Source organism: Sphingobium lactosutens DS20 (assembly GCF_000445105.1).
GTDB classification, from domain to species: Bacteria; Pseudomonadota; Alphaproteobacteria; order Sphingomonadales; family Sphingomonadaceae; genus Sphingobium; species Sphingobium lactosutens.
In genome coordinates this window covers 1-112,895 of the sequence record NZ_ATDP01000073.1, presented here as the reverse complement: position 1 = coordinate 112,895, position 112,895 = coordinate 1, and the positions used below count along the sequence as shown (strand labels likewise).

The 112,895-nt window shown below is 61.5% G+C and carries 110 protein-coding genes, 3 tRNA genes, 1 pseudogene and 1 riboswitch (1 of these 115 running past the window's edge); of the genes and pseudogenes, 67 read left to right on the top strand and 47 right to left on the bottom strand.

The features are described 5' to 3' along the window. Nucleotides 1-42, top strand: partial view of a cob(I)yrinic acid a,c-diamide adenosyltransferase gene (gene cobO / locus RLDS_RS34790; RefSeq protein WP_021225060.1) — the 3' end only. 567 nt of this gene lie to the left of the window's left edge; the window shows 42 of its 609 coding nt (coding positions 568-609); its start codon lies off the left edge, out of view; it ends in the stop codon at nt 40-42. Here cobO and RLDS_RS34785 read toward each other — a convergent pair. Then, nucleotides 39-905 (bottom strand): ABC transporter substrate-binding protein, encoded by an 867-nt coding sequence (locus tag RLDS_RS34785; protein WP_021225059.1) that lies wholly within the window; start codon nt 903-905, stop codon nt 39-41. The two genes, cobO and RLDS_RS34785, sit on opposite strands and share 4 nt — an antisense overlap. 35 nt (nt 906-940) lie before the next feature. On the opposite strand from RLDS_RS34785, the gene RLDS_RS34780 reads away from it, so the two are divergent. The 10 genes from RLDS_RS34780 to cobU all read left to right on the top strand — a co-directional run bounded on the left by RLDS_RS34780 (nt 941) and on the right by cobU (nt 10,180). Then, a complete protein-coding gene (locus tag RLDS_RS34780) occupies nt 941-1,951 on the top strand; it encodes a FecCD family ABC transporter permease (RefSeq protein WP_021225058.1) in 1,011 nt (336 codons plus the stop codon). Then, the gene (locus RLDS_RS34775; RefSeq protein ID WP_021225057.1) at nt 1,945-2,721 is read left to right on the top strand and encodes an ABC transporter ATP-binding protein; all 777 of its coding nucleotides are present in this window, start codon (nt 1,945-1,947) and stop codon (nt 2,719-2,721) included. The genes RLDS_RS34780 and RLDS_RS34775 overlap by 7 nt, the downstream gene beginning before the upstream one ends. 44 nt (nt 2,722-2,765) lie before the next feature. Next, nucleotides 2,766-2,951: riboswitch (cobalamin riboswitch) on the top strand. Nucleotides 2,952-3,077: 126 nt separating this feature from the next. Continuing rightward, nucleotides 3,078-5,039 carry a TonB-dependent receptor plug domain-containing protein gene (locus RLDS_RS34770; protein ID WP_084514690.1) on the top strand — a complete coding sequence of 654 codons (1,962 nt, stop codon included), beginning with the start codon at nt 3,078-3,080 and terminating at the stop codon, nt 5,037-5,039. A gap of 1 nt (nt 5,040) precedes the next feature. Next, nucleotides 5,041-5,442 (top strand): DUF1636 domain-containing protein, encoded by a 402-nt coding sequence (locus RLDS_RS34765; protein WP_021225055.1) that lies wholly within the window; start codon nt 5,041-5,043, stop codon nt 5,440-5,442. After that, the gene (gene cobT / locus RLDS_RS34760) at nt 5,439-6,455 is read left to right on the top strand and encodes a nicotinate-nucleotide--dimethylbenzimidazole phosphoribosyltransferase (protein WP_021225054.1); all 1,017 of its coding nucleotides are present in this window, start codon (nt 5,439-5,441) and stop codon (nt 6,453-6,455) included. The genes RLDS_RS34765 and cobT overlap by 4 nt, the downstream gene beginning before the upstream one ends. After that, on the top strand, nt 6,452-7,021 hold the full coding sequence (locus RLDS_RS34755) for a histidine phosphatase family protein (RefSeq protein ID WP_021225053.1): 570 nt from the start codon (nt 6,452-6,454) through the stop codon (nt 7,019-7,021). The genes cobT and RLDS_RS34755 overlap by 4 nt, the downstream gene beginning before the upstream one ends. Further along, entirely contained in the window at nt 7,018-7,740 is a 723-nt protein-coding gene (gene cobS, locus RLDS_RS34750) for an adenosylcobinamide-GDP ribazoletransferase (protein ID WP_021225052.1), read from the top strand. Before RLDS_RS34755 ends, cobS begins: the two co-directional genes overlap by 4 nt. Beyond that, complete coding sequence (locus RLDS_RS34745; RefSeq protein ID WP_021225051.1) at nt 7,737-8,714, top strand: threonine-phosphate decarboxylase; 978 nt, start codon at nt 7,737-7,739, stop codon at nt 8,712-8,714. Before cobS ends, RLDS_RS34745 begins: the two co-directional genes overlap by 4 nt. Beyond that, a complete protein-coding gene (gene cbiB / locus RLDS_RS34740) occupies nt 8,707-9,645 on the top strand; it encodes an adenosylcobinamide-phosphate synthase CbiB (protein WP_021225050.1) in 939 nt (312 codons plus the stop codon). Before RLDS_RS34745 ends, cbiB begins: the two co-directional genes overlap by 8 nt. Before the next feature lie 22 nt (nt 9,646-9,667). Further along, a complete protein-coding gene (gene cobU / locus RLDS_RS34735) occupies nt 9,668-10,180 on the top strand; it encodes a bifunctional adenosylcobinamide kinase/adenosylcobinamide-phosphate guanylyltransferase (RefSeq protein WP_021225049.1) in 513 nt (170 codons plus the stop codon). Between the two features lie 103 nt (nt 10,181-10,283). On the opposite strand, the gene RLDS_RS34730 is transcribed toward cobU, so the two are convergent. The 4 genes from RLDS_RS34730 to RLDS_RS34715 all read right to left on the bottom strand — a co-directional run bounded on the left by RLDS_RS34730 (nt 10,284) and on the right by RLDS_RS34715 (nt 18,147). Beyond that, complete coding sequence (locus RLDS_RS34730; RefSeq protein WP_021225048.1) at nt 10,284-12,611, bottom strand: glycoside hydrolase family 3 protein; 2,328 nt, start codon at nt 12,609-12,611, stop codon at nt 10,284-10,286. Nucleotides 12,612-12,831: 220 nt separating this feature from the next. Next, the gene (locus RLDS_RS34725) at nt 12,832-14,394 is read right to left on the bottom strand and encodes a sulfatase (RefSeq protein WP_236616805.1); all 1,563 of its coding nucleotides are present in this window, start codon (nt 14,392-14,394) and stop codon (nt 12,832-12,834) included. Between the two features lie 301 nt (nt 14,395-14,695). Continuing rightward, on the bottom strand, nt 14,696-17,032 hold the full coding sequence (locus tag RLDS_RS34720) for a TonB-dependent receptor (protein ID WP_040603644.1): 2,337 nt from the start codon (nt 17,030-17,032) through the stop codon (nt 14,696-14,698). Between the two features lie 161 nt (nt 17,033-17,193). After that, complete coding sequence (locus tag RLDS_RS34715) at nt 17,194-18,147, bottom strand: formylglycine-generating enzyme family protein (RefSeq protein ID WP_021225045.1); 954 nt, start codon at nt 18,145-18,147, stop codon at nt 17,194-17,196. A gap of 614 nt (nt 18,148-18,761) precedes the next feature. On the opposite strand from RLDS_RS34715, the gene RLDS_RS34710 reads away from it, so the two are divergent. Both RLDS_RS34710 and RLDS_RS0127800 read left to right on the top strand, forming a co-directional pair. Next, entirely contained in the window at nt 18,762-19,700 is a 939-nt protein-coding gene (locus tag RLDS_RS34710) for a fumarylacetoacetate hydrolase family protein (RefSeq protein ID WP_021225044.1), read from the top strand. Nucleotides 19,701-19,788: 88 nt separating this feature from the next. Then, the gene (locus RLDS_RS0127800; protein ID WP_021225043.1) at nt 19,789-20,193 is read left to right on the top strand and encodes a nuclear transport factor 2 family protein; all 405 of its coding nucleotides are present in this window, start codon (nt 19,789-19,791) and stop codon (nt 20,191-20,193) included. A gap of 84 nt (nt 20,194-20,277) precedes the next feature. Here the strand turns inward: RLDS_RS0127800 and RLDS_RS34705 are convergent, their stop codons facing one another. After that, the gene (locus RLDS_RS34705; RefSeq protein WP_236616803.1) at nt 20,278-22,179 is read right to left on the bottom strand and encodes a sulfatase-like hydrolase/transferase; all 1,902 of its coding nucleotides are present in this window, start codon (nt 22,177-22,179) and stop codon (nt 20,278-20,280) included. Nucleotides 22,180-22,520: 341 nt separating this feature from the next. Here RLDS_RS34705 and RLDS_RS34700 point away from each other — a divergent pair, with 341 nt between their 5' ends. Continuing rightward, nucleotides 22,521-23,261 (top strand): FadR/GntR family transcriptional regulator, encoded by a 741-nt coding sequence (locus tag RLDS_RS34700; RefSeq protein ID WP_021225041.1) that lies wholly within the window; start codon nt 22,521-22,523, stop codon nt 23,259-23,261. 105 nt (nt 23,262-23,366) lie between these two features. Here RLDS_RS34700 and RLDS_RS34695 read toward each other — a convergent pair whose 3' ends face one another. Continuing rightward, entirely contained in the window at nt 23,367-24,632 is a 1,266-nt protein-coding gene (locus RLDS_RS34695) for an MFS transporter (RefSeq protein ID WP_031297610.1), read from the bottom strand. A 344-nt stretch (nt 24,633-24,976) separates the two neighbouring features. Continuing rightward, nucleotides 24,977-26,185 carry a D-mannonate dehydratase ManD gene (gene manD, locus RLDS_RS34690; RefSeq protein ID WP_021225039.1) on the bottom strand — a complete coding sequence of 403 codons (1,209 nt, stop codon included), beginning with the start codon at nt 26,183-26,185 and terminating at the stop codon, nt 24,977-24,979. Between the two features lie 131 nt (nt 26,186-26,316). Between manD and uxaC the strand changes: the two genes are divergently transcribed. Then, a complete protein-coding gene (uxaC, locus tag RLDS_RS34685) occupies nt 26,317-27,735 on the top strand; it encodes a glucuronate isomerase (protein WP_031297608.1) in 1,419 nt (472 codons plus the stop codon). Beyond that, entirely contained in the window at nt 27,732-29,129 is a 1,398-nt protein-coding gene (locus RLDS_RS34680; protein WP_021225037.1) for a mannitol dehydrogenase family protein, read from the top strand. The genes uxaC and RLDS_RS34680 overlap by 4 nt, the downstream gene beginning before the upstream one ends. A gap of 120 nt (nt 29,130-29,249) precedes the next feature. Here RLDS_RS34680 and RLDS_RS34675 read toward each other — a convergent pair. The 3 genes from RLDS_RS34675 to RLDS_RS34665 form a co-directional block, all read right to left on the bottom strand. Beyond that, nucleotides 29,250-29,325 (bottom strand) — tRNA-Ile (locus tag RLDS_RS34675). A gap of 26 nt (nt 29,326-29,351) precedes the next feature. Further along, nucleotides 29,352-30,389: a polysaccharide deacetylase family protein gene (locus RLDS_RS34670; protein ID WP_021225036.1), complete on the bottom strand. Its 1,038-nt coding sequence runs from the start codon at nt 30,387-30,389 to the stop codon at nt 29,352-29,354. Nucleotides 30,390-30,442: 53 nt separating this feature from the next. Next, on the bottom strand, nt 30,443-32,179 hold the full coding sequence (locus RLDS_RS34665) for a sensor histidine kinase (protein ID WP_021225035.1): 1,737 nt from the start codon (nt 32,177-32,179) through the stop codon (nt 30,443-30,445). Nucleotides 32,180-32,354: 175 nt separating this feature from the next. Between RLDS_RS34665 and RLDS_RS34660 the strand changes: the two genes are divergently transcribed. Beyond that, complete coding sequence (locus tag RLDS_RS34660; protein ID WP_021225034.1) at nt 32,355-32,828, top strand: Lrp/AsnC family transcriptional regulator; 474 nt, start codon at nt 32,355-32,357, stop codon at nt 32,826-32,828. Between the two features lie 25 nt (nt 32,829-32,853). Here the strand turns inward: RLDS_RS34660 and RLDS_RS34655 are convergent, their stop codons facing one another. Next, a complete protein-coding gene (locus RLDS_RS34655; protein ID WP_052034091.1) occupies nt 32,854-34,050 on the bottom strand; it encodes a tetratricopeptide repeat protein in 1,197 nt (398 codons plus the stop codon). A 173-nt stretch (nt 34,051-34,223) separates the two neighbouring features. Further along, nucleotides 34,224-35,498 carry a hypothetical protein gene (locus RLDS_RS34650; protein ID WP_031297605.1) on the bottom strand — a complete coding sequence of 425 codons (1,275 nt, stop codon included), beginning with the start codon at nt 35,496-35,498 and terminating at the stop codon, nt 34,224-34,226. Nucleotides 35,499-35,731: 233 nt separating this feature from the next. Here RLDS_RS34650 and gyrA point away from each other — a divergent pair, with 233 nt between their 5' ends. Together gyrA and RLDS_RS34640 are read left to right on the top strand one after the other, a co-directional pair. Continuing rightward, nucleotides 35,732-38,422, top strand: a complete 2,691-nt coding sequence (gene gyrA, locus RLDS_RS34645) for a DNA gyrase subunit A (protein WP_021225031.1) — start codon at nt 35,732-35,734, stop codon at nt 38,420-38,422. After that, on the top strand, nt 38,419-38,766 hold the full coding sequence (locus tag RLDS_RS34640; RefSeq protein WP_021225030.1) for a DUF952 domain-containing protein: 348 nt from the start codon (nt 38,419-38,421) through the stop codon (nt 38,764-38,766). The genes gyrA and RLDS_RS34640 overlap by 4 nt, the downstream gene beginning before the upstream one ends. 23 nt (nt 38,767-38,789) lie before the next feature. Here the strand turns inward: RLDS_RS34640 and RLDS_RS34635 are convergent, their stop codons facing one another. Then, complete coding sequence (locus RLDS_RS34635) at nt 38,790-39,914, bottom strand: glycosyltransferase (protein ID WP_031297602.1); 1,125 nt, start codon at nt 39,912-39,914, stop codon at nt 38,790-38,792. Between the two features lie 53 nt (nt 39,915-39,967). On the opposite strand from RLDS_RS34635, the gene RLDS_RS34630 reads away from it, so the two are divergent. The 8 genes from RLDS_RS34630 to RLDS_RS34595 all read left to right on the top strand — a co-directional run bounded on the left by RLDS_RS34630 (nt 39,968) and on the right by RLDS_RS34595 (nt 46,815). Beyond that, nucleotides 39,968-40,855, top strand: coding sequence for a lysophospholipid acyltransferase family protein (locus RLDS_RS34630; RefSeq protein ID WP_021225028.1), 888 nt, complete (start codon nt 39,968-39,970; stop codon nt 40,853-40,855). A gap of 9 nt (nt 40,856-40,864) precedes the next feature. After that, complete coding sequence (locus RLDS_RS34625) at nt 40,865-41,509, top strand: phosphoribosylanthranilate isomerase (RefSeq protein WP_021225027.1); 645 nt, start codon at nt 40,865-40,867, stop codon at nt 41,507-41,509. Between the two features lie 104 nt (nt 41,510-41,613). Further along, nucleotides 41,614-42,855: a tryptophan synthase subunit beta gene (gene trpB / locus RLDS_RS34620; protein ID WP_021225026.1), complete on the top strand. Its 1,242-nt coding sequence runs from the start codon at nt 41,614-41,616 to the stop codon at nt 42,853-42,855. Between the two features lie 69 nt (nt 42,856-42,924). Then, the gene (locus RLDS_RS55165) at nt 42,925-43,293 is read left to right on the top strand and encodes an endonuclease domain-containing protein (protein ID WP_408021105.1); all 369 of its coding nucleotides are present in this window, start codon (nt 42,925-42,927) and stop codon (nt 43,291-43,293) included. Further along, a complete protein-coding gene (trpA, locus tag RLDS_RS34610) occupies nt 43,290-44,108 on the top strand; it encodes a tryptophan synthase subunit alpha (RefSeq protein WP_021225024.1) in 819 nt (272 codons plus the stop codon). The genes RLDS_RS55165 and trpA overlap by 4 nt, the downstream gene beginning before the upstream one ends. Further along, nucleotides 44,105-44,953 (top strand): acetyl-CoA carboxylase, carboxyltransferase subunit beta, encoded by an 849-nt coding sequence (gene accD / locus RLDS_RS34605; RefSeq protein ID WP_021225023.1) that lies wholly within the window; start codon nt 44,105-44,107, stop codon nt 44,951-44,953. The genes trpA and accD overlap by 4 nt, the downstream gene beginning before the upstream one ends. Before the next feature lie 27 nt (nt 44,954-44,980). Further along, nucleotides 44,981-46,309 carry a bifunctional folylpolyglutamate synthase/dihydrofolate synthase gene (locus tag RLDS_RS34600; RefSeq protein ID WP_021225022.1) on the top strand — a complete coding sequence of 443 codons (1,329 nt, stop codon included), beginning with the start codon at nt 44,981-44,983 and terminating at the stop codon, nt 46,307-46,309. Between the two features lie 65 nt (nt 46,310-46,374). Then, nucleotides 46,375-46,815: a DUF6628 family protein gene (locus tag RLDS_RS34595; RefSeq protein ID WP_021225021.1), complete on the top strand. Its 441-nt coding sequence runs from the start codon at nt 46,375-46,377 to the stop codon at nt 46,813-46,815. Here the strand turns inward: RLDS_RS34595 and RLDS_RS34590 are convergent. Then, nucleotides 46,800-48,125, bottom strand: a complete 1,326-nt coding sequence (locus tag RLDS_RS34590; protein WP_021225020.1) for an AmpG family muropeptide MFS transporter — start codon at nt 48,123-48,125, stop codon at nt 46,800-46,802. The two genes, RLDS_RS34595 and RLDS_RS34590, sit on opposite strands and share 16 nt — an antisense overlap. A 78-nt stretch (nt 48,126-48,203) precedes the next feature. After that, nucleotides 48,204-48,662, bottom strand: coding sequence for a response regulator (locus RLDS_RS34585; protein ID WP_021225019.1), 459 nt, complete (start codon nt 48,660-48,662; stop codon nt 48,204-48,206). Nucleotides 48,663-48,836: 174 nt separating this feature from the next. On the opposite strand from RLDS_RS34585, the gene RLDS_RS34580 reads away from it, so the two are divergent. Further along, nucleotides 48,837-49,745 (top strand): pseudouridine synthase, encoded by a 909-nt coding sequence (locus tag RLDS_RS34580; RefSeq protein ID WP_031297601.1) that lies wholly within the window; start codon nt 48,837-48,839, stop codon nt 49,743-49,745. After that, entirely contained in the window at nt 49,742-50,278 is a 537-nt protein-coding gene (gene rsmD / locus RLDS_RS34575) for a 16S rRNA (guanine(966)-N(2))-methyltransferase RsmD (RefSeq protein ID WP_021225017.1), read from the top strand. The genes RLDS_RS34580 and rsmD overlap by 4 nt, the downstream gene beginning before the upstream one ends. A gap of 79 nt (nt 50,279-50,357) precedes the next feature. On the opposite strand, the gene RLDS_RS55865 is transcribed toward rsmD, so the two are convergent. Both RLDS_RS55865 and RLDS_RS34565 read right to left on the bottom strand, forming a co-directional pair. Beyond that, nucleotides 50,358-50,807, bottom strand: a complete 450-nt coding sequence (locus RLDS_RS55865) for a hypothetical protein (protein WP_021225016.1) — start codon at nt 50,805-50,807, stop codon at nt 50,358-50,360. Between the two features lie 123 nt (nt 50,808-50,930). Continuing rightward, on the bottom strand, nt 50,931-51,329 hold the full coding sequence (locus RLDS_RS34565) for a GFA family protein (protein ID WP_021225015.1): 399 nt from the start codon (nt 51,327-51,329) through the stop codon (nt 50,931-50,933). Between the two features lie 102 nt (nt 51,330-51,431). Here RLDS_RS34565 and RLDS_RS34560 point away from each other — a divergent pair, with 102 nt between their 5' ends. Further along, complete coding sequence (locus tag RLDS_RS34560; RefSeq protein WP_031297600.1) at nt 51,432-53,708, top strand: ATP-dependent helicase; 2,277 nt, start codon at nt 51,432-51,434, stop codon at nt 53,706-53,708. A gap of 14 nt (nt 53,709-53,722) precedes the next feature. Here RLDS_RS34560 and RLDS_RS34555 read toward each other — a convergent pair whose 3' ends face one another. The 4 genes from RLDS_RS34555 to RLDS_RS34540 form a co-directional block, all read right to left on the bottom strand. Continuing rightward, nucleotides 53,723-55,117 carry a BNR repeat-containing protein gene (locus RLDS_RS34555; protein WP_021225013.1) on the bottom strand — a complete coding sequence of 465 codons (1,395 nt, stop codon included), beginning with the start codon at nt 55,115-55,117 and terminating at the stop codon, nt 53,723-53,725. A gap of 144 nt (nt 55,118-55,261) precedes the next feature. Continuing rightward, nucleotides 55,262-55,337: transfer RNA gene (locus RLDS_RS34550), tRNA-Ala, on the bottom strand. Nucleotides 55,338-55,492: 155 nt separating this feature from the next. After that, a tRNA-Ala gene (locus RLDS_RS34545) sits at nt 55,493-55,568 on the bottom strand. An 89-nt stretch (nt 55,569-55,657) separates the two neighbouring features. After that, nucleotides 55,658-55,993 (bottom strand): TIGR02300 family protein, encoded by a 336-nt coding sequence (locus tag RLDS_RS34540; RefSeq protein WP_009821851.1) that lies wholly within the window; start codon nt 55,991-55,993, stop codon nt 55,658-55,660. Nucleotides 55,994-56,170: 177 nt separating this feature from the next. Here RLDS_RS34540 and aroA point away from each other — a divergent pair, with 177 nt between their 5' ends. The 9 genes from aroA to RLDS_RS34500 all read left to right on the top strand — a co-directional run bounded on the left by aroA (nt 56,171) and on the right by RLDS_RS34500 (nt 65,096). Beyond that, a complete protein-coding gene (aroA, locus tag RLDS_RS34535; protein ID WP_031297598.1) occupies nt 56,171-57,481 on the top strand; it encodes a 3-phosphoshikimate 1-carboxyvinyltransferase in 1,311 nt (436 codons plus the stop codon). Beyond that, the gene (locus RLDS_RS34530) at nt 57,478-57,726 is read left to right on the top strand and encodes a CBU_0592 family membrane protein (RefSeq protein ID WP_021225011.1); all 249 of its coding nucleotides are present in this window, start codon (nt 57,478-57,480) and stop codon (nt 57,724-57,726) included. Before aroA ends, RLDS_RS34530 begins: the two co-directional genes overlap by 4 nt. Then, on the top strand, nt 57,723-58,367 hold the full coding sequence (gene cmk / locus RLDS_RS34525; RefSeq protein WP_021225010.1) for a (d)CMP kinase: 645 nt from the start codon (nt 57,723-57,725) through the stop codon (nt 58,365-58,367). Before RLDS_RS34530 ends, cmk begins: the two co-directional genes overlap by 4 nt. A gap of 163 nt (nt 58,368-58,530) precedes the next feature. After that, a complete protein-coding gene (rpsA, locus tag RLDS_RS34520; protein ID WP_021225009.1) occupies nt 58,531-60,243 on the top strand; it encodes a 30S ribosomal protein S1 in 1,713 nt (570 codons plus the stop codon). A 158-nt stretch (nt 60,244-60,401) separates the two neighbouring features. After that, on the top strand, nt 60,402-60,692 hold the full coding sequence (locus tag RLDS_RS34515) for an integration host factor subunit beta (protein WP_021225008.1): 291 nt from the start codon (nt 60,402-60,404) through the stop codon (nt 60,690-60,692). Between the two features lie 188 nt (nt 60,693-60,880). Beyond that, complete coding sequence (locus RLDS_RS34510) at nt 60,881-62,128, top strand: tyrosine-type recombinase/integrase (protein ID WP_021225007.1); 1,248 nt, start codon at nt 60,881-60,883, stop codon at nt 62,126-62,128. 516 nt (nt 62,129-62,644) lie between these two features. After that, nucleotides 62,645-63,592 carry a hypothetical protein gene (locus tag RLDS_RS55860; RefSeq protein ID WP_152528010.1) on the top strand — a complete coding sequence of 316 codons (948 nt, stop codon included), beginning with the start codon at nt 62,645-62,647 and terminating at the stop codon, nt 63,590-63,592. Nucleotides 63,593-64,215: 623 nt separating this feature from the next. After that, on the top strand, nt 64,216-64,425 hold the full coding sequence (locus RLDS_RS34505; RefSeq protein WP_021225004.1) for a hypothetical protein: 210 nt from the start codon (nt 64,216-64,218) through the stop codon (nt 64,423-64,425). Beyond that, a complete protein-coding gene (locus RLDS_RS34500) occupies nt 64,422-65,096 on the top strand; it encodes a DNA methyltransferase (protein ID WP_021225003.1) in 675 nt (224 codons plus the stop codon). The genes RLDS_RS34505 and RLDS_RS34500 overlap by 4 nt, the downstream gene beginning before the upstream one ends. Nucleotides 65,097-65,131: 35 nt before the next feature. Here the strand turns inward: RLDS_RS34500 and RLDS_RS55855 are convergent, their stop codons facing one another. Beyond that, entirely contained in the window at nt 65,132-65,524 is a 393-nt protein-coding gene (locus RLDS_RS55855; protein ID WP_152528009.1) for a hypothetical protein, read from the bottom strand. Between the two features lie 69 nt (nt 65,525-65,593). Between RLDS_RS55855 and RLDS_RS34495 the strand changes: the two genes are divergently transcribed. Then, nucleotides 65,594-66,283, top strand: coding sequence for a hypothetical protein (locus tag RLDS_RS34495; protein ID WP_152528008.1), 690 nt, complete (start codon nt 65,594-65,596; stop codon nt 66,281-66,283). On the opposite strand, the gene RLDS_RS34490 is transcribed toward RLDS_RS34495, so the two are convergent. Then, complete coding sequence (locus tag RLDS_RS34490) at nt 66,280-66,519, bottom strand: hypothetical protein (protein ID WP_152528007.1); 240 nt, start codon at nt 66,517-66,519, stop codon at nt 66,280-66,282. The genes RLDS_RS34495 and RLDS_RS34490 overlap by 4 nt on opposite strands. A 248-nt stretch (nt 66,520-66,767) precedes the next feature. Further along, entirely contained in the window at nt 66,768-67,427 is a 660-nt protein-coding gene (locus RLDS_RS34485) for a hypothetical protein (RefSeq protein ID WP_152528006.1), read from the bottom strand. 237 nt (nt 67,428-67,664) lie between these two features. Here RLDS_RS34485 and RLDS_RS34480 point away from each other — a divergent pair, with 237 nt between their 5' ends. Then, entirely contained in the window at nt 67,665-68,264 is a 600-nt protein-coding gene (locus RLDS_RS34480) for a tyrosine-type recombinase/integrase (RefSeq protein ID WP_021224999.1), read from the top strand. Between the two features lie 69 nt (nt 68,265-68,333). Here the strand turns inward: RLDS_RS34480 and RLDS_RS55850 are convergent, their stop codons facing one another. Both RLDS_RS55850 and RLDS_RS34475 read right to left on the bottom strand, forming a co-directional pair. Beyond that, a complete protein-coding gene (locus RLDS_RS55850) occupies nt 68,334-68,744 on the bottom strand; it encodes a hypothetical protein (protein WP_152528005.1) in 411 nt (136 codons plus the stop codon). Between the two features lie 105 nt (nt 68,745-68,849). Then, entirely contained in the window at nt 68,850-69,818 is a 969-nt protein-coding gene (locus RLDS_RS34475; RefSeq protein ID WP_021224998.1) for a hypothetical protein, read from the bottom strand. A gap of 190 nt (nt 69,819-70,008) precedes the next feature. Here RLDS_RS34475 and RLDS_RS34470 point away from each other — a divergent pair, with 190 nt between their 5' ends. Next, nucleotides 70,009-70,326 carry a hypothetical protein gene (locus RLDS_RS34470; RefSeq protein WP_021224997.1) on the top strand — a complete coding sequence of 106 codons (318 nt, stop codon included), beginning with the start codon at nt 70,009-70,011 and terminating at the stop codon, nt 70,324-70,326. A gap of 72 nt (nt 70,327-70,398) precedes the next feature. Here the strand turns inward: RLDS_RS34470 and RLDS_RS34465 are convergent, their stop codons facing one another. Together RLDS_RS34465 and mobQ are read right to left on the bottom strand one after the other, a co-directional pair. Beyond that, nucleotides 70,399-70,905 (bottom strand): hypothetical protein, encoded by a 507-nt coding sequence (locus RLDS_RS34465; protein ID WP_021224996.1) that lies wholly within the window; start codon nt 70,903-70,905, stop codon nt 70,399-70,401. After that, nucleotides 70,906-71,880 (bottom strand): MobQ family relaxase, encoded by a 975-nt coding sequence (gene mobQ, locus RLDS_RS34460; RefSeq protein WP_021224995.1) that lies wholly within the window; start codon nt 71,878-71,880, stop codon nt 70,906-70,908. A gap of 382 nt (nt 71,881-72,262) precedes the next feature. Here mobQ and RLDS_RS34455 point away from each other — a divergent pair, with 382 nt between their 5' ends. Further along, nucleotides 72,263-72,508: a type II toxin-antitoxin system ParD family antitoxin gene (locus tag RLDS_RS34455; protein ID WP_021224994.1), complete on the top strand. Its 246-nt coding sequence runs from the start codon at nt 72,263-72,265 to the stop codon at nt 72,506-72,508. Continuing rightward, nucleotides 72,509-72,811: a type II toxin-antitoxin system RelE/ParE family toxin gene (locus tag RLDS_RS34450; protein WP_021224993.1), complete on the top strand. Its 303-nt coding sequence runs from the start codon at nt 72,509-72,511 to the stop codon at nt 72,809-72,811. It begins immediately after the preceding gene. Here RLDS_RS34450 and RLDS_RS34445 read toward each other — a convergent pair. The 9 genes from RLDS_RS34445 to RLDS_RS0127780 form a co-directional block, all read right to left on the bottom strand. After that, entirely contained in the window at nt 72,802-73,347 is a 546-nt protein-coding gene (locus RLDS_RS34445) for a hypothetical protein (RefSeq protein WP_021224992.1), read from the bottom strand. The two genes, RLDS_RS34450 and RLDS_RS34445, sit on opposite strands and share 10 nt — an antisense overlap. After that, entirely contained in the window at nt 73,344-74,921 is a 1,578-nt protein-coding gene (locus RLDS_RS54470) for a TraM recognition domain-containing protein (protein WP_021224991.1), read from the bottom strand. The genes RLDS_RS34445 and RLDS_RS54470 overlap by 4 nt, the downstream gene beginning before the upstream one ends. A gap of 12 nt (nt 74,922-74,933) precedes the next feature. Beyond that, a complete protein-coding gene (locus RLDS_RS34435; protein ID WP_021224990.1) occupies nt 74,934-75,185 on the bottom strand; it encodes a hypothetical protein in 252 nt (83 codons plus the stop codon). Continuing rightward, a complete protein-coding gene (locus RLDS_RS34430; RefSeq protein ID WP_031297588.1) occupies nt 75,182-75,400 on the bottom strand; it encodes a hypothetical protein in 219 nt (72 codons plus the stop codon). The genes RLDS_RS34435 and RLDS_RS34430 overlap by 4 nt, the downstream gene beginning before the upstream one ends. A 25-nt stretch (nt 75,401-75,425) precedes the next feature. After that, a complete protein-coding gene (locus RLDS_RS34425; protein WP_021224988.1) occupies nt 75,426-75,671 on the bottom strand; it encodes a hypothetical protein in 246 nt (81 codons plus the stop codon). Nucleotides 75,672-75,959: 288 nt separating this feature from the next. Next, nucleotides 75,960-76,115, bottom strand: coding sequence for a hypothetical protein (locus RLDS_RS56460; protein WP_021224987.1), 156 nt, complete (start codon nt 76,113-76,115; stop codon nt 75,960-75,962). Between the two features lie 186 nt (nt 76,116-76,301). Then, complete coding sequence (locus RLDS_RS55845) at nt 76,302-77,531, bottom strand: hypothetical protein (protein WP_152528004.1); 1,230 nt, start codon at nt 77,529-77,531, stop codon at nt 76,302-76,304. Nucleotides 77,532-77,674: 143 nt separating this feature from the next. Then, complete coding sequence (locus RLDS_RS34420; protein ID WP_021224985.1) at nt 77,675-78,181, bottom strand: GNAT family N-acetyltransferase; 507 nt, start codon at nt 78,179-78,181, stop codon at nt 77,675-77,677. Then, a complete protein-coding gene (locus tag RLDS_RS0127780; protein ID WP_031297585.1) occupies nt 78,169-78,441 on the bottom strand; it encodes a type II toxin-antitoxin system TacA family antitoxin in 273 nt (90 codons plus the stop codon). Before RLDS_RS0127780 ends, RLDS_RS34420 begins: the two co-directional genes overlap by 13 nt. A 307-nt stretch (nt 78,442-78,748) precedes the next feature. Here RLDS_RS0127780 and RLDS_RS34415 point away from each other — a divergent pair, with 307 nt between their 5' ends. From RLDS_RS34415 to RLDS_RS0127775, 3 genes are read left to right on the top strand one after another with little or no spacing between them, the layout of a single operon-like run. Beyond that, nucleotides 78,749-79,243 carry a hypothetical protein gene (locus RLDS_RS34415; protein ID WP_152528003.1) on the top strand — a complete coding sequence of 165 codons (495 nt, stop codon included), beginning with the start codon at nt 78,749-78,751 and terminating at the stop codon, nt 79,241-79,243. After that, nucleotides 79,243-79,593, top strand: coding sequence for a hypothetical protein (locus RLDS_RS34410; protein ID WP_021224982.1), 351 nt, complete (start codon nt 79,243-79,245; stop codon nt 79,591-79,593). The genes RLDS_RS34415 and RLDS_RS34410 overlap by 1 nt, the downstream gene beginning before the upstream one ends. Then, nucleotides 79,590-80,777, top strand: coding sequence for a DUF4417 domain-containing protein (locus tag RLDS_RS0127775; protein ID WP_021224981.1), 1,188 nt, complete (start codon nt 79,590-79,592; stop codon nt 80,775-80,777). The genes RLDS_RS34410 and RLDS_RS0127775 overlap by 4 nt, the downstream gene beginning before the upstream one ends. Here RLDS_RS0127775 and RLDS_RS55155 read toward each other — a convergent pair. Continuing rightward, a complete protein-coding gene (locus tag RLDS_RS55155; RefSeq protein WP_031297579.1) occupies nt 80,730-81,539 on the bottom strand; it encodes a hypothetical protein in 810 nt (269 codons plus the stop codon). The two genes, RLDS_RS0127775 and RLDS_RS55155, sit on opposite strands and share 48 nt — an antisense overlap. Nucleotides 81,540-81,869: 330 nt before the next feature. Here RLDS_RS55155 and RLDS_RS34405 point away from each other — a divergent pair, with 330 nt between their 5' ends. From RLDS_RS34405 to RLDS_RS34380, 6 genes are all read left to right on the top strand, one after another. Beyond that, the gene (locus tag RLDS_RS34405; protein WP_021224978.1) at nt 81,870-82,406 is read left to right on the top strand and encodes an antirestriction protein ArdA; all 537 of its coding nucleotides are present in this window, start codon (nt 81,870-81,872) and stop codon (nt 82,404-82,406) included. A 138-nt stretch (nt 82,407-82,544) separates the two neighbouring features. Beyond that, nucleotides 82,545-83,513 carry a toll/interleukin-1 receptor domain-containing protein gene (locus RLDS_RS34400; protein WP_021224977.1) on the top strand — a complete coding sequence of 323 codons (969 nt, stop codon included), beginning with the start codon at nt 82,545-82,547 and terminating at the stop codon, nt 83,511-83,513. 61 nt (nt 83,514-83,574) lie between these two features. Continuing rightward, the gene (locus RLDS_RS34395; protein ID WP_021224976.1) at nt 83,575-83,988 is read left to right on the top strand and encodes a hypothetical protein; all 414 of its coding nucleotides are present in this window, start codon (nt 83,575-83,577) and stop codon (nt 83,986-83,988) included. 29 nt (nt 83,989-84,017) lie between these two features. Beyond that, nucleotides 84,018-84,512, top strand: coding sequence for a hypothetical protein (locus RLDS_RS34390; RefSeq protein WP_021224975.1), 495 nt, complete (start codon nt 84,018-84,020; stop codon nt 84,510-84,512). Nucleotides 84,513-84,815: 303 nt separating this feature from the next. Beyond that, the gene (locus tag RLDS_RS34385; RefSeq protein WP_161626715.1) at nt 84,816-85,733 is read left to right on the top strand and encodes an FkbM family methyltransferase; all 918 of its coding nucleotides are present in this window, start codon (nt 84,816-84,818) and stop codon (nt 85,731-85,733) included. Between the two features lie 59 nt (nt 85,734-85,792). After that, nucleotides 85,793-87,577: a cation:proton antiporter domain-containing protein gene (locus RLDS_RS34380; RefSeq protein ID WP_021224973.1), complete on the top strand. Its 1,785-nt coding sequence runs from the start codon at nt 85,793-85,795 to the stop codon at nt 87,575-87,577. Nucleotides 87,578-87,579: 2 nt separating this feature from the next. Here the strand turns inward: RLDS_RS34380 and RLDS_RS34375 are convergent, their stop codons facing one another. The 4 genes from RLDS_RS34375 to RLDS_RS34360 form a co-directional block, all read right to left on the bottom strand. After that, the gene (locus tag RLDS_RS34375; protein ID WP_021224972.1) at nt 87,580-88,521 is read right to left on the bottom strand and encodes a glutaminase; all 942 of its coding nucleotides are present in this window, start codon (nt 88,519-88,521) and stop codon (nt 87,580-87,582) included. Nucleotides 88,522-88,780: 259 nt separating this feature from the next. Beyond that, nucleotides 88,781-90,193 (bottom strand): efflux transporter outer membrane subunit, encoded by a 1,413-nt coding sequence (locus tag RLDS_RS34370; protein ID WP_021224971.1) that lies wholly within the window; start codon nt 90,191-90,193, stop codon nt 88,781-88,783. A 4-nt stretch (nt 90,194-90,197) separates the two neighbouring features. Then, nucleotides 90,198-93,374 (bottom strand): efflux RND transporter permease subunit, encoded by a 3,177-nt coding sequence (locus RLDS_RS34365; RefSeq protein ID WP_021224970.1) that lies wholly within the window; start codon nt 93,372-93,374, stop codon nt 90,198-90,200. 3 nt (nt 93,375-93,377) lie between these two features. Then, the gene (locus RLDS_RS34360; protein ID WP_031297576.1) at nt 93,378-94,562 is read right to left on the bottom strand and encodes an efflux RND transporter periplasmic adaptor subunit; all 1,185 of its coding nucleotides are present in this window, start codon (nt 94,560-94,562) and stop codon (nt 93,378-93,380) included. A 117-nt stretch (nt 94,563-94,679) separates the two neighbouring features. Here RLDS_RS34360 and RLDS_RS34355 point away from each other — a divergent pair, with 117 nt between their 5' ends. Continuing rightward, complete coding sequence (locus tag RLDS_RS34355) at nt 94,680-95,267, top strand: TetR/AcrR family transcriptional regulator (RefSeq protein ID WP_031297574.1); 588 nt, start codon at nt 94,680-94,682, stop codon at nt 95,265-95,267. Between the two features lie 7 nt (nt 95,268-95,274). Here RLDS_RS34355 and RLDS_RS34350 read toward each other — a convergent pair whose 3' ends face one another. The 4 genes from RLDS_RS34350 to RLDS_RS34335 form a co-directional block, all read right to left on the bottom strand. Then, complete coding sequence (locus RLDS_RS34350; protein ID WP_031297572.1) at nt 95,275-96,399, bottom strand: glycosyltransferase family 4 protein; 1,125 nt, start codon at nt 96,397-96,399, stop codon at nt 95,275-95,277. Nucleotides 96,400-96,496: 97 nt separating this feature from the next. Continuing rightward, a complete protein-coding gene (locus RLDS_RS34345; RefSeq protein ID WP_021224966.1) occupies nt 96,497-99,388 on the bottom strand; it encodes a M16 family metallopeptidase in 2,892 nt (963 codons plus the stop codon). Between the two features lie 95 nt (nt 99,389-99,483). Continuing rightward, nucleotides 99,484-100,863, bottom strand: a complete 1,380-nt coding sequence (locus RLDS_RS34340) for a DEAD/DEAH box helicase (protein ID WP_021224965.1) — start codon at nt 100,861-100,863, stop codon at nt 99,484-99,486. Nucleotides 100,864-101,145: 282 nt separating this feature from the next. Next, nucleotides 101,146-101,616 (bottom strand): pyridoxamine 5'-phosphate oxidase family protein, encoded by a 471-nt coding sequence (locus RLDS_RS34335; RefSeq protein ID WP_031297570.1) that lies wholly within the window; start codon nt 101,614-101,616, stop codon nt 101,146-101,148. Nucleotides 101,617-101,712: 96 nt separating this feature from the next. Between RLDS_RS34335 and RLDS_RS34330 the strand changes: the two genes are divergently transcribed. The 13 genes and pseudogenes from RLDS_RS34330 to istB all read left to right on the top strand — a co-directional run bounded on the left by RLDS_RS34330 (nt 101,713) and on the right by istB (nt 112,772). Continuing rightward, nucleotides 101,713-102,288, top strand: coding sequence for a NifU family protein (locus tag RLDS_RS34330; RefSeq protein WP_031297569.1), 576 nt, complete (start codon nt 101,713-101,715; stop codon nt 102,286-102,288). An 86-nt stretch (nt 102,289-102,374) separates the two neighbouring features. Beyond that, nucleotides 102,375-103,001 carry a tRNA (adenosine(37)-N6)-threonylcarbamoyltransferase complex dimerization subunit type 1 TsaB gene (gene tsaB / locus RLDS_RS34325; RefSeq protein WP_021224962.1) on the top strand — a complete coding sequence of 209 codons (627 nt, stop codon included), beginning with the start codon at nt 102,375-102,377 and terminating at the stop codon, nt 102,999-103,001. Continuing rightward, nucleotides 102,998-103,477, top strand: a complete 480-nt coding sequence (locus tag RLDS_RS34320) for a GNAT family N-acetyltransferase (protein WP_021224961.1) — start codon at nt 102,998-103,000, stop codon at nt 103,475-103,477. The genes tsaB and RLDS_RS34320 overlap by 4 nt, the downstream gene beginning before the upstream one ends. A 114-nt stretch (nt 103,478-103,591) precedes the next feature. Continuing rightward, nucleotides 103,592-104,014 carry a MucR family transcriptional regulator gene (locus RLDS_RS34315; RefSeq protein ID WP_021224960.1) on the top strand — a complete coding sequence of 141 codons (423 nt, stop codon included), beginning with the start codon at nt 103,592-103,594 and terminating at the stop codon, nt 104,012-104,014. Nucleotides 104,015-104,137: 123 nt separating this feature from the next. Next, nucleotides 104,138-104,560, top strand: a complete 423-nt coding sequence (locus RLDS_RS34310; protein WP_009821873.1) for a Fur family transcriptional regulator — start codon at nt 104,138-104,140, stop codon at nt 104,558-104,560. A 4-nt stretch (nt 104,561-104,564) separates the two neighbouring features. Beyond that, entirely contained in the window at nt 104,565-105,323 is a 759-nt protein-coding gene (locus RLDS_RS34305) for a lysophospholipid acyltransferase family protein (protein ID WP_031297566.1), read from the top strand. Nucleotides 105,324-105,332: 9 nt separating this feature from the next. Next, nucleotides 105,333-106,697: a tRNA (N6-isopentenyl adenosine(37)-C2)-methylthiotransferase MiaB gene (gene miaB, locus RLDS_RS34300; protein WP_021224958.1), complete on the top strand. Its 1,365-nt coding sequence runs from the start codon at nt 105,333-105,335 to the stop codon at nt 106,695-106,697. A gap of 122 nt (nt 106,698-106,819) precedes the next feature. Then, entirely contained in the window at nt 106,820-107,824 is a 1,005-nt protein-coding gene (locus tag RLDS_RS34295; RefSeq protein WP_021224957.1) for a PhoH family protein, read from the top strand. After that, nucleotides 107,821-108,333: an rRNA maturation RNase YbeY gene (gene ybeY, locus RLDS_RS34290; protein ID WP_021224956.1), complete on the top strand. Its 513-nt coding sequence runs from the start codon at nt 107,821-107,823 to the stop codon at nt 108,331-108,333. The genes RLDS_RS34295 and ybeY overlap by 4 nt, the downstream gene beginning before the upstream one ends. 67 nt (nt 108,334-108,400) lie before the next feature. Then, on the top strand, nt 108,401-109,336 hold the full coding sequence (locus RLDS_RS34285; protein ID WP_021224955.1) for a hemolysin family protein: 936 nt from the start codon (nt 108,401-108,403) through the stop codon (nt 109,334-109,336). Between the two features lie 91 nt (nt 109,337-109,427). Continuing rightward, nucleotides 109,428-110,387: pseudogene (locus RLDS_RS34280) on the top strand (DUF2142 domain-containing protein); the annotation flags it as partial. Nucleotides 110,388-110,514: 127 nt separating this feature from the next. Next, the gene (gene istA, locus RLDS_RS34275; protein ID WP_011950768.1) at nt 110,515-112,008 is read left to right on the top strand and encodes an IS21 family transposase; all 1,494 of its coding nucleotides are present in this window, start codon (nt 110,515-110,517) and stop codon (nt 112,006-112,008) included. Then, a complete protein-coding gene (istB, locus tag RLDS_RS34270) occupies nt 112,005-112,772 on the top strand; it encodes an IS21-like element ISSsp5 family helper ATPase IstB (protein ID WP_007686288.1) in 768 nt (255 codons plus the stop codon). The genes istA and istB overlap by 4 nt, the downstream gene beginning before the upstream one ends. Nucleotides 112,773-112,895 lie beyond the last annotated feature (123 nt).

Below are 112,895 nucleotides of genomic sequence, written 5' to 3'. Positions count from 1 at the left end.
CGCGAACAAAATGTGAAGGCGCAGCGAGGGATCGAATTTTAATGACGCCGGGCATCGAAGCGAGCGATCTGGGCCGACAGGCTGTGCGCCGCGCGGGCATAGGCGGCGCTGCCACAGACCGTCCATGCCTGGGGGATGCTGATGCGCGGAATGTTGCGCAGCGCGGGGTGGTGCAGCATTTCGCTACCCTGGTCCGTGACCGCATCCGTCGCGCTTTCTACGATCAGGAAATCCGGGCGCGCCGCCACCATCTCCTCCAGGCTGACCTGCGCCAGCGCCGGCTTTCCCAGTTTGGCCGCCAGATTGGTGAGGCCCACGCGCTGCATCAGGTCATCCACCAGCGTGCCGGTGCCGGTCATATAGCCGCGCCGCTGATAATAAGCGGCAACCCGCCCTCGCCCGCTTTTCTTCAAGCCGACAAGATTGCGCTCCATGGCCGCGATCATGGCCCGGCCACGCTCTGGATGGCCAACTGCCCTGCCGACTTCTCTGATCGCGTCGTAAATATCGGCCAGTTGGTCCGTGCTTTTAAGGTCAAGCGTCCGATAGTGATGCCCCTTGAGCGCCGAGAGCGCTGCACTGCGGCTGGCGGGCATCCCGACGACCAGGTCGGGATTGATCGCAAGGATATGCTCGGCCGAACTGCTGAGCAGAGGCAATCCCCCCGCCCGATCAGCCTCTGCAGACATTTCGCGATCGGCGGCATTGCGGGTGAGGCCGGCAATCTGGCTTCTATCCGCCAGCGCCAGCACCAATTGATCCGCGCACAGATTGACCGACACGATCCGCCTGGGCGCAAAACCCGTCGACCGGCCGGAAGGCGCGTCCTTTGCCCAAAGGCCAGAGCCAATGGCGGCGACCATCAGGCAAGATGCGAAAATCGGCATAAGGGCCTTGTGCGTCATGCCACGCCCCATAGCTCTTGGACACTGGCGAGCCAATGGCGATGACGAGGCTGCATGGGCGAGGTCGCGCGCTGCTGCTAGTCGGGCTGCTCTTGCTGGCTCTGATCGCGGGTTTCGGGTCCCTGTTACTCGGCGCCGTCGCCCTGCCTCTGCCCCACATCGTGGCGGCGATGACCGGTCATGGCGACAGCATCACTCACACGATCCTGTTCGATCTGCGTATTCCGCGCACGCTGCTGGGTCTGGCTGTGGGTGCGATGCTGGGGCTGTCGGGCGCGTCTCTCCAAGGCTATCTCCGCAACCCGCTGGCCGAGCCGTCGGTGCTGGGCACGTCGAGCGCGGCGGCGCTGGGCGCGGTCGGCGCGCTCTATTTCGGCTTTGCGCAACTCCATCCGCTGATGCTGCCGGCGATGGCGATTGGTAGCGCCTGCCTGTCGCTCGTCCTGCTCTTCTTCCTGGCTGGACGATCGGAAAGTTCATTGACCCTTATCCTGGCAGGGATCGCCGTCGCGACGCTGGCGCAGGCCGGCATCAGCCTCGCGCTGAACCTTTCCCCCAATCCCTTCGCCGCGATGGAGATCATGACCTGGCTGCTCGGCAGCCTGGAGAACAGATCCTTCGATCATCTCTGGATTGCCCTGCCCTGCATTGCGGTCGGCATGCTGCTTCTCATCTGGGACGGGCGTGCGCTCGACGCGCTGACCCTGGGGGAGGACGGCGCGACGGCGCTGGGCGTGGACCTTCGCCGCACTCGCCTGCGGCTGATGCTGGGCACGGCGATCGGCGTCGGCGGGGCGGTGGCGGTTTCCGGAACCATCGGCTTCATCGGCCTGATCGTGCCTCACCTCATACGCCCGCTGACCGATCGCAGCCCCTCCGCCATCCTGCTGCCCGCCGCATTGGGGGGCGCGGCGCTGCTGACCCTGTCCGATATCGCCGTGCGCCTGATACCCACCACCAATGAATTGAAGCTGGGCGTCGTCACGGCATTTCTGGGCATTCCCATCTTCCTCCTCCATCTTTTGCGGGAGCGGCGGCTATGGTGATGCTCACGCTTGAAGGGGTCGGCGTGACGCTTGGTCGTCGCACGGTCCTGCACGACATTCATGCCAGTCTCACGGCGGGAACATTGGTCGGCATTGTCGGCCCCAATGGCGCGGGCAAATCCACGCTCGCCCGCGCGATCATGGCGCTGGTTCCCGCGCGGGGAAGGATCGCCATCGACGGGCAGCCTGTCGGCGCACTGCCGCGGGCGGACCTTGCCAGACGGATCGCCTATCTGCCGCAAGGACAGACATTGCACTGGCCCCTGACCGTCGAACGTCTCGTAGGTCTTGGCCGGCTGCCTCATCTCGGCCCGATGTCGCGCTTGGCCGAAACGGACGCCGCCGCGATCGAAAAGGCGATGGAGCGGGCGGACGTCATCGACCTTCGCCACCGCATCGCCACGCAATTGTCCGGGGGCGAGCGCGCCCGCGTGCTGTTGGCCCGCGCGCTCGCTGTCGAAGCCCCCGCCCTCATCGCGGACGAACCGCTCGCCAGCCTCGATCCGGGACATCAGATCGACGTCATGGATCTGCTGCACGATCAGGCCCGTCACGGGGCGCTGGTCATCGCCGTGCTGCATGACCTCACCATGGCGGCGCGCTATTGTGATCGGCTGATCCTGATCGATGAGGGACGCCTCATTGCTGACGGCAGTCCCCGCCACGTGCTGACGCCTGACCACCTTGCCATGGTCTATGGCATCGAGGCCAAGGTGGATATGGAAAGCGCCTGGCCCAGCATCATCCCTATGGGCCGTCGTCACGGGTAGATTTGCTCTCGCGAAATGATTGACGGCCTGCCACCATCCGATGTAACGGCCGCGCTGCGACAGGTTCCCCGGCGACGGGGATGAAAATGGGAACGGATAACATCCGGCTGCCCCTGCAACTGTATGCGGTGAGTCATCGGCCATATGCCATTGGAAGCGCAGCTTCCGAGAAGGCGGCCGACCGGCGCTGATCCGCAAGCCAGGAGACCTGCCCGTCGCCGTCGTCTTTCGCGCGGACAGGGTGAGCCGGGCGGACGGGGGTAAACCCGCATGACGACAGGAAGCGCCGCGCGTTGCGCGGGCGATGTCGTTTGTCCTTGTCCCAAGGGACGGCATGGCCCGCGTGCGCGTGGCTCGTGTCAAAAGGGGTTACCATGCAGAGCCTGTTGCTCAAGACTTCTACCGCCGTCATCGCGTTCACTCTTGCCTGCCCGGCATTGGCGCAGTCGCCTGACGAGATGAGCGATGCAGACGGCATTGTCGTCACCGCCACCCGCGCGCCCACGCCACTGGATCAAGTGTCCGCCTCCATCACGGTTCTGGACAAGGCCGCAATCGACCGGGCGCAGGATATCGGTGCGGCCGAATTGCTGCTGCGCACGCCGGGCATCAGCCTGTCCCGCAATGGCGGCTATGGGACCGCCACATCGCTGCGCATTCGCGGCGCGGAATCGGAACAGACCGTCGTGGTCATCGACGGGGTGAAGCTCAATGATCCGTCCTCGACCGGCGGCGGCTATAATTTCGCCAATCTGCTGATCGGCGACGCACAGAGGATCGAGGTGCTGCGTGGCCCCCAATCGACGCTCTGGGGAAGCCAGGCGATCGGCGGCGTGGTCAACATCGTCACCGCCAGCCCGCAGGCGCCACTGGAAGGCAGTTTCGATATCGAAGCCGGATCGCGCGATACCGTCAGCGCCCGCGCCGCGCTGGGCGGGGTGTCTGGTCCACTCAGCTGGCGGATCGGCGGCCAGTCCTTCACCACTGACGGCATTTCCGCGATCGCGCCGGCCTTTGGCGGCGGCGAGCGGGATGGTTATACCAACCGCAATGTCGCCGGACGCGCGGAACTGGCGCTCGGCGCAAATGCCAGCATCGACCTGCGGGGCTATTATTCGACAGGTCGGGTGGAAATTGACGGGTTTGGCGGCGACGCGCCCGACTACAGCCATAACCGCGAATTTGTCGGCTATGCCGGCCTCAACTTTACGATGCTCGGCGGCCGACTGCGCAATCGCATCGCCTATAACTATACCGACACCGATCGCGACAGCTACAGCCCCGAACTTGAACAGCCTTTAAGCTTCGAAGCGGCTGGCAAGAATCGCCGGTTCGAATATCAGGGCATTTTCGACCTGTCCGATCGCATCTCCGCCACCTTCGGCGTTGAAAATGAGCGATCGCGCTTCAAAAGCCGTTCGCCATCCGGCTCGCTGTCCGATCCGCTGCCCGACTTTGTCAGGGGCAAGGCGGAAATCACCAGCGTCTATGGCCAATTGACCGTCCGCCCGCTCGATGGCCTCACCATCAATGGCGGTGTGCGGCATGACGATCATAATCGCTATGGCGGGCGCACGCTGTTTTCGGCGGGCGGCATATGGGCCCTGCCCAGCGGAACGACCTTGCGCGCCAGCTATGGCGAAGGGTTCAAGGCCCCTTCCCTCTACCAGCTGTTCAGCGAATATGGGAATGTGAACCTCGACCCCGAACGCGCCCATGGATGGGAAGCGGGCGTGCAGCAAGCCTTTTTCGGCGATAGCCTGACGATCGGCGCGACCTATTTCGAACGGACGACGACCGAGCAGATCATCTATAATGGCTGCGACTTTGGCAGCACTGATCCGCTTTGCGTCGTGCCGGGGACCGACACGCCGCGCTGGGGCTATTATCTGAACGTCGCACGCGCAGAGGCCCATGGCATCGAAGCGGACGCCGCGCTGCGCCTTGGCGGATGGACGCTGGACGGCAATTATAGCTGGACCGTGGCGGAGGACCGCTCCGCCGGAACCGCCAATGAAGGAAACTGGCTGCCCCGCCGCCCGCGCCATATGGCCAATGCGTCTGTTTCCTATGATTTCGCCTTCGGCCTCACCCTGGGATCAGCGGTTCGCTGGGCGGGCAAGAGCTACGACAATGCCTCCAACGCCACGCGGCTTGACGATTATACGCTGGTCGACCTGCGGGCGGAATATCGGCTGAACGAGAGCGTTCGGCTGTTCGCGCGGGCGGAAAATGTCTTCGACGAACAATATATGACGGCCTATCGCTACGGCACGCTGGGCCGCAGCATCTATGCCGGGATCAGGGGTCGTTTCTGACATGCTGACGCCGGTCGATCCCGGTCCGTCCGTGGTGGCGTGCAGCAGTTGCCGTCGCCCCGGGAGTCTGGCGTCGGGGGAGCCGCGCGATGGCGCGCGGCTTCTGGCGGCGCTGGAGCGGGTGCAGGCAAGCGATCCGGCCTATCAAGGCATCGCCCTTCAGTCGATGCCCTGCCTGTTTGCCTGTGGCGACGGATGCACGGTTCACCTGCGCGCGCCCGGCAAGATCGGCTACGTCCTGGGCCGCTTCGACCCGGATGATGACGCGGCGCGCGCGATCCTGGATTATGCGCTGCATCACGCAGCCAGTGCGGAGGGCCAGGTGCCTTATGCACTCTGGCCACAGGGTGTGAAGGGCCATTTCCTGGTCCGCGTTCCTCCGGCAGGATATGTCGCGACATGACCGGCTTTTCCACCATCGCTGCCTTTGAGGCTGCTCTTGCCGACCTGCCCGCTCCTGATCAGCAGGCGCAGGCGGCGGCGCGCGATCGGCAGGCGCAACTTACCAAGCCGGCGGGATCGCTCGGCAGGCTGGAGGAGATCGCAATCTTCTTCGCCGGCTGGCAGAACCGGGGCCGCCCCACGATGCAAAAGGCGCGCGCGGTCGTCTTCGCCGGCAATCATGGCGTCACGGCGCAGGGCGTCAGCGCCTTTCCCGCGAGCGTCACCGCGCAGATGGTCGGCAATTTCGAACGCGGCGGCGCGGCTATCAACGCCCTCACCCGCGCGGCCGGTCTTGACCTTCGCGTCGTGCCCATCGACCTTGATCGCCCGACGCAGGACTTCTCGATCGCGCCTGCCATGTCCGCTGACGAATGCCTGACAGCGCTCAGCATCGGTGCAGCACAGGTTGACGCCGGTCTCGATATGATCGTGCTCGGCGAAATGGGGATCGGCAATTCTACGGCGGCGGCGGCGTTGTGCGCCCGTAGTTTCGGGGAGGGCGCTGCGGCATGGACCGGCCCAGGCACCGGAGTAGATGACGCCGGCGTGCGACGCAAGATTGACGTCATCGACCGCGCGCTCGCCCTGCATCGCGCGGCTTCCCGTTCCGCCTTTGAAACGTTGCGCCATGTTGGTGGCCGGGAAATCGCCGCCATGGCCGGGGCGATGCTGCGCGCGCGCCAGCTTCGCGTGCCGGTCCTGCTTGACGGGTTCATCTGCTGCGCTGCGCTGGCTCCGTTGGCGCGGGACAATCCGGCGATCACCGATCATTGTCTCGCGGGCCATTGTTCAGCAGAGCCGGGCCACGCGCGGTTGCTTGACCGGCTGGGGCTTGATCCGTTGCTGTCGCTGAACATGCGTCTGGGCGAAGGCAGTGGCGCAGCGGTGGCAACCAATATCGTGCGGTCCGCGCTCGCCGCCCATGCCGAAATGGCAACCTTTGCCGAAGCATCTGTTTCGGAAGGGCAATGACCAGCTATCACCTGCACTTGCTGCGCCATGGCGAACCCGTCATACCCGGCCTGATGCTGGGCCGCACGGACATGGCGCCGACGCAGGAGGGTATCGACCATTGCGTCCGGCAGGCGCGCGCGTTGCATGTCGATCAATTGATCGCATCCCATCGGACGCGCTGTCGCTTGCCAGCCGAGGCCATTGGTGCGGAGCAGGATCTGACCCCGGCACTGGACCCGCGCTGGCGCGAATTGGATTTCGGGGAATGGGACGGGCGAGCCGCCGCCGATCTGGACGCGCAGGCGCTCAGCTTATTCTGGGCCGCCCCGGAGACTTGCCCGCCCCCCGGTGGCGAGCGCTGGTCCGATCTGCGTGATCGCGTGTCGGCCGCGCTGACGGGCCTCACGCCGCGTTCCACCCTGGTGCTGACGCATGGCGGGCCGATGCGGGCCACTCTTCACCTGCTGTGCGGTTTTGATTGGCCGCAGCTCTGGTCGTTCGACCTCCCCTATGGCGCCTTGCTGTCATTGCAGGTCTGGCCCGGGGATCGGCCGTCGGCGCAGATCGTCGGGCTGGCGCGATGAAGCGTTTTGTTCTTGCGCTCCAATTTCTGACCCGCCTGCCCTTGCCCGCCGTAGCGGCCGATCCCGATGATTTTGCAGCCTCGATCCGGTGGTTCCCGGCCGTCGGCATCATCATCGGCCTGCTGGTGATGGCAGCGGCCTGGGCTGGTGCTCAGGTGGACAGTTGGATCGGCGCGCTGGCGGCGCTGGCGGTCTGGACCTGGGTCACAGGCGCGCTGCATCTCGATGGTCTGGGCGATATCGCCGACGCCGTCGGAGCAGCGCATAAAGGCAGGGACAGGCTCATCGCCGTGCTGCGCGATCCGCATGCCGGCAGCTTCGCCGTCGTCGCAATCGCAATGCAACTGATCGCGAAACTCATTCTGTTGCACCATCTGATCGAGGTAAATGCCTTTATTGCCCTGGCCCCCATCCCCTTTGCCGCGCGCATCGCGCCCCTATGCTGGGCGCGCTGGTTGACGCCGCTTCATGAGGGGCTGGGATCACGCTTTCGTCATGCTGTGCGCGCGGTCGACCTCATTCTCTGGGCTTTGGCGCTCATCGCGGCAGCCATGATGGTGTCGCCTTCGCTATTGTCCCTGCCCTTGGCAGTGCTGCTTTGGGGACGATGGATCAGGCGGCACATCGGCGGCATCTCGGGCGATGGCCATGGCGCTGGCATTGAACTCACCGAAACGACCCTGCTGGTGGCCGCCTCCGCCCTGGCTGGCCTGGCATGACCAGCCCCTTTGTCTGGCATGGCGGCGCTTTGGAAGCGGCCAGGCAGGCATTTGGCGATAATGGGCCGTGGCTCGACCTGTCGACCGGGATCAATCCTGATCCGTGGCCCGGCGCGGCCGGCCTGATTCTCGACTGGCATCGCCTCCCCGAAGCGTCGGCGCTGCAGGAATTGGAGCGGGCCGCCGCAGCCTATTTCGGCGTCGAGCCTGCTCATATCTGCGCGGTTCCGGGCACGGAAATCGGGATGCGGCTGGTCGGACAGATGCTAGGCGGGCCGGCTTATCATGTCACGCCCGCCTATCGCACACATGCCGAGATGATCCCAGGCAGCATGCCGATAGCAGCGCAGGATGCCGCAGGAACGTCGGCTACCCTGATAGTGGCCAATCCCAACAACCCGGACGGGCGGACGATCAGCCGCACAGACCTGCAACTGCTGCTGCGCGGGCGGTCCGATCGCAGCTGGCTGTTGCTGGACGAAGCCTTTGCCGACGTCGATCCACGCATCAGCCTAGCCAGCGCGCTTGACGATGCAGAGCGGCTCATCATCTTCCGGTCCTTCGGAAAATTTTTCGGGCTGGCGGGCGTTCGCCTGGGTTTCGTCCTGGGACCCCGGACGATAGTCGAGCCGCTCCGCCGTCTGCTCGGCGCTTGGCCATTGTCTTCCGCTGCGCTGGCGATCGGCGCCGCTGCTTATCAGGACCAGCAATGGATTGCGCAGACACGGCTGGCACTGCCCCGCGCCGCTGCCAGACTCGACGCGCTGTTGAACGACCATGGCTATAGCGCGGTCGGCGCCTGCCCGCTGTTTCGCCTGATCGAAGCCAAAGACGCCCATGCGCTGTTCAACCGTCTCGCCCGGCAGGGTATATTGACGCGGCCCTTCGCTAATCAGCCGCATTGGCTGCGTATCGGATTGCCGTGCGACGCGGCGGACCTTGACCGGCTGGACCGAGCCTTGCGTCATGGTTGAACCAGCGGCGATGCTTGCCCTGATACTCGACGCAGGTTTCGGCTGGCCGGAACGCGTCTATCGCCGCGTCGGCCACCCGATCGGTCTGTTCGCCCGTGTGATCGAGGGGTGCGAAAGGCGGTGGAACCTCCCGTCCTTCGCGTTTGGTACGCGCCGCGCATGGGGTGTTGCGACCTTGATCCTGCTGCTCGGTGCGGTGATCGGCGTTACCGTCGCGCTGACGCTGATTGTCGAACATCTGATCGGCCAAGCGGCAAGGATCGGCCTCGGCATCCTGGCATGGCCCGTTCTGGCCCAACGCAGCCTTTTCCAGCATGTCCGCGCCGTCGCCGCTGCCCTCCACGCCAACTCTGGCCCAAAAGCGCGAGAGGCCGTGGGCGCGATCGTCGGACGCGACACCGACAGGCTGGACGAAGCCGGGATTTCCCGCGCAGCGATCGAGAGTCTGGCCGAAAGCTTCTGTGACGGCGTCGTCGCGCCGCTTTTCTGGTTGCTGTTCTTCGGGCTTCCCGGCGTGTGGGCGTATAAGGCGATCAACACGGCGGACAGCCTGATTGGCCATCGCGAGGAGCGCTGGCGCGCGTTCGGCTGGGCGGCCGCGCGGATCGATGACGTAGCGAACCTGATCCCGGCGCGTCTGTCCGCTCTTCTGCTCTGCCTTGCGGGCGGAGGCGGCTGGCGTGTCCTGTGGCGGGATGCGGGAAACCATGCCTCACCCAATGCCGGCTGGCCCGAAGCAGCGATGGCGGGCGCATTGGGACTAAGACTGGCGGGGCCTGTCGCCTATGATGGCGAGTTGTACGACAAACCATGGATCAATGCCGAAGGGCGATCGGCCGACGGGCGGGATATCGATCGGGCGCTCCGCATCTATATCACCGCCTGCATGCTATTATGGGTGGTCACCGCCGCGACAATCTTGGCATTTTAACCGCAAACAAGGACTGTTCGCTATGACCAGCCATCGTCTCCTCTGCCTGGGTGGCGCGCGTTCGGGCAAAAGCCGCTACGCCCAGCAGCGCGCAGAAGTGGGTGAGGGCGCGCCGGTTTTCATCGCCACTGCCCAGCCGTTCGACGACGAAATGCACGCGCGGATCGCCCGCCATCGCGCGGACCGGGACGGGCGCTGGCATTGTATCGAAGCCCCGCTCGACCTGGCGCCGGCGATCGACGCGCTTTCGGGTCAGGGCAAGATCGTCCTCGTCGATTGCCTGACGCTCTGGCTGTCCAACCTGTTACTAGCCGGCAAGCCGTTCGAGGCGGAAGCAACCATCCTGACGCAAGCCGTCGCGCGTTTCGACGGCACCATCATCCTGGTCGCGAATGAAGTGGGTTGGGGCATCGTTCCCGACAATGCGCTTGCCAGGAAATTCCGCGACGACGCCGGACGCCTCAATCAGCATATGGCATCCATTTGCGACGAGGTCATGTTGGTCGTTGCCGGGCTTCCGCTTCGCCTGAAATGAGGCAGTGCCAACAATCGGGCACGCATTCGCCTTCCCCGCTGTTCGTTGCTATGCATGGGCAAGGCGTGCCGTCGCGTTTCCGCCTTGTCCATGCACCAGCGATTTACGGCTTTCGGGTCCGACCAAAACTGCGCCCAAAACCATAGGGATAGAGCGCGCCGTCGCGCGTATCGGCATAGCCTGGCGCATCGGGGTTTTGCGTCAAGACAGCCTCCCGACTTGCCGGAAGGGCAAAGGGCAGCCGGCCCTTGGGCGCCGACTTGCCCGTCATGATATCAAATTGCGCACGATCGCTGACGCCAAAAGTCGCCAGCAATGCGCCCGTATTGCGCAGGCCACTTTCCTTGTCGATGACATAAGGATTGCGAAAATAGATGGAAACCACGACCTTTCCAGGATCGCCGATTTCCTGCATCGCCGCTTTGATTTCCGATAGTGAAGGCGTCATCGTCCAGCTCTGCGCCTCAGCGAAGTCGGAAAGCGCGAGCTTGTTCACTTCCCAGGGAAATCCGCCCCCGAAGATGAGCCCGCTATCTAGACAGCCGTCCGCAGTTTCGAAGCCCTTGGCGGATGGGTCATACACGCATGGGTCCTGCGCGCCCCAGGTCGCCTGCTGTTTATTGGTTCGTGGGTCGATCAGGTTGAACTCGGGGCCGACCGCCTTCCCCCCTGTGTCCGGAGATTTTGAGGAATATGCGCGCGCGCCCGTGGGATTGACCATGATCTTGACGAGCAGTGCCGCGGTGTCTTTTGGGACGGGAGTCCGTTGCTTCCCGTTCCCGTCGACCACTTCAAGTCCCGCGGCGCGGGCCGCTTCTGCGCCAAAGCCCATGACATAGACCTTCGAACGAGGCTTAAGAGGCAGCAATGCCTTGCGGTTCTCCAGCAACACGATCGAACGCCGTTGCACGTCGAGACCGCGTTCCCGGTCTTCCGGCCGTCCAATGGCGGATGGAGCCGCGGCTGCGTCGACATAGGGATTTTCGAACAGGCCCAGTTGAAACTGTTCAATCAGCAGCCTCCTGACCGCCGGATCGACATGATCGCGTTCGCTCAATCGACCGGCTTCGACAAGAGCAATCAGTGCCTTGCCATCGGTATATTCCGAAAGAATATCCGTACCGCTCGTCACGGCGGTGACAACCCGGTCAGCGACCGTGAACGCTTTGCCGGTTGCAGGATTGGTCCGGTAGCTTTCCAGACCCCATCCCCGCTGCTCCACAATGCCGGTGTCGGAATTTACATATCCCTTGAAGCCCAATTTGTCGCGCAGGAGGTCGGTCACGATCTGCTTTGAAAAAGCCATGCCGGTCTGGTCGTAACGAACGCCTTCATAGGTCACGCCAATGGGCACGCCATAATAGGGCATGATCGATGATGCGCCCTTTGCGATGGCGGCACGGAAGGGCTGAAGATGATAGCCAAAGCCGTATTTGCCGCTGGTATCGGTATAAACCTGATGCTTGCCGAAGGTGTAGTGAGGATCGAGACCCATTTCCTGAGGGCCTCCGCCTGGGAAATGCTTGACGGTCAGCGCGACGCCTGATGTGGGCGACAAGGAATATCCATCCTTTTGCACCGGACCCTGCAATCCACCGATGAGGGACCCGATGATATCGGACATCAGGTCGGCATTTTCGGTGAAAGTTTCGTGGAAGCGCGACCAGCGCGGCTCCGTGCCTAGATCCGCCATATAGCCATACATGCCGCGCAGCCCGATCGCACGCCATTCCCGGCTCATAACATCGGTCAGGTCTCGCAGCGGTGCCATGTCGCCTTTCAATGTGCGCGGCACACTCCCGCGCGCATCGACAGCCGCCCCAGCGCCAAGAGCGGCAGCCGCCAGACCTGCTTCCTTAGGGAATTCCGTGAATGCTCCTGCGCCTGCGGCAATACCGAAGGTTGGCTTGGTCTCCACATGGTTGCGGGCATTGTCCTTGAACAGGCCGGGGATGCCGAGCCGACCGGCTTCCAACCGTTCCTGAACCATATTGGTAAAGCGCGCCATCTGATCCGGCGTTTGCGGGTATCCGCCGAACAGGGCGAAGCCAGTCAATTTGACCGAACAGTCGGCCGGGACGGTCGTCACGCGCGCGCGCAGAATGAAGCGGGTCAGCTTCTGCTTGTCTATCAGATCACGGCCGCGATCCGAAAGGGAGCCGTCACAATCGGGGTTGTTGGTGGCGATCATCATCATGCCGACCTTCTCGGTCAGCGTCATCTTCGCGAGGAGGTCGTCAGCGCGCTGCTGGGCCGTCAGGCGCCAGTCTTCATAAGCGTCAAGACGGCCATTTGCGTTCAAATCCTTGAAACGCAGCCCGTTCATTTCAAGCACCGGCTTCGAGCGGGTTCCGATGACCGGTTGCGAAGGTGATGACGCGGCCGCCGTCAGCATGGTTCCCGCGAGCAGGGCGAACATAATGTGATGCATCGAAGCGACCCTTATTCCACTAATTTACAAATTACGGTTACGTCGGTCGGCAATGAGGAGAGCCATAAGATGGCGAGCAATGGCACCCCGATTGTCCTAACCCTGAATTTCCGCAGCCGTCTTTGATCTTTCTCCAACCGATCGAATAGCGCAGCCGTTCGATTGGCCGTTGCTGATTAGGCAATACCCACATGGGCTGTGGGGGAGGACCTTCGTCTTTTCACGGATCGATCGCTTCGCAAAGCTTCATTCCGCCTCCCCCTTCTCCGCCCGGCTTGCGACCCGGGGCGCCTTCACCATTCGCCTGATGTGCCTTCGCCTTGCTCCACGCGGCTGCGGAAGCAGTTAGGATCAGGCAGTTTTCCACTGCATTATATTTTGCGGCATCGGGGCGCTTTTCCACAGGCCCCTTAGGCAACTGACTGGCTAGCTCTGTCATGACAGCAGCATAAGCAGGGTCATTGGCCAGATTATGATGTTCACGCGGATCAGTCTTGTGGTCGTACAATTCCCGCCCCTTCGCGCCCGCCTCCCATTCGGTGTAACGCCACCGTTCGGTCCGCACACTGCGACCACCGCGCACTTGAGACAGGGCCGGCTTCTTCCATGTCCGGTCCGACGGGTTCTCGATCAAGGGCTTCAAACTCTGCCCTTCATTCCGCGAATAATGCGGAAGACCCGCCAATTCGGTCAACGTTGGATAAAGATCGAGCAATTCCACGGTGCGAGGCGATCGCTTCCCGGCCGAATTCCCCTCAGGTGTCCGGATCACAAGCGGGACGCGATCCGACTCTTCCCACAGAATGTTTTTCATCCATTGGCCATGTTCGCCCAACAGATAGCCATGGTCGCTGGTGAACACCACGATTGTATCGTCGTCCAGTCCGAGGTCTTTCAGCGCGGCAAGAACCCTGCCCACTTGCGCGTCCATGAAACTGGTGGCGGCAAAATAGGCCCTGATCGCCTGTCTTTGTTCATCGTCGGTCATGCCGAAGTTATCGGGTAGCCATGCCCGCGTAGCAGGAAGGTTTCGAGCCAGGCTTTCGGGTGTTTCAGCCGGAAGCTTGATATCCTCCGGTCGATAGAGGTCGAAATATTTTTTTGGCGCAACCTCCGGCACATGGGGCCGGTAAAATCCGACGGCGATAAAAAAGGGCTTATCCTTGTTCGCCTTCAGCATTTCTATCGCTGCTGTCGCGACTTTTCCGTCGGTCTGTTCTTCGTCCTTGCCGCCATCGTCCAGGTAAGCCAGGGCCGATCCATAGGGAATCCCAGGCGTCAAATTGATCAGCTTGCCATTTTCGGCATCCTTGTCGCGACCGCGGGGGTTGACGACTTCGTCCCATGATTGGGCGTCATCAGGGCCGCTCGTGCCAATATCGCTGGGAACCCCCTGGTGGAAAATCTTGCCGACGCGGCCAGAAAAATAGCCATTCGTCTTGAAATATTCGGGTAATGTCTGAATGTCCGGCAAGGCATCCCGGAAAGGCGTCGCCAAATCCATGACGCGTGTCGTATCGGGGCGCGTGCCGGTGAGGAAGGATGCTCGGCTGGGGCCACACCAGGGAAATTGACTATATGCCCGATCAAAGCTTACGCCCTGCTGGGCAAGTTGGTCGATATTGGGGGTTTGAACAGGGGCGCCGTAAGAGCCGAGGCGCGTTCCCATGTCATCGGCTATGATGAACAGGATGTTGCGCGGTTTGACTTGCCGTTCGGCGGGGCGCGCAGGTGCCGAAGAACCGATCTGCGTCTTGGCCAAAACTGGCAGGGTACATGTCAAAGACGCCGCCAGCCCAGTGGCCAAGATGCTGCCCCTCAAAAGCGATTTAAGATGCTTCACCCTTTGATCTCCTTCTGAGGTGATCAGCATATTGAGCATGCCAATCCGCCGAAATGGTTGCAGCAGGATTTTTCCCGCAGCGGCTAATCAGTGACTGGCCCAGCAATCAACCCCACCGTCGTTTGAAAGTCAGTCTACAGTGCAACGATTCAACGCGTCCTCATTGAAAGGAACGCGGTGGGCTGTGGCTGGCAAACCCACCGCGATACCAGATACTGACGATCCGGCGATCAATCATGCCTTAACGATAGCGGAGACGTAGCCGAACGCCGAAATACCGGCGTGCGTCGCGCGGTAGAACCTGCTGAGTCGCTAGGCCAAGCGATTCACCCTGCGCGGCTTGGATGAGCGAGGCGTAACTTTTGTCGAACAGGTTGTTGGCAAAGAGGCTTACCCTGTAATTGCCGCTCGGATCCTCAAGGCCAACGCTTCCATTAAGGATACCATAGCCTTCCTGAACCGTGAGCGGGCCGCCCAACAGGCTGAAATTGACCTTGCTCTGATGCGTCCAGTCCGCCTGGACAAAACCCTTCAGTCCGCTGTTCGTCAGTTCGGTTTCGTAACGGCCGGAGATGCCATATTTGAATTTGGGCGCGTTAGCGAGCCGCGAACCGCTCAAATCCTGCGTTCCGACCGATGCGCTGGCTCCGTAGCAGACGCCCGGCACGCGATCAGCTTCGGCCACGTTGTCGAAGGCGGGCTGACCAGTATAGCAGTTCGCACCTTCGAAGGAGCGAATTTTCGCATCCACATAAGCGCCCGATAGGTCGAATTGCAGCCCACGGAAGGGACGCAAGGAGATGTCCGCCTCCACGCCGCGGCTGCGCAATTTGCCGACGTTGTTCAGGCGGAAGTCGAGCGTTCCGTCTGCCAGCACGCGGGCGCTCTGGGCCTGAAAATCATCATAATCCGTCCAGAATCCGGTCAGATTGACCTGCAGCTTGCGGTCAAGGAACGTACCCTTCAGGCCGATTTCATAGGCTTTGGAATGTTCGGGCTGCAACGGATTGGCAAATCTATCAGGGCTGGCGCCGGTGCCCAAATCGAAGCCCTGACCCTTATAGCCGGTCGCGTAGGACGCATAAATCATCAGATCGCGTGAGATATCCTGACGCAGGGCGACCTTATATGTGACTTGCTCGTCGCTGGTTTGTCCGAAGCAACGGGTAAGGCACGTCGCGTTGTTTGCCGGTGGACGCGTGGGAATGACGAGATTGAGGAAGTCGGCACTCAGTTTTTCGCTGTTCCAGCGAATGCCTGCATCCAGATGCGTGCTGTCCGTGAAATTCGCCGTCCCTTGCGCGAAGAGGGCGACGGTGCGAGTCTTCAGGCCGCCAACCCAGTTGGAAGCCCCCGGCCCCAGCGCCAGACGCTGGAAGTCACGGTCCGAATTGCCCTTGGAGTAATAGGCGCCCAGCAGATAATCCAGAAATTGACTGCCGCTGGAAACCAGCCGGACTTCCTGCGTAAACTGGTCCGTGTTGGTATTGCCCGATTGGACGATGCCGCCGGTGCGCCGGCCAACAACGGGAAGGTCCGTATAGTCTGCGTCATCACCCAGAGAGGACAGCGACCATTTCTGATAGCTGGTGATGGAAATCAGATTGGCAAAGTCGAGATCCAACGTAGCCCGGCCGACATACATGGATTGTTTGCTGACAATTTCCGGTTCGACATTCTGGCGAGCCTTGAAATTATCCGGACCGGGATCGATCCCGACCAGCGAAGGAAGCACCAGATTGCCCAGTTCGCCAATTTGGGAAATCGGGAAAATGCGGGCGGCGGGATCGACATAACGCCAGGTGCGAGTAGCCGACGTCGTGTCCCGGCTATAGGCGGCGGTGAGCGATATCTGAAGTCGCTCGACCGGATCGATATCCGCCCGCACACGAGCGCCGATCGATTCCGCTGCGCCAAGCTTGTTGCCGGTCGTCAGGTTACGGATATACCCGTCGCGCTGGTCATAATAGGCGTTTGCGCGCACCGCAATGAGCGAGTTGGGTCGCCCCGATACCGACCCTTCGATCCGAGTCTGCTCGTCGGTCGTCTGCGTCACCCCGAAGGATGCTGTCAAAGTGTCGGTCGGCGCCTGCGTGACGATATTGACCACGCCAGCGGACGCGTTCTTGCCAAACAGGGTTCCCTGCGGGCCGCGCAGAACCTCGATACGTTCAATATCGGCGAGCCCGGAGAAGGCTTGCGCCTGTTGCAGCAAGGCAACGTCATCCACGACGACGGATACCGCGGGTTCCAATCCGATACCAAATGCATTGGTGCCGATACCGCGAAGGTTGATGGAGCTGTTCTGGGGATTCTGTGACTGCGTTACCGTCAAAGATGGCGCGGCCCGCGCTACATCTGCAACTTGGTTGATGCCGCGATTTGCCAAAGCTTCGGCCGTCAGCGCGGTCACCGCCACTGGCACATCTTGCAGACGTTGTTCTCGCCGTTGCGCTGTGACGACGATCTCCTCAATTCCACCATCATCGCCTTGTGGCGCAATGTCAGATTGAGCGAAGGCCGAACCAGCCGTCGCAATCAAAGCGGTCGACGCAAGTAACGCTGAAACGCGGAACATCATTTCCTCCCCGGAATAACCTATATTGGTCTGGCCACTGATATTGCGGAGGTCTACCGGCAAGACAAATTGATTATATTGATGACCAACCATGAAGCATTTTTGTTGGATGGAAAGGTGAGTGCTCGCCGAAATGTTGTGGCGGTCACCGGTGCCTCTGCTCAATCACGCACTACGCATCGAAAGCCAATGTGGCTGGTGGATGTGTCGATCATTTCAGGATGGCGGGCAGCTGGCCGAAAACGCTGGCAATAATTCACGGCGCAGAGATGCGAACCGCCCTTCAACACCTTTCGCCCGATCTTGATCTGGGGTTGCCCAGGATCGAAGCTGTTCCGCAGCGTGCCACCGCGCGGATTGTCGATGGCGCAGCAACTCTTGCCGGATAAGGGCTCCTTGGACGCACTCCACCAGTCGTTCGTCCATTCCCAGACATTGCCGATCATGTCATACAGGCCATAGCCATTGGGGGGGAAGCTGCCGACCGGCGATGTACGTTCCCATCCATCCAGGCAATCATTTTGGTGAGGAAATTGTCCCTGCCAATAATTGGCCATCATGCGACCATCAGGAGCGAGTTCATCGCCCCACGCATAATCCGTGCCGCTCAGCCCGCCACGTGCGGCAAATTCATACTCAGCTTCGGTCGGTAAAGATTTTTTCGCCCACTTGGCATAGGCCTGAGCGTCCTTCCACGCGATATGGACGACAGGATGGTCCCACAATTCTGCAATATCGCTTCCGGGGCCAAGAGGATGGCGCCAGCATGCCCCCGCTTCAAATGACCACCATCGCCTATGATCACCCGTTCCCACAGGTGCAGAGGTCTTGCGGAATACCAGCGATCCGGCAAAATGCATTTCCGGCAGCAAGCCCGGATAATCTTTGGGATCAGGCATCATTTCGGCGACCGTGACATATCCGGTGGCCTCAACAAAATCATGGAACTGCCGGTTGGTGACGGGGGCGACATCAATCTGGAACGGGGCCACCCTGACCCGCCTCACCGGACTTTCCTCCGGGTAGAAATTTTCTGCCCCCATCATGAATTCGCCCCCTGGCAGGGCGATCATGCCGTCGCGCAGTGCGACAGGTCGGACAAATCTTTTACCCATAATGACGCTCCGTGTGCACAGGACTAGGCTGCGGTAAAGCCTGCGAACCATTTGAGGTTTGGACGCAAGCCCGGTCTATCCGATCGGCGGTCGAAAAATGCATGTCGTCTTTTCCGTTAAAGGTGTTGTCGAGCCTTGAGAGCAGCATATTCATTTTCACTTCGCATAGGGCGATTCCCGCCTGAACCACGGCCCACGCCAGATTCTGCCTGCAGCGATTGAACTGACCAATTTGGCGAGAGGTTATCTGCGCCGCGGATGCGGTTGTCAAAATGTGGATTATCAGGGCAGCTCGTTCATCGGCCGGCGCGCGGCGCGGCATATATGTCCTCACCCAAGCCGCAAGCTCGGCCTTGTAACGCGCTATTCTCTGCCCTTGCCTTGACAGACACTATCCCGCGACGACGGGAAGACCGTCACGGCACATGGGGCCATTATCAATTTCTATTACGAAAACGGTGTCCGGCTGATTATCGCTTCGCCGATCATTTTTCAGATGATTGCGGGAGAAATTCCATTTGCCACGCCCGCAATAGGGCCAGCCTGCTGGATTGTCGAAAGCGGGACAATCTCTTGAAATCCTGTCTTGAACGAATGTTGCCCGGAGATGATGCATGAAAATAGTTGTATTTGGCGAGGATGAACGGATTGGCCTGCTGGAAGACAATGAGGTCATCGACGTTTCCTCTGCCGGGTTCGCCACGCTTCTGGACTTGATCGAAGCGGGTGCAGATGGACTGGCGAAAATCGCTTCGGCGGCAGACCATGCCCGGTCGCAGAGCAATTTGGTGCACCCGCTTGCTGATATCAAACTCGCCGCGCCGTGGCCGGGGCGTCAAATGGTGATGGCTGGTCAGAATAATCCGGATCATGTCGCCGCAGCCTTCACCAATCTGGGGGGCAAGCCCACCACCCGAGACGAAGTATATGCCAGCGGCCGCCAACGCCCTCCTACGGCTTTCTGGGCTGCGGCTCGGCCGGTCATGGGACCCAATGCCGATATCCAAATGCCGACACGGGCCTTGGGATACTTCGACTATGAAGGAGAACTTGGCGTCATCATCGGAAAGCAAGGCAAGGACATTAAGGCAGCCGACGCCAAGGATTATGTCTGGGGCGTAACGTTGATCCAGGATTGGAGCATTCGGGAAGCAAAATGGCCGGTCGCCGCCAGTCCGACGTTCATGCCTGCAAAAAACTTCGACTGTTCAAAATCAATTGGCCCCGCGGTGGTTGTCGGGGAATTGGACCCGGACGATGTCCATATCAGGACCTTGGTAAATGGCGATGTCAGGCAGGATTATTCGACAAGTGGCATGACATATTCCTTTGGGGAACTGCTCGAATATTTTTCGCGAGATTTCACCTTTCACCCTGGTGACGTCATTTCGCTTGGAACTGGGCTGGGAACGGCCATCGACCAGACCCGTCCCGGACCAGACGGAGGGTGGCCGCTCGACCTCTTTCTGAAAGAAGGCGACGTTGTCGAGGTCACGTCAGATGATATCGGCTCATTGGTCGGAACAATAGTCCCCAAGAAGCCACCGGAATAATTCGGCATTTACCGCATGATATTGGGATTATGCCGATAAAATCATATTCGAAAAAATTGAAAAGCTTTATTGAAGAAAGACTCCACACATGGATGGGCTATCAGTCGAATTGCTCCAATTGCCGGCGCGCTTTTTCAGCGCGATTGACAGCGGCGAATATAATCACGCAGCCCAATATATGGGGCAAAACGGGATCTGGCATCGGCAGGGTAAACAATTAGAGGGGGTTGCCGGCGTGCTGGAAGCGCTCAGGGATCGAGCGGCTGATCGCCATACCGCGCATGTTGTGACAAACATCGTGGCGGATCCAAACGAGAATGGCGGTTCCGTCAGTTTCCTTCTCACCGCATATGAATATGTTGGAGATGCAACCGCCCCCTACCCGTTGGACCGTGCAAAGGGGATCGGCCGTTATGTAGCGAACTGCTGCGTAGAAAATGGCATGCTGAAAATCGCCGAACTGAGCAGCCGGATCATCTTCAAAGCGCCATAAATGATGCTATCATATTAGATATGGGGTTTCCTATGAGCGCAAAATGTGATGGCCCCAGCCGAATATATCGTCTGGGGCTACGTGTCACCTTTTCGCCGTGGTGCCTCGACCATAGCTGATATCTGGTCGGTAGGTTCCTTCCAACTTGGCTAAAAGCGGGCGGGCGGCGCGGACGATATATTCGTTCTTGTCATCCTGAACCTGCATAATTGCATCCAACGCCGGGCGACTTGCTTCTCCCAGCGCATCCAAAGCATTCAGAGCCTGGAGCCGGGGAGGAAAGGGTATATCCTGGACAATGATCTCGCCCAATATACGTTGCCCCTTATCATCCTGACGCAGGTGGCACAAAGCCTCGGCACATACGACACGCACGCTGAGCCAGGGATCCTCTGCGGCCGCCCGCGCCAGAGCGGCTTCGGCAACCTTGGCTTTCTGCTTGAGGATCAGCAACCCCGTCGCCGCCCAATATCGCACCACCCCATTACGGTTTTTCAAACCCGATTGCAGCAGGGCCAGTTTGCGGACATCGCCGCGCGCTGCGGCCTGCGCCATGACCATGATCTGCTTCAACGGATAATGGCTGTCCTGCTGACTAATGTCATAACCTTCGGCGTCACTGCCTTCTGGAATGAAGCCGTTATCCCTGATCTTGAGCATGTGACGATCGAGCGCGGTTCGCAACTGCGCAAGCCGCGCGCTTTGGACAGCATCACTCACGAGATTGGATAGCTGATCTGGATCTTCAGCCAGATCATATAGTTCCTCATAGGGTTTTGTCTGGAAGAAACGATCCTGGTCTGCATTGAGCCGGCCAGCAATATGCTCCTCCTCCCAGGACTGATAGCTCTTGAGGATCCATTCAAAATCGCCTCGCATACCCCAGATACGATGCGGCATATAGTTGCGGATATAGCGATAACGACCATCGGCCACGGTGCGAACGAAGTCATACCGCTCGTCCATTCGGTTGCGCATGCCAAACACATAGTCATTGGGCACAAGCTTGCCCGATCCCATGATCGGATTGCCCTGCATATGGGCGGGTTGGCCCATATTGGCCAGTGCCAACAAAGTAGGTGGCAAGTCGAGCAGGGTTACAGGGGTGTCGATGACACTACCGGGCTTTGCGGGGGATAGATGCTGCCATTTGGGCGGCACGCGCACGATCATGGCGACGCGCAGGCCTTCGTCGTAGCAATAGCGCTTGCTGCGCGGAAGCACGCCGCCATTGTCCGAATAATAGAAAACGATCGTGTTATCCGCCAAACCATCGGCTTCCAGTTCGGCCAGTCGATCGCCGATTTGACCATCCATGATCGACATTAGCTTGTAATATTTGGCGTAGTCATTCTCGATCGCAGGCGTGGGCGGCAGATAGCCTGGAATCCGGATCGGCCCCATTGCCTCACTGCCTGGCACTGGCCTGAACAGGGAGGATTCATGCGTCGTCATATAATTGAAGACAGCCAGAAATGGAGCGCCCTCCGGGCGATTGCGCCAATGCCCATTATCGCCCGACACGTCCCAAATCCGATCCGGATCGACATCGCAATTATAATCTGTCTTGCTGTTGTTGGTGCAATAATAACCGGCACTGCGCATATATTCCGGATAAGTGCGAAATGAAGAAGGCAGCTTGGCAGTCGCCCGCATATGCTGCGCAGGGGAGCAACTTTCAGGGTAGGCACCGGTCAGAATGCCAAATCGTGACGGGGAACAGACGGGCGCACTTGAATAGACGTTGCGATACAATATCCCTTGGGCAGCAAGTGCATCCAGATTGGGCGTGTGCGCCGCCTTATCGCCATAGGCTCCAATGAAGGGATTATTGTCTTCACTGACCAGCCAAAGAATATTGGGCAGCTGGGGATTCGCGGATGCGGCGAAGGCCGTTCTAGCGCCGCTCGAAAGCAGAGGCGCGCCAGCCATAGCGGCCAGGATTTTCCGTCGCGACAATGGCATTTGTGCCTCTCCTTCGTTCATTCACCGGGTTAAAAAAGGTCTGGCCAATTACATCAAACGTGTCAACAACAAGCGCAGGAAGTGCGATGAACGGACATGCCCCAGTAGCATTCGATCGCGCTGTGCTTATTGAAAACGTGACATGGGTACATTCCATCAAGGCGAAACCTGTCTGATGCCTCATAAACGCGCATGCAGGTGTGAAAAGGTCCTTCTCACGGCTGAAGAGCAACGGTTGGCTTCACCCACCAACCTCGCCGCAATGCCTGCCAGTAAGTCCCGCGTCGCTGCAGTCCCACCCTTTATAAACGGCACATGCTCGATCGCTTGCGCCGGGGAATTTGGTATGACATGTAGGAGTTATGTCGTCTGAAAAACTGAAGCTCTACCAGCGGGTCGCTCTCCAGATTGAGCAGCAAATTCGCGAGGGTCACTATGAGTTGGGAAGCCGTCTTCCTGCGGAGCGTGATCTTGCAGAGCAGTTCAACGTCAGTCGCCCGACTATTCGCGAAGCGCTTATAGCGCTCGAAATTCGTAACCTGTTGGAAGTGCGGCATGGCGCGGGCGTGTTCGTCATTGGAAATCTTCCGAGCGACAAGGCTTTCATGGAACTGAACGTCGGCGCTTTTGAGTTGAACGAAGCCCGGATCATGTTTGAGGGTGAAGCAGCCGCGTTGGCGGCGACGGTGATGGAAGACGACGAACTCAAGCAACTTGCCCTGATCCTGGATCAGATGGAAGCACTTGACCCCGCGTCCGAAACCGAACTTGCACTTGATCGCCAGTTTCACATGGCCATCGCAGAGGGCACAAAAAGCACTCTGGTTGCAAAGACGATCGAGAATTTGTGGGACTTGCGCGAACAATCCTTATTGTGTCGGCATATGTTCGAACAGGCGCGACGAGAGGGGATAAACCCCCGGCCCGATGAACATAGAAACATTCTCAATGCGCTTTTGGCGCGCGACCCGCATCAAGCACGCTCGGCGATGCGCGCGCACTTGACCCGGGTGTCAGAGGATTTGCTTGCTGTCACCGAATTGGAAATGATCGAACGTGCGCGACGTGAAATCCAGGCCAAACGCAGGCGAATTGTAGCCTGAAGCGTAGCGCCAAACCAATGAGCATTGCGTTAGGGCGAAGTAGGGCTTGTCCTCGCCACCAGCGGCGCGCGACGATAGCGACAATCGCCCTGCTCGGCTCGCCACCTAATTTTTCACGCCCATCTTTTCGCGCAGCAGCCCCCACAGCACGGCCATCCCGACCAGATCCAAGGCAGCCAAGGCGACAAATAATGGGCTGTATCCGTAGCTGTCAGCGCTTTGTCCGATCAGCAGCGTGAAAAGCATGCCGCCGATCCACGCGGCGGTCCCCGCCATGCCACTGGCCGTTCCGACCATCTTGCTATCGAATACATCGGAGCAGAGCGTGATCAACGCGCCGTTCAGCATCTGATGCGCGAACCCGCCGACGCAAAATAAGGCGATCGCGAGGCCGGGCGAGCCAGCAAGACCAATGCAGGCGGGGCCAATCATGCAGAGCGCGCCGATCGTCATCGTGATTTTTCGCGAAGCCAGGGTCGAGGCCCCACGCCGCATGAGCCAGGCCGGCATCAATCCCGCAGCGAGCGAACCAAGGTCCGCCGCAAGAAACGGCATCCATGCCCACATGGCAATGCTCTTCAAATCCAACTGCCAAACCGCGACAAGATAAAGCGGAATGAAGAAATTGAAGGTCTGCCAGGCCGGCTCCGCAAAGAAGCGCGGAATCGCGATGGCCCAGAAACCACGCGACTGAATGACCTCCTTGCGCGTGGCGGGTCGGCCAGTCGACTGCTCAGCCGCCTGCCCTTCCTCAATGAAGGCGCGCTCTTTCGCGGTGATTCTGGAATGGCGCTGAGGCGTATCATAACCGAACCACCACAAGGCCGCCCAGAACAGACTAAGCCCGCCGGTTACGAGAAAAGCCGACTGCCAGCCCCAGGTCAGAATGCAGAAAACCACCAGAGGCGGCGCGATGATGGCCCCCACGCTGGTCCCCATCTGGAACGCACTGGTCGCCAATGGTCGTTCGGACGCGGGGAACCATTCGGACACCGACTTTGCGCCGGCCGGAATGGCGGCGGCCTCCGTCGCGCCCAACAGACCGCGGAAGAAGGCAAGGCCCTGCCAACTGGTTGCCAACCCATGCGCCATATTCGCGATCGCCCAACCAACGGCGAATAGAAAGAAGCCCAGCCTGGTGCCGAGAATATCCAGTATCGTTCCCGCGACCGTTTGCATCACGGTGTAGGTCATCTGGAAAGACAAGACGACGAAGCTGTAATTCTCCGTCGACATGCCAAGCTCTTCCATCAGCGTCGGCGCCGCCACGGAGAGTGTCGACCGGGCCAGGTAATTCAGCACGGTACCTACTGTCACCAGACTGATGATCCACCAGCGCAAGCCCAACCTTCGACCAGATTTCTGCTTCATTCGTCCGCGCTTTCTTTATCGTGGTTCAGCAATGGCGCACCGGCCGGGGCAAAGCGGAATGCTGGCCAACTTGGTCATCTGCCGGGTCCGGCCATCGGCAGAACCGACCGGCGATCGTTTTTGAAAAACGGCGTACGGGGTCAGGCAGATTTCAACTGGTTTGACCAGTCTGTAGCTAGTGGCTGTTTATGTCAATCCTGCTGCGATCATCCATCACCTCATGCAGGCGGGGCGTAGCCATCGTTAAGCCCCTGCCCCACGCAATCCCCGATACAGCCAGAACGTCTTGTCGACACCCCCGCCCCACCGGAAATATCAGTCAGGCAGAGCCGACGATGGGACGCTCACCAATTCCACATCGTTCCATCTGACAGGCGCGCGACAGGCAGATATGCCGGTTTATAGGGGTATTTGGCCGCCAGCGCCTCATCGATGTCAACGCCGTGGCCGGGCGCTTCTCCGCAAAATAGTTCGCCGCTCGCAAAATGATAATCGTGCGGGAAAACAGCGTCGGTTTCCTCGGTATGGCGCATATATTCCTGAATCCCGAAATTGGGGACCCACGTGTCGAAATGCAGTGCCGTACCCATGGTGACGGGCGACAGGTCCGTTGCACCGTGACTGCCGGTGCGTACCTGATAAAGGCTGGCCAGATCGGCGATGCGCCGCAAATGGGTCACGCCGCCTGCGCTGACGATCGTGCAGCGGATATAGTCGATCAACTGATTCTGGATCAGGTCTTTTGCATCCCAGATCGTGTTGAAGATTTCACCGACAGCCAATGGCGTAACCGTATGCTGCCTGACCAGTTTGAACGCCTCCTGGTTTTCCGCAGGCGTCACGTCTTCCAGCCAGAAGAGTTGATAGGGCTCCAGCATCTTACCCAGGTTCGCAGCCTCCTGCGGTGTGTAGCGATGATGACCGTCATGCAATAGATGATGGTCAAACCCATAGGTTTCGCGCAATTTTTCAAACAGTTTAGGGACATAGTTCAGCGCTTTTCGCGTGTCCCAGCCGGTAACGGAGGGAAGTGCGGCATCGGCCGGTTCATAGAACAACTTGCCCCGCCCCACGCCGTAGGCATCCTTGATGCCGGGAACACCGGTCTGCGCCCGAATCGCCTTGTATCCAAGATCGATATATTGACCCACTGCGTCGACCGTTTCGGCGATGTCGCTGCCGTTCGCATGGCCATAGACCATGATGCCGTCCCGGCTGCGCCCGCCCAGCAATTGATAAAGCGGCATATTCGCCATTTTCGCCTTGATGTCCCAAAGCGCCACATCGACGGCGGCAATGGCCCGCATCGTAACGGGTCCTCTGCGCCAATAGGCGCCACGATAGAGATACTGCCAGATATCCTCGATCCGGCGCGGGTCCATCCCGATGAGGCAGGGGATGACGTGATCTTCCAGATAGGCGACAACCGCTTTTTCGCGGCCATTCATGGTCGCGTCGCCGATGCCGTAGACGCCTTGATCCGTCATGATCTTCAGCGTGACGAAATTGCGCCCTGGACAGGTCACGATGACCTTGGCCGATATAATTTTCACAACTGCCCTCCTGCATCGCGCTCGGCGACATACTCTCTACCCCAGCCTCGATATTGGCTTTACCTATTTTGATCAATAGGCCATATGTCTTAACTGATGTGAATGCTGGTAGCTGGGGATCGGCCGCTCAAATGACTGGACATAAGTTGGAACTACATCCTGATCGGTTATTTCCGTCGGACCCTACGATCAGGAACATTGCGCGCAGCCTGTATGCCAGCGTCGCGAACTTGCCCATTGTCAGCCCACATGGGCATACGGACCCGGCGTGGTTCGCGTCCAATGCACCATTTGGAAATGCGACCGACCTGCTTTTGAAACCGGACCATTATGTGTTCCGAATGCTCTATTCTCAGGGCGTTCCCCTGGAATCGCTCGGGATAGGCAATGGCGATGCCGATCCGCGCAATGCGTGGCGCATTCTTGCCGAACATTACCATCTGTTTCGCGGAACGCCGTCCCGCATGTGGCTGGACTGGGTATTTTCAGAAGTCTTCGGCATGACCGCTCAGCTGGACGCCGGGACAAGCGACCTTTATTTCGACACGATTACGGACAGGCTGGCGTCTGACGACTTTCGCCCGCGCGCCCTTTTTGATCGCTATCAGATAGAGGTGATCGCCACGACGGAAAGCCCGCTCGACGCGCTTGACCATCATGCGTCCATTCGCGCAGAAAATCAGAAAGCAGGCGGCTGGCAAGGCAGGGTCATCACCGCTTATCGACCCGATACGGTCGTCGATCCCGAATTTGAAGGCTTTGCTGACAATCTTGGCCGATTAAGCGATCTGACCGGAGAGGATTGTTTCAATTGGCAGGGTTACTTGGCGGCCCACCGTCAACGCCGGGCCTTTTTCAAGGACATGGGCGCTACGTCCACAGACCATGGCCATCCCACGCCACGCACCGCGGATCTTGGGGCGGATTCTGCCAAGGCCTTGTTCGGGAAAATCTGCTCGGGCGAATTTACGGCACAGGAAGCCGAAATATTCCGCGCCCAGATGCTGACCGAAATGGCCGCCATGAGCGTCGACGACGGACTGGTCATGCAAATCCATCCCGGATCGTTCAGAAATCATAACGATCCGCTGTTCCGCCGGTTCGGCCGTGACAAAGGCGCTGACATTCCGATGCGCACCGAATTCGTCGCAAATCTCAAACCGTTGCTGGATCGCTTCGGCAATGACCGAGATTTGTCGATCATCCTCTTTACATTGGACGAAAGCGTTTATTCGCGCGAACTCGCGCCGCTCGCGGGTCATTATCCGTGTTTGAAGCTGGGACCAGCCTGGTGGTTCCATGACAGTCCTGAGGGAATGCGTCGCTTCAGGCATATGACAACCGAGACAGCGGGTTTCTACAATATGGTTGGGTTTAATGACGACACCCGGGCTTTCCTGTCCATCCCTGCCCGTCACGATGTTGCGCGTCGCATCGACTGCGGCTTTCTGGCCCAGCTAGTGGCTGAACATCGGATCGCCGATTGGGAGGCCGCTGAACTGGCCCATGATTTGACCTATCGTCTGGCGAAGAAGGCGTATCGATTGTGAGCGCGGCACCCCGCTTGTCCGCATCGACCCTTGCGCGATACAGCCAAGACTTCTGCCCGCAAACGCGTTCGGAAGATCAGGAAGGTCCCCGGATCGTCCACTTTGGCATAGGCGCGTTTCATCGCGCGCATCAGGCTTGGTATACCGATCGCGCGGCCGCGACAGGTGGACAGCAATGGGCGATCACAGGCGTGTCAATGCGCTCGGCCGGGGTTGCCAACCAGCTCAATCCGCAAAACGGGTTGTACAGCCTGTCGACCTGTTCTGCGCAGGGGCGTTCCATTGAAGTGGTGCAAGCGGTTCACAATGTGCTGGTCGCCACCCGCGAACGAGACGCCGTGATCGCCGCGATCGCCAGCCCGCATACGCACATCCTGACGTTCACTGTCACGGAAAAAGGATATTGCCGAACCTCCGGCGGCTTTCTCGACCTGGAAACAGCGGAACAAGGCAGCATTTATACTCTTCTGGAAGATGGGCTACGGCGTCGCGCGCAAAATGCCTGTCCTGGATTGACGCTGCTGTCATGCGACAATCTTTCCGATAATGGCCGGCAGCTCGAACGGCTGCTGCTTGATTTCGTCACTGTGCGCGATGCCGACCTTGCCGCCTGGATTGCCAAGGAATGCAGCTTCCCAAATTCGATGGTTGACCGCATCGTTCCCTCGACGACGGACACGGACAGGGCCTTGGCCGCTGAAACATTGGGACTGATCGACGAAGGCGCCGTGGTGACCGAACCGTTCAGCCAATGGGTGATCGAGAACCGGTTTGCCGGGCCCAGACCTGCTTGGGATATGGTTGGTGCAGAATTGGTGGGTGACGTGGCACCCTATGAAATGGCGAAGCTCAGGATGCTGAATGGGGCGCATTCGGCGCTCGCCTATCTTGGATTGGCGCGTGGCCATGCATTTGTGCATGAAGCGGTGGCGGACCCTGCGATCCGTCCGGTCGTGGAAATGCTGATGCGGAACGAAGCGCAGCCCAGCATCGCTGCGACCGCTGATCAGGACCTGTCGCACTACGCAAATGCCCTTCTGGACCGTTTCGCCAATCCTGCGCTCAATCATCGGCTCATTCAGATCGCGATGGATGGAAGCCAGAAAATACCGCAACGCTGGTTGGAGACGCTGTCCTATCATCAACGCCAAGGACGCCCATGCCCGGCAATTTTGACGGCGGTGGCGGCGTGGCGTGCCCATCTGCGAGGAGATAATATGGCCATCTGGGGCCCGGTTGAAGATCCCATGGCGGATCAACTTGCTACATTGGCGCAGCAGGATGATGCGGCCTTTGCAGAGCATATGTTTGGTGAGGCAGGACTGTTTTCCAGTTACTGGACGGCCGACAGCGCATCCATGTCGCAGCTTCTGCAGGCACTGGGGCGAGTTTAGAACGGCGCGATTGGGGTATTCGCGCCTGCCCCGCCTCCGCCATGCGGGCAAATGACGGCCTGACGCCTTTCGACAAAGCGATTGCTGACCGCTATTTGGATCGCGCTTTACGGAAGTGGTTGGTGGGCCCGGCAGGACTCGAACCCGCAACCTAGCCGTTATGAGCGGCCAGCTCTAACCATTGAGCTACAGGCCCCACCTTGACCGCCCGATTAGGCAGCATCACGCCGCTTTGCAAGCCTCTGCGCGCAGCGGGACGGCCGCCAGTAAGTCATTGAGACCGGCAGGCGCGACGCCACGATATGCCATATGAGAAAGTACGACGTCCCACCATTTGTAGAAGGCGGTGAGGTCTCCTTCGCTGCGCACATAGGGCGTGTGTCCCGGCGCCAGCGTTGGCGAATGGAAGCTGAAATTCAGCACCCGCACCCCCTCCTCGATCAGCGCGTCGATCGCGGCAATCGCATCACGCGCCGGCACGCCTTCCGGAGTCAACGGCACACGGCTGAGCAGGCGCGCCCGCGAAAGTGCCGCTGCCAGCGGCCTGACGCGCTGTGCCGTGCGATACAGCGCCTCTCCACCGCCGCGCGCCAGACCGATAAAGGCCGTCGACAAAGGAAGCTCGATGAGGGAACGGCTTGGTCCCGCCCAGTAAGGGTTTTGGGGCAATCCTTGAAAGTCAGGCCCATGCTGACCGCTATAATCGAAGCGGCTTCGTACCGATGTGTCGAGTTTGAAGCCGCCATCCTCCAGCAGCCGGGCGCTGTGCGGTCCCACACCGTAACGCCCTGCCCTGTAACAGATCGGGCGCGCGCCGAACCGCGCCTCCATCTGGCTGCATAACGCTTCCAGCTTGGCGCGCTCAATCGCTTCGGGCAGGAAGCCGACATAGGAATTGGCGGCATTCACCTCTTCTGTGTGCGGCGGATTGACCCACGGGTGCAGATGCGCGCCAATGTCGGCCGAACCGTCTGCTCGCCATTGCCCGAGCAACGCAACAGCCTGGTCCGATTCGACGATCGGATAATCCGTGACATAGACAGGCTTTACTCCGGCAGCCTGAAAATAGGCCTGCCCGCGCGCCATGCCCCGCAGCGCGGTGACACCATGGCCCGTGCGGCTGAACGGTCCATCCCAGTCAAACTCTTCTTCGGTGTCGACAAAGAGCATGAACCGGGTGCCGAAACCCGTATCGAGCTGGATGCGGTCCTGATCCAGGGGAGGCAGGAGCAAATTGCCGTCGTGCGAAGAAGCGATCATGCCCATCCTCTATCGCCCAATGGTTGCCATAGGGTTGCGACGCCTCTGCGCGATCAGCCGATATCGACAGCCCCGCTCGCAACGCCAGCAACCGGAATGCTCAATAAGATACGCTTCGTTTCGATGTCGAGCGATCCGCCACAGGCACCGGCCAGACTACGGATCAGCCGCAGCGAAAATCCAAGGCCCAGCAGTGGTCCGTCAACCCAATTGCCATCTGCACTATAGCCCGGGTCAAGGAGTTGCGCTTCCTCCAGTCCCGCCAGTGTCGAAGGACGGTCGACCGCCAGCACCACGCAGCCATGCCCGGCATCGGGACGCATCCAGCAGGCCCCCGTCACCGCCTCGTCCCGCGGCGCCACGGACACGATGGTTCGCACCAGATGCTGCACCATGCGCTCACCCTGAACAGGATCGACCAGAATCTGTGGCAGGTCAGATGCGATCGCAATGTCGATCGCGGGCAATTCCGCCCCTCCCTGGTCACAAAAACGATCAATGACCTGCCTTATCAGCGTTTCGGGGTTGATGCGCTTCGGCGCTCCATTGCCATCACCGCGCGAGACGCGGGCCGCCAGATCCAGATCCTCGAACGCGACCAGCAAGTGGCGCGCGTCAACCGCGATATTGCCCGCCATCTCGCGATATTGCCCGCCGACCGCGCCAAATAATTCCTGCTCGATGATCTCGGCAAAGCCGAGGATCGCGTTCAAGGGCGTGCGAAGCTCATGCACAAGCTGTCGCAACGAATCGGCCGAAAGCCCGGCGACCTCCATCGATGGCGGGACGGTGCGGGCCGCGACCTCATGCAGATAGGGACGCCGCGCTTCACCGCGGAATCCCTGGAAACGCCCGGACTGGGGGTCAAAAAAGGGCATGGCGGACATGCGCCACTCCCCCGCCATCACACCATCCATGATGGTGAAGCGACCGTTTTGAAACCCACTCCGGCGAGCGAAAGCGCCCGCAACATGACCATCCGGCCCGCTTCCGCCCTCCAGAGCCGCCTCGCCCAGGGTCAAACCGATCAATGCCGCGCGCGGCCCCTGATCGATCCAGAGAATCGCCCCGGACGTATCGGTTTCAAAGGCGAAGGCGCGGGGCGCTTGAGTTTGCGCCTCGCTTTGGGCGGCTGGCTCACCGACCGGGCGCCGATTGCTCGTAAATTCAGCGATGCGATCGACCAGGTTCCGAATCTGATCCTGATCGCGGCCGGATACCGAGGCGAGCCTTGGTGCAGACGGTGCCTTGTCGGCCAGCCGCGCCTGCGGCTCGGGCTCCGACGCTACCTCCTGCATCAACAGAAGCGCATCGTCGCTCTCGTGATCGGAATTTGCCGCCGTGAGGACCAGATCAGCCGCGCCGAAGGCCTGCAGCGCCTTGCGCGTGTAAGGCCCCATATCACGCCGACCGCGCAGCACGCCCCGCGCGGTCGGCGTCAGCTGCGGCAGAATCTCGGCCCATGCAAGGTCGGGAAGCTGGGCGCGCGCGATAGCGGCCGCCGCCACAGAAGGCCGGTCATTGGCGAAGAAGCTGATCAACGCAGGCGACCGCAATCGCCGACCCAATTCCACCACCGTCGCGATCCGCTGGGCTTCACTCAGTTGTGGTCGTAGCATGGCAAGTCGGCCGAGCAGCAGGTCCCGCTCCTCGTCAGCCATGGCATTTCGGTCGGTACGGTCATGTTGCGCCAGAAGGTCAACGCACTGCCGCCACAACGTCACCGCGCTCAGTCCAGAGCGGCTTTCCGCCGCCAGTACCGTTTGCAGAAGATCGTTGAACCGCACCATATTCCCCATCAAACCGCGCCGCGACGCGTTGCTCCCTCTTCGATAGGCGCATGTTCGGCTGAGGGGAAGGGGTTGGTCCGCGACAGAAACAATCCGTCGCATAGTGGGACAATTGCAATGCCCTGAAATATTATTATGATGCGGCGATCACTCAAGATAGGAAATAATCTGGATAATGGCCGGCCCCAATATCGACGACATCGACCTGCAAATCCTTGGCGAATTGCAGAATGACGGGCGGATGACAAACGTGGAATTGGCGCGCAAGGTCGGGCTGACTGCCCCGCCATGCCTGCGCCGGGTGCGGGCGCTGGAGGAATCGGGCGCAATCACCTCCTATCATGCCGTCGTGGACCCGGCCATGCTGGGCTACACGATCACTGTCTTCGCCATGGTCAGCCTCAAGAGTCAGGCCGAGGCGGATCTGAAGGCATTTCAGGAGCATGTCGACGGATTGCCCGAAGTGCGCGAATGCCACATGCTCAATGGTGAAATCGACTTCATTCTCAAGGTCGTGGCGCGGGATTTGCAGAGCTTCCAGCAATTTCTGACGTCGAAACTGACGCCAGCTCCCAATGTCGTCAGCGTCAAGACATCGCTGACCATCCGCACATCGAAGAATCAGCCAGGCGTGCCATTGCCGGTCTGAGCCGGCAGCGGCTCATTGGCGATGCTTAAGCTGCGCCGGCTTTACGGTTCTGCTGGTCGATCCAGGTCGACCAGAAACCCGCAACGCTGGCCCAGTCGCTGTCGGTCGCCTGCGCAAGCGCCGCCTGCGCGCCGGCATAGTCGCCCGAGCGCGCCAGGGCGATACCCAACCGCGCGTTGACGCGGCCGGCATCCACGCCGCCCTTGGACAGCGCCAGCCGATATTGCTCAACCGCCTGCGGGAATTGGGCGAGCGACACATAATTGTCGCCCAGGGCGAGCGCTTCCTTGCCGGTCGACGCGGCCGCCGCCTTTTTCGCCATCGCAGGCAGGCCGGCAATTTCCTTGGTCGCCTTGGGCGTTACGGTCTTGAGCAGCTGGCTGGTGGCGGCCTGTTTGGCGGTCAGCTTCCCCGCCTTGCGGCCGGCCTCGATAATGGCCTTCGCCTCGGCAAAGAAGCCGGCCTTTTCGGCGAGCTGCGCATAGGCCTGATAGTCCCGCTCACTGGCCATGGCGCCATTGGCGGCTTGAAGCCGGTAGAGGTCCAGCTGTGCCTGCGCCTCCAGATCGGCGGCGGACATATAATTGGTCAGCGCAGAGCGCCAGTCCTGCGGACTGGCCGTTCGCGCGAGGCGTTCCCGATAGAGCGCGCCCACTTCCTTGAAATCCTGCGCCTGATAGGCGAGCGAGATCGCACGGTCGATCCAGGCGAGCGGCACCTCTTGCCCAGAGGCGCGCTGGCGGGCGAGCGCTTCGCGAAGCAGGGGGCGCGCCTCCTTTGGCTTGTTCCGCCGCAAGGCAATGTCGGCGCGCAGCATGGTCGCGTCTATGCCGTCATATCCCAGCGTTTTGGCATAATCGAGTTGCGCGGTCGCATCGTCATAATTGCCGACCATGAAGGACAGATAACCCGCAATGTAGCGCAGACGCGGTGCTTCCGCCTTGGGAAGCTCAGGGCTTTTGAAAAGGTCGGTCAGCGCGATCCGTTGCGCCTGCACGTCGCGGCGCTGCACGGCCAATTGGTAGCGCATGGCAGCCGCGACATAGGATTCGAAATCGGACGTCGGCGACAGGGCGTTGATGCGGCTTGCCGCTGTGGCGGTATCCCGCGCCTTCAATGCCGTTTCGGCCGATGCCGCGCTGGCGCGAAAACTGTCGGACATGGTGATGGGCGGGCCTGCCACCACGATCTTCTTTTTCTTCGCCGATACCGGCACTGTCATCAGCGCGCTCAAGGCGACCGCAATTGCCAGTCCGCCGCGCAATCCGTTCAAACCACCCACAAAAGCCCCCGCCAATCCTGTCAATCTCGTCGGTGCGATACCCGACCGTAACCGCCCTGCCTTGCAATAAGAAGGCCGCCGGAACCGTTATCGGCTCCGGCGGCCCAGTGCGATCAGGCGCCCTTGGTGCCCAGATAGGCCAGCCACAGGCCCGCGATCTGCTTGCGCGCGCCGCCCTGCACGGCTTCAAAAGCGGCCTTGGCCCCGCCCATATCGCCACTCATCGTCTTGGCGATGCCCAACCGGGTATTCACTTCGTCCGCGTCGACGCTGCCCTTCTGCTTGGCAAGCTCGAACATGGCCGCGGCCTGGGCATAGTCGCCATAGCCGAGATAAGCGTCGCCGGTCGCCGCTGCGACTTTGCCATTCGCCGCTTTTTGCGCGTCCGCCGCCGCCGCACCCAAAGTGCTCTTGTCGCCCTCAATCTTGGAAACGGCGTTCTGATAAATGTCGCCACCCTGGGTAGCGCTCAAGACACCCTTGCTGCGGCCTTTATCGATGACGGACTTCACCTCGCCAAAAATGCCGGTCTTGGACGCCATTTCGGCATATTCGGTGAAGTCCTGCGCGACCACCAGGCCGTCCGACGCGCCCAGAAGGCGCAGCACGTCCAGATTTTCGCGGTTGGTGATGTTGGGATTGGCGCGCTGGAACAGGCGAACCAGGGTACGCAGATTTTCGCCGCTGGGATTGGCCTGATACGCCATCTTGGCCCATTCCGTCACGTCAGGCAGCTTGGCGGCCTCAGCGCGACCAACGCCGATCTGATACCATTGGGCAGGCACCTGCTGTCCTGACGCTTTCATGGCATCCGCCGCCGCCTTGAGCGCGGCCAGACCCTGCTGCGTAAATCCGCGCGCGGGTTCCGCCGACGTGTTGGTCGTCCCGGCCTTCCCGAAATAGGCCTGTGCGATGGTCGGCTGCACAGCCTCTGCCTTATACCCCGCCGCAAGCGCCGCCTGGCCGCGCTGGATCGCGACGTCATAGTTTTTCTGGCCCAACGCCGCATCGGCCGCGACGGCATTGAACTGGCCGGCCTGCTCGGGCGGCGTCAGGCCGCTGTCGAGCATCTGATTGAGCCCCTCCATCTTGAGAGTCTCGTCATTATTGCCGATGCCAGCGTTCAGCTTGATCGCGCCGATCTGATATTTATCGTCATTGGACGTCGCCTTGCTGTCCGCTTCGGCGAGCGCTGCCTTCGTGGCAGCCAGATCCTTGGCTTCGGACGCCTTCTGCGCCGCCTGCAGGGCCTTGAGCACGTCGGGCGTGACGTTGAGCTTCGGCCCGGCCTTCTTCTCTTCCTTCTTCGCGGCAAAGACGGGGGTCGAAACCGCGCCGCTCGCCATCGCCAGAGTCAGCGCGAGCGCCACCGGGGTTACAAAACGCATGATCCTCATCTCCTCTGCACCTGTATCCAGGCGACCTTCCAGGGTTTGGCAACCGGTTAGGGGCCGGCGCGTGAACGGGCTTTGAACAAGCCTAAATTGGAGTGATTTGCAACCTCTATGCTCAGCTTTCGTTCCGGGCGGCGCACCCGACACGCGCGCGCGAGGGGTGACAGATTTGTTTCGCTGGGCTAGTGCTTGGCCATCGCAACGCACCATCCAAAAAGAGAATCGCATTGACCGACGAGACCGTCCTCGCCGACCCTTCGGATATCAGCCCCATCTCCATCGTCGATGAGATGAAGGCCAGCTATCTCGATTACGCCATGTCCGTCATCGTCGCCCGCGCCCTGCCGGACGTGCGCGACGGGTTGAAGCCGGTCCACCGGCGCATTCTCTTCTCCGCCCAGGAATCGGGCTTCGTTTACAACCGTCCCTACCGCAAGTCCGCCCGCCTGATCGGTGAGGTGATGGGTAAATATCACCCGCATGGTGACAGTTCGATCTACGACGCCTTGGCGCGGATGACGCAGGACTGGTCGATGCGCGTGCCGCTGATCGATGGGCAGGGCAATTTCGGCTCCATGGACCCCGATCCGCCGGCGGCCATGCGCTACACCGAAGCGCGCCTCGCCAAGGTCGCGAATGCGCTGCTGGAGGACCTAGACAAGGATACGGTCGACTTCACGCCCAACTATGACGCGTCCGAAAGCGAGCCGCAGGTTCTGCCGGCCCGCTTCCCCAATCTGCTGGTCAATGGCGCGGGCGGCATCGCGGTCGGCATGGCGACCAACATCCCGCCGCATAACCTCGGCGAAGTGCTGCGCGCCTGCCTCGCCTATATCGACAATCCCGGCATCACCACCGACGAACTGATCCAGATCGTCCCCGGCCCCGATTTCCCGACCGCGCCGCTGATCCTTGGCCAGTCCGGCGCTCGGAGCGCCTACAATACCGGTCGTGGTTCGATCATCATGCGCGCCCGGCACGATATCGAGGAAGGACGCGGCGACCGTCGCTCGATCGTGCTGACGTCCATCCCCTATCAGGTCGGCAAATCGGGCCTTGTCGAGAAGATCGCCGAAGCCGCCAAGGACAAGCGGATCGAGGGCATCAGCGACATCCGCGACGAATCGAGCCGCGAAGGCGTGCGCATCGTCATGGATTTGAAGCGCGACGCGACCCCCGAAGTCGTGCTCAACCAACTTTGGCGCAACACGCCCGCGCAGTCGAGCTTCCCGGCGAACATGCTCGCCATTCGCGGTGGTCGCCCGGAAGTCCTGGGCCTGCGCGACATCATCGAAGCCTTCATCAAGTTCCGCGAAGAGGTCATCACCCGGCGGACGAAATATGAACTGAACAAGGCGCGCGACCGGGCGCATATTTTGCTCGGCCTGGTGGTCGCCGTCACCAATCTGGACGAGGTGGTAAAGATCATCCGCGGATCGTCCAGCCCGGCCGAAGCGCGCGAGGCGCTGCTGGCGCGCGAATGGCCCATCGGCGAGATCGCGTCCTATCTGCGGCTGGTCGAAGCGATCGAAGGCGATATCGAGGGCGACACATATAAGCTGTCGGACATTCAGGTGCGCGCGATCCTGGACCTGCGCCTGCACCGGCTGACGGCGCTGGGTCGCGACGAAATCGGCAAGGAACTGGCAGAACTGGCCGAAGCCATCACCGAATATCTCGCCATCCTCGCCGACCGCGTCAAACTCTATGCCGTCATGCGCGAGGAGTTCGAAGCGATCGAGAGCGAGTTTGCAACGCCGCGCCTGTCGGAAATCACCGCCGCTGCCGACGGGATCGACGATGAAGACTTGATCGAGCGCGAAGATATGGTCGTCACCGTGACCATGCAGGGCTATATCAAGCGCACGCCACTTGATACCTTCCGGGCGCAGGCTCGGGGCGGCAAGGGACGCAGCGGCATGGCGACCAAGGACGAGGACGCCGTCACCGAATTGTTCGTGACCTCAACCCATACGCCGGTCCTCTTCTTCTCGACCGCGGGCAAGGTCTATCGCCTCAAGGTCTGGCGTCTGCCAGAAGGCGGGCCGGCAACGCGCGGGCGACCGATGGTCAACCTGCTGCCGCTGGGACCAGGCGAAACCATTTCCACCGTCCTTCCGCTGCCGGAGGATGAGGCGGAATGGGCCGATCTGCACGTCATGTTCGCGACCGCCAAGGGATCGGTCCGCCGCAACAGCATGGACGCCTTTGCCAACGTCCCATCCAACGGCAAGATCGCGATGAAGTTCGAGGGCGAGGATGAGGATGACCGGCTGATCGGTGTCGCCTTGCTCGACGAAAGCGACGATGTGCTGCTCGCCACCCATATGGGCAAGGCGATCCGCTTCCAGGCGGAGGATGTGCGCGAATTTCAGAGCCGCAATTCGACGGGTGTGCGCGGCATGAGGCTGGCCGATGGCGATTCGGTGATTTCGCTGTCCGTGCTGCATCGGTCGGGCGCGGATGCCGATCAGCGCGAGGAATATCTGCGCTTCGCCCCATGGAAACCCGAAAAGGACGGCGAGATGCAGGACCAGGAGGTCTTTGCCCGCATGCAGGAGAATGAGCAGTTCATCCTGACCGTGTGCGCCAACGGCTATGGCAAACTGTCGTCAGCCTATGAATATCGCCGCACCGGGCGCGGTGGACAGGGGATCACCAACATCGACAATATCGGTCGCAATGGCCCGGTGGTCGCCAGCTTCCCGGCGACCCGCGCCGATCAGCTGATGCTCGTGACGGATCAGGCGAAGCTTATTCGCATGGGTCTTGATTCGCTGCGTGTCATCGGCCGCAATTCGGCGGGCGTGCGCCTGTTCAATGTGGCCGACAATGAGCATGTCGTCAGCGCCGCGAAGATCGAGGAGAGCGAAGCGGAGGCTGATCTGGACGGCGAAGGCGACAGCAGCGAAGCATGAGCGAGCTGTTCGCCTACAAGGTGCTGACCGCAGAGCAGTTCGACCAGTTCAAGGCCGACGGCGTGTTCAGGGGCGCGCCGGTCGACCTGGCCGATGGCTATATTCACATGTCGACGCGCGAGCAGGCGGCGGAGACGGTGACGAAGCATTTTGCCGGGCAGGACCGGCTGATCATGCTGATGATCGACCTCGCGCCCTTTGGCGATGCGGTGAAATGGGAGGTGTCGCGCGGTGGGGCGTTCTTCCCGCATCTCTATGGCGACCTGCCGATGAGCGCGGTGGCGGGCAAGGTGGTGCTGCGCATCGGCGATGATGGCCAGCATCAGTTTCCGGCCGGATTTTAATCTCATACCCGCTGGTGTTGAGACTATATGTCAGCTGGGAGGCGACACATGCTCGTGACCCGGCCGCGCTTCACGCGATAAAGCCATCCGCCCCAGCGAATGTCATTCGACATGGCAGCCGCTAGCTGAACGGCAAGATGCGCCCATGTGACCGCAAAGGGGGTGACCATGTCCCAATAGAGCGAGCGCTGAACTACCTTTGCCTGGCCCGGTTCGAGAACGGAAGTCGCGATCTTCCGTCGGATCAGCGCCCGGCCCCAGCCTGCCCCGTAGCCGATTGCGATCGCCGTCCAGCTGCCCCAGCCGATCGCCCACAGCCAGGCGGCCGATTGCGCCGCGACGACACCGGTTGCGATGCCCCACATGCGCAGGCTGTTGGTGCGGACGTGCCGATATTGGCGCACGCCAAAGGCCAGCAGGTCGGCGGCGCGACCCTCGATCGGGCTGGCGACCAGCAAATCGCGCACCGGCCGCATCCGCAGTTTCGCGCGCCATCCGGCAAGGCCAATGCTCATATCGTCGGACAGTCGCCCCGCCAGCACCGCGTCCAGGTCCAGACGGTCAGCCACCGCGCGCGTCATCGCCATCGCCCCGCCCCAGGGCATGGTGGCGGTGGCCGAGCGCGGCAAGGTCGCGAGCTGCATTTCCACGGCGCCGACCAGACCCGACATCCATCCACGACCGGGCAGCAGCAGGCGATAGCCCGTCACGATATCCGCCTTGTCGCGCGCCAGCGGAAACAGCAGCCGCCCGAGCAGCCGCGCGGGTGGGACAATGTCGGCGTCCAGAAACACCAGGCAGCGGTCTTCAGGCCTTAAGTCCCGCAGAGCCGCGCGCAACTTGTGCACCTTCTGCCCTTCATCCTGGGCAGTGCCGGCAGCGATAAATTGCACCCAGTCGCCCTCGCGCGCCGCCAGGTCGCGCGCGGCGGGGCAGTCCCCCGATGTTGCCAGGATCAGGCGAAAGCGGACATGCTGCGCCTTCAATCGTGCGATGAGGTTAGGCGACCCGTCCCAATCGTCGCGCAGGCTCAGCACGACGGCAACGCCCTCTGGCGCCTCTTCCTTCCGCTCAGTCGGCAGGTGACGCCAATAGGTCGCCACGCCGATCAGGGTGAGCATCTGAAGAATTGCCCAGAGCCATATCATCCTTGCCGCCGCACCCTTTACCGTTTCGACCGCTGCTGTATGACGCTCGGCCCATGCTCTCCAACCCCTTTCTCTTCGCTCTGATGCGTCATCTGCCAGCGCCCATGGCGTCGTCGCTTGGCGGATGGCTGTCGGCGCATGTCGCGCGGCGCAACATGAAACTGCGCGATGCGCGGGCACGGGCCAATCTGGCGATCCTGCGGCCTGATCTGCCCGAAGCCGAGCGCGAGGCGATTCTGACCCGGCGATGGGTCAATGTCGGGCGGACCATGGCGGAACTGGCCAATATCGACCGGCTGGTGAACGACGCGCATGTGCGGGTCATCGATGCGGCGGGCTACAGCCAGGTTCTGGATGGTCCCGGACCGATGATCGCGCTCACCTGTCATCTGGGCAATTGGGATTTGCTCGCCGCGCACATCAAATGGTCGACCGACCGGCCGGGCCTGGGCGTCTATGAAGACCCCGAAGACCCCAGGATCGCCGCTCAACTCAAGAAAGCGCGCTCCAGCTATATGGGCGAAGCGATCGGCGGCGAGGGCGCGGCGCGTGGTGTTCTCAAGCATCTGACGCAGAAGGACCGTGCGACGCTCTATATCCTCGCCGATGAGCGGCGCGAGCGGCAAGTGTGGTTCCCGACCTTCAGCCGGCCGCTGATGCCTTCGGGCAATTTGTCGATCGCGCTGCGACTGGCGCGCAAGGTCGGCGCGCGCATCCTGCCCTTCTACCTGCTGCGCACCAAAGGTCCCCGGTTCGACCTGCATTGGCATGCGCCGCTTGACCCCAGGGATATGAGCGATGCCGCCATTATTGCTGCGCTGGACGCCTATCTTGGCGCGGCCTGCATCGCCCATGCCGACCAGTGGCTGGCGCTGCATGACATGGACTTGACGATGGAGGGCCATCGCCCGCCATGTGACTTCGCGTCGGATGACCGCTAAAGCGCGGCCATGTCTCGACTCGCGATCAAGATTTGCGGCCTGTCGACGCTCGAAACGGTGGGCTCGGCCGTGCGCGCTGGGGCGACCCATCTGGGCTTTGTGCATTTCCCCAAAAGCCCACGCCATGTGGAGGCCGACCAGATGCGCGCGCTCGCCGCGCCAGTGCCGACGTATGTCGAGCGGGTCGCCGTTGTGGTGGATGCCGACGACGCCGACCTGGCGCGCATCGCCGAAACCGGAGCGATCAGCGCCTTGCAATTGCATGGAAAGGAAAGCCCCGAACGCGCAGCCGCCGTCCGCGCGCGCTTCGGACTGCCGGTGTGGAAGGCCATTTCCGTTAAGACACGGTCCGACATAGAGTGCGCGGCCGCCTATGCCGGGGCCGTTGATCGCCTGCTGTTCGACGCCAAGACGCCCGATGGCGCCGCGCTGCCCGGCGGCATGGGCCTGCGCTTCGACTGGGCATTGCTGCGCGGCGTAGCGATCCCCGCCCCCTGGGGCCTGTCGGGCGGGCTGTCGATCGCCAATGTCTGTGACGCCATCCGCGAAACCGGCGCGCCGCTGATCGACATTTCGTCGGGTGTGGAGGACGCGCCGGGCATCAAGAGTGTGGACAAGATCATGGCCTTCTGCAAAGCGGTATCCGCATGTTGACGTTCATTGCCCCTGCCCCGCGCATTGAAGGACGATGGCGCTGATCGCGTGCCAGCCGGCACCTGCGACCGCCCTTATTTTCGTCCTTCTGGAAAGACCGATTCATGACTGACACCATCGCCCTGCCCAACAGCCTGCGCAGCCAGCCCGACGCCAATGGCCATTTCGGCGCGTTCGGCGGTCGTTACGTCGCCGAAACGCTGATGCCGCTGATCTTGGAATTGGAAAAGGTCTACAACGCCGCCAAGGCGGACCCGGCGTTCGACGCGGAGATGGCCGAATTGCTCCGCACCTATGTCGGCCGCCCCAACCCGCTTTATTATGCCGGACGGTTGACCGAAGCGCTGCGCGCAAAGGCGGAACCCGGCAAGGGCGCGAAAATCTATCTGAAGCGCGAGGAACTCAACCACACCGGCGCGCACAAGATCAATAATTGTATTGGGCAAGCATTGCTCGCCCGCCGCATGGGCAAGAAGAAGGTCATCGCGGAAACCGGGGCTGGCCAGCATGGCGTCGCCACTGCGACCGTCGCGGCGCTCTTTGGCCTGGAATGCAAGATTTTCATGGGCGCCAAGGATGTCGAGCGGCAGAAGCCCAACGTCTTTCGCATGAAGCTGCTCGGCGCGGAAGTCATCCCGGTCCATTCGGGATCGTCCACCCTCAAAGACTCGATGAACGACGCGCTGCGCCATTGGGTGTCGAACGTGCATGACACCTTTTACATCATCGGCACGGCGGCGGGGCCGCACCCCTATCCCGAACTGGTGCGTGATTTTCAGTCGGTGATCGGCAAGGAAACCCGCGCGCAGATGCTGGAAGCCGAAGGGCGCCTGCCCGACATGCTGATCGCCCCGGTCGGTGGCGGGTCCAACGCCATCGGCATGTTCCACCCCTTCCTCGACGATCCGGAAGTGGCGATGATCGGCGTGGAGGCGGCTGGCGAAGGGCTGACCGGCAAGCATGCGGCCAGCCTGGCGGGCGGCGCATCAGGCATATTGCACGGCAACCGCACCTATCTGCTTCAGGATGAGGACGGCCAGATCACCGAAGCGCACAGCATTTCGGCCGGCCTTGATTACCCGGGCATCGGCCCCGAACATAGCTGGCTGCATGAAATCGGCCGGGTCAACTATATGCCGATCAAGGATGACGAAGCGCTGGAAAGCTTCCAGTCGCTCTCGCGCCTCGAAGGCATCATTCCCGCGCTGGAATCCGCCCACGCCATCGCCGCCGCCGAGCAGGTGGCTACTACTCTGGACGCGGACAAGATCATCGTCGTCAACCTGTCGGGTCGCGGCGACAAGGACATTTTTACCGTGGCCGATGCGCTGGGAGTGGAGATGTGAGACCTCCCCTTTCAAAAGCCCTCTCCCCTTCAGGGGGGAGGGTTGGGAGGGGGGATATTGCGTAACCCGGTGCTGACAGAGCGAGCCCGCGCAATGCGTAAGGGGGCTACAGAGCCCGAGCAGCGATTGTGGTTGGCGCTTAGGGCAGAACGGCTACACGGCTTGAAATTCAGACGGCAAAAAGTGGTTGGCCCCTTCATCGTTGATTTTGCATGCCGACGCCCCATGCTGATCATTGAAATCGATGGTGACAGTCACGCTTCGCGGCGGGAATATGATGAAAGTCGGAGTGCTTTTCTTCATCAATGTGGCTATCGGGTGCTGCGATTTGCCAATCATGACGTGATGACGAACATGGAAGCTGTATTGATGAGCATTGTCGAAGCGGCTGGACAGCCCCCTCTCCCAATCCTCTCCCCTGAAGGGGAGAGGGCTTGACTGACCGCCTTTCCACCCGCTTCGCCGCCTGCAAGGCGCAAGGGCGCGCTGCGCTCATCACCTTCGTGACGGCGGGCGACCCCGACGTCGGGTCCACGCCCGCCATCCTGGATGCGCTGGTCGCGGGCGGCGCGGATATCATCGAGCTTGGCATGCCCTTCACCGATCCCATGGCCGATGGGCCGGCGATCGAGCTGGCGAACCTGCGCAGCCTGGGATCGGGCACGAGAACGAAGGACATATTCGCCATCGCCGCCGATTTCCGCGCCCGTCATCCCGACACGCCGCTCATCCTGATGGGCTATGCCAATCCCATGCTGGTGCGCGGCGCGGACTGGTTCGCGGACCAGTGCAAAGCGGCGGGCGTCGATGGCGTCATTTGCGTCGACGTGCCGCCCGAAGAAGATGCCGAGATCGGCCCCGCCCTGCGCGCGGCCAGCGTCCATCCGGTGCGCCTGGCGACGCCGACCACGGATGCGCAGCGCCTGCCCGCCGTTCTCGAGGGCGCGAGCGGGTTCCTCTACCATGTCGCGGTCGCTGGCGTGACCGGCAAGCAGCAGGCGGCGCAATCGTCGATCGAGATGGCCGTCGCCCGATTGAAGGCTGCGACCGACCTGCCGGTGGCGGTCGGCTTTGGCGTCCGCACGCCCGAACAGGCCGCCGCGATCGGCCGCGTTGCCGATGGCGTCGTCGTCGGATCGGCGATCGTCGACATTGTCGGCAGCCATGGCGATGCCGCCGCGCCCTTCGTCCAGGAATTCGTCGCCGCGCTGCGCGGCGCGCTCACCCATCAAGACCAAGAGACTGCCGCATGAGCTGGATCAACCGCGTCCGCAACGCCCTGCCCTTCACCAAGAAGGAAACCACCGCCGAAACGCTGTGGCACAAATGCCCGTCCTGCGCGGAAATGGTGTTCATCAAGGAGTGGGAAGAAAATCTGTCGGTCTGCCCGCGCTGCGACCATCATGGCCGAATCGGCCCGGCGGCGCGGTTCGAACAGATATTGGACGCCGGTTTCATCCTGTTGCCGACGCCCCATGTGCCCGAAGACCCGCTGAAATTCCGCGACACCAAACGCTATCCCGACCGCATGAAGGCTGCGCGCCAGGCCACTGGTGATCAGGACGCGCTGATCAACGCGCGCGGCGCGATCGACGATGTTCCGCTGGTGATGGGGGTGCAGAATTTCGCCTTCATGGGCGGGTCCATGGGCATGGGCGTCGGCGCGGCCTTCATCCAGGGCGTCAATGATGCGATCGCGCATGATTGCCCCTATGTGATCTTCACCGCCGCGGGCGGCGCGCGGATGCAGGAAGGCATATTGTCGCTGATGCAGATGCCCCGCGCGACCGTCGCCATCCAGAAGCTGCACGCCAAGGGATTGCCCTATATCGTGGTGCTAACCGATCCGACGACCGGCGGCGTCACCGCGAGCTACGCCATGCTGGGCGACATCCAGATCGCCGAACCCAATGCGCTGATCGGGTTCGCCGGGCAGCGCGTGATCGAGAGCACGATTCGTGAAAAGCTGCCCGAAGGGTTCCAGCGCGCCGAATATTTGCTCGACCATGGCATGCTGGACATGGTGGTCCATCGCCGCGACCTGCGCGATACGCTGGCGCGGGTGATCGGCTATCTGCGGCCGCGCGCCGCCGCCTGACCGCCACGCGCCAAGGGGAGCAGCGCCGTGGCCGATCATGCCGTTTCCGACGATCCGGACGTGCAGGCGCAACTCGACCGGCTCTGGTCGCTGTCGCCGGGCGCGGACATATTGGGGCTTGAACGGATCACGCGGCTGCTGGAGCGGCTGGGCGATCCGCATCGCGCGCTGCCGCCCGTGTTTCATGTCGCGGGCACCAATGGCAAGGGGTCGACCTGCGCCTTCCTTCGCGCGGCGATGGAGGCCGATGGCAAGAGCGTCCATGTCTTTACCTCGCCGCATCTGGTGCGCTTCAACGAACGGATCCGCATCGCGGGCCAGTTGATCGACGACGCGATGCTGGCGCGCTATCTGGAGCGCGTGCTGGACATTGCGGAAGGCGTGAATGCCAGCTTCTTTGAAGTGACGACCGCCGCCGCCTTTCTGGCCTTCGCCGAACATCGCGCCGACGCCTGCATCATTGAGGTGGGACTGGGCGGACGGCTGGACGCGACCAACGTCATAGCTGACCCGGTCGTCTGCGGCATAGCGCAGCTGGGCATCGATCATCAGGCCTTTCTGGGCGACACGCTGGCGCAGATCGCGGCGGAAAAGGCCGGGATCGCCAAGGCTGGCGCGCCTTTGGTGACGCAGCGCTATCCCGATCCGCTCGGTCCGGTCATGGAAGCCGCCGCGCAAAGGGTCGGAACCCAATGGATTGGCCAGGGAGACGGATGGGATGCCGCCGTCTATCGCGAGCGGCTCCACTATCGCGACGCGCAGGGGCGGCTCGATACGCCCTTGCCGCGTCTTGCCGGCGCGCATCAGGCGCAAAACGCGGCGCTCGCCATCGCGATGCTGCGGCATCAGCAGGCTGTGCCGCTGTCGGATGCCGCAGTGAAAGCTGCGCCGCTTTGGGCGCAATGGCCCGCGCGATTGCAGCGGCTGGACCGCCGCCCCTTGCTCACGCCCTTGCCGCCCGACACGGTCGCGTGGCTGGACGGCGGCCATAATGCCGCAGCGGGTGAGGCCATCGCCGCTTATTTCACGCCCGACAGGCTGGATGGCCAGATGCTTCACCTTGTGATCGGCATGCTGGCCAACAAGGATATCGATGCTTTCCTCGCACCGTTCGCGGGGATCGTCGGGCATATCCATGCGCTGCCGGTGCCGGGACATGACCATCATCCAGCCGAGCGCTTTGCCACGATCGCCGATCAATGGGGCGTCGGCTTCACGGCGCATGATGGCCCAGAGGCGGCGATCCAAGTCATAGCGGCAAGCCTTCCGGCCGACGGATCGCCCAAGCTGCTGATCGGCGGATCGCTCTATTTGGCCGGGCAAATTTTGCGACTGAATGGGCAACTCCCCGACTGATTATACTTGCGACTGACTCTCAATAGCGTATCCTCCACTCACATCAGTTGAGAAGGCGCGATTCTATGGCTTATGGAGAGACTTCCCCCATCGACCTGCCCCGGCCCATCCCCGGCGGCTACGGCAATCGGCTGTTCCTGTTCGTGATGCGGCGCATGGCGAGCGCCGGCGTGAATGACGCCCATGCCGCCAACGCCATGCTGGGGGCCTTTGGACGCAGCTATCGACGGCCGCTGGTGCTGATGCGCGCGATGATGCTGGAACTGGCTCGCGCGTCGAGCCGCCGGATCATGGTGGCGCCCTGCTGCTGCGCGCGCATGACTGCGGACGAAGCCATGATGATGGAGGCGACCGGCCTTGCCCTGCGGGACCCGAACCAGGCCTATGAGCAGGTGAGCGCGCTGCTGGGAAACGACCATGCGCTCGGCGCCCTCACCTGCCTTCAGGCGGTGGCGCAGGCGCATAGCGACCTGGGCCGGCCGCTGGATCTCTACGCGGCGGCCTGATCCTTTCCAGTCTTTGCGGCCGTTCCGACGCTGGCGTCGATCAGCCCGGCCCGCATCATCAGCCAGAAGAGCAATATGCCGGGCACGGCGAACGCCGTCGTCAGCAAATAGAAATCGACATAGCCAAACCGCTCGATCAGCGCGCCGGCCGTCGTGCCTGTCAGAAACCGGCCGACGATGCTGGCGGCCGCAGAGATCAGCGCATATTGCGAGGCGGTGAAGCGCAGGTCGCACAGGGCGGAGAAATAGGCGACGACGGTGACGCCGCCGATGCCGCTGGCGAAATTTTCAAAGCCGATCGCGCCGGCCATCCCCCAATTGCTTTTGCCGAGTGCCGCCAGCGCGGCAAAGCTGAAATTGGACACGCACATGAGCACCAGGCTGATCAGCACCGATCGCTTCATGCCGAGCCGCGCATAAAGAATGCCGCCAATGAAAATCCCGACAAGATAAGCCCAGAAGCCCATGCCGACGTCATAAATGGCGATCTCATCATTGCTGTAGCCCATGTCGTCAAACAGCAGGCGGAAGGTCAGGTTGGCCAGTGTATCGCCAATCTTGTGCAACAGGATGAACAGCAGCACCAGGAACGCGCCGCGCCGGCGGAAAAATTCGGCCAGCGGTCCTGCGATGGATTGCCAGACCTCCGCCAGGCCGCGGCGACTGGCGGCTTCGCGGTGGCGCGCCGGCTCTCCGACGATCAGGCCCGTCAGCATCGCGGGTAACGCGAACACGACGCAGGCCAGATAGGCGCCATGCCAGCCTATGCGCGCCGCCAGCACGAGCGCCAGCGATCCGGCCGCCACCGACCCGATGCGCCACCCATATTGCGACATGCCCGAGCCGATGCCCAATTGGCGTGGCTCCAATATCTCGATGCGATAGGCATCGATGACGATATCATAGGTCGCGCCCGCAAAGCCGACCAGGATCGCGGCATAAGCGGTCTGGAGCAGACTAGTCGTTGGGTCCACCAAGGCGAGGTTGACGACCGCGAGGATCGACAAGGCGCCGGCAATCAGCAGCCAGGACACACGCTGCCCCAGACGGCCGATCAGTGGCACCCGCACGCCATCGACAATCCACGCCCAAATCCATTTCAGATTATAGACGAGAAACGCCAGGGTAAAGGCCGTCACTGCCTTCTTGTCGATCCCGTCCTGCGCCAGGCGTGTCGTAAGGGTTGCGCCAATCATCGCAAAGGGAAAACCGGAAGAGACGCCCAGAAAGAAGGCGGCAAGCGGCGCTTTTTCCGCGTAGGGTTTGACGGCATCGGCCCATGAGCGCCTGCCCTGCGTAACGTCATTCATAAATGCGCGCGATCCCCTTGGCGTCGATTTGCGCCACCATATGATGCGCTGCGCGTCAGGCAAGCACGGATTAAGGGATCAGGCGCGCGGCTCGAACAGGGTAAGGCCCGCCGGCAGCTTGGGCCGGCGCGCGCCGCGCAGGACCGCGTCCACCACCTGAATCGCTGCAATCAGGTCCCGCTGCGCATAAGGTTTGGAAAGGCAGCCGATCGCAAGAGCGCGTGCATCCCCTGGGCAGCGGCCCGTGACGAACAGCACAGGCAGGCCGCGTTCGGCTGCATAACGCGCCACATCGATACCGCTTTTGTCCCCCGGCAGGGCGACGTCGGCAACCACCAGGTCCACGTCGCCCTCATCGATGACGCGCACGGCATGATCATAGTCATCGACCGTCGCGGCAATCCGGTAGCCGGCCTGTTCTAGCGCATGTTCATTGTCGAAGGCGACAAGCGGTTCGTCTTCCACCACGAGGATGGACTGGATGGCCTTGCGCCGCGATGGCCGCTTCTCTTCCTCTTTCAACAAACCGAAAAACATTTGCCAAGCCCGCCCTGAGTCCGCCATGCGATAAGAGAAACGCCGCGCGCCCGCACCGGGTTGCCCGATGGGGCCGAAAACTCCTTCGCCCAAGCGCCGGAGCGGCACATTTCAGCTCAATGCTGGCTTTCCAGAGATATGGGGATGGCCAGTGGCAAGAAAAAGGAATTGACCGTGGAACCGCCGAAAAAATCCGGACCGCCCCGTCGCGGCGCAGGCGCCGGTGGCCCGAAGCGTCCCGTCGGCCCGCGATCACGCCACGCTACGGCCAAGTCAGCCAGCCGGTCGCCGCGCCCGCTGCAGGATGCCAATCCGCATCCAGCGCGCGCGGCCGCCGCCGCGTCCGGCAAGGGCGAACCCCAGCGTATCGCCAAATTGCTGGCCCGCGCCGGAGTCGCGTCCCGTCGGGAGATCGAGCGGATGATTGCGGAGGGCCGTATCGCTCTGGACGGCGCGCCCGTTGACACGCCCGCAACGCTGCTGACATCCTTGCATGGTGTCACGGTTGATGGCGTCGCCATCGCGGCCCCCGCGCCGACCCGGCTGTTCCTGTTCCACAAGCCCGTCGGATGCCTGACGACAGAGCGAGACCCGGCGGGGCGGCCGACGATCTATGATCGCCTGCCCGACGGATTGCCGCGGGTCATGCCGATCGGGCGACTGGACATGAATACTGAAGGGTTGTTGCTGTTGACGACCGATGGCGGGTTCAAGCGGCAGATGGAATTGCCCGCGACCGGCGTGCCGCGCACTTACCGCGCGCGCGCATTCGGAGAGGTCAGCCAGCAGCAACTGGAAGATTTGTTCGACGGGCTGGAAATCGACGGCGTCCGCTATGGGCAAATCGAGGCCAATCTGGAGCGCCGGACTGGCCGCAACCAATGGATCGAAATGACGCTGACGGAGGGCAAGAACCGCGAGGTCCGCCGGGTGCTGGAGCATCTGGGCCTCAAGGTCAATCGCCTGATCCGCACGGCGTATGGCCCCTTTGCCTTGGGTGAACTGGCGGTAGGCGCGGTGGAGGAAGTGCGGCAGCATGACCTTATCCTGTTCCGCAAGACGTTGAAGGGTGGCGCGGCATGAGGATCATTGCCGGCCAATGGCGCGGTCGGCCGCTGACCGCGCCCAAGGGAGACGCCACGCGGCCCACGGCAGATCGCACGCGCGAAACGCTGTTTTCCATGCTGACCAGCCGGATCGGATCCTTTGACGGCCTGGCGGTGGGGGATTTTTTTGCCGGGTCGGGCGCCCTGGGGTTCGAAGCCCTGTCACGCGGGGCGGCGACATGCCTGTTCGTCGAACAGGACAGAGCGGCGCTGGATGCGATCCGCGCCAATGCTGACCGCTTCGGGGTTCGTCCCGACATTCGTCCGTCCAATGTATTGTCGCTGGGGCCCGCCCCCGCGCCGCTGGACGTAGTTTTCATGGACCCGCCCTATGACACGGGCGCGGGCCAGGTTGCGCTGGACAAGCTGGGGCGATTGGGCTGGACGGGACCGGCAACCTGGATTTCAATCGAAACCAGCCGGCGCGAGGATGTCACGGTAAAAGGCTATGTGATCGACGTCACGAGGGAAGTCGGCAAGGCGCGATTGACGCTGCTGCGACCCGAATGACGAAAGGCATATGAAAGGGCCGGCCCGAATGTGACGGGCCGACCCTCATCATCCCTCTTAGGGCATCTATTCGGCTTCTTTAGCCCGGCTTGCGCATCCGGCGCGCCTGGCCGGGATTGATGCAGCTGTCCTGTACGGTACGCGAGCAAACGGGGTAATCCTTTGCCTCGGTCGGGGGCGGCGTCATATTACCCCCCATGGTCACGGGATTTTCCGCTGAGCCCATCGGCGCGGCCGGATCGCGGGGCGCATTGGCGGGAGCCGGCATCATGCCCGGATCGGCCGGGACCGCCCCGGTCGGCTGGCCAGCATTAGGGTCCGCGGGCATGGGCATGGACGATCCATCAGGCTGCGCCGGCATATTCGTCGCCGGATTTGTGGGCGGCGTCGGCATGGCTGGATCGGTCTGCGGTGTCATCGCCCCAGCGGGCGGCTGACCGGCCGGCGCCATCGCGTCTTGCGCAAGGGCCGTGCCGGAAATTGCAGAAACGCCGAGCATGGCGGCGCCTGCCAACAGGAACGCTTTCATCGGGAATATCCTTTCCTCTTGTCTTGCCCCGGCGACCGCTCGTTTGAATGACAAAACACCCAAAGCGGAAAAGCCGTTCCCGAATGATAATGAAATATGCGGGGTCGACGCCCCGGTTCCGGTTCAGGGGCCGCCGGGATAGCGATCGAACCTTGGCAAATCCTGCATCGCCTTTGCCCAGGGCGCCGCTTCGGCCCATTGGATATGCGCTTGCGGCGGAAGCGCATCCTGGTCGTCCAGTGTCGCGGTTTGAATGTCGATCCCGCCGGGAAAGATGACGGGGTTGCGATAAAAAAGCCCGGTGCCGCAGGTCCCGCAAAACTGACGAACCGCGTTTTCGGATGAGCGATAGCTGACCGGCTCGCCGCTGATGATGACCTTGTCCTCGGGAAACAATGCCCACCCGACCATCGGCGCGCCGGCGCTCGCCCGGCAATCGCCGCAGTGGCACAGCGCGCTATAGGCCGGATCGCCCTCTACGGTGTATCGAATGGCGCCGCATTGGCATTGGCCGGTCAGCATGGCAGTCCTCCCTTGCATGATTCCCCTTTTGTTCTCATAGAAAGCTCTGCCATGCAAGGCCCTGCCCTTGCCCCCATCCCTGCTCGACCCTAGTTGATCGCCATGACGCTCCCCGCACCTTCCCCCAATGATCCGCCCTATCTCAAAGGTCTCAACGTGCCGCAGCGTGAGGCTGTGTTGACGACAGAGGGGCCGGTGCTCGTGCTGGCGGGCGCGGGAACGGGCAAGACCGCGGCGCTGACCGCTCGGCTTGCGCATCTCATCGGTACGCGGCGCGCTTGGCCATCGGAAATCCTGGCGGTCACCTTCACCAACAAGGCCGCGCGGGAAATGCGCGCGCGCGTGGGGGCGATGATCGGCGACGCGGTCGAAGGAATGCCCTGGCTCGGCACCTTCCATGCCATCGCCGCGCGGATGCTACGGCGTCATGCGGAACTGGTCGGCCTGCAATCCAACTTCACCATTCTCGATACCGATGACCAATTGCGTCTGATGAAACAGTTGATCCAGGCGGAGGGTATTGACGAAAAGCGGTGGCCTGCCCGCCAATTGGGCGGGCTGATCGACCAGTGGAAGAACAAGGGGCTGACCCCCGAGGAGGTGAGCGCGGGCGAAGCGGAGGGCTATGCCCATGGCAAGGGGCAAAAACTCTATGCCGCCTATCAGGCGCGCCTGCGTGACGTGAATGCGTGTGATTTCGGTGACTTGCTGCTGCATGTTCTGACGATCTTAAAAAAGCATCGCGACGTGCTGGAGCAGTATCAGCAGAAATTTCGCTACATCATGGTGGACGAATATCAGGACACTAATTCCAGCCAGTATCTCTGGCTGCGGCTGTTGGCGCAGGAGCGGAAGAATATCTGCTGCGTGGGCGATGACGATCAGTCCATCTATTCCTGGCGCGGCGCAGAGGTCGCCAATATCCTGCGGTTCGAAAAAGATTTTCCCGGCGCGACGATCATCCGACTGGAACAGAATTATCGGTCGACGCCACATATATTGGGCGCGGCGTCGGGCGTCATCGCCGAAAATGGCAATCGCCTGGGCAAGACGTTATGGACCGACATCGACGTTGGCGAAAAGGTCAAGGTCATCGGCGTATGGGACGGTCCCGAAGAAGCGCGGCGCATCAGCGAGGATATCGAGGCGATCGAGCGGAGCGGCGGGTCGCTGGACGATGTGGCCATCCTGGTCCGCGCCCAGCATCAGACGCGGGAATTTGAAGATCGCTTCATTCAGATCGGCCTGCCCTATCGCATCATCGGCGGCTTCCGTTTCTATGAGCGCGCCGAAATCCGCGACGCGCTCGCCTATTTGCGGCTGGTCAACCAACCGGCGGACGATCTGGCGTTCGAGCGGATCGTCAATGTTCCCAAGCGCGGCCTGGGCGATAAGGCGGTGGAGAAACTGCATCGCCTCGCCCGCGCGCAGGGGATTCCCCTTACCCTCGCCGCCGCCCGGATCCTGGACACGGACGAATTGACGCCGCAGGCGCGCCGGTCGCTCGGCGCTTTCATCGGCGATCTGGCGCGGTGGCGCGATCGCGCGGGGCAGTTGCCCCATGCCGAACTGGCGCGGCAGATATTGGACGAGAGCGGCTATACCGCGATGCTCCAGGCCGATCGGACGACTGAGAGCGCCGGGCGGCTGGAAAACCTCACCGAATTGACGCGCGCGATGGAGGAATATGACACGCTGGGTGCCTTTCTGGAGCATGTCAGCCTGGTGATGGACAATGAGGCGCAGGCGGAGGAGCGCAAGGTCACGATCATGACCATTCACGCTGCCAAGGGCCTGGAGTTCGAGCATGTGTTCCTTGCCGGATGGGAGGAAGGGCTGTTCCCGTCGCAGCGGGCGCTGGATGAAGGGGGCCTCAACAGCCTGGAGGAGGAGCGTCGGCTCGCCTATGTCGCCATCACGCGCGCGCGGCGACGCTGCACCATCCTGCACGCCGCCAACCGCCGCATTTATGGCCAGTGGACCAGTTCCATCCCATCCCGCTTTGTGGGGGAACTGCCCCCCGAGCATGTCGAGGAGGAAAGCAGCATGAGCGGCGGCGCGTCCTTGTGGCGCGCCAACTGGTCCGAACGCGAGGACCCCTTCGCCAATGTCGCGCGCGGCACCGGCCGGGGACCGGGCTGGCAGCGTGCTCAATCGTCGGGCCAGTTCAGCAAGGAGCCGGTCCGCATCGTGGAAGCGCGGTCCTCCGCCGTATCGCTGGGCAATAAGGGACGCAGCGACGTGAGCATAGGCCTGCGCGTCTTCCACCAGAAGTTTGGCTATGGGACGGTTGCGGAGATCGAGGGCAACAAGCTGGAGATCGATTTCGAAACCGCTGGCCGCAAGCGCGTGATGGACAGTTTCATTTCCATCGCCTGACCATCGCGCGCCGCTCAGTCGGGGGCAGGCACCCACAGCAGCGGCGAGGCTGGCGGCTTGCAGGCGACAGGCGCTTGCTCCGTACAGACGTGTGGCCTGTCCTGATTGACGCCCTGCGCGAACCACCGCAATTCGCCCTCGGTCGGACCATCCATGCCGTTCTGGCGGACCTCAACCTTGCGAACGGTCGCCTTGTCCATGCCCTGGGGGATTTTCAACGTGACGTCGGGCATCGGTTTCGCACGCGCGCTACTCGCATTCGGGCCGACATCTGGCTGCCATGGCTTTGCCATCAATGTATCAGGATCAAGCAGCAATTCGGTCTGGACGCCAGCGATGACCGCGCTGACATGCATATCGCCGTTGGCGCGCGTCTCTCCAAAACGGAACACAGGCAGACCCGGCATGCTTCCGCCGCCGGAAACCTTCACCGCCGTCTTGCCGGCGACGATCGTCTTTTCGCGCCAGGCACCGTTCACTCTGGTCGCCGCGACAACGCCGCTTTTTTGGCCATCGACGAACTTGGTATAGAGCAAGACCGGTTTCCCTGACCGGCTGATCTGGAGCAAGGCATTGTTGACCAGCCCATGCTGCACGCCGGGCGCATCGACCATTTCCATGGTTTCCGGCGACAACGGTCCGTTGACGCGTTGCCCCCCGACATCCCATAGGCGAAAGTCGCGCGTCGACGCATAGGTCAGCGCGAAATTGGTCGCGACGTCGGGCGTCCGACGCCACACCACGGCAACATGGAATCGCCCCGACCCGTCCTTTACAAAGGCAGTAGGATAGGCGTTGACGGGACCTTTGGCATCGCGATCAGCAAATAGCGCGCCGATGCGTTGCCATTTGCCGTCGTTCCATATGTTGAGCAGCCAGCTACCGTTTCCGGACATCCCATCGCGATAGAGAAACAGCAGGTTGCCCGCGTCATCATGCATGAATTGGGGATAGGTAGCCGAGGCTTCATTGCGCCCGAGCATCGGCTGCAACCGGACTGCGTTCAGGTCATCCAGCGGACCTCGCGCATATACAAGCGGGCTGGCGTGCATGTTGCCGGCGACATGCACCGTGTCAGCATCGTCGATCGCCACGACCAGCGCGTTATGCGCGTCCCATCCGGCGAAGCGAGACGCAAGGCGCTTATGGCAAAGACGCTGCGTGTCTGGATCATAGGTCGCGAGCGTCAGATAGCGCTCCGCATCATAATAGGCCGCAACCAGCTGGCCGTCTTTGCTCACCGCCGAACCGAAGGGCACATCCGTCCCGCTCCACGCCTGGCCGATGGGCAGCGCCCCATTGGACTGGCGGGGCGGCGCTGCCTCGCACAAGTCATTGGAGCGCGCATCCGAAGCGCAGCCCGCCGCGGCCAGAGCGCCGGCGCTCAGCAGGGAAAGATAGAATTTCATCGCGATGCCATCTCCTGTTGCGACGGCTTAACCCTCGAACAGACGGTTCGGCTCCGCAAGCAAGAAAGACAGGGCGGCAAATGCGCGTCCGCAACAGCCATGCGCTACCAGCTCCGGTCGCAATGGTCAGATTTCATGCAATTTTGGTGGAGCCTAGCGGGATCGAACCGCTGACCTCCTGCATGCCATGCAGGCGCTCTCCCAGCTGAGCTAAGGCCCCATCCTGCGCGGCCGCGCCGCAGCAATCAGGTCAGGCCATGTCCGGAAAACCGTCGGCCAAATAATGGTGCAGCCCCAGACTAAGGTCCGCCCTGCGCTGACGCTTCGGGAGTTTTGCCGGCAAATGCCCCTGGACATTTCCCTGATCGGCAAAACTGGTGGAGCCTAGCGGGATCGAACCGCTGACCTCCTGCATGCCATGCAGGCGCTCTCCCAGCTGAGCTAAGGCCCCGTCACCAACCCGAAGCGCCGCTTGGGCCGGCGCTTCGGAGGTCGCTGCCTCTAGGATCGTCAGACCCCATTGGCAAGCGGAATTTTCAGTTAATTGTCGTCATTGTCGTCGTCATTGCCGGCTTCGACGCCCAGGTCGTCATCACCGCCCAGATCGACGTCATTGTCCGGGGAATCATCGTCATCATCGACGTCGATATCCAGATCCAGATCATCGTCGGCCGTTTCCCGCTCACCGTCGGCAGTTTCCACCACCTTCTTGGGCGCTTCCTCATAGGGCAAGGGCTGCTTCGACTTCAGCACCGGCTCGGGCTCCCAGGCGGTGTTGCAATTGATGCAGACCACCGGGTCGTCCTTGCCCAGATCGTAGAAGCGAGTCGCGCATTTCGGGCAGGTCCGCTTCGTGCCCCATTCAGCCTTCACCATGTCCGGCCTGTTCCTTCTTCGATGCTCAAACAGAAATCACGCGGCGCAACAGTCTGGTCGCCCGCGAAACGAGGCGCGCCTTGCCATAGGCAAACCCCGCTGTCAAAAGCCGCGGAGATTTTTTCCGTTCCATGACAAGGGGCATTTGTGACCCAGACCCAAGACCAGCCTATGCCCATGACCTTCCGCGCGGCGCCCCCGCTTTCGGGCAACGTCACCGTGCCGGGCGACAAGAGCATATCGCACCGGTCGCTGATGCTGTCCGCTCTGGCGGTCGGGGAAAGCCGGGTCGAAGGACTGCTGGAAGGCGAAGACGTGCTCGCCACCGCCGCGGCGATGCGCGCCATGGGCGCCCTCATCGAGCGGGACGCCGACGGCGTCTGGCATATTCATGGCGTGGGCGTCGGCGGCCTGTTACAACCCGAAATTGCGCTCGACATGGGCAATAGCGGCACGTCGACGCGGCTGCTGATGGGCCTGCTCGCCAGCCATGACCTGACCGCCACCTTCACCGGCGACGCTTCCCTGAGCAAGCGCCCGATGGCGCGGGTGACGGAACCGCTGGCCCAAATGGGCGCCAGCTTCACGACCAGCCCCGGAAACCGCCTGCCGCTAACGATGAAGGGCGCGTGCCCGGCGGTGCCGCTGGATTACGAGTTGCCCGTCGCATCGGCGCAGGTAAAGTCGGCCATCCTGCTGGCCGGTCTCAATACGCCAGGCATCACGCGGGTCGTCGAGCCGGTCCCGACGCGCGACCATAGCGAACGCATGCTCCAGGGTTTCGGCGCGGACCTGACCGTCGAAACGCAGGCCGATGGCACACGGGTCATCACGCTTGTGGGTGAGGCTGAACTTCAGCCGCAGCAGATTATCGTGCCGGGTGACCCCTCCTCCGCCGCCTTCCCGATGGTCGCGGCGCTGATCGTGCCAGGGTCCACAGTGACGATCAGCAATGTCGGACTCAATTCCACGCGGGCCGGGCTGATCGACCTGCTGCGCGAAATGGGGGGGGCGATCGAGGTGGTGAACCAGCGAGAAGTTGGCGGCGAGCCGGTCGGCGACCTCCTCGTCACCGCCTCCGCGCTGCACGGCGTCGAACCCGATCCCGCCCGCGCGCCCAGCATGATCGACGAATATCCGGTCGCCTTTGTCGCCGCCGCCCTGGCCCACGGGCGCAGCGTCTTTCGAGGGCTGGAGGAACTGAGGGTCAAGGAATCCGACCGTATCGCCACCATGGCCGAAGGTCTGCGAGCCATAGGCGCGCGGGTGGAGGAACTGGAAGACGGCCTCATCATCGAGGGCACGGGCGGGCATTTGCTGCCGGGCGGCGGACCGATCGCGACGAAGCTGGATCATCGCATCGCCATGAGCTTCGCCATTGCAGGCCTCATGTCCCATGACGGCGTGACGATCGACGACATGCGCCCGGTGGCCACCAGTTTCCCGACCTTCATATCATTGCTGCGTCAATTGGGGGCGGTGGCATGACGCTCGACCTTGCCAATCTGGTCGGCCTTGCCGGCAGCGCGCTCATGGTGGTGGCCTATGCCTACAGCAATATGGCCCGGCAGCTGAATTTCGTCATTTTCAATCTCCTCAACCTCGTTGGATCGCTGCTGCTCATCTGGTCGCTGACGGTCCATTTCAACATGGCGTCGATGGCGCTGGAAATCGTCTGGGCAGCCATCGCGCTGCTCGGACTTGGCAACGCGCTCCGCAGGAAAACACAATGATCATCGCCGTGGATGGCCCCGCCGCATCGGGCAAGGGCACAATCGCCAAGGCATTGGGCCGCCATTATGGGTTGCCGGTGCTGGATACGGGTCTGCTCTACCGCGCAGTCGGGTTGTCGGTGCTCAAGGCCGGCGGCGATCCGGACCGGGAGGAGGATGCCCTCGCCGCCTGCGATTTCGGCGATGCGCTCCTCGCTGATGCTGCTCTGCGCAGCGAAGCGGTCGGCAGCCTCGCCAGTCGCGTATCCGTGCATCAGGTCGTGCGCGACGCGCTCGTTCAGCGGCAGCGCGACTTTGCCACCCAGCCGGGCGGCGCGATCCTGGACGGGCGTGACATCGGCACGGTCATCGCACCTGATGCCGACGCCAAGATTTTCGTGACTGCCAGCGTGCACGTCCGCGCCGAACGGCGTTACAAGGACGCATTGGCGCATGGTGGACATCCCGACATGGACTCGCTGGTCGCCGACATTCAGGCGCGCGATACGCGCGACATGAGCCGCGATCACGCCCCGTTGCGCGTCGCCGATGGCGCGGACTTGCTCGACACGTCGGATTTGACTATAGAGTTGGCCGTCCAGCGGGCGATCGCGCTTGTGGACGCCCAGTTGGAAGGTCGCTCTCCTCGAGTGACCCGATAAGGCGCGCGGATTTTCCGGGCGCCCTTTTCGCTTTTCTCGACGGCGCGTCCCTTAGCCCTCAACCCATTGGATACGCGGCGGGTATTCGGCCTGACGCGTAGTTTGGCCAAAGACCACCGGACACAACCGGTTGGCCAGCAATGACGAGTGAAGGAACGACTTAATGGCCTCTACGGCATTTCCCTCGCGCGACGATTTCGCCGCGCTGCTCAATGATTCTCTCGGTGGCGAGGATGGCGGTTTCGAAGGCCGCGTCGTCAAGGGCACCGTTACCGGTATCGAAAACGACCTGGCCGTCATCGACGTTGGCCTGAAATCCGAAGGCCGCGTGCCGCTGCGCGAATTCGCGATGCCCGGCCAGAAGGCTGACCTCAAGGTCGGCGACGAAGTCGAAGTCTATGTCGACCGCGTCGAAAATGCCCATGGCGAAGCCATGCTGTCGCGCGACCGCGCGCGCCGCGAAGCCGCCTGGGACAAGCTGGAATCCGAATTCACCGAAAGCGCCCGCGTCGAAGGCGTCATCTTCGGCCGCGTCAAGGGTGGCTTCACCGTCGACCTTGACGGCGCCGTCGCGTTCCTTCCCGGCAGCCAGGTCGATATCCGCCCCGTGCGCGATGTCACGCCTCTGATGGACATTCCGCAGCCCTTCCAGATCCTCAAGATGGATCGTCGCCGCGGCAACATCGTGGTGTCGCGCCGCGCCATCCTGGAAGAAACCCGCGCCGAACAGCGCAGCGGCCTCATCCAGACGCTGGCCGAAGGTCAGATCATCGAAGGCGTCGTCAAGAACATCACCGATTATGGCGCGTTCGTCGACCTGGGCGGCATTGACGGCCTGCTGCACGTCACCGACCTCAGCTACAAGCGCATCAATCATCCCAACGAGATGATCAACATCGGCGACACGGTGAAGGTGCAGATCATCCGCATCAACCGCGACACGCAGCGCATCTCGCTGGGCATGAAGCAGCTGGAAAGCGATCCGTGGGAAGGCGCGAGCGCCAAATATCCGGTCGGCGCGAAGCTGACGGGCCGCGTCACGAACATCACCGAATATGGTGCCTTCGTCGAACTGGAGCCGGGCATCGAAGGCTTGGTCCATGTTTCGGAAATGTCGTGGACCAAGAAGAACGTCCACCCCGGCAAGATCGTGTCGACCAGCCAGGAAGTCGAAGTCCTGGTTCTGGAAGTCGATCCCGAGAAGCGCCGCATCAGCTTGGGCCTCAAGCAGGCGCAGTCCAACCCCTGGGACAGCTTTGCCGAGCGTCACCCCGTCGGTTCGACCGTCGAGGGCGAAGTCAAGAATGCGACCGAATTCGGTCTGTTCATCGGCCTGGACGGCGACGTCGACGGCATGGTGCACATGTCCGACATCGCATGGGGCATTTCGGGCGAAGACGCGCTGGCGCTGCATCGCAAGGGCGAGACGGTTCAGGCCGTCGTTCTCGACATCGACGTCGAGAAGGAGCGCATCAGCCTTGGCATGAAGCAGCTTGAGCGTGGCGGCCCGGCCGCTGGCGGCACCGCGGCTGCTGCCGCTGGCCTCAACAAGAACGCGATCGTCACCGTGACGGTTCTGGAAGTGCGCGACGGTGGTCTGGAAGTCCAGGCCGGGGAAGACGGCGCTGCCGGCTTCATCAAGCGCAGCGACCTTGGCCGCGACCGCGACGAACAACGTCCGGAACGCTTCCAGGTCGGCCAGAAGTTCGACGCCATGGTGACGGGTTTCGACCGCGCCAAGAAGCCGACCTTCTCGGTCAAGGCGATGCAGATCGCCGAAGAGAAGCAGGCCGTGGCACAGTATGGCTCGTCCGACAGCGGCGCGTCGCTGGGCGACATTCTGGGCGAAGCGCTCAAGGCCAAGACCGAAGGCTGATCCCTTCAAAACCTGTAGGCGAAAGGCCCGTCGAACCGCGTGTTCGGCGGGCCTTTCTCATTATGACACAATCGCAACGATAATGTAGCGGGCAATTGTCAACGCCTTCCAAAAGCAGTATGAAACGGCAGGGAACAGCAGAGGGGCGCTGGACACCAATGATCCGTTCGGAACTGATTCAGAAGCTGGCCGAGGAAAATCCGGGACTGACCGTGCCGGAGGTTGAGCGGATCGTCGATCTCTTCTTCCGTGAAATCGTCGATCGTCTGGCGTCGGGCGGCCGAGTGGAATTACGTGGCTTTGGCGCCTTCACGACCCGCGCCCGCGATGCCCGAACGGGGCGCAATCCCCGGACCGGCGAGCAGGTGCCCGTATCCGCCAAGCGCGTTCCCTATTTCAAGCCGGGCAAGGAAATGCGCGAACGCCTGAACAGCGGCAGCGAAGCCTGATTTCTGCGACTTGACCTGATCGCCGCGCCGGCTATGGCCGTGGCTTATGCGGACGTGGCGAAATCGGTAGACGCAGCGGACTTAAAAACCTAGATTCTGCTTGATTTTTTGCAGTTTTCTGCCATTTTTGAAGGGTAAATGAGCTAGCGCATATCTAGCACATTTAGCGCAGTAGGAGGCGCTACCTCATGGCAGAAGCGACACACGAAATCCTTGGCGGCAAGGTTCAGCTTTTCCAACGGCCCAACAGCAAGCGGTGGCATTGCCGCGCCAGCATCGGCGGCGCACAACACCGCCACAGCACCAAGCAAACCTCCCTCGCCCAAGCGAAGGACGTAGCCGAGGACTGGTATCTGACCCTCGCGGGCAAAGCCGCGCGCGGAGAGATCAAGACCGGAAAAACCTTCCAGTTCGCGGCGGAGCGATTCTTTGTCGAGTTCAAGATACTGACCGAGGGGCAGCGGAGTCCTATTTACCTCCAACGTCACCGCGAGCGACTCGACCTCTATCTGATCCCTTTCTTCGGTTCGAAGGTGCTGACGGAAATCACATCCGGCATGATTCAGGATTACCGTATCGACCGGATGAGCAAGGGTAGCTTCACCAAACCAAAGATTGGTGAATCGACCGACCCGGCCAAGCGACCGCGTAACGGCAAGCCCCCATCGCGTAGCACCTTGCATCAGGAAATCGTCTGCCTGCGCCAAGTTCTAAAATACGCCCGCCGCCATGGCTGGCTGGAACTGATGCCGGACCTATCCGATCCCTACCGGGCACCCAGCAAGATTTCACATCGCGCCTGGTTCTCCCCCACTGAATATCAGGAGTTGTATGAGAAGGCGCGGGAACGCGCAGCCGAGCCCAAGAAGGAACGTTGGCGCGGAGCCTGCGAAGACCTGTTGGACTACATCCTGTTCATGGTGAACACCGGACTGCGGCCAGATGAGGTAAAGCGTCTGGAACTGCGCGACATCGAGATCGTACCGGATGGCCCCAAGGGACAGCGCATCCTTCATATCGCCGTGCGGGGCAAGCGCGGCACCGGCTGGGCGAAATCCATGCCGGGCGCGGTGTATCCCTTCACGCGAATGAAGGAGCGGCACAACCTCCAGCCGACCGATCTGATCTTTCCGAAGTTGCAGCGTGACCTCTTCAATATCCTGCTGGACGAGCTGAACATGAAAAAGGATCGCGAGGGCAACCCTCGCACCTTCTACAGCCTGCGGCATACTTACATCTCCATGCGATTGCTGGAGGGGGCAGACATCTATCAAATCGCCAAAAACTGCCGCACCGGCGTGGAGATGATCGAAAAATACTACGCCTCCCATATCAAGGATATGATCGACGCCCACGCGATTAACGTGGTCAAGCGTAAGCCAAGGCAGAAGCCTTCCGCTAACGATAGCCAAGGTAAAGATGCTGGGAACAACTGACACATCCTGCTTGGCGACGGCCCTTCCCCCGACTATAGCTGCCCATGGCTATGCGGGCGTGGCGGAATCGGTAGACGCAACGGACTTAGGCCATTGAGTGCGCGCGGGGAAACCCGCGACGTAGAACTGCTCAAAGTCGGGGAAACCTTTTATCTGGCAATCCCGAGCCAAGCCCGAAAGCCTCGCTTTTGGGAAGGTGTAGAGACTAGACGGGCAGCACCTACACTCCGGCCAGCCGGGGCATGGTGAAGGGATAGTCCAGACCACAAACGCCCCTGCGGGCGGCGGCGAAAGTCGTAGCTGGTAAGAAAATCCGTCGGGCCCTGCCCGTGGGGGTTCGAGTCCCCCCGCCCGCACCACTACCCGTAGGCACCTGAACAGGATGCCGACCGCGTCCAAGCCGGAACCGGCGACGCGCTTCTCGCGAAATGCACCGGAACCGGGTGCATGGTGGCATCAGCGAACCGAACGGGGCGCGGACATCGCATCTAACCGACACACGCCGGAGGCCCTGTCATGTCATCTGCCGCTTCCAACCAGCTCACCTGGATTGAGTATGAAAAGGCACACCCTATCATTGTGCCTGATACGCTTTCCGATCCCCTGCCCATGACCATGGACGCCGCCGTTCAGTTCGAACGTGCGCGTCAATCGCGTGGGGGAGAAAGCGCCGTGATTCGATGCTGGGGACCGACAACATTCACAGCGCGCGTCCATCCCACTAGCATCGAACGTACTCTTTGTATCTTGGATACGCTCGCCAAATCCTGCCACGCGCGTGGATTTCTATTACGCTGCGAACGTCCGATGGACCCCGGCTCCGGAGTTTCGGTCGTGGTTGCCGGCGTTCCAATTGCCCTGTCCCTTTCAGAGCGCATGTTCCGAAGCCGTTATCAGCCAACGAAACAGGAACGAAGACCGCAGAAAGGCGGAGCGTTTGTCAGCACTCCCGCCTATTCGTACCGTCCCAGCGGCGAACTTTCGATCACCATCGGTTATCGCGCTGGCACATGGACAGATCGTCGCGGCCATCCTCTGGAGATGCAACTGAACGAAGTCATGTTGGGACTACGGCGCTGTGCCGCCAGCCAGATCGCCAAACATGAGGCCTGCATCGCCGAACAGAAGCATATGGAAGAGCTACACCGCCAGCGGGATACTTTGCGTGCCCGCATTGCGGCCGAACAGCGCGCCGTTGACCAGTTTTATCGCGAAGCGGAAGCATGGCAAGAAGCACGCATACTGCGCTCTTATATCAAGGCAGTGGAAGCCCAGCGCGGATCGAGGGACGACAAAGGGGAGACGGTTGCCTGGGCGCGATGGGCGCGCGATCAGGCCGATCGTCTCGATCCGCTCTGTTCCTCGCCCTCATCCATCCTGGATACGCCTCGCCGCCAGTATCGGGAGTTAGACCAATACGAGATTTTGAACGAGGACGGCACCATCGAGCGGATTTGGGGCTGAGCTATGTTCGGTACTATGGCCCTCACCGAGGGCGCTGTGCGGCGATCAACTGCGCCACCGAGGCAATCAATTGGGCGATGCTGTTGATGGTCAGCAGGATGATGGTGGTCGTCATTGGGTTCCTCCCGGCTAAAGCCCCGCGCGGGATTGCGCGTGGACAGGGCTGAACCGCCGACCGCATGAGCGCCCCGGAGACAGGCCGCACGGATGCGCCGCGCCAGCGGGCCGCTGCTGCACGAAGGAAGCGAGGAGCCTTTTCCGGGGTGCGCGGTCGGCGACACCGCCCGCGACCCACGCCTTCCCGTGAGGGCCACGCCGAGGTGAAATCACGGCGACCCTATGGCCAGCCCTCACCATCAACGACTTGGCTCAATGGATTGCCGAACATGGCGGCTTGTCCGGCCATGGCCCCTTGGCTGCACCACCATCTTATCGGTGGGCTTCGAGTGGGTGAGCGATGCGGCAGTCCCGCCGCCGGTCAAGGCGCTCCCTTCCGCGCTCCGCTTGTGCAGGTTCGCCCCTGTCGGGCGCTGGCGCGACCTTGACCGGGCGGCTCGATGGCCTGCCGCGAACGGCTCCTACGAAGCCACCGGATAGGCCGGGGCACAACCAAGGAGCCAACCATGACCAACCAATCCACCACTCCCGCCAAACCAACCCACCGTCTGTTCCTCGTCACCGGCAAAGGCAAGAGCGCCAACTGGACACCCATCGGGGCCGCATGGCCCAACCGCGACGGCGAGGGCTTTTCGCTCCAGTACGACGCCCTGCCGCTCACGGGCCGCATCGTCATGCGCGCGATCACCGAGCGCAGCGAGGGAGGCCAGCAATGAGCCAGCATCCCCAGCGTGCCGATGGCGGGGAGATTCCCCGCCATCGCATCATCACCGGCGATTGTGTCGAAGCCATGGGGAAGATGCCCGATGCCTCCGTGGATTTCATTCTCACCGACCCGCCTTATCTGTGCCGCTACCGCGATCGAAGCGGACGCACCGTCGCCAACGACAACCAAGCCGATTGGCTGGTGCCCGCGTTCGCCCAAATGTATCGGTTGCTCGTGCCGAACAGCTATTGCGTGAGTTTCTATGGCTGGGCGAATGCCAACCTGTTCCTTGCCGCATGGCGGACGGCAGGGTTCCGCCCCGTGGGACATATTGTTTTCACCAAACGCTATGCGTCGCATGTCGGGCATCTGCGCGCCCAGCATGAATGCGCCTACCTGCTGGCCAAGGGCCATCCGGCCTGTCCCGGTCAGCCGGTGCCGGATGTCATTCCGTTCGCCTATACCGGCAACGTGCTACATCCCACCCAGAAGCCGGTCGAGGCCATGCTACCGCTGATCGGCAGCCTTTGCCTCCAAGGCGGCACTGTCCTCGATCCGTTCTGCGGGTCCGGCACGAAATTGGAGGCCGCACGCAGCCTCGGTCGTCATGGCATCGGTATCGAACTGGACCCAACCCACGCCGAAACCGCCCGCCGCCGCCTGGCGGGCGATTGCCCATAGCGGTGATAGCGGCCCAGGGCATCCGCCTTGGGCCGTTAGGAGTATATTAACCAATTTTTAGCGGTTTCGCGTGTATCCTGTAGACAGGTTCCCGCACACGCGAAGCACGACACAGGTAAACTATAGACGTTCAGATTACAGTTGCAGGGCCGGGTCATCCGGCTTCGGATGACCCGCTCGCTAGCGAGCGCCTTGCCATGGTCGGGCAGTTGGTCGTCGCGCAATTCGATCTGGAAACAGCCATTGCCGCGTTGAAGCGCAGCGGCGGCGATGCCGTCACTGCGCAGACTCAGCTTCAAAATATTACCCAACTGCGCCAGCAGATCGGCACCGCCAGCCCGACCGCGCTTGCTGCCCTCCGCAGCGAGATTGTCGCCGCCGTCGCGCAAAGCCAGGACGCCGTGCAGGAAGCTCACACCGTCGCCCATGGCGCGGACGGCGAAGGCGCGGCACTCGCTAGCCTCGCCAGCCGGGCGCAATCGCAGGCAACCGCCTTCATGCGCGACCTTCGCCAGTATGACGGCCTGCTGCAATTCGAGAACGACGCCGAGCGTGATGCCTACCGCCAGCGCGAGGAAGATCGCCGCAAACAGCATGATGCGGGGATCGCCGAGGGCGGGCCGGAAGGCGCGCTCAAAGCCAGCGGCGCGGCCTATGGGCAGGCCGTGGACCTGGCCGTGCATGGCGGCAGCGCCGATCCCGCGCTAATGCGTCGCGTGGACGAACTCGCCGCCAGTACCGCCGCCCTGCGCGCCGGGATGATCCGCGACGGCAAGGACGTGTCGAAGTTCGATGAGAATATGCGCGACGATCTTCGCGCCATCATGCGCTCCAAAGGCAAATCAGACATCGAGATCGACGCCTTATTGGCCGCGCACCCCGATAACCCGATGGATGCCATGAAGGCGTTTGTGCAGCAGGATCTAGCGTCCATTACCCAGCAAGAGTTGGAGATTGTGGCGATCAAAGTGCGTGAAAATCAACAGGACATGACCATCCAGCCCGAAGCCGATGCGGTGATCGAGCAACAATCATCGCCGGACGCGTCCAAGGCGATGGTGGACATAGCCGCCAAGCTTCGCGCCGCTGGCGTCAGGAATACTCCGCAACCCGAGGAATCATCCCCCTATCACGGGATGTCTGCGCGGGTGCCTTCCTCACCAGTACAGGGAATAGTCCGCACTTAAGAGGCGGGCACCAATTCCCCACGCGCCGCGCGAACGCCCAGCATATGCCCGGCCGCGTTGCATAAATCGTGGTCAGTTTCCGTCTGCGCCAGGCAACGCTCGGCAATTGGCATCAGCGTCGCCATGACCGGGGCATCGTCAGGCAGCGTTTCGCGCTTAAGAAATCCGCTGACGAAACCGGTATCGAAAGCAATAGCAGGTGTGGTCTGTCCATTGCGCAGCGTCACGAAACGCAACGTGCCGTCCCGGCCCGCGCGCGTCAAAACTGTGACACAATAAGCGCTGGCCGACAGCGTGCTGAAACCCGCCGCCCTCTGCCGCGCAACAATGTCCTGCTGGCGACCTGTCGCGCAGGACAAACGCCGCTGGGCGACCCTTTCGCGTTGCAATCCGTGGAGCAAGTAGTCTCGTTCCGTCTCCAGAACATTGGAAATTGCGGGGGCGGCAGCACACGCTGCATATACAGCCAGAACCAGTTCCCGCCTCACAGACTGTGATCCCACGCACCGTTGTCGATGGTGTTGGAAACAGTATTTGGATCGCCATCGATGCCGCGCTGCTCTGGTACAGAGTTGGCGCGCGCATAGATGCCATAGCGTGCAACGACCTCCTCATTGTCGCGCTTGGCGCTTTTGAGGCTTGCTTTTGCAGTCTCAAACCGCGCCTTAATCTCAGCATTGGCAGAAGCCCAAATTTCTGAGGGCCATTCCATGCACTGCTTACCGGCAATAATGCTGCAACCCAGATTTAGCCAGTCGCGATCGTTCGCATCCCTTTCGTACCCCTGATGCGCGAACAGTTCGCGGCTAACCGCCATATAATCTTCCGCAGCATTTCGCATTCGAACAAAGGATTCGATAAAATCGTTCGGGCAGCCACTCAAATCCTGCGCTGCCAGCGCGGAAATCACCGCCACGTCGCTCTGCTTCTTTGCAATGGTATTGTTCAGCGCATCGATCATGCAGGCGCGCTGTGCTTGGGTTTGGGCGGCAGCGGCATTTTCCGCGTCGGCATTGGTTGCCTCGGCGGGCGATGCAGGAGCCTGCGCGGAGCCGTCGCAGGCTGAGGCGAGAAACGCCAATCCCATTGCCAATCCTGCAAACGGCAGTCGCCGTCGTTCACCGGCAGCACCCACATGCATCATGGCAAAAATCCCTCACCCACCAAGGAACCGATGGAGAGGACGCTACATTACTGTCTGTAGTGTTGCGGGGTGAGTGCCCGGAACGCTTAATGTTCCGGTGTTTCCAGCCCCCATAGTATTGCATTTCTATAACGCCCGATATTTCGCGCGAACCCGCTCCACGCCTGATTTTTATCGCCCTCCAGGTTGCAACACTACAGACAGTAGTGTTGCACGGGGCAGGCAGGGAGCAAGACGGTGGGCGTGAACGGCAGCGCGGGCACAGGCCCGTGGTTCGATTTGTTCGACGGGAACGGGCAACGCAAATACCTCACCAACGGCGAAGCCAAAGCCCTGCTGCGCATCGCCCGCAAGGCCGATGCGCGCACGCGGCTCTTCTGCCGCCTGCTCTATTATACCGGCTGTAGGCTATCGGAAGGATTGCAGGTCACGCGGCACCGGCTCGATATGGAAACCGGCCGCATCATCTTCCGCACCCTGAAACGCCGCCGCACGGTGTTCCGCGCCGTGCCGGTGCCGCGCCCGTTCCTGCGCGAACTGGCGGAGTTTGCCGAGGCGCTGGGCTTGGAGCCGGACGCCCCGCTCTTCCCATGGTGCAGGCAAACCGCATGGCGGCATATCCGCACGCTGATGCAGCGCGCCGGGATCGATGGCCCCCAAGCCTCGCCCAAGGGCTTCCGGCATGGGTTCGGTTGCCACGGCATCGGCTCCGGCCTGCCCGAATCGCTGGTGGGCCGCCTGCTCGGCCACGCCGAGGGCGGCAAATCCACCCGCATCTACACCTATGTCATGGATGCCGAGGAACGCGCGCTGGCGGCGAGGATGTGGCGGGAGTAGCGATAAAGCATCGCTAGATTGGTGGATATGCAGATCCGCACGTAATTTTAGGGGCTAACTATTTTCCCCTTAGCGTCGAATGGTATCACTACGTTCGCTAGGTAACGCTTGTAAAACTTTGTCCTGCCATGTTTCTGTGACTTTAGGCGTGATACTGGCAGCCCTCAGCACATCACCGCGTATGATGATCCCATATCGTCCGTCTATCCAATACGGGCCATCAATAATATCTTTTCCGGGCAGCTCTTCGTCCACAAAGTTGGGATGCTTCATTCCTGCGCGATGATTTTCAATATATTTCTCAAGCAAGAGTGGAAAATCAACTCTGGGATCGCCGATAAATGGCCGTATATCATATCCTGCTACAGCAAACGGCTCCACTAGGGATTGGTTGGACACAAAATACATATCCTGATTAACAGCTTCATCTATTTCAGATTGAGGATAATCAGATAAAAGTTCTCGGACAGCTACTTTCATTGATCCTGAGTTTCGTGCATCAAAACTAGATTGTTAATGACAATATCCAAATCTTCATGAGATGGAGGATAGGTTTTTATATCATTTTTCTTGATATATTATTTGTCACTTATCAGGGCCGTGTTCATATCGTTTCAATGTAAGGTTATTATCATTATTAATTTCATTTGAAGTATATTTAAGGATGGCATCCCTGTCCATGATTTCTTGATCTTCCCGGAACGACGATACCCGATGAATATGGGGTTGCGTGCGCAGCGCATTCCAATCCTCGCCGGCAGGTTTGAGATAGACACGAGCGGACACCGCTACCCCATCGGTCGTGCTACGCAGCGCAATGCCATGGTGGCCGACTGCCCGTCTGCGCGGGGTTTTGAGAATGAGTAGGTAAGGGCTACCACTCCCCCGGTCATGCCCGATCAGGTAAGTGAGCGGTGTCGAGAAAATCACCTGCCCCACAATGCCGAACTCGGAGGGATCATACCCTTCTTCCCTAGGCGGATAGGAGACTTCAAACCTGTAAGGCTCGACTACATCGTCTGGGGGAAGAATGCGCATGGGCGACATGACTAACTCGCCACCATCAGGATGGTGGCGCGTGCCTCGCCTGTAGGTGCGATAGCACCCGGCGAGCCAATGCCCCACCTTTTCACCTTCCACGATACTCTGTTCCATCAACTCGGCGCTGGCCGCATCCCATAAGCCATGGGAATGGTGAGCGCCGCTGACGCCGCGCTTCCCGTACACCATATCCAGCAACGGGGCGGTATCAGCGCGCAGGTCTTCATTCTTGCGGTGCCGGTAGAAGTTCCAGATCAATTGATACAAAGCATGGAGCTTCTCGCCATGAGGGCCGCCGGGGCGGTAATTCAGACGATGCTTACCGCCAGCGAAATGACTGATGTCATTGATCGTAAGAACGGATTTCTCGCCATAGGCGAGTAGGGAAGTCTGGGTTTCTCGCTTAGCACCATTCCGGGCCTTTGCATTCTCCGGCTCTTGCAAGGGGAAGCGAACGAGTAGCCGTAGCACTTGGAGCTGGGATTGAGAAAAGTCATCCGGTACGCGCTGCATTCATTCCCCCGCCATGGAATCTTGGCGTGTCAAGGTTCCATTTGGCGTAAACTGCGTGACTTTGGCGGAAAGGGCAATCGCCTGCTGGAAAAGAGTTGTCCGCCCGCCATGAAGTTTCTTCGCGCGCCACCCCTATCCCCACATGCTTCGGATGCTGGTCAGAGCAGCGGAAATGAACGGGAGAAATGAGATGGGTTTGATTGCTCGCTATGTATTTGGTGTGCCTGCGGCCGCGATTGGGTCACTGATCGGTGGCCCTGTCGTCGGCTACGCGGTGTGGAAGGGGGTTGGCTTTGCAGCCACCGGCAACCCGCTTTACCTCATTCCGGGGGCAGGCACGCTGAGCGATGGAGTGACAGCGTTCGGCGATGTGGCCGGACTCGATGGGCAAGGAAATCCCAGCGATTGGGATATTCACCAAAATCGCCCAATGGATGGCCAAGGCAATCCGATGGGACGACTCGGCAACGGTGAACTGCCCAAAGATGGCTGGGGACGCCCGCTATAAGTGACTACTTGCATCAAACGGCGGCGATTGAGAAAAACCACTCAATCGCCGCCGACATGGGCGCCGGTAACTTCAACGTAGCGTCGCATCCTGCGCCCTCACTTCCTTGATGGCAGCAACCATCGCCCCTACCGGCTGGGCCGCCCATACCTGCGGCGCATATTCCAGCACGGTTTCGACCGTGCCCTGCTGGATATGGCGGGCGAGCGCGTCGAGGCCCCTTCCTTCGATGACGAACTGCCGCGCGCCAAAATCCAGCGACAGCATCCGCGCGCCCACATACTCGACCGCATAGAGGCCGTGGTAAGGCATGGCCCAGCCCTGCCATAAGCCGGAGCGCGGCTCGTAGCGGCGCAGTTCCAGCATCAGCGCGGGGCGCGAGCGCACCCGCTGCACGATCCACGGCCTGTAGTCCGTGAAATCCGGCGCGCGGTCATCCTCGCCGGGCGCATCGTCCTGCGCCGGCGGCGGTGGGGCTGACTGGCCGGGTGGTTGCCCGTCGCGGCGCGGCTGCTCGAACATCGCCTGCCAGTTGCCCATGTTCTTCGGCTCCCAGCCGTTGGGATTGCGGTCACTCATCTATCGCTCCATGCTGAATGGGTGGTCGCGCGGCGGCGCGCGCTCCGGCCCCGCACGGGCTTGGGCGAGCCGCGCCAACTGGCGGTCGATCCAGTCATGGAAACGCTGGAACGCGCGGGCGGCGTCGCCCGCGCGCGTCGGCGCTTCCTCCAGCCGCGCGAAGGCCGCCTTCGCGCGGCCCTCGACCGCCTGATAATGCTTCGCCATCTGGAACTGCCCGAACCGCTCTTTGAGCGCCCCGCGCAAATCCTTGAGGTGATAAGCCAGCCGCAAGGCCGGTTCCGGCATCCGCGCCAAGCCGCGCTCCAACAGGCTGCGCCGGTCGATGCGCTCCGCCGACCCGGCCCGCGCCAACGCCGCGTTGGCGGTGTTCTCCCAATCCTCCCGGCACCGCTCGTAATAGTCCGCCGAGTTCCAGCTATGGGCGTTGCTCTCGACCATCACCGGCCTGCCGTCCGGCTGGGTTCGGCCTGTGGGATCGGGCACCCAGTCGTGCCGCACCTTCTGGCCGAACCCGCCCGGCTCGACCGCCGGGCGCATGGTCAGCATGACATGGGCATGGGGCTGTTCCAGCCCGTCGCTGGCGACCTTGTTGTGGATCGCGATGTCTGCGATCATGCCTTTGGACACGAAGTTGCGGATCACATAATCACGCACCAGCGCGCTGCGCTGGTCGGCGGGTATCTCCCGTGGCAGGGTCAGACGCAACTCACGGGCAGTTTGGCTGTCCTTGCGCTTCTCCCCGAACTCGACCGCATTCCATAGGGTCTGCCGGTCGATGCCCTGAACCCATGCCGGAGCATCTTTCGGGAGCAAGATTTCTGTATGCTCAACCCCAGTCCGGCTGGAGTAGTCATGGGTGATGCCCTGCCGTTCATCGACCAGCTTCTCGCCCGCCCGATAGGCAGCCGCCGCGACCGAACTGCGCCCGGCGCTGCGCTTGATGACCTGCATCCGCATGGAGAAGATCGCCATGCTATATCGCCCCCGTAATCATCGCTCCCCGTCCCCCCAACCCCAGAAAAGGGCCTAAGTGTGCACAGATACGTCGCAACTGCGACGTGCACCGCTGCGCGAGGCCCCTAAAGGGAAGTATGGGGGAGAACGTGGTTAATGATTTCTTAAAGCCCCGGTGAAACGGAGCGTTTCCCCGAACCTTACGGGCGGTGGCGGCGGTCGCCTTGCGGGTGGCCGGGGCAGGCCCCAACCACCCGCAACGAGCAATCGGCGGTTGCGTCGTGGCGTTGCCCCCACGGTCAGTATGGCTAGACACGGCGTTCGCCATGATAACAAAGATTGAGCAATCTTCGTTATCAGTGTATAGTTTGGCTAACGCACCTTTGGAAGGAGGGTTGTCATGAATGTGTCCATCGGACAGCGCTGGGAAGGCTTCGTGGAAGCCGTGGTCAAAGCAGGCCGCTACGGTTCGGCCAGCGAGGTCGTGCGCGAAGGGCTGCGCCTGGTCGAAGAGCGCGAAGCCAAATTGGAGGCGCTGCGTGAAACGCTCAACGCTTCCATCGCGCAAGGCGGCGAGCATAGCCCCGAAGAGGTAAGGGCGCACCTCGCAGGCGTCATGGACGAGCTTGCCGCCGAAGGTTACTAAGTGCGGCGGCTGGTCTATCTCGCATCGGCGCGCAACGACCTTGCCGACATCCTGCGCTACATCGCCCGCGAGAGCGCCAGCCTTGCGGTGGCCAGCACCTTCATCGGCAAGCTGGAAGACCGTTGCGAAAAACTCGCCACGCTGCCCGGCACCTTGGGCACCGCGCGCCCGGAACTGCGCCCCGATATTCGCAGCGTGCCCCATCAGGGCTACGTCATCTTCTTCCGCTATACCGGCGACCGGCTGGAGATCGTCAACGTGCTGTCCGCCCAGCGCGACGTGGAGCGCCACTTTCACGGCTGACGCCCGCCCATCACGGCCCGGCAGTGATCCGGCAGGGCCGCATAGGCCTGTTGCAGGCTGGGCACCCGCAGCAGCGGCTTGCGCACGCAGACCTTGACCAGCTCGCCCGCCGTTGCCCTGCGCGTCCGGCGGAGGCGTCGCCACAGCCCGCGCCCCGCGAAGAAGGCGACCACGCCGACCATCCACAACAGGCTAATAGCAAGGACGGTTTGCGAGTCCGTGCGGTCGAGGGTGGCGACGAGGTAGAGCGCCGCCGCCGCCACGACCATCAGGCCGGTCAGCGGCTTCACGAACCTCCTCCGCCTTGGCGGCTGCTGGCCCGACATGGCGTTCCATGCCTTCCGCCATGCCAGCCATTCCTCGCGCCGCTCATAGGCGCGCATCACCGGCGCACCGAAGAAGAGGGCTATCGCCGCCAGCGGCCATGTATCCGGCCCGGTGAGCAGCATGTAGCCCGTCCACAGGAAGAACCCGATGCTGGGCCATACGACCAGCGGATGCCCCAGCATCCGCGTCTTGAGGCTGGGCGTTTTCATCGCTGGGCAAACTCCACGATCATGCTGTTACCGCCCGAGGCGGCGAAGCGCCGCCCGGCCACATGCAGGATGGCCGACACCCGGTTGCCGTGGCGCGGGCCGCCGGTCTTGAGCATCCGGCTGAACTGGCCCGGCTCCAAGAGGTAATCGACCACCTCGTTCTGCCCCCAATTCTGGCCGTGGTTGGTGCTGGTGCCACGGTTGCGCCCCCAGCTATCCGAGCCGCCGCGCGAGGAACCGCTGCTCCACGACGACCCGCCGCTATGGCTGCTGCCGCCGCTGCCGGAACTATAGCCGCTGCTGCCGCCCGACCCGGAATTGAACCCCCAGTTGGTGCCTTCGCCCATGTTCATGCCGAACTGGCTGCTGCTGCCGGACGATTGCCCGTGGCTATGTCGGTATTGCACCGCCTTGCCGATGGCCTCCGACGCCCATTTGTTGGTTTCGACGCAGTTGTTGGCGCAGTAGAAACGGATGCCGAGATTGGCGATCACGCTATGCGCCCGGTGCTGCGCATCCGGCCCGCCCAGCTTGTAGTAGATTTGGGGAAGCGCTTGCGTCAGGTAGATCGTCGCCGCGCGGGACGAGCGCGACATGGCGAGGAAATCCGCATCCGAGGATGCAATGAACTCTTGGCACTCATCGCCGTAACAGAAAGTGAAGCGCTCCCGATAGATCGGCGGCAGGGCATTGCGCCCCAGCACTTCTCGCTGCCACGCCTCCTTGAAGATAAGCTGGGCGATGATGCCATCATCCCCCAGCACCGCCCGCGACATATCCAGCACGATGATCGCACCCGCAAAACACAAGGCCGGGGAGATGGTCGTTGCTCCGCACAGCGCGTCCTTCAGCCAGCCATGGTTGAAGCGATCCAGCAGCATGAACCCGGCGATGATGTTGCTGCGTAGCTTCGCGTCCATGCGCGCGAAGTCCTGCTGCCAATAGGCGGCCATCTGCTGGCAGGTCGCGGCATCCATCCGCGCGGTCGCCGCGACGAAGCAGCGCATAAAAAACGGCTCCTGCCGTTGCCATTCCGGGTCATGGAATTGCTCCGGCGAAACCGGCGCGCTGCGCACGAAAGCGATCAGGCTGGCGATGCTCAAGGAGCCGGTGGCGGCATAGACGACCGGCACCGAATAGCGCAGCAGCACGCGCAGCGCGTCCAGCCAGAAGGCATCGCCGTTGCTTCCGGTCATGGGGCTGGCGCTGCGGATCATTTCGACGACCCGCATCAAATATTCCACCAGCCCGTTGGTGCCGTCCTGCCCCATGCGCGCCATCGCATAGGCGAGGAAATTGAACCCGTGATTGCGCCCGTTCCACTCGATCAGCGAACCCAGCCGCCCGACCTTTGCGCATAGGGCGCGGATTTCGGCGGCCTCGGTGGGTTTGGCGCAAAGGACAATCCCACCATCGCCGGATTTCAGCAGCGCTTCGAGAAGGTGGCGGCCGGGGCCGCTGGTCTTGCCGCCACCCGTCACGCCGGTGACGAACACATTCTGCGCCAGGTCGCGGTGGCATAAAAAATCCCCTCCCGGCAGTTCCAGAAGGGGAGCATCAAGTAGGTCGTGCATGGGCCTATCCTTTCAGCGCTCGAAATCATCGCCCTGTTCGTGACCGGGCTTCTCCATGCCGGGCGCGTCGCGCGCCGGTTCGGCGGTGCCGAACAGGGCGCGCATGGCATCGAGTGGTTCAGGGGGCGGCGCCGGGTTGCCGGGGTCGAAATGGTAATCCGGCGCGGGGTTGGGCAAATCGGTTCGACCTGCCCAACCTTCCGTCACCACGCGCTCCCGCATGTCGGCAATGGCCTCGGCGATGGCTTGGAAAATGTCCCTCACCGGAACGTCCAGCCGCAATAGCTGCACCGATGGGCGGGCCGTATCCAGTTGGCCACGCTCACCCCAACCCACGCCACGACCTCACTGGCCACATGGCGCAGCCAGTCAGGCCGCCGCACCGCCACCGCGTTGCTGGCGATCTGCTCGATCGAGGCGTTCTTGAACAGGTTGGATTGCAGGTCGGTCGAATTGCATTTCGGGCATGTCGTCATCATCTTGCTCCTGTCGTGAGGGGAAAGGTCAGCGGAACTCGTGGCCGCAATCCGTGCATTGCTTGAGGCCGCCGAACTTGCCGGGGATGCGCTTGTAGACCTGCCTTCCGGCAGTCACGCCGTAGCCAAAAAGCTGGAGGTAATGGTGCCCCCGCGCAGCATGGCCGAAACTCCGGTTGGCGTGGTCGATGTTTTCCGGTTCAATCGACTTGCTTCGCCCGCCGCAGCGGGGGCATTTCGGATAAAGAATGGTTGCGAGTTTTGAAAAATCCATGGTCGTCGCTCCTGAAAAGGGCGCGCAGCTTCCCGTCGCGGCAAGCTGCGCGCCGCGTTGTGGTCACCATCGAAAGAAAGTTACGGGTGCCGCTTAGCGCGGCACATACGCAGGCTGGGTGCGATACCGCCCCAACAGCGGTGCCAGCAGGCCGAGCATGTCTCCGGCGATGCAACTGCCGGGCATAGGCCAGAGATTACCGCTCGTATCGCCATCATGGATAAGCATGGGAGTTCTCCCCGCTAGGCGGTGCGCGGGTTCCCGCACACCGCCGTTCAGCGCATGGCGCTAGCCAGCGCCACCACCGCAGCATCCGCCGACCTTCGCGCCGACCACGGCACCCGCAGGCCCCCCAATCAACCCGCCGATGACGGTGCCAATGACCGCCGCCGCACCCGCGTTGGCGACCCGCTCCCAAAAGCTGGGCTTCTTGTAATTACTCATTGTCCAGTTCCCTTCCACCATGAGCCGCCGCCAGCCAGCCGATCCCGTTCACGCCCGATAGGGGGCGTGTTGGGTGGCTTTCGGCATTAGGCAGTTCTGGCCGCATTGAACCGCTCAGTGCGGCCATTGATGGAGGTATCGCCGATTCGCAGGATTGCGTCAATTCATATCGAGCATCGTTCTAAATTATCGTCTGCGCGCCTCTGCTGAGCGCAATCGCTGTGCCTCTCTGAGTGCTTCCGCCCCTGTGAACTTGCCTAAATGCTTGCCGATAGCTTCCGGGCCTGCGTTCAGCAGGCGGTCGTTTTCCTCGCTTACTGTAAGTATCTTGATGTCGGCAGGCATCTCGTTGCCGTTGCGCACCCATGTATTCAATTCGTTCACCAGCGCCGCATCAAGCTTGCGCAGCACGCGCTTGGGAATGCCACCTTCCAGCCATGGCCCATACACGCGGCGCGTGAAGTCCGGCCCGGTTTCGCCCGGTTCCCGGTCTTTCCACTTGATCGGCGCTTCCGGGGGGAGTGATAGGCTTTGCTGCGCACTAGCTGCCGCGTATTTAGCAGCCATCGTTGGCAATTCAGTCGCAGTTGAGGCATTTTCAGGGGATTTTTGACTAATTCCCCATTCAGGCAAGAGAAGCGCAGCATAGCTGCGAACCGATTGCTTATCATGCGAGCGTGCGTAATCCAGTATCCGTTCCAATAGTTGAACGAGGTCTGGTTCGCTTTCACTGTCAACATTGCTCGGCAAAGAACGTAAGACGAAGTAGTGGAATATACTTCCGTCTTCCCACATATTTATTATTATATTGCAACAATGTTTAACAAAAATCAGGTCACTTGTCGATGGATTTCCATATAATCCTGTCAGTGTATTATTTATAATCGCTGATACGGTAGGCGCTAGGGCACCGACTTCCAGAATCGTTGCATCATATCCGTGCGCCTCGTTGCCATCCTCTATGTTAACTGTCTTGTTAAAATAGGCGCGCCGTTCAAATATGGACCGCACCAATATTTTGGCGGGAGTGGCACGGTCAAAACTATGGGGTTCGGTTGGTGAAGTGTAGAGATACTCAATATGGCTTTGCTGTTCGCCAGTGGCGTCCATTTCAGTTGAATAACTGACCCCTGTTATCCATTCTTGCCCTCCAAGCGGCAAGCCTGCGAGCAATGTCTTAATGGCCACTTGGGCCGATTGCTCGGCATAGGTTTCGGATAATTCCGACCCAAACGACTTTGCCCCCCGTGTAGCGGAAATGGCTTCGTCAAGATGCGAGAGAAACCTCTGCACCGTCGTAGTTGCGGGGCTGTCGATATTCTCTCGAACCAGCTTGCCATGAACAGGCACATCGCGCTTGCCGAACTTTGAAGGGTGCGCCTCCTGATGGGGCCGACCTCTTGAATCGTTTGCCATAGTCAGTCTGTAGCGCATTGTTGTTGTGGGCGCAGCATGGATGCGTCTTGCCCGCGCTCTACCCGCTGGCGCTCCCGGAACCGCCAAGGCGGTTCCGCCATCCGGTGATGATCCTTACGCTTGGCTGGGACGCTGCCCGCGTATCAAAACCCGTTCTTGACGAGATCGACCATCCGCACCGCCATACTGCGCGCCGGGTCGAATGGCACATCCTCAAACCCGAAGCTCCGATAAAATGCGCGCACGCCGTCATCCAGCGGGTGGGTGAGAACGCAGAAGCAGCCGATGTCGTTAGAAAGGCGTACCGCCGTCGTTAGGGCGAAGAACATCAGGGAGCGAGCATAGCCCCTACCCTGATAATGGCGATCGACGGCAAGCTGGCCGAGCAGTAGCGCCGGGATCGGGTCGGGCCGGTTGCGCTGGTCGGCTTTGGCGAGGAAGGCGCGCTCGATCTGCGCCGCCGACAGGCTGACATAGCCGACGATATGGCCGGTGATGGGATCGCAAACGATGTTGGTGCGCGACACGCCCGCTTCCTGATTGCGCCAGGCATGGCGGCGGAACCATTGATTGAGGGATTCCCGCCCGCAATCGAAGGCTTCGCGGTTGTCGTCGACAGTGAGAGGACGTGGTGGTGTTAGTCCTGCCATGCCGGACGCGTCGCGGAAAGTTTGCGCAGCGCCGGGACTTCCTTGGCGGGAGCCTTGACCCAATCCTCGAGCTTGTCCCAATCTTCCGCCGGGATCGTCACCAGCCGATGGTCAAGCACATCCTGCTCCGCCGCCTCGATAGCTTTGCGGCGAATGAAATCACTCAGGTTCGTGCGCGCGTGATCCGCCGCAGTTTCAAGCAGCACGCGTTCCGCCGGACTGACCCGGACACTCAATACCGCAGGCGATGAACTAGCCATAAAACCTCACTTCTTGTATGACAATAGCATACAAAGGGCGGATCGTCAATCAATCCCTGCTAGACGAAGGCATGAGTTATAAATGCCATTTTTATAGCTCACGGCATTCGGATTACGGGAACGCCCCTCAGCGATCCCCTGCCGGTAACTTATCCACAGGCAGCACGGATTTTGAAAAGGGAGCTTGACCCGGTCACCGCATTCATTATTCTCACTTATGTAAATGAGGATGATGATGATTCGATACCATATTCTTTCAATCGCATCTAATCGTGTCACGTTGGCGGGGACAGCCATGGGCCGACAGATGCTGGCGCAGCTTATTGCCGAAACCAGGCCCGTTCCCCAGCCGGCCATCGCCTATCTGGATTTCGGTGGAGTAGACATCGCCACCGGCTCCTTTTTGCGGGAGGCCGTTTTGGGATTTCGCGATTTCAGTCGGAATGCCATCGGCACGCTGTATCCGGTCGTGGCCAACGCCAATGCAACGATCGAAGAAGAACTCACCGTCTACCTGAAAGACCGCAATGACGCGATTTGGGCATGCGTGTTGGACAATGAAGGCGAGCCTACCGACGCTCATATTCTCGGCGAACTCGACGCCGCGCAAATGAATACCCTTCACTTGATCGCGCAACACCGCCCTATCTCAGCACCAGAGCTTGCTAAACTTCGTCCCGAAGAAGGTATCGGCACGACCGCCTGGAACAACCGGCTCGCCACGCTCGCATCCAAAGGCATTTTGATGGAGCTGAAGACTGGGAAAACCAAAATGTTCTCGCCCGTGATGGAGGCCATATAATGGGAGTCGATTTTATTCGTGAGCAATCGGGCAAACCTTGGCGGAAACGCTGGGACAAAGGGCTCGATCGATTGAAGCTGCCGGGCCTTTTTGACGTGCAGTTCTCCAACCGGCAGCGGACGATCACGGCCGACCTCCAATGCGGCACACAACTTAAGGCTGGCGATCAACTGATCGTCCAATCCAACGGTAACACGGTCATCATTTGCAGTGGCCAGCAGCAGGTTGGGACCATTGCCAGCATTCCAGCCGACATGCACGCCGCCATCGCGGACTGCGGTGGCATCGCTTTAGGTACGGTCGAGCGCGTCGGCCTGTTTGGAAACAATGCAGAGGTGAGCATCCGATGAAGGAAACTCAGCCCCCCGATCCCCAGTTACGCCGCGTCCCCAATTCGCAATCGTTGTGGGATGACGCGGCGCGCGCGCCAGCTTCGCTTGGCTGCTGGACGTGCGTTGATAAGGAAATCTGTGGCGGCGTTCACAGCGGCGCGAGCTTTTTCGATTGCAACGACTATTGCCGGTGCCCCGACAAGAACGCCTGTGATCTTGTTTGCAGGGGTAATCCCGCAACGTACGTCGCGCGCTATCGGGAGGTCGGCACATTCGACCTCATGAAGGCGCCGCGCGCGCCGGAGGTCGGCGTGGCCAGCTTGCCCAGCATGGTGCCCTTGATCGAACATAATTCAGCCCGGCACGCCAGACTGAACTTTCCCATGGTCGCTTTGCCACTCCACAAATTGGTTGATCTGGACAAGGGTGTGCTACGGTTTCGCGATCGTGAGGCACTCGCCACACAGTTCGGTATCGATCCCCACGCCCGGCTGGTCGTCTCGGGTGTGGCCCGCGATCGTCGGATTGAGCGGTATTGGGCGCTACCGAATCGCCCAGCCCTTCTGAAGCAGTTGGCCGCGCTGAATATCGCTTTGCTGACGCCGCCCAATTTCAGCGTACTGACCGGCGTTCCCCGTTCGGACAATCTGCATGCCATGAAGCGGATCATGCTCGTATGGGTCGAAATGGCGCAGACCGGCATTCCGACCGCCCTACATATCAATGCCCGCACGGAACGGGACTACGAACGATGGGCAGAGCTTATTGAGACGCGGCCTGAAATCAGTTGCCTCGCCGTTGAGTTCGCCACTGGCGCTGGCAGGGGTAGCCGCATTGATTGGCACGTTGCCCGTCTCACTGAGTTGGCCGCGCACGTATCACGGCCGCTCCGCCTGGTCCTGCGCGGCGGCGGGAGAGTGTTGGAACCGCTACGGCAGTCGTTTGCCACCGTTACAATGATCGATACCGACGCCTTCACAAAGTCACGCTGCCGCAAGCAGGCCTATTTCACCGAAGCGGGAAAGCTCATGTGGCGAAGTCATCCGACCGCCGAGGGCGAACCGATCGATGATCTGCTCCAGCATAACGTGGCCACTTTGCACAGCCATCACACCTATTTGGAGCGTTTGCACGCCGACCGCCGGTTTGTGCAATCAATGCGCCTCGGTGCGATAGAAAACCGAGATCGCAAGGCCATCTAATGGTGCCACATGAGCGACAGCGGTTTCACCGTGGAGAGGGTCTGTGGTGGGGCGCATCGTCAGCGCGTGATCGCCACTACGAAAACGCAATTCCGCATTATGCCCGACAAGAGCCCGAAACAACTGGCTAAAGCCTTGGCCTCGGCCCATTTCTGACGGGAAGCGCGATACGCCGTCCTTGATCATCTCTTGCAGCGCAACCCCTGCATCCGCAATGTCCGCGTAACGCGGATTTTGATGGAGCGTACGCAGCACCCCAACGCCACGATCCGCGACAACAAACTCGAACGATCGCCGCGTTACCGCATAGGCGACCATGCCTGTTTCGGGCGCGCCGCTATGTTCGTAGATATTGTCTTGAAGTTCCACCATCGCCCCCATCAGCGCGGCGATGAGGTGTGGATTTAAACCCTTTCCCTTGGCAACATTTTCGGCGTGGAGGGTCCACTGATCCCATCGAGTTGCGGCGGCAATGATCGGGTTATCACGGCCTAACGGAAAAACCCCGGCATGATCATTGAGCCTGCTCCCAAACGGCTGTCGACTGCGCATGGCTTCGGTCAGATCGGCCGAGAACCTACTATTGATTGTCACGAGGTGGTATTGCTCACTGAATTGAGTGGCCGCCATAGCCAGTTCGATCAATGGGCCGATGCGACCTGAGCGGTTTATCGCAATAGGACCGTGCCCCGTTAGGCGCTGAGAAGCGGCTTCCTGCAAAATATCATCTGCAACCGTGAAGTCGGCCTGAATAGATGCCATTTAACATCCACAATTTCGTGAAGGCTGATCTTGCGCTTCAAAATACCTATTCCGCAATACGAAAATCACTCCGCCAATTTAAAAGGCGTTGCCTCCGGCCCGGGCTCTACTCGCTGGCGCTCCCGGAACCACCCGCGGTGTTTCCGCCCAAGGTGACGATCACGAACGCTTCACTGGGGCGCTGCCCCTAGCGCACTGCGAAGCGCCTTCCGCCCAGCTTCCTTCGTGCAGCCGGTTCCCCGCGAAGGCACTTGCTCCGCTTGCCCCCCGCTGTTCGCCACGAGGCAGGGTTTCAGATCAGCACTGAAACCCAAACCTACGGAGAATATCATGGGAGCAACCATCACCAGCCAGACCGAAACACCCCGCATCTACGTGGCCTGCCTTGCGGCCTACAATAACGGCATGCTGCATGGCGCGTGGATTGATGCCGCGCAGGAAGCATGGACCTTATGGGATGAGGTGAACGCCATGCTTGCCGCATCCCCCATCGCTGGGGGCGACGAATGGGCTATTCATGACTATGAAGGGTTTGGCGGCATTCGAATTGAGGAATATGCCAGCCTTGACCGCGTGGCAGCGTTGGCGGCGTTCATCGCCGAGCATGGAACATTAGGCGCAGCGCTGCTGGATCATTGCGCTGGCGACGTAGACGAAGCACGGGAGACGTTGGAAGAACGCTATATGGGCAGCCATCACAGCCTTGCCGACTATATGCAGGACATGACCGAGGAAAGCACCGTCATCCCGCATAGCCTGCGCTACTATATCGACTATCAGGCGATGGCCCGCGACGCCGAACTGAATGGCGACCTGTTCACCGTGCAGACGGCGTGGGACGCCGTGCATGTGTTCGCGGGGGCCTGATAGGCAACCGCCACGCAAGCCCTGTGGCGGGCGCGTCCGAAGCCAGCTGACAAGGCGATTGTTCCAGAACATATAGTGATCGATTCGCTTGCCGACCTATCCGCCGACCGCTACCAATGAAGCGATAAAGGAGGCGGTGTGCGCTCGATTTTCTTTTCATACTCCCATGCCGATGAAGCGCTGCGCGATCAGCTTGAGGAGCAGCTAGCCATTCTCAAGCGGCAGCAGGTCATTTCAACCTGGCACGATCGGCGCATTCTGGCAGGATCGGAGTTTGATCCCTCAATTGACGCTAACCTGCAAGCGGCGGATATCATCCTCTTACTGGTCAGCCCTGCTTTTCTGGCCTCAGATTATTGCTATGAGCGGGAAATGACCCTTGCCATGCAGCGGCATGAACGCGGCGAAGCGCGCGTCATCCCTGTCATTCTCCGCCCGTGCGACTGGCACGATGCTCCCTTCGGCAAATTGCTCGCTGCGCCGCGTGATGGGAAGGCCATCACCCAATGGCCCGACCGCGACGAGGCGTTTTTGCAAGTGGCGCAAGCGATTAAGGCAGCTGCCAAGGACACAGGGGCGTCACCTGTTCGCTCGGCTCGTAGTGATGCACCGCCCATTGCGCCGCCTGCGGCTGCGCCTTCTTCCTTTTCGTCGGGGCCACGCTCCAGCAATCTGCGCCTCGCCAAGGAGTTTTCCGAGCGCGACAAGGATCGGTTCAAGCTCGAAACCTTTGAGTTCATCGCCCGGTTCTTCGAGAACTCCCTTGGCGAGCTGGAAGCGCGCAACCAAGGCATCGAGGGTGCCTATCGCCGCATTGATGCCAATAGGTTCAGCGCCGTTATCTACCGTGCCGGAAAGTCCCTTGCACGCTGCACCGTGTTTGTCGGCGGCCAGTTTTTTGCCAACGGCATCGCTTATTCGTCGTCGGAGACCAGCGATAGCAACTCATTCAACGAATGCCTGACCGTCGAAGCTGACGACCAGATGCTCTACCTCAGGGGTATGGGCATGGCGCATTATGGCGGGAACCGCGATAGCAAGCTGTCGCAGGAAGGCGCAGCTGAACTGTTTTGGGCGATGCTCGTAGAGCCGCTCCAGCAACGTTAGGAAGCCCGTGATGCTAAGACCCTCACAATTTTTCGTCGGCCCCATCTCCGAAGGCGAAGAAATGGCGCTGCTGCTTCCCCGCGACAATGACGGAGAGCGAATGCTGCTGTTCGCGCTGAACAGCACCAAAATGGCCGTGATGCTTGAGTCAGGTTTTCTGGCCTTTGAGCGCGAGGGTAATACCGCGTGGAAAGGGGTGCATGTACCCCATGTCCATGTCGAAATTGACCCGGCGTCTCTCAGTGCATCGCAGGGATTCCGCAGTCCCTTAGGCTCGATGGTTCGACATGACAGCTCTCTTTCGATCAACGGGCGGCGGGGTCATGGCAGCCCTACGATAGCCGTGCCGCTGCTTGATAATTTACCACCCTGTACCAGCGATTACGCTGCCACATTTCTTCGATGGCAGATCGTTGTTGGTGAAGGCATCGAGAAACAGGTGCTGCATCAGGTGGATGTAACGCCAAAAACATAGCCATCACGGACGATGAAGGACCAGCCACCATGGACGACGATTTACAGCTACCGCTTCACGCCCTACGGCCCATCGAAATCCAAACGCTTAAAGAGCCGGGGCTCATTTTTCCGGTCGAGCCGAGCCGCCCACTAATGGCGTTCACGCTCTACAATCAGGTGCCCACGGCTATATTCCTGACCGGGGGTAATGCTTTCAAGTTCTTTCCAGTCAAAAATGACACGCGGGGCGTAGGCCTTTTCTTGGCTGCTCCGGAGATTGTGGTCAGCCTACATAGCGCAGCGCGGAGCGAGATCCTGGGCGAGCAGCAAGGAACGTTGCTGCTTCAAGACGGCCAAGCACATATCATCGGCAGCAGGATCGGGGATGACTGGGCAGACCCCGTCGCCGTTCCGCTATGGCAAACGTTTGAAACGCCTGATGCTGTGAAGGCCATCGGCTTTTATCGCTGGAGCATCCGCTTCACGGACGGACTACAGCAGCGAACGATCTGGCAATTCGAAGGGCATGACGGCAAAAAGTGACGCCAGTGCAACGCGCGGCATGAATGCAGATGCCATAGCCAGACTGATCCCGTAATCGACTGGACATCGCAACATAACGATGCAAATAGTCCTACTCAGCGCAAAAACCCACGTTCTGCGTTGGATTACTAGCACCATTTCCTAGCACAGTCTGCACAACAAAATATAATATATCGTTTAAAATCAATTGGTTAGTCGATTGCAAGAGCGGACTTAAAATCCGCCTTCCCCTGGAAATGCGGGTTCAAGTCCCGCCGTCCGCACCATCAACGGCTCGATCGAGCCGCATGAGGAATGACGAGCTTGACGAGACTATGGGGCAAGTGCCGGCGGCTCTTCGGCCGGAACCGGCTGTCACAACAGGATGCTGCCCAATTGGTCGACACGCTTTACCGCAAGCTGTTGTTGCGTGCGCCCGATCCGTCCGGGCTTGAAACCTACACTGCACTCCTGCGCGAAGGTGGCGCAACCGTGGCCCATGTGCTGGACGCCCTGATGACGTCGCCGGAATTCTTCGCCAATCGCGCAGAACTCGCGCAGCGCTGTTACCCGCACCAAAGGGACGGCTTCTTCGCGGACATATCGCAATTTGGCGAGGTCAGCACGCTGCTGCGCGCCATGATCGACATGAGTTGCACGAACAAGATACTGGTGGATGTCGGCGTCATGGGGCGATCCGGTTCGAACAGCTATGATCTTCTGCGCTGGTTCGGTTGGCAGGGACTGCTGGTGGAGGCCAATAGTGGTCTCATCGGCAGCATCAAGGCGCAATTTGGTCCACTGAATTATCGTATCGTCAATTCGGCTGTCTCCGATCATGCCGGGACGGCGACGCTGCATATAGGGTCTTCGGACGGCGTCTCGTCGCTCAACGAAGGGCATAGCCGGATGTTCGGCGCCACCCGGGGCAGCATCACCGTTGAACTGGAAACCTTGCCCGCCATATTGGAGCGCGAGCAGATCCCGCTGCATTTCGATCTTCTGTCGATTGATATCGAGGGCGAAGACATGAAAGTCCTGAGCCATCTGATAGCTTCATCACCCTATCGGCCCAACTGGATCATCGTCGAAGCGGGGGATGTCGGCGACTACCGCGCCGGATCGCTTCCCCTGATCGCAGCATTCGATGAACTTTATGAGGCGGTGGGACAAACCCAGGCCAATCTGATTTTCCGCCGCCGCGGCTTGGTGGCCGCGCTCTATGGCGCGGCGCCAGCATGATCACGGCTTTTTTCTACTTCGACACTGGCCTTTCGCTCTCGCAGCGGCAATGATGGGGCATGGCCGGCGCGATTGATCCCAATAGTTTCAGTGACTCCCTCGTAATCCTTGGTGCGGCGGGGCTGGTGATACCTGGCTTCGCGCGCTTTCGGATCAGCCCGGTAATCGGCTTCATCCTGGTCGGGCTGGCGGTCGGACCCGCCGGGCTGGGCGCCCTGGTCGAGCGCTATCCCTGGCTTTATCATATCACCATCTCCGATAGAGAAGCGATCGAGCCCTTTGCCGAGCTGGGCATCATCCTGCTGCTCTTTTCGATCGGTCTGGAACTGAGTTTCAAACGCCTGTGGTCGATGCGCGCGCAGGTGTTCGGGGTTGGTGCGGCCGAATTGTTCGGCAGCGGACTGCTGATTGCGGCGGGACTCTATCTTCTGGGGCAACCCACCGCCGGGGCGATCGGCCTTGGCCTCGCCCTCGCCCTCTCCTCCACCGCCGTCGTGCTCCCGATGGTCGGCACGCAGAGCGCGGTTGGCCGCGCCGCCTTCTCGATGCTGCTGTTCGAAGATCTTGCGCTGGTCCCCATCATCTTCATGCTCGGCGCGCTTGCCCCCTCGGTCGCCAGCAGCCCGGATGGCGCGTGGAGCGCGCTCGCCAGCACATTGATCAAGGGGGGCGTGACCGTTGGCGTCATGCTGATCCTGGGGCGGATCACCCTGCCCCATATTTTCAGCCAAGCCGCACGCACGAAAAGCCCCGAAGTCTTCCTGGCTGCCAGCCTGCTGGTCGTCATCATTTCCAGCATGGCAACGTCGATCGCGGGTCTGTCTCCGATCGTCGGTGCGCTGGTCGCGGGCTTGTTGATCGCCGAAACCGATTATCATGGCGAAGTCGAGGTCATCACGGCCCCGTTCAAGGGCTTGGCGCTCGGCGTCTTTCTGATCACCGTGGGCATGAGTCTGGACCTGCGCGTCATCCTGGCCAACTGGCCCAGCCTGATGCTCGCCGTGTTCGGCGTCGTGCTGTGCAAAACGCTGGTGACAGCGACCCTGCTCTATTTTTCGGGCACCCGCAAAGGGACCGCGCTGGAAGTGGGGGTGCTGATGTCCAGCCCGTCCGAAACGACATTGATCGTGCTGTCCGCGGCCGCCGCGGCGCAGCTGATCCTGCCATCGACCGCCGCCTTCTGGCAGATCGTGACGGCAATCGGCCTCACCATCACGCCGCTGCTCGCCCGATTCGGCCATGATATCGCCCGCCGCCTGGAAATGGCTTTGGGCGAGGAAAGAGCGGAGACCGACGAGGTGCAGACGGAGGCTGCGGCGGTTGTCATCGGCTTTGGCCGGGTCGGCCGCATGGTCTGCGACCTTTTGCGCACACATGGTCAGCGCTTCATCGTCGTGGAGTCCGACCCTGATGTCGTGGCGGAGGCGCGCCGGTCGGGCTATCCTATCCTGTTTGGCGACGTCGCGCGCGTCGAAATGCTCGACAAGCTGCGCCTGGGCCATGCGCGCGCGCTTATTCTGACGATGGACGATCCGGTGCTGTCGGTTCGCGTGACGCAGCGGGTGCGCGGATGGGTGCCGGACCTTCCCATTATTGCGCGCGCGCGCGATGCCGACCATGCCGCGCAGCTCTATCGCGCCGGCGCCAGCGACGCCGTCCCCGAAACGCTCGAAAGCTCACTGCAACTGGCGGAAACCGCGCTGGTAGACCTTGGCGTCGCCATGGGGCCGGTCATCGCCTCCATTCACCAGACGCGCGAGGATTTGCGTCTGGGGATCAAGGATGCGGCGCAGATGCAGAAAGCGCCCAAATTACGGCGGCTGCGCGCAGACGAAACACTGTGAGGTCAGCGGGCGACGGGCGGGCTGAAGATCGACCATCCGGTCCGGCTGGACAGCTCCTCCAGCGCTAATGTGCCCAGCTGGCTGTTGCCGCTGGCGTTCAGCCCCGGTGACCACACCGCGATCGACGCGCGCCCCGGCACGATCGCCAAGATGCCACCCCCGACCCCCGATTTGCCGGGCATGCCAACCCGAAAGGCGAAGTCGCCCGATGCGTCATAATGGCCGCAGGTCAACATCAGCGCGTTGATACGCCGCGCCCGGCGCGGTGACACCACCCGACCGCCATCGGGATGTCGCCCGTCCAGCATCAGATAGCGCCCCGCAAGCGCCAGCTGCCGGCAACTCATCTCGATCGCGCATTGGTGAAAATAGGCGCCGAGCACCAGTTCGACCGGATGGCGCACATTGTCGAAGGCGCGCATATAATTGGCGAGCGCCATGTTGCGGAAGCCCGATGCGGTTTCGGAAGCCGCGACCGCTTCGTTAATGGCGATATCGTCGTCACCCGCCAGATAGCGCAGAAAACGGAGCATTTCCCCGATGGCAACGCGCGGCTGGTGCCCGCTCAGATTGACGTCGGCGACCACAATGGCGCCTGCGTTGATGAAGGGATTGCGGGGAATGCCCTGCTCATGCTCCAGCTGCACGATTGAATTGAAAGCGGTGCCCGATGGCTCCCGTCCCACGCGATCCCATAGCTGATCGCCAACCTTCCCAAGCGCTAGTGTCAGCGCGAACACCTTTGATATGGACTGGATGGAAAAGCGCAGGTCGGCCTCGCCGCCTGTCACCATTTGCCCGTCCGCCGTCGCCACGGCGATGCCGAAATGATGCGGCGCCACCTTGGCGAGTTCGGGGATATAGTGGGCAACACGGCCGCGATCCTGAGCGCCCTGCATGGTGGCGACGATGTCTGCCACGATATCGGTAAGATCGTCCGCCATGTCTTCCTTGATGCTCCCCAAGACACCTTAGCGACAAGCAGGACAGGAAAGAAGATGGCCAACGCGCAAGGGCGCATCGCTGGCAGGACGTGATGATCCAAAGCGGGTCACGCCACTGGCGGCGCTGGTAGTTCGCGCAACGGTCGATCTTGCGAGCGCAATAGCCCAACAAACCCGCCGTCGCTTGCCAACCGCAAAAACAGGAAGGCAGCCTATCGCCGCCGCCACCGCTCTCCCGCCCGCTGAGTGCGGTCAAAACCTATTTAAGGCCGCCGCCCATCGCTCGGTACAGTTCGACCATATTGGCCTCGCGCGTCAACCGGGTGGCAACCAGAGATTGTTCGGCGGTGTAGAGCGATCGCTGCGAATCCAGAGTGGTCAGGAAACTGTCCACCCCCGCCCTGAACCGGGCTTCGGAGAGGGTGTAGGCGACACGAGCCGAATCGCGCAGCGACGTCTGGGCCTCCAGCTGCCGCTCCATCGTCCCCCGCCGAGCCAATGCGTCGGCAACTTCCCTGAAACCGGTCTGCACGCTTTTCTCATATGTCGCCACCATGGCGTCATAGGTCGCCCGTGCGTAACGGAGATTCCCCTGATTGCGCCCGAAATCAAAGATCGGCACGCTTGCCGACGGCGCTACCGACCAGAAATCCGATCCCGATCCGAACAGATTGGAAAGCCCCTGACTGATGGATCCGAACGCTGCCGTCAGTGAGATATTGGGGAAGAAAGCCGCCCGCGCCGCACCGATATTGGCATTGGCGGATCGCAACTGATGCTCCACAGACGCGATATCGGGCCGCTGTAACAGAATGTCGGACGTGATGTTGGCCGGCAGGTTCGTGATCGTCGCCCCGCCCGTCGGCAGGCTGTCAGGCAGGTCGGTTGCGGGCACCGTCGTGCCGGCCAGCAGGTTGAGCGCATTCTGGTCCTGCGCGACCAGCGTGGTCGCATCCGCAATATCCGATCGTGCCTGGTCATAGCTGGTCTGCGCCTGGCGCACCTCCAGTTCCGATGCGATACCCTTGTCGAACCGGGCCTTGGTAAGGGCCAGGGTTTTGCCGAACGCCCCCTCCAGTTCCCGCGCGATACGCAGCCGTTCCTGATCTGCCGCCATCGTCAGCCAGGCATTGGCGGTTTCCGCGACAAGGCTCGTCTGCGCGGCCTTGCGGTTTTCCTCGCTTGCAAAATATTGCTCCAGCGCCGCCTTGCTGAGGTTGCGGACGCGGCCGAACAGATCGATTTCCCATGCAGAGACGCCGACCTGCGCCTGATAAACGTCGTTGTTCAGCCGCTGCGTCTGGCCGAACTGGACCAGCGGTTGCTCGGAATAGGTCGCCGTGCCGCTCGCATTCACAGTCGGAAGGAGATCGGCCCTTTGCACCCGATATTGCGCGCGCGCCTGGGCGACATTGGCGACAGCGATGCGCAGGTCGCGGTTGTTGGCCAACGCCGTCTCGATCACGCGGACCATGCGGGGGTCGGTGAAAAAGTCTCGCCATGCCGTGTCCGCCGGGATGACCGCCGTGCCCTCGCCGGTCTCAGAGTAGGCCGGCCCCTTCGGGCTTTCGATCGGCACCGGCAGGTCGGGCCGCACATATTTGGGTGCCAGATCGCACGCTGCCAAAGTCAGCGCCAAGGTGACAGCGCTCAGCGTCTTGATGCTGCGCATAGTCTCAAGCCTCCTGCGACGACGAGCGCGCATCGGCGCTATCGGTCGCGTCGTGATCATGATGTTCCCGGAACAAGCGTTTCACCACCGTGAAGAAGACCGGAACGAAGAAGATGGCCAGAACGGTCGCGGACAGCATGCCGCCTACCACGGCCCAGCCGATGGCATTCTGCCCACCCGCGCCCGCGCCGGTGGACAGCGCCAGCGGCAGGACGCCGAAAACGAAGGCGAAGCTGGTCATCAGGATCGGCCGCAGGCGCAGCTTGCCGGCCTCCAGCGCAGCGCGGGCCGGCGGCAACCCCTCGCGCATTTTTTCCTCGGCAAATTCGACGATCAGGATCGCATTCTTGGCCGATACGCCGATGGTGGTGATAAGGCCGACCTGCAAATAAATGTCGTTGTTAAGGCCCGCCAGCGTCGCGGCGATGACCGCGCCCAGCACGCCCAAGGGCACCACCAGGATGACCGCGATCGGCACCGACCAGCTTTCATATAAGGCGGCAAGGCACAGGAACACGATCAGCATCGACAGGGCGTAGACATAGGGGGCCTGACCGCCAGAGGTCTTCTCCTCATAGGAAATGCCGTTCCAGCTAAAGCCAATGCCTGCCGGCAGTTTGGCGGCATGTTCCTCCATCGCCTGCATCGCCGTTCCGCTGGAAACGCCCGGTGCCGGCCCGCCCAGGATGTTCATCGACGGCACCCCGTTGAAGCGTTCCAGACGCGCTGGCCCCTGGACCCATTCGGTCGTCGAAAAGGCGGACAGAGGGGCCATTTCCCCGGAGCTGCCCCGGACATGATAGGCGCCGATCGCGTCTGCCGAGGTGCGATAAGGCGCATCGGCCTGAACATAGACGCGCTTCACGCGGTCCCGATCAATGAAGTCATTGACATAGGAGCCGCCCAAATTGGTGCTGATCGTATCGTTGACGTCGGCCTGCGCGATGCCAAGGGCCCCCGCAGCCGCCTGATCGACGTTCAATTTCAGCTGAGGCGTATCTTCCAGGCCGTTGGGCCGCACCTGCGCCAGCCTCTGATCGCCCATCGCCATGCCGAGCAACTGGTTGCGTGCCGCCAATAGCTTGTCATGGCCTAGATTGCCCTGGTCGAGCAGCTGGAAATCAAAACCGGACGCATTACCCAGTTCCTGAACGGCTGGCGGCACGAAGGCGATGGCCATGCCGGCGGTGATCTTCTGGAACGCCATGTTCGCACGCTGCGCGATCGCCGGGACCGCATTTTCCGCGCCCTTGCGATCCGCCCAATCCTTCATGCGGGCAAAGACGATGCCGACATTCTGCCCCTGCCCCACAAAGCCAAAGCCCGCGATGGTGAAGACAGCCTCCACATTATTCTTTTCATTAACCAGATAGTGGTCGCGCATCCGCGCCAATGACCGCTCGGTTTCCTCCAGCGTCGACCCAGCCGGCAGCGATAGCTGCGCGATGAGCAGGCCCTGGTCCTCTTCGGGCAAGAAGCCCGATGGCAGCCGCAGGAAGATAAATGCCATTCCCACCACGATCAGCAGATAGAGCAGCATGGTGCGGCCCCAGCGACGCTCCACCTTTTCGACGCCTTCGCCATAGCGCGTGACGCCCTTGTCGAAGGTGCGGTTGAACCAGCCGAAAAACCGCCCGAAGATCGATCCGAACCGTCCTGACCATTGGTCATGGCCATGCGACGCGGGCTTCAGGATCGTCGCGCACAGGGCGGGCGTCAGGATCAACGCCACCAGAACCGACAGGATCATGGAGGATACGATGGTGATGGAGAATTGCCGGAAAATAACGCCGGTCGACCCGCCAAAAAAGGCCATCGGCAGAAATACCGCAGACAGCACCAAGCCAATGCCGATCAACGCGCCGCTGATTTCATCCATGGACCGCCGCGCGGCTTCCTTGGGCGTCAGGCCTTCATCCTGGATCAGCCGCTCGACATTTTCCACCACGACGATCGCGTCGTCGACCAGCAGGCCGATCGCCAGAACCATACCGAACAAGGTCAGCGTGTTGATGGTGAAACCGGCCGCGTAGAGGACCGCCAACGCGCCAAGCAGGACGACCGGCACGGCAATGGTGGGGATGAGCGTCGCGCGCCAGTTCTGCAAGAAAACGAACATGACGACGAAGACGAGCAGTATTGCTTCGAACAGCGTATGGATCACCTGCTCGACCGACAATGTCACGAACTCGGAATTGTCGACCGGGAAATCATATTTGACCCAGGATGGAAAATTCTTCGACAATTCGTCTACGCGGGTCTTCACGGCATCGACGGTGTCGAGCGCATTGGCGCCGGGTGCCAGCTTCACGCCGAAACCAGACGCGGGATGGCCATTGAATTTGACGCCAAAGCCGTAATTTTCAGCCCCAAGCTCGACACGGGCGACATCGGACAACAGGACGACCGACCCGTCGCTGTTGCTGCGCAGCCGAATATTCTCAAACTCCTCGGTCGTCCGCAGCCGGGATTGCGCCGTGACGGTCGCGTTGAGAGCCTGCCCTTTGGGCGAGGGCGCGCCGCCGATCTGCCCCGCTGAAACCTGAGCATTTTGTGCCTGGATCGCGGACTTCACATCGCCCGTCGTGATGCGCAAATTCGCCATCTTGTAGGGATCGAGCCAGATGCGCATCGCATATTGCGATCCGAAAAGCTGCGTATCGCCCACGCCGGTGACGCGACTGAGCGGGTCCTGCAAGGTGGATGCGATGAAGTCGGCCGCGTCCTCCTGATCATGAATGCCATCGTCGGCGTAGACCGCTGCGATCAAAAGGAAACTGGATGTGGACTTGCCGACCCGCAGCCCTTGCTGCTGCACCTCTTGCGGCAGCAGCGGCGTCGCCTGCGACAATTTATTCTGAACCTGCACCTGCGCAATGTCGGGGTCCGTGCCCTGCTCGAACGTCAGCGTGATGCTGAGATTGCCCGACCCGTCGCTGGTGGACGAGAAATAGCGCAGATTGTCGATGCCCTTGAGCTGCTGCTCGATGATTTGGGTCGTCGTGCTTTCCAGCGTTTGAGCATTGGCGCCAGGATAGCTGGTCTGGATCGTGACCGCCGGCGGTGCGATCTCAGGGAACTGCGCGACCGGAAGGGACCGGATCGCCAGCAGGCCCGCGAGCATGATCACGATGGCGATGACCCATGCAAAGATGGGCCTGTCGATGAAATAGCGCGCCATGGTTTAGTTGGCCTCGCCCTGAATCTGTTGGCCCGCGCGGGGCTTTCCACCCTGCTGCTGCGCCGTTATCTGCTGTGGCGCACCGGGGCGAACCACAGCACCGGGTTGAAGATTGACCAGCCCTTCCACAATCAGCTTGTCTCCGGGTTTCAGGCCGCTGGTGACAATCCATTTGTCGCCAACGGCGCGATCAACTTCGACCTGTCGTAGCTCGGCCTTATTGCCTTTACCCACCACCATCGCCGTTGCGCGGCCCCGCGCGTCGCGACTGATGCCCTGCTGCGGCGCAAGGATCGCGGAGTTGCGCCGGCCTTCGACCAGTCGCGCGCGAACATACATGCCTGGAAGCAGCAACCCATCGGGATTGGGGAATGTCGCACGCAGCGTCACCGCTCCGGTATCGGGGTCCACCGTCACTTCGGAAAACTGGAGCCGTCCCTCAATGGGGTAGACCGTGCCGTTGGGCAGCATCAACTGAATCCGGGCCCCGTCGGCTTCACTGACCCCGCCCTTTTTCATCGCTTGCTTCAAATCGATGATTTCCGCTGCCGACTGCGTCACGTCTACATAGACTGAATCGAGGCGCTGGATCGTCGCAAGCGGGTCCGCCTGTCCGGTCTGCACCAGTGCACCAGCAGTGAACAGCGACCGCCCGATCCGACCGGATATGGGCGCACGGATGCGCGTAAAGCCAAGGTTTACCTGCGCAGCCTGCACCGCGCCACGCTGCGCCGCAACATCCGCGCGTGCCTGCTGCGCACTGGCGACCGCATTGTCATATTCCTGCCGGCTGACCGCGTTGATTCCCACCAGATCCTTGTAGCGCTGGGCTTGCAGGCTGGTCGAGCCGATGGCGGCCTGCGCGCGTGCGAGGGCCCCTTGTGCCTGTGCCAAGGCGGCACGATAGGGCGCGTCCTCCACTTCGAACAAAACCTGGCCGGCGCGGACATAGCCGCCTTGGGGGAACAGGCTGCGACGGATGACACCACTGATTTGCGGGCGCACTTCTGCGGTTTCCAGCGCCGCCACTCGTCCTGGCAGTTCATTGACCAAGGGCACGGACTGCGTAGTTACCGTCACCACCCCGACCGCAGGCGGCGGGGGCGCAGGCGGCTGGCTTTCGCCACAACCGCTCAACGCCAATGCCGACGCGCACGTCAGCAGCACGGTGAAAATCCCCTTTTGCATCGCCTGAATCCGTTTTGCCTGAAACCCGATGGCGGAATGAACGTTCATTCCGCTTGCTGCGCAGGTAGGATCATGCCACAGAAAGTTCAAGGCTCAAAAAAGCCATTGGGGGTAGAAATGAGTGCAGTGCAGCATGAAGTCGATGGACGTGCGCGGATCTTGACCGCCGCGCGCTCGCTTTTTTCAAGCAAGGGCTTCCATCAGACCTCCATGGCCCAGCTGGCCAGCGCCGCTCAGGTTTCCGTTGGACAAATCTATCGCCTGTTCAAGGGCAAGGAAGACGTGATCGAGGCGCTGGTGCGCGTCGATTCGGACGCGTGGACCGCCCAAATGACCATTCTTCGCTCCCGCCTCGACGCGAAGGAGCTGTCAGTCGAACAGGCCTTTGAAGCCATGCTGCTTCACAGCACCGACGAAAAAGATGAAGCGCTGTCGTTCGAGATCCTGGCCGAAGCCTTTCGTAACGAAGCGGTCGGTGGAATGATTGGCCAGCTGTGCCTTGGATTTCGCGTCGTGTTGCGTGACTTCGCCTGTGTCGCGAATCCCGACTTGACTGGAGAAGCGCTAGACGCGGCGGAAGAATTGCTTTTGGCGTGCATGTTCGGGCTGGGCCATCGCACATTGTCGCGGCCAAAGCTTCCCGCCGTCATTGCCGCAAAGCGAGCGGCGCAGATGATCGTCGCGGGGTTAAAGGCAATACGCTGACGATCGCTCAACGCAAGGAGCGATACACCTCCACTGTTTCCTGCGCGCACCTGTCCCAGCTATAGCGACCGGCAACCGCCAGCCCCCCGCGTATAGCGTTCTGCCGCCAATCGTCATCCTCCAAAGCCCGAACAAGCGCCGCCGAAAATCCGGCAATATCCTCCGGCTCGACCAACATCGCAGCACCGCCGGTGACTTCGGGCAGGCAGGATGCGTTGGATACGACGACGGGCACACCACTGGCCATCGCCTCGACTGGCGGCAGGCCGAACCCTTCATAGACCGATGGATACACGAACAGGGCAGCGCCGGCGTAGAGCAACGGTAAATCCTGTTCCGGCACGAAGCCCAGATATCGCACCCACCCTTCGCGCGCGCCCTTGTCCATTAAATCGCGGACGGCGTCGCTCAGCCACCCCGATCCACCCGTTACCATCAGCGGCCACCGGTCGCGCACGGCTATGGGCAGGTTTTTCCAGGCGTGCAGCAATTCCGTGATGCGCTTGCGCGGTTCAACGGTCGACACGCAAAGTGCATAGCCTTGTGGCGCCAGGCCGTAATGCGCCAACGTCGCGCCAATCTTATCAGCGGTGCGCGGCTGAAATGCCGGACTGGCTGCAAGCGGTACTGCGGTAATGCGCGACAGGTCAAAACCCAGGAAATGGGCGACTTCCCGGCGCGTCGTCTCGCTATCCGTGATGATATGCGCGGCGCGGTCGACAGACAGACGAAAATAGCGCTCAAACTGCGCCAGCCGCTCGGGCGGATGCGTTTCGGCATAGCGAAACACCGACAGGTCATGCACGGTGATGACGCCCCCCTCCCCAGCGGGCGGCAGGAAGTAATTGGGTCCGTGGAACAGGTGGCTGCGCATCGTTGCCGCCTGCTTCAACCGAACGGCCCATTGATTGCGCTTGCGCAGCCATCGCAACGGCTTGTTGCCCCAAAGGGGTTGCCGGCCATCGGTCAGCAGCAATCCAGGATCGGTGATCCACTGACCATTGCGATAATAGCGAACGCTTTCGACATCCTTGATCAACGGCAATCGCTGCGCCAGTTCCCAGCTATAGCGGCCTATACCCGAAAGGCGCGGCTCCAGCGCTTCCACCGACAGGATCACCCGTACGCTCAACGCCGTCCGCCCTTCATTGCCCCTGCCCTACGCTGCCAAAGCCGCCGCCTAGTCGTCCGGCCCGTTCAGGGGCAAGAAAAAAGCCGCAAATGATCCCTTATTTGGCGGCCACGCCTTCGGGTAGCACGATCGCCGACCAGCTTTTGGCAGAAACCAAATATTTGGCGGCGAGCGCCTGCAATTGCGCCGGCGTGACGCTCAGCATGTCCTTACCCATATTTTGCATGGCCTGGACATAGCGCGGATCATGCGTCGCCCCTTCCATCTGGTTCATCCAGAAGGCGTTGCCCGTGCTCGCGCGCATCAGCAATTGCTGCATTGGCGCAACCGTGCGCTGAAGTTCATCGGCGCTGACGGGATTGGCCGCCAGATCGGCCGCCGTCGCCTTCACCGCATCGTAAAAATAGCTGATCCGGTCGGGCCGCACCTGGCTTGTAACCAATATATATCCGCCACTATCATAGGAAAATGGCCAGTTATTCTGGACACTGGGTGAATAGACCGCGCCTTCCGTCGACCGCAGCTTGTCGAACAGGCGGTCGTTAAAGATCTGCGTCAATATTTCCAGCTGGCGCCCTTCCTGCTGCAAGGCAAAACCGCCAGCAGTGGGCCAGGCCATGACGGCGGCGGCCTGATCCTTGTCGCCCTTGTGCCGTAACACCACGGGCTTTTCGACATGAGCGGGAAAGCGCATCGCCTTGTTCGCGGCCGGGACCGGCGTGTCGGCCCGTGGGGGCAATGCGCCAAATGTGGCGGCGACCGCCTTGATCGCATCATCAGCGTCGACATGCCCGAACAGCTGAATTTCGATCGGTCCCGAAGCCAGCACCGGCGCCCATGTCGCGCGGAAGGATTCCGGCGTCAGAGCGTCAATCTCCGCGCGCGACGGCGTGCGGAAGCGCACATCCTTGTCATGCAGCAACCAGTTGAGATCACGCCCCAGCACCGAGTCCGGCGCGCGGGACATGGCGTCATAAGCGACCATCGCACCGGTCTTGACCCGTGCGATCGGGGCCGGGTCCCAGCCGGGCTTGGCCAGCTTGGCGGCAAACAGCCGCAGTTGATCCTTATAGTCCGCCGGCCGCGTCACCGCCTGCATTTCAAAGGCGTCGTCGTCGGTGTCGAAATCCATCCCCATGCGGCGGCCGATCATCAGCTCGTCCAGCTCACTCTGGCCCAGATCGCCGATGCCGCTCGCCATCAGTGCATAGCCGCCGGCCCAGCTGGGCACCGGCTTCACCGGCGAAAAGGCCTGCTGACCATGGCCGAAGCGGACATTGATCCGTACTTTTTCCGGTTCGGCGTCATTGGCGAACAGCACCAGCTTCACCCCGTTGGAGAAGGTGATCGTCTCCATGCCCGGCAAACCGACCTGCATCCGCGATACCACTGTCCCCGGCGTACCCAGGTTGGGCAGGTCAGACATCGTAACGGGCTTGTCCGAAAGCCGCGCGTCGGTGGCGGCCTTGACCGGCGCGGCAAGGGCAGCGGCCAGTCGTTCGTCCTGCCCCGGCTCGACCTTGCTCGTCACCAGCATTGCCCGGAACACCCCCGCGGAAAACAGACGCCGCGTGGAATCGAGTATCTTCTGCGGGGTCATCGCTGGTTTGCCGGCCCGGAATATCTCCACCGCCGCCTGCGGACTGACCGTCGTTTCGCGAATATCGACGGCGCTCACCAGGTCAGTCGCTTGCTTGGCTCCCGCTTCTGTCGGCGCATTTTCGACCTGGATCGCGAGCGCGGTATCCATCTGCGCATATTCGCGGTCGATCTCTGCCTGGCTGGGGGGCGCGGCCTTGGCGTCCTCGATGATCGCCCGCACGTCGCGCAGGGGCTTTTGCCAATCATCATTGCTAGGCATGATCGAGACGAAGGTGCCGTCGGCGGACCGGCTGACATCTTGCTGCTCGACGCTGGCTTGCAGGAAGCTGCCACCGCTGCGGGCCGCCCGTTCCAGCCGCCGGCTGACGATCTGCAACGCCAGCATGTCGGTCAGCTTGTCCTGGTTATAAACGATGGTGTCGGCATGCGGGGTCCAGGGCCGCAGCCAGGCCATGGTCAGGCTGACCGGCACGCCGGGTTCGACAAATACGCGCGTCGCTGGCGCCTTCGGATCGGGCGCGCCAAAGTCGGGGATGTTCGCGCCTTTCCCGGTCGGGTTCCAGCCGGCGAAATTATCCTTGATCAGCTGTTCGGCAAGCGCCGGATCAATATCCCCCGAAATCGCGATCACGGTGTTTTCGGGCCGATACCAGCGTTGATGGAATGCTTCCATTTTCGCAGGCGTAGCGGCCTTCAGCGTCTCCACCGTGCCGATCGGCGCATGTTCCGCCAAAGGCTGACCGGCAAAGAAATGCAGTCGGTTGGCGTCGGAAATGCGGCTTTGCGGGCCATCGCTCTCGCGCTTCTCGGCCAGCACCACCGCGCGCTCGGCATCGACCGATGTCTCGTTGATATTGGGCTCGGCCATCATGCCGGCCAATATCTTCATGCTTTCGCTCAAACTGGCCTGCGTCGCCTGCGGCAGGTCGAGGGCATAGGTCGTGCCCGTGGGCGTGGTCTGCGCGTTGCTGTCGCTGCCGAAGGTGACGCCCAGCCGCTGCCAGATGCGCTTGGATTCGCCATCGGGCACATGGCGCGAACCGCGCATGGTCAGGTGCTCCATATAATGGGCGTAACCCTGCTCATCCTCGCGCTCCATGAGCGAGCCGACATCCATCCGTAGACGGATCGATACCTGCCCCGGCGGAACGCCATTGCGCCGGACAGCATAGCGCAATCCGTTGGGTAGCGTGCCGAACCGCCATGCGGCGTCAATCGGTACATCGCTATTTTCATACAGCCAAGGGCGAACCTGCGCCTTGCCCGCATCCTGATTGACCGGAGCCGCAGGCCGCTGCGCTGGAGCGGCCAGCGATTGCGGCGCGCCGGACAGCAACAGGGAGAGGATGAGGAGCGAGGCGGCCGAACGGCGGGAGGAAAAACGCATAGGCGGACGAACCTAGCGCCCTTTTCCTGAACCACCACTGACAAAATCAGGAAAGGGAGGCGACTGAGCGCCGCCTCCCTTCCTTTCCTTGCTGTTTAGCGCGCGCCGGTCCGTTGCACCGCGCCCTTGTACGCACCAACCGCGCCGCGCCGACGCCGGCGGAAGGGCTTTCTGGCGCCCGCGCCATCCCCGTCACCCCGATGCGCCTTGTCGGGCGTGCCGCGCTGCGCTTTCTGCTGGTCCTGATAGCGGCGCTGCCCTTCGGCGCGCTTCGCCTGCTGCGACGGGCTCTGGCTCGGCCCCTTGCGCTGTGGCGCGGGCTTGGGCAGGTTACGCACGGCTTCCAGGAAATTCTCCGGCAGCGGCGTGACATCCAGTTTTACCCGCGTCGCACGCTCGATCGCCTTGAGATAGGGCCGCTCATCATCGGCGACGAAGCTGATCGCCACGCCTTCGGCCCCTGCCCGCGCCGTACGGCCGATGCGGTGAACATATTGTTCGGGCACATTGGGAATCTCGAAGTTGATGACGTGGCTGACACCGGACACGTCGATACCACGCGCAGCGATGTCAGTCGCGACCAGCAATTTGACCTTGCCCTGGCGGAAGGCCTGCAAGGCGGTGGTGCGCTGGCCCTGGCTCTTATTGCCATGGATGGCGAAGGCGTCGATGCCTGCCCCTTCCAGAAAACGCACGACGCGATCGGCGCCATGTTTGGTGCGCGTGAAAATCAACGCACGATCAATATCCTCGGTTTTGAGCACGATGTGCAGCAGCGCCTGCTTTTCCGCCTGATTGACGAAAGTCGCCTGCTGGCGCACCCGCTCGGCCGTCGTCGATTGCGGCGCGACGCTGACCTTCACCGGATCGTTCAGAAACTGGCCGGCCAGCGCCTCGATTTCCTTGGGCATGGTAGCGGAGAAAAAGAGGTTCTGCCGATTGGTCGGCAGCAGCTTGGCAATGCGCTTCAACGGATGGATGAAGCCCATGTCCATCATCTGGTCCGCTTCGTCGAGGACGAAGATTTCGGTATCCTTGATGGTGAAGCAGCGCTGGTCGATGAGGTCGAGCAAGCGGCCCGGCGTCGCCACGACGATGTCGACGCCCTGGCTCAGCGCCTTGATCTGGCGGTTGATCGGCACGCCGCCGAACACCGTTTCGACGCTCAACTTGAGGAAGCGGCCATAATCGCGAAAGCTCTGCGCGATCTGTGCGGCAAGCTCGCGCGTCGGCGACAGCACCAGCATCCGGCAGCCGCGCACGGGCGTCGGCTTGGGATGGCGGGCGAAATAGTCCAGGCTGGGCAGTGCGAAGGCCGCTGTTTTGCCAGTGCCGGTCTGTGCAATGCCACACAGGTCATGGCCCTCCAGCAGGACCGGAACAGCCTTTTGCTGAATGGGCGTGGGGGACGTGTATTTCTTGGCGGCAAGCGCCTTCAGGATCGGCTCGGACAAGCCCAGATCGGTAAATTCCATGATAGTCTCACATATCGGCCAGCGCCGACCGTCCGTGACTGTCACAGAGAGGGCGCGAGGCGGGTTACGAAACGACCCGCGTGAAAAGGGAAGCCTCAAAGCTTGGCGCAGGCTGGTCATTGGCCGGTCCCCTCTCACTCGTTGAGTATCGGGGACGATCACGCTGCCAATCGCTATGGGCCTGTGAGAGCCGGTTGCTGCGCCGCAGCGCATATGCCCGCATCACGGGCAAAAAGCAAGCGGCCACCCATCCGGTGGCCGCTCACGCAGTTCTATATCGAATCAGAGCGAGACTTCGGCGTGCTTGCCCTTCATCTCGGAGCGAACGTCTCCGCCAAACATCATCTTAAAGACGCCCTTGATAGACATTTCCGCGCGCCAGATTTCGGCGGTGTTGAGATCAAATCGCAGCATCAGAAGATTCGGATCGTTGCGCCCCTGCGGATACCAGGCCTCGACCTGCTTGGACCAATAGCGATCGATGATGGCAGGATCGGTTTCCGGGGCCAATGTCCCGTCGATGCAGGCGAACAGGTCATGGTCCTTGGACGCATATTGCGCCATGGCCGGACCCCCGGGGGCCAGACGATTATCCTTGGTCGTATAGAACCAGAAGCAATGATTGGCCTCCGGGTCCAGCTGCGCGGTCATCGGCAGATTATGCTCCTGCGACCCTTGCAGGCCGACCATCAGAAAAGGGCTTTCCGACAATTCTTTCCAGAAGCGTTCGCGGATTTCCGTTTCGGTGCTCATCATCGCGTCTCCTTGCTATTTGCCACACTCAATCAACGGTCGCGAGCGAAGTTCCGATGGGTTGATCTTGGTGCGGCAAATCGCCACATGCGCGTGATGCTGATCGAGACTGAACCGACGCCTAACCCGGCGACCGTCAAATTCCTTCCCGGCCGTGTCGTCATGGGCGCTGGCACGCGGGATTTCGCTTCGCCTGAGGAAGCGGAAGCCTCACCGCTTGCGAGTGCGCTTTTCGCGTTGGGCGACGTTACCGGCGTCTTCTTCGGCGGCGACTTCATCTCCGTCACCGTCGGCGAAGGATCCGACTGGCGCGACGTCAAGCCCGATGTGCTTTCGATCCTCCTTGAACATTTCTCGGCGAACATGCCGCTGTTTGCAGCGGGATCGGCTGGCGACATTCACGTCCCGGCCGATGAGGATGCGTTTGCGGAAAATCCCGAAGATGCCGAAATCGTCGATCAGATCCGCGAACTGATCGACACGCGCGTGCGGCCGGCCGTCGCCAACGATGGTGGCGACATCATCTATCGCGGCTTTGACAAGGGCACGGTGTACCTGAAGATGCAGGGCGCTTGCGCGGGCTGTCCATCTTCCTCGGCGACGCTCAAGAACGGCATCGAACAGTTGCTCAAACATTATGTGCCAGAAGTCACCGAAGTGCGGGCGGTCTGATCCCACAAGCTTATTTGGCAAATCGACGCTGATCGACTAACCGCTACGCGACTCCGCATCTGGCGGACGCTGAACGGGAGTATTTCTTGCGCCTGCTGGTGATCGACACTGCGACACAGGCCCTGTCCGTGGCGTTGCTGGAGGACGGCACGCCGATCGGGCGCTTTCATGACATTGTCGGGCGCGGTCATGCCGAAGCATTGCTGCCGGCGATCGCCGCCCTGCCGGACGGAGGACGCGCCGATGCAATCGCGGTCGACGTCGGCCCGGGCAGCTTCACGGGCGTGCGGATCGGCATTGCGGCGGCGCGCGCCCTGGCGCTGGCCTGGAACGTTCCGCTCCAAGGCTTCAGCGCGCCGTCTATCATCGCAGCCCAGGCGGCGATCGACCATGGCGACGGCCCCTTGATCGTGACGATCACCGGCGGACATGGCGAATTATTCTGGCAAGGCTTTGGTGCCGATGGCCGCACGGAGCATGGCGCCATCCGTTCGACCCCGATTGCGGATCTGGCGCGTCAAATCGATACCCCTGTCATCTATGGCACAGGCGCCGAAGCGCTGGTGACCGAACGCGGCACCGGCACCGCGATCACCCTTTATCCCGACGCCGGCGCATGGCCGTTGATTGAAACGCTCCCCGGCCTGTCGCCTTCCCCCATTTATGGTCGCGGGGCGGATGCGAAGACGATGGCGGAGCGGGCCTTGCCATGATGCCCGGCCTTTCCCTCGACCTGCATGAAGGCGCTGATCGCAACGCCATGGCCGACACGATGGACGTGATGACCGCTGCCTTCGACCCGACCTTTGGCGAAGCCTGGACGCTGCCGCAATTGGCGGGCGTGATGATCATGCCCGGCACTTGGTTGACGGTCGCGCGGCTGGATGCGTCACCGCTGGGATTTGCGCTGGTGCGGTCGGTTCTGGATGAATGCGAACTGCTGTTGCTGGCGGTCGCGCCGCTGTGGCGTGGGCGCGGCATCGGTGAAACGTTGCTGCGGGAAACTTTACGCACCGCGCGGCGACGCGGCATCACTTCGATGAATCTCGAAGTCCGTGCGACAAATAACGCCATTCAACTCTATGAGAAGATTGGCTTCGAATATGTGCATCGCCGTCCAGGTTATTATCGCGGCAATGATGGTCAATTATATGACGCCTTAAGTTTTCGCATCGATATGGCACTTTGACGCAATATCCGGTTGCACAATCCCGTCGCGAACATTAGGCGACGCAATACCGCTCCTGAAAAATATTCCGTCGGGCGGGTCGCATCACTGTATAAATTGGCAGGAAACAGGACCATGGAAACCGAATCTGCGCAGAACGAACTGCTTATCACGCTGACGTCCGATATTGTTGCCGCGCATGTCTCGAACAATAGCGTTGCGGTGTCCGATGTATCGACGCTGATCCAGAATGTTCACGCCGCCCTGTCTGCGCTGAACCAGCCGGTCGAAGCGCCTGAAGTCCGCCCCGAACCCGCCGTGTCGGTGCGCGCGTCGATCAAGCCCGACTACATAGTGTGCCTGGAGGACGGCAAGAAGCTCAAGATGCTCAAGCGCCACCTGATGACGCATTATCAGATGACGCCGGAAGACTATCGCGCCAAGTGGAACCTGCCCGCTGACTATCCGATGGTCGCGCCCAATTATGCCGAACAGCGCCGTAATCTGGCGAAGAAGATTGGCCTGGGCACCAAGCGCCGGCGCACCCGCGGCAAGTAATCGCGGCATCAAGCGCTACTTTTCCCGGAAAGGGGCGTGTCGGCCGATGCGCCCCTTTCCCGCATGAGCAAAAGTCGCTAGGCTTTGCCCGACTTTTCGCCTGAATCCATTAAGCGAGCCTGCATGAACCGCAAAATCGACGTCGAAGCCCTGTGTCATGAAAAGGGGCTGCGCATCACAGAACAGCGCCGGGTGATCGCCCAGGTGCTCAGCGATGCGTCCGATCATCCCGATGTTGAGGAACTGCACAAACGCTCCGCCACGATTGATCCTGGCATTTCCATCGCCACCGTCTATCGCACCGTACGCCTGTTCGAAGAAGCCGGCATCCTGGAACGCCATGACTTCGGCGATGGTCGCGCCCGTTATGAGGCTGCGCCGGAATCGCACCACGACCATTTGATCGACGTCGAAACCGGCAATGTGATCGAATTCGTCGACCCGGAACTGGAACAGCTGCAAAAACAGATTGCTGAAAAGCTCGGCTTCCGGCTGGTCGATCACCGGATGGAGCTGTACGGCGTCGCGCTCGACCGCAAAAACTGACGGGCTGGCGCCCTTGCGCTGCGCTGGGCGGCTAGTCCTGCTCGCCAGCGTCTTGCTGCTGTGCCTCATTCCCCATCTGTGCTGGCGACTTGTCAGAAGCCGTTCACCGTGGCCCTCTCGTTTCCTGGGCCTTGCAGCACGCGCCACTGGTGCACGCGTCATTCTGGAAGGTCACCCGGCCCAAGGCGACATCGTCCTGCTCGCCAACCATGTCAGCTGGATCGACATTCTCGCACTCGGCGGCGCCACGGGCACGGCCTTCGTGTCGAAGGATGGCGTGGCGCGCTGGCCGGTCGTCGGCTGGCTGGCGGCGCAGAACAACACCGTGTTCGTCTCGCGCGAACGGCGCGGCGGCCTGTCGGGGCAGATGGATGCGCTCCGGGCAGCCTTGACGGGGCATCAGCCGGTCACTCTTTTTCCGGAAGGCACGACGGGCGATGGCACGACGCTGCTGCCATTCAAACCCACATTGCTCGCCACATTGTTCCCACCGCCGCGCCCGGTGACGATCCAGCCCGTGCATATAGATTATGGCCCCGCCGTAACGGATATCGCGTGGGTGGGGGATGAGCCGGCCGTTGGCAATGTCCTGCGCATCCTGCGACGCAAGGGCGGATTGCCGGTCACGATCCGGTTCCTCGCACCCTTCGATCCCGCTACCTGTGCGGACCGCAAGGCGATGGCGGCGCTGGCGCGGGACCGGATCGCCGCCAGCATGGCAGCGCATCACCGCTCTTCCGCTCCCCCCTTGCCGCCTGTATAGCTGGACCGCATGAATCGTAACGACGCCCCCCGAAATCCTGCCACGACCGCGCCAGCGACCTTCCACGTCAAATCCTTCGGTTGCCAGATGAACGTCTATGATGGCGAGCGCATGGCCGAAATGCTGGGCACGCAGGGCATGACCCCCGCTGCCGAGGGCACGGACGCCGACCTCGTCATCCTCAACACCTGCCACATTCGCGAGAAGGCGGTGGACAAGGTGTATTCCGACATCGGCCGCCTGACCCGCGACGATGGCAGCCGTCCGATGATCGCCGTCGCCGGCTGCGTCGCGCAGGCCGAAGGCAGCGAGATCCAGCGCCGCGCGCGCAATGTCGACATCGTGGTGGGGCCGCAGGCCTATCATCGCCTGCCAGACCTCATCGACAAGGTCGGCCGGGGCGAAGCGGCGGTCGATACCGACATGCCGGCGGCCTCCAAATTCGGCGCGCTTCCTGCTCGCACCAAACAGGCCCGCCCCACGGCCTTTCTCACCATCATGGAAGGGTGCGACAAATTTTGCACCTATTGCGTGGTCCCCTATACGCGCGGCGCGGAAATCAGCAGATCATGGAGCGCGATTGTCGATGAAGCCAAGGCGCTGGTCGATGGCGGCGCGCGCGAAATCACCCTGCTCGGCCAGAATGTGAACGCCTGGACCGGGGATGATGACAAGGGCCGGGCTCAGCGCATGGACGGGCTGGTTCGCGAGCTGGCAAAAATCCCGGACCTGCGGCGCATCCGCTACACGACCAGCCATCCCAATGACATGAGCGATGGCCTGATCGCGGCGCATGGCGAAATCGACAAGCTGATGCCCTTCCTGCATCTGCCCGTACAGGCGGGCAATGACCGCATTCTCAAGGCGATGAATCGCAGTCACAGCGCCGACAGCTATCTGCGCATCATTGAACGGGTGCGGCAGGCGCGACCCGACATCGCCATTTCCGGCGACTTCATCGTCGGCTTCCCCGGTGAAACGGATGCCGAATTTGAAGATACGCTGCGCATCGTCGAGCAAGTGCGCTATGCTCAATGCTACAGCTTCAAATATAGCCCCCGCCCCGGCACGCCGGCCGCCGACATGGATCACCAGATAGCCGCCGAAGTCATGGATGAACGGCTCGCGCGGCTTCAGGCGTTGCTCAACCGCCAGCAGGCCGCATTCAACGCCGCGACCGTGGGCCGCACCACTCAGATTCTGCTGGAGCGCAAGGGCCGGCACCCCGGTCAGCTCATCGGCAAATCGCCTTGGCTCCAGTCGGTCGTCGTGACCGCGCCGGAGCTTTCGATCGGCGATTTTGTGGACGTCGACATTATCAGCGCCGGCCCGAACAGCCTGGCTGGCGAAACAGTGAGGAGGAAGGCCGCTTGAACCATCGCACCGTCGTTCCCGCGCAGGCGGGAACCCATCGCCACGCCGCTCCGCTCAATGCATGGTCTGGACGATGGATGCCCCCGTTTGGGGGCATGGCCAAGCAAGGGAGAGGCTGACCTATGTCGAAAAAACCGCACCACAGCCCCCGCCCCGACATCGCCGAGCGCGCGCGTCTCGAAGTCACTTTCGAAAAGCCGCATCTGCTGGGCACATTGTTCGGGCAATATGACCAGAATCTGGTGGCAATCGAAAATCGCCTTGGCGTCTACATCGCCGCACGCGGCAACAAGCTCCAGATCGAGGGCGAGGCCGAAGCCGCCGCCCGCGCGCGCGACGTCATGACCGGCCTCTACAACCGCATCGTCGCGGGGCAGGAAATCGATTCGGGCGCGGTCGAGGCGGTCATCGCCATGTCGGCCGAACCGACGCTCGACGGCATCATCCGCCATGACGTCGCCGAACCGCCCAAGGTGATGATCCGCACGCGCAAGAAGACGATCGTGCCGCGATCAGCGACACAGGTCACCTATATGGAGGCGCTGACCCGCAATGACATCATCTTCGCGCTTGGGCCGGCAGGCACCGGCAAGACCTATCTGGCGGTCGCGCAGGCGGTCAGCCAGCTTATCACCGGCAGCGTCGATCGCTTGATCCTGTCCCGTCCGGCCGTGGAGGCGGGCGAGCGGCTAGGCTTCCTGCCCGGCGACATGAAGGATAAGGTCGACCCCTATCTGCGCCCCATCTATGACGCGCTCTACGACACGCTGCCGGCCGAACAGGTCGAACGGCGCATCGCCAGCGGGGAAATCGAAATCGCGCCGCTCGCCTTCATGCGCGGTCGCACCCTGGCCAACGCCTTCATCGTGCTGGACGAAGCGCAGAACACCACCATCGCCCAGATGAAGATGTTTCTCACCCGCTTTGGCGAAGGCAGCCGCATGGTTATCTGCGGCGACCCCAAGCAGGTCGACTTGCCGCAACCGGGAATTTCTGGTCTGGCCGACGCAGTCGCCCGCCTGCATGGCGTGGACGGCATCGCCATGGTGCCCTTCGGCGTGGGCGACGTGGTGCGACACCCTGTCGTCGGTCGCATCGTCCAGGCCTATGAAGGGCCGGACGCATGATTGAGGTTGCGCTGCTGCACGACCAGGGCTGGCCACAGGGCGATTGGGAAATGATTGCCCAGCGCGCTGTGACGGCGGCCATTTCGCACAGCCCCTATGCAGCCTTCGCCACTGACGCGACGCTGTATGAAATTGCTGTCAAGCTGACCTCCGACGAGGAAGTGCACGGGCTCAACCGCGCCTATCGGGACAAGGACAAACCCACCAACGTCCTGTCGTTTCCGATGGTCCAGGATGATCTGCTTCAGGCAACGGCCAATACCGACGATGGCGAAGTGCTTTTGGGCGACATCGTCCTGGCCGAAGGCGTCTGCGCCGCCGAAGCGGCCGACAAGGGCATCAGCATGGTCGACCATGCCACCCATCTCATCGTCCACGGCACTTTTCATTTGCTGGGATATGACCATATGAACGACGCGGAAGCCGAAGCCATGGAGGCGCTGGAAGTTTCGGCGCTGGCATCGCTGGGCTTGTCCGACCCCTATGGGGATCGCGACGATATTAAATGAGGCGTTTTTCGTGCAAGCCGGCTAAGGCCGCATATGCACCGCTTCAAACAGGGGACTAGGACGACCGATGGCTGAAGGCAGCCCCAAGGATGGCAGCGCTTCGAAGGAAGCGGACAGTAGTAACGAGGGCGGCTTATGGAGCGGCATCAAGTCACTGCTGTTCGGGGAGAATGCAGAAACCAGCCTGCGCCAGGAACTGGAAGAAGCGCTCGACGAATATGATGAGGAAGATGAGGAAGATCATCCTCCGGTAAAAGGCGACCTATCCGCGATCGAACGGCAGATGCTGCGCAACCTGCTGCATTTTTCCGAACATACGGTCGACGATGTCGCGGTGCCCCGCGCCGACATCGTCGCGATCGAGGAAAAGGCCAGTTTTGCCGACTTGGCCGTCCTGTTCGCGGACGCCGGCCACAGCCGCATCCCTGTCTATCGCGAAAATCTCGACACGATCGTGGGGATGATCCACATTCGCGACGCCTTTGCCATTCTGGCCGGCAAGGCGCCGGCGCCCGACACGCTTGCGCCCCTGATCCGTCAGCCGCTCTATGTACCTGAAAGCATGGGCGCGCTGGACCTGCTTGCGGAAATGCGCGCCAAGCGCACCCATCTCGCCATCGTGCTGGACGAATATTCGGGCACCGAAGGGCTGCTGACCTTCGAGGACCTTGTCGAAGAAATCGTCGGCGACGTCGAGGATGAGCATGACGATGCGCCCGAAGCGATGCTGGTGCCGCTGGACGATGGGCTGTGGGACGCCGATGCGCGCGCCGAACTCGAAGACGTTGCCGAAGAGATTGATGCGCGTCTTGGCGATGTGGAGGAAGATGTCGACACGCTGGGGGGCCTGGCCTTCGTGCTGGCCGGCCGCGTGCCTGAAGTGGGCGAGATATTGGAGCATGCGGAAAGCGGGTGGAAGCTTGAAATTACCGCAAGCGACAGCCGGCGCGTGACGCGCTTGCGCCTCCATCCGCCTGTGGCTCTAGAGCCAGAAGCGGAATAACGATTCTGGCCGGCGTTACGCATCGTTGAAAATCCAGTCACATTGCGAGACGGTCGCGAAATATTAAGCGGTCGCGGCTACCTCTCTGCCCATGCGCAATGAACGACAGCGATTTTCGGGTCTGGACCGCGCGGACATGCTGTTCGCGGCGCCTTGGAGCGGGTCCGAAAAGCTGTTGCTCGCGCTCCTTTGCCTGCTCACGCTCTTCTTCGCTGTCATCACGCCGCCTTTTCAGGCGCCGGACGAGAATCAGCATTATATGAAGGCTTTGGCCGTTCGGCAGGGGGACATGCTGACCGAGCAGCGTGGCCCTGCCATCGGCACGGACCTGCCGCGCGCCGCGCTGGATATTCATCGCATCGACTTTCCGACGGATGTTCCCGCGACGTCGCGACTGTTCCATGCCGATCAACTGCGTAGGAGCGCGTCCGCTGATGCCAGGCGCTCCGGCTCCGACTTCGCCGATTTTCCCAACGTCGCCAGTTATGCGCCTACCCTTTATCTGCCGGGCGCAATCGGTCTGGCAGCGGGCAAGGGCCTCGGCCTGTCATCGCTCGGCGCCTTCTGTGTCGGACGCGTCGTCAATGCCCTGACCGGTCTTGCCCTGTTGATCGCCGCGTTGCAATTGCTGCCCTTCGGCCGCAATGCAATGCTGGCAACGGCTTTGCTGCCGACCTTCGCTTATCAGACCGGATCGCTCTCTCCCGATGCGGTCATCAACGGCCTGGGCTTCGTCGGCCTTGCTTTTGCCCTGCGCGTTGGCTTCATGGGGTCGGCACCGGCTCGCTCGGTCGGACTGCTCCTTACCGGTCCGCTGCTCGCCCTGTGCAAGGGCGTCTATCTGCCGATCATGGCCGCTGGCATGCGCTGGCCGACGCGCCGCGATCCCCGCCTGTGGCTGATCCTCGGCGCGATGACGCTGGGCGCAATCGCCTTTGTCGCGTGGATGCACTATTCGGGCGGCAGTCAGGCGCTCTACCATATTCAGTCGCGCAAGACCGGCGAAACGATGATGACCGCGCCGCTGCGCGATCAACTCGCCACAATCCTCGCCTCGCTGAGAACGGCGGAGCAATATTCGACCACGGTAGCGGCGGGATAGTCCTGCTGCGGGCGGCGTAAAAGTCGTCCACCTTGAAGCCTTTCTGCCGAGTCAGGGAGGTGTGGGGATCTACAGCGTGGAACTTTATCTTCAGGTCCGTCTGGCTTGCGCGGATGGCATGAGCCAACGGGCGGCGGCGAAGCGTTTCAATGTGTCGCGCGAAACGGTACGCAAGATGCTGTCGTTTTCATCGCCGCCGGGTTACCGGCGCCAGTCCGTACCGCAGCGCCCGAAGCTGGACGGGTTTGTGGCGATCATTGATGGATGGCTTGAGGGTGACCGCAGTGTCCCGCGCAAGCAACGCCATACGGCGAAGCGGGTATTCGACCGTTTGCGCACCGAGCATGGTTTCACCGGCGGCTATACGATCATCAAGGATTACATCCGGGAGCGCGAACAGCGCAGCCGGGAGATGTTCGTGCCGCTGGCGCACCCTGCGGGAGATGCGCAGGCCGATTTCGGGGAAGCGCTGGTGGAGATCGGCGGGGTGGAGCAGAAGGCCTACTTCTTCGCGCTCGATCTGCCGCACAGTGATGCCTGCTATGTGCGGGCCTATCCGGCGGCGGTGGCGGAGGCCTGGGTGGACGGACACGTGCATGCCTTCGCGTTTTTCGGCGCGGTACCGCGCTCGATCGTCTATGACAACGATCGCTGCCTTGTGACGAAGATCCTGCCCGACGGCACGCGGCAGCGTGCCACGCTGTTCAGCGCTTTCCTGTCACATTACGTGATCCGCGACCGCTATGCTCGCCCGGGCAAGGGGAACGAGAAAGGCAATGTGGAGGGGCTGGTAGGCTATTGCCGGCGCAACTTCATGGTGCCGATCCCGAAGTTCCCGACCTGGGAGGCGTTCAACCTGTGGCTGGAGGAGCAATGCCGCAAGCGCCAGCAGGACAAGGTGCGCGGGCAGAGCGAGACGATCGGTGAGCGGCTGCAGCGCGATCTCGCGGCCATGCAGCCTCTGCCCGCTACACCCTTCGAGGCCTGCGATCAGAAAGGCGGGAGGGTCTCCTCGCAATCCCTGGTGCGCTACAGGACCAACGATTATTCGGTTCCGGTGGCCTGGGGCCATCAGGAGGTCTGGATCAGGGCCTATGTCGATGAGGTGGTGATCGGCTGCCGCAGCGAAGTCATCGCCCGTCATCCTCGTTGCTATGCCCGCGAGGAGGTTGTCTTCGACCCGCTCCATTATCTCCCGCTGATCGAGCAGAAGATCAACGCATTCGACCAGGCTGCGCCTTTGCAGGGCTGGGACCTGCCCGAAGCGTTCACGACACTGCAGCGGTTGATGGAAGGGCGCATGCACAAACATGGCAGGCGCGAATATGTGCAGGTACTGCGCCTGCTGGAAACGTTCACCCTCGCCGATCTCCAGGCGGCGGTCGAACAGGCCATCGATCTTGGCGCCATCGGCTTCGATGCCGTCAAGCACCTCGTCCTGTGCCGGATCGAACGCGTACCGCCCAGGCTGGACCTGGACGTCTATCCCTTCCTGCCACGCACCACGGTCGAGAAGACCTTTGCCAGAGCCTATCTGAGCCTGCTCTCCGACCGGCAGGAGGCCGCATGAGCGATCAGGCCCCGGAGATCCTTCTCGCTCACCATCTCAAGGCGCTCAAGCTGCCTACGTGCCTGCGTGAGCATCACAAGCTCGCGCGGCAATGTGCCGCTGAAGGCGTCGATCATATCCGCTTCCTCGCCCGCCTCGTCGAGATGGAAATGATCGACAGGGAGCGTCGCATGGTCGAGCGGCGCATCAAGGCCGCGCGCTTCCCCGCCGTCAAAAGCCTCGACAGCTTCGACTTCGCCGCCATCCCCAGGCTCAACAAGATGCAGGTGCTCGAGATGGCGCGCTGCGAGTGGATCGAGCGGCGTGAGAACGCCATCGCTCTGGGGCCATCAGGCACCGGAAAGACGCACGTAGCGTTGGGGCTCGGACTGGCAGCATGCCAGAAAGGACTGTCGGTGGGCTTCACCACCGCGGCAGCGCTGGTCAGCGAAATGATGGAGGCCCGCGACGAGCGCCGTCTTCTGCGCTTCCAGAAGCAGATGGCCGGATACAAGCTGCTCATCATCGACGAACTGGGCTTTGTGCCGCTCTCCAAGACCGGCGCCGAACTGTTGTTCGAGCTGATCTCCCAGCGTTACGAACGCGGCTCCACCTTCATCACCAGCAACCTGCCCTTCGACGAATGGACCGAAACCTTCGGATCTGAGCGTCTCACAGGCGCGCTCCTCGATCGCCTGACCCATCACGTCAGCATCCTCGAGATGAACGGCGAAAGCTATCGCCTCGCGCACAGCCGGGCCCGCAAGGCCAAAACCAGACCCTGAAAATTACACCAATGCCGGGGGGAGTGGCCCTCGGGCTACGCCCTCACGCCACTCCCCCCGGCATGTAACACGATGGCCTGGTTTTACGCCGCCGAATGGCCGACTTTTGCTCCGCCGTTGACA

What these genes read in the sequence shown, in the direction of transcription:
- cobT (WP_021225054.1), top strand. Translation starts at nt 5,439, where the DNA reads ATGACCGGCTTTTCCACCATCGCTGCCTTTGAGGCTGCTCTTGCCGAC.
- RLDS_RS34705 (WP_236616803.1), bottom strand. Translation starts at nt 22,179, where the DNA reads ATGAACGAAGGAGAGGCACAAATGCCATTGTCGCGACGGAAAATCCTG.
- RLDS_RS34655 (WP_052034091.1), bottom strand. Translation starts at nt 34,050, where the DNA reads ATGACAGTGCCGGTATCGGCGAAGAAAAAGAAGATCGTGGTGGCAGGC.
- RLDS_RS34465 (WP_021224996.1), bottom strand. Translation starts at nt 70,905, where the DNA reads ATGAGTGACCGCAATCCCAACGGCTGGGAGCCGAAGAACATGGGCAAC.
- RLDS_RS34625 (WP_021225027.1), top strand. Translation starts at nt 40,865, where the DNA reads ATGTCTCGACTCGCGATCAAGATTTGCGGCCTGTCGACGCTCGAAACG.
- RLDS_RS34565 (WP_021225015.1), bottom strand. Translation starts at nt 51,329, where the DNA reads ATGCTGACCGGCCAATGCCAATGCGGCGCCATTCGATACACCGTAGAG.
- RLDS_RS34375 (WP_021224972.1), bottom strand. Translation starts at nt 88,521, where the DNA reads ATGGCGGACGATCTTACCGATATCGTGGCAGACATCGTCGCCACCATG.
- aroA (WP_031297598.1), top strand. Translation starts at nt 56,171, where the DNA reads ATGACCTTCCGCGCGGCGCCCCCGCTTTCGGGCAACGTCACCGTGCCG.
- RLDS_RS34345 (WP_021224966.1), bottom strand. Translation starts at nt 99,388, where the DNA reads ATGCGTTTTTCCTCCCGCCGTTCGGCCGCCTCGCTCCTCATCCTCTCC.
- RLDS_RS34485 (WP_152528006.1), bottom strand. Translation starts at nt 67,427, where the DNA reads ATGATGCATGTGGGTGCTGCCGGTGAACGACGGCGACTGCCGTTTGCA.
- RLDS_RS0127780 (WP_031297585.1), bottom strand. Translation starts at nt 78,441, where the DNA reads ATGGCTAGTTCATCGCCTGCGGTATTGAGTGTCCGGGTCAGTCCGGCG.
- RLDS_RS34630 (WP_021225028.1), top strand. Translation starts at nt 39,968, where the DNA reads ATGCTCTCCAACCCCTTTCTCTTCGCTCTGATGCGTCATCTGCCAGCG.
- RLDS_RS34730 (WP_021225048.1), bottom strand. Translation starts at nt 12,611, where the DNA reads ATGCATCACATTATGTTCGCCCTGCTCGCGGGAACCATGCTGACGGCG.
- RLDS_RS34365 (WP_021224970.1), bottom strand. Translation starts at nt 93,374, where the DNA reads ATGGCGCGCTATTTCATCGACAGGCCCATCTTTGCATGGGTCATCGCC.
- RLDS_RS34395 (WP_021224976.1), top strand. Translation starts at nt 83,575, where the DNA reads ATGGCGCTGCTGCTTCCCCGCGACAATGACGGAGAGCGAATGCTGCTG.
- RLDS_RS34715 (WP_021225045.1), bottom strand. Translation starts at nt 18,147, where the DNA reads ATGGGTAAAAGATTTGTCCGACCTGTCGCACTGCGCGACGGCATGATC.
- RLDS_RS34470 (WP_021224997.1), top strand. Translation starts at nt 70,009, where the DNA reads ATGGGTTTGATTGCTCGCTATGTATTTGGTGTGCCTGCGGCCGCGATT.
- RLDS_RS34390 (WP_021224975.1), top strand. Translation starts at nt 84,018, where the DNA reads ATGGACGACGATTTACAGCTACCGCTTCACGCCCTACGGCCCATCGAA.
- RLDS_RS34595 (WP_021225021.1), top strand. Translation starts at nt 46,375, where the DNA reads ATGGCTTATGGAGAGACTTCCCCCATCGACCTGCCCCGGCCCATCCCC.
- RLDS_RS34640 (WP_021225030.1), top strand. Translation starts at nt 38,419, where the DNA reads ATGAGCGAGCTGTTCGCCTACAAGGTGCTGACCGCAGAGCAGTTCGAC.
- RLDS_RS34765 (WP_021225055.1), top strand. Translation starts at nt 5,041, where the DNA reads ATGCTGACGCCGGTCGATCCCGGTCCGTCCGTGGTGGCGTGCAGCAGT.
- RLDS_RS34505 (WP_021225004.1), top strand. Translation starts at nt 64,216, where the DNA reads ATGACCAACCAATCCACCACTCCCGCCAAACCAACCCACCGTCTGTTC.
- RLDS_RS34425 (WP_021224988.1), bottom strand. Translation starts at nt 75,671, where the DNA reads ATGGATTTTTCAAAACTCGCAACCATTCTTTATCCGAAATGCCCCCGC.
- RLDS_RS34745 (WP_021225051.1), top strand. Translation starts at nt 7,737, where the DNA reads ATGACCAGCCCCTTTGTCTGGCATGGCGGCGCTTTGGAAGCGGCCAGG.
- RLDS_RS34310 (WP_009821873.1), top strand. Translation starts at nt 104,138, where the DNA reads ATGAACCGCAAAATCGACGTCGAAGCCCTGTGTCATGAAAAGGGGCTG.
- rsmD (WP_021225017.1), top strand. Translation starts at nt 49,742, where the DNA reads ATGAGGATCATTGCCGGCCAATGGCGCGGTCGGCCGCTGACCGCGCCC.
- RLDS_RS34555 (WP_021225013.1), bottom strand. Translation starts at nt 55,117, where the DNA reads ATGAAATTCTATCTTTCCCTGCTGAGCGCCGGCGCTCTGGCCGCGGCG.
- RLDS_RS55845 (WP_152528004.1), bottom strand. Translation starts at nt 77,531, where the DNA reads ATGGCAAACGATTCAAGAGGTCGGCCCCATCAGGAGGCGCACCCTTCA.
- trpB (WP_021225026.1), top strand. Translation starts at nt 41,614, where the DNA reads ATGACTGACACCATCGCCCTGCCCAACAGCCTGCGCAGCCAGCCCGAC.
- RLDS_RS34285 (WP_021224955.1), top strand. Translation starts at nt 108,401, where the DNA reads ATGGCTGAAGGCAGCCCCAAGGATGGCAGCGCTTCGAAGGAAGCGGAC.
- RLDS_RS55865 (WP_021225016.1), bottom strand. Translation starts at nt 50,807, where the DNA reads ATGAAAGCGTTCCTGTTGGCAGGCGCCGCCATGCTCGGCGTTTCTGCA.
- RLDS_RS34330 (WP_031297569.1), top strand. Translation starts at nt 101,713, where the DNA reads ATGCTGATCGAGACTGAACCGACGCCTAACCCGGCGACCGTCAAATTC.
- RLDS_RS34510 (WP_021225007.1), top strand. Translation starts at nt 60,881, where the DNA reads ATGGCAGAAGCGACACACGAAATCCTTGGCGGCAAGGTTCAGCTTTTC.
- RLDS_RS55855 (WP_152528009.1), bottom strand. Translation starts at nt 65,524, where the DNA reads ATGGGCGACGGTGTGAGCTTCCTGCACGGCGTCCTGGCTTTGCGCGAC.
- RLDS_RS34775 (WP_021225057.1), top strand. Translation starts at nt 1,945, where the DNA reads ATGGTGATGCTCACGCTTGAAGGGGTCGGCGTGACGCTTGGTCGTCGC.
- RLDS_RS55860 (WP_152528010.1), top strand. Translation starts at nt 62,645, where the DNA reads ATGTCATCTGCCGCTTCCAACCAGCTCACCTGGATTGAGTATGAAAAG.
- RLDS_RS34410 (WP_021224982.1), top strand. Translation starts at nt 79,243, where the DNA reads ATGGGAGTCGATTTTATTCGTGAGCAATCGGGCAAACCTTGGCGGAAA.
- RLDS_RS34720 (WP_040603644.1), bottom strand. Translation starts at nt 17,032, where the DNA reads ATGTTCCGCGTTTCAGCGTTACTTGCGTCGACCGCTTTGATTGCGACG.
- RLDS_RS34540 (WP_009821851.1), bottom strand. Translation starts at nt 55,993, where the DNA reads ATGGTGAAGGCTGAATGGGGCACGAAGCGGACCTGCCCGAAATGCGCG.
- RLDS_RS0127800 (WP_021225043.1), top strand. Translation starts at nt 19,789, where the DNA reads ATGGATGGGCTATCAGTCGAATTGCTCCAATTGCCGGCGCGCTTTTTC.
- RLDS_RS34560 (WP_031297600.1), top strand. Translation starts at nt 51,432, where the DNA reads ATGACGCTCCCCGCACCTTCCCCCAATGATCCGCCCTATCTCAAAGGT.
- RLDS_RS34320 (WP_021224961.1), top strand. Translation starts at nt 102,998, where the DNA reads ATGATGCCCGGCCTTTCCCTCGACCTGCATGAAGGCGCTGATCGCAAC.
- RLDS_RS34495 (WP_152528008.1), top strand. Translation starts at nt 65,594, where the DNA reads ATGCGCGACCTTCGCCAGTATGACGGCCTGCTGCAATTCGAGAACGAC.
- RLDS_RS55850 (WP_152528005.1), bottom strand. Translation starts at nt 68,744, where the DNA reads ATGAAAGTAGCTGTCCGAGAACTTTTATCTGATTATCCTCAATCTGAA.
- RLDS_RS34780 (WP_021225058.1), top strand. Translation starts at nt 941, where the DNA reads ATGGCGATGACGAGGCTGCATGGGCGAGGTCGCGCGCTGCTGCTAGTC.
- RLDS_RS34515 (WP_021225008.1), top strand. Translation starts at nt 60,402, where the DNA reads ATGATCCGTTCGGAACTGATTCAGAAGCTGGCCGAGGAAAATCCGGGA.
- RLDS_RS34670 (WP_021225036.1), bottom strand. Translation starts at nt 30,389, where the DNA reads ATGATCGCTTCTTCGCACGACGGCAATTTGCTCCTGCCTCCCCTGGAT.
- RLDS_RS34430 (WP_031297588.1), bottom strand. Translation starts at nt 75,400, where the DNA reads ATGATGACGACATGCCCGAAATGCAATTCGACCGACCTGCAATCCAAC.
- RLDS_RS34530 (WP_021225011.1), top strand. Translation starts at nt 57,478, where the DNA reads ATGACGCTCGACCTTGCCAATCTGGTCGGCCTTGCCGGCAGCGCGCTC.
- RLDS_RS34295 (WP_021224957.1), top strand. Translation starts at nt 106,820, where the DNA reads ATGTCGAAAAAACCGCACCACAGCCCCCGCCCCGACATCGCCGAGCGC.
- cmk (WP_021225010.1), top strand. Translation starts at nt 57,723, where the DNA reads ATGATCATCGCCGTGGATGGCCCCGCCGCATCGGGCAAGGGCACAATC.
- RLDS_RS56460 (WP_021224987.1), bottom strand. Translation starts at nt 76,115, where the DNA reads ATGAGTAATTACAAGAAGCCCAGCTTTTGGGAGCGGGTCGCCAACGCG.
- RLDS_RS34590 (WP_021225020.1), bottom strand. Translation starts at nt 48,125, where the DNA reads ATGAATGACGTTACGCAGGGCAGGCGCTCATGGGCCGATGCCGTCAAA.
- RLDS_RS34695 (WP_031297610.1), bottom strand. Translation starts at nt 24,632, where the DNA reads ATGAAGCAGAAATCTGGTCGAAGGTTGGGCTTGCGCTGGTGGATCATC.
- RLDS_RS34420 (WP_021224985.1), bottom strand. Translation starts at nt 78,181, where the DNA reads ATGGCAGGACTAACACCACCACGTCCTCTCACTGTCGACGACAACCGC.
- RLDS_RS34700 (WP_021225041.1), top strand. Translation starts at nt 22,521, where the DNA reads ATGTCGTCTGAAAAACTGAAGCTCTACCAGCGGGTCGCTCTCCAGATT.
- RLDS_RS34315 (WP_021224960.1), top strand. Translation starts at nt 103,592, where the DNA reads ATGGAAACCGAATCTGCGCAGAACGAACTGCTTATCACGCTGACGTCC.
- RLDS_RS34585 (WP_021225019.1), bottom strand. Translation starts at nt 48,662, where the DNA reads ATGTTTTTCGGTTTGTTGAAAGAGGAAGAGAAGCGGCCATCGCGGCGC.
- RLDS_RS55155 (WP_031297579.1), bottom strand. Translation starts at nt 81,539, where the DNA reads ATGGCATCTATTCAGGCCGACTTCACGGTTGCAGATGATATTTTGCAG.
- RLDS_RS0127775 (WP_021224981.1), top strand. Translation starts at nt 79,590, where the DNA reads ATGAAGGAAACTCAGCCCCCCGATCCCCAGTTACGCCGCGTCCCCAAT.
- ybeY (WP_021224956.1), top strand. Translation starts at nt 107,821, where the DNA reads ATGATTGAGGTTGCGCTGCTGCACGACCAGGGCTGGCCACAGGGCGAT.
- RLDS_RS54470 (WP_021224991.1), bottom strand. Translation starts at nt 74,921, where the DNA reads ATGCACGACCTACTTGATGCTCCCCTTCTGGAACTGCCGGGAGGGGAT.
- RLDS_RS34355 (WP_031297574.1), top strand. Translation starts at nt 94,680, where the DNA reads ATGAGTGCAGTGCAGCATGAAGTCGATGGACGTGCGCGGATCTTGACC.
- RLDS_RS34665 (WP_021225035.1), bottom strand. Translation starts at nt 32,179, where the DNA reads ATGGTGCGGTTCAACGATCTTCTGCAAACGGTACTGGCGGCGGAAAGC.
- RLDS_RS34710 (WP_021225044.1), top strand. Translation starts at nt 18,762, where the DNA reads ATGAAAATAGTTGTATTTGGCGAGGATGAACGGATTGGCCTGCTGGAA.
- RLDS_RS34475 (WP_021224998.1), bottom strand. Translation starts at nt 69,818, where the DNA reads ATGCAGCGCGTACCGGATGACTTTTCTCAATCCCAGCTCCAAGTGCTA.
- RLDS_RS34755 (WP_021225053.1), top strand. Translation starts at nt 6,452, where the DNA reads ATGACCAGCTATCACCTGCACTTGCTGCGCCATGGCGAACCCGTCATA.
- uxaC (WP_031297608.1), top strand. Translation starts at nt 26,317, where the DNA reads ATGACTGGACATAAGTTGGAACTACATCCTGATCGGTTATTTCCGTCG.
- RLDS_RS34405 (WP_021224978.1), top strand. Translation starts at nt 81,870, where the DNA reads ATGGGAGCAACCATCACCAGCCAGACCGAAACACCCCGCATCTACGTG.
- RLDS_RS34415 (WP_152528003.1), top strand. Translation starts at nt 78,749, where the DNA reads ATGCTGGCGCAGCTTATTGCCGAAACCAGGCCCGTTCCCCAGCCGGCC.
- RLDS_RS34500 (WP_021225003.1), top strand. Translation starts at nt 64,422, where the DNA reads ATGAGCCAGCATCCCCAGCGTGCCGATGGCGGGGAGATTCCCCGCCAT.
- cbiB (WP_021225050.1), top strand. Translation starts at nt 8,707, where the DNA reads ATGGTTGAACCAGCGGCGATGCTTGCCCTGATACTCGACGCAGGTTTC.
- RLDS_RS34455 (WP_021224994.1), top strand. Translation starts at nt 72,263, where the DNA reads ATGAATGTGTCCATCGGACAGCGCTGGGAAGGCTTCGTGGAAGCCGTG.
- cobS (WP_021225052.1), top strand. Translation starts at nt 7,018, where the DNA reads ATGAAGCGTTTTGTTCTTGCGCTCCAATTTCTGACCCGCCTGCCCTTG.
- RLDS_RS34650 (WP_031297605.1), bottom strand. Translation starts at nt 35,498, where the DNA reads ATGCGTTTTGTAACCCCGGTGGCGCTCGCGCTGACTCTGGCGATGGCG.
- cobU (WP_021225049.1), top strand. Translation starts at nt 9,668, where the DNA reads ATGACCAGCCATCGTCTCCTCTGCCTGGGTGGCGCGCGTTCGGGCAAA.
- RLDS_RS34635 (WP_031297602.1), bottom strand. Translation starts at nt 39,914, where the DNA reads ATGATATGGCTCTGGGCAATTCTTCAGATGCTCACCCTGATCGGCGTG.
- istB (WP_007686288.1), top strand. Translation starts at nt 112,005, where the DNA reads ATGAGCGATCAGGCCCCGGAGATCCTTCTCGCTCACCATCTCAAGGCG.
- RLDS_RS34340 (WP_021224965.1), bottom strand. Translation starts at nt 100,863, where the DNA reads ATGGAATTTACCGATCTGGGCTTGTCCGAGCCGATCCTGAAGGCGCTT.
- accD (WP_021225023.1), top strand. Translation starts at nt 44,105, where the DNA reads ATGAGCTGGATCAACCGCGTCCGCAACGCCCTGCCCTTCACCAAGAAG.
- RLDS_RS34360 (WP_031297576.1), bottom strand. Translation starts at nt 94,562, where the DNA reads ATGCAAAAGGGGATTTTCACCGTGCTGCTGACGTGCGCGTCGGCATTG.
- mobQ (WP_021224995.1), bottom strand. Translation starts at nt 71,880, where the DNA reads ATGGCGATCTTCTCCATGCGGATGCAGGTCATCAAGCGCAGCGCCGGG.
- rpsA (WP_021225009.1), top strand. Translation starts at nt 58,531, where the DNA reads ATGGCCTCTACGGCATTTCCCTCGCGCGACGATTTCGCCGCGCTGCTC.
- RLDS_RS34660 (WP_021225034.1), top strand. Translation starts at nt 32,355, where the DNA reads ATGGCCGGCCCCAATATCGACGACATCGACCTGCAAATCCTTGGCGAA.
- RLDS_RS34785 (WP_021225059.1), bottom strand. Translation starts at nt 905, where the DNA reads ATGACGCACAAGGCCCTTATGCCGATTTTCGCATCTTGCCTGATGGTC.
- RLDS_RS34370 (WP_021224971.1), bottom strand. Translation starts at nt 90,193, where the DNA reads ATGCGCAGCATCAAGACGCTGAGCGCTGTCACCTTGGCGCTGACTTTG.
- miaB (WP_021224958.1), top strand. Translation starts at nt 105,333, where the DNA reads ATGAATCGTAACGACGCCCCCCGAAATCCTGCCACGACCGCGCCAGCG.
- RLDS_RS34380 (WP_021224973.1), top strand. Translation starts at nt 85,793, where the DNA reads ATGGCCGGCGCGATTGATCCCAATAGTTTCAGTGACTCCCTCGTAATC.
- RLDS_RS34335 (WP_031297570.1), bottom strand. Translation starts at nt 101,616, where the DNA reads ATGAGCACCGAAACGGAAATCCGCGAACGCTTCTGGAAAGAATTGTCG.
- RLDS_RS34445 (WP_021224992.1), bottom strand. Translation starts at nt 73,347, where the DNA reads ATGAAAACGCCCAGCCTCAAGACGCGGATGCTGGGGCATCCGCTGGTC.